The sequence below is a fragment of the Myxococcales bacterium genome (assembly GCA_016720545.1).
In the GTDB taxonomy this organism is placed as follows: Bacteria; Myxococcota_A; Polyangia; order Polyangiales; family Polyangiaceae; genus JAAFHV01.
The window spans coordinates 114485-229827 of sequence record JADKKK010000002.1; the positions used below are offsets into that span (position 1 = coordinate 114485).

The following is a 115343-nucleotide window of genomic DNA, read 5'->3' on the forward strand; positions in this document are numbered from 1 at the left end:
TCGAGGGTCTCGCTGATGGAGGGCGCCTTCCGGAGGTCGAGCGACCGGAGCCCGACCACGAAGTCGACGAGCCGGGCGGCGAGCCCACGCGCGAGGCCCGGCACCCGCAGCTCCAGGATCGCCACCTCGCGGGCGGGGCTCGGGTAGTCGAGGTAGGCGTGCACGCAGCGCCGGCGAAGCGCGTCGCTCATGTCGCGTGAGCCGTTCGTCGTGAGCACGACGAGCGGTGGGTGCTGGGCCCGGAAGGTGCCGAGCTCCGGCACGGTGATCTGACCCTCGGCCAGCACCTCGAGGAGCAGCGCCTCGAACTCGGGGTCGGCGCGGTCGACCTCGTCGACCAGCAGCACCACGGGCTCTGCGGACCTCACCGCGGCGAGGAGCGGTCGAGGCACCAGGAAGCGATCGCTGTAGAATACACTCGCTTCGGTGACCAGCCGCTCGACGGCCTCGTCGATTCCCCCCGCGCCGCGGGTCTTCTCGGCCACGGTGTCGCGGAGCAGCTGCGTGTAGAGCAGCTGCTTGCCGTAGTCCCACTCGTAGAGCGCCTTGCCCTCGTCGAGCCCCTCGTAGCACTGCAGCCGCACGAGCGGCCGGGCGAGGGCGGTCGCCAGGGCGGTCGCGAGCTCGGTCTTGCCGACGCCCGCCGGCCCCTCGCAGAGGAGGGGGCGTCCTAGGGCGAGCGCGAGGTAGGCGAGGAGCGCCGTGCGGTCGTCGACCAGGTACGTGGAGGCGAGCGCCTTCGTGAGCGCTTCCGGGCTGTCGAACGAGCGAAAAGGCGTCGTCATGGGGCTCTCTCCGCTCGCCGCCCGTCGCGGAGGAGGCCGCGGCGGCAAAACGGTCCCACATTTTACGAGTTATGTCGCGTGGCTGGTAGGCTTTCCCAGACGATGGCTGACCGGGACGCAGTGGTGCGGGTGGATCACACGGGAACCATCCACCCCGTGGGTCGCGCGGCGAGCCAAGAGCTCCGGGCGCGACCGGGCGAGCTTCGTCTCGTGCCTTGTCCGGCGAACGTGCTGCTCTTCTGCGCGGGCGCCGCGACCCTGCGGATCGCGGGGGAGATCAAGGCGCCGGGGGCGCTCTACGACATCGTGAGCCTCATCACGCAGGCGCAGTGGCGGGGCGCCCTCCACGTGGAGGCCGAGGCCGGGTCGCGCACCGTGTATTTCGACCAGGGCGTCGTGCTCGGGGCCGTGACGACGGTGCCGGACGAGCGGCTCGGCGAGATCCTCTACCGATTCGGCGTGCTCACGCGCGACCAGCTCGAACACATCGTGACGTCGTCGTCGCGCACCGGCAAGCGCCTGGGCGAGTCGGCCATCGAGCTCGACTTCGTGAACGCCGGCACCCTCTATCCCATGATGGCGCGCCAGGTGGAGGAGGTGCTCTACGGCGCGCTCCAGGTGGCGGTCGGGAGCTTCTTCTTCTTCGACGGGTTCGAGGAGAGCTCGGTCGTGCAGCGCCACCAGCTGAGCGCCTCCGCGCTCCTCATGGAGGGCGCGCGCCGGGTCGACGAGATGCGGTACTTCCGCGAGCGCGTGCCGAACGGCTCCTACGTGCCGATCCCGGTGCCGGGCAAGCGCCCGCCGGACGAGCTCCGCGCCGTCTTCGAGCAGTGTGACGGAAAGGCGAGCGTCACCGAGATCGGGCGTCTCGTCGGTCAGCTCGAGTTCGAGGTGACGCGCGCGATGTTCCAGCTCACGAGCGGCGGGTACGTGCACCTGTCGGCCCAGCGCCCGCGCGGCCCCGAGGCCATCATCGAGGTCTTCAACCCCGCGCTCGCCGCCGTGCACGAGACCTGCGACGCCGCGAAGCGGGGCGCCGAGCTCCGGGACGGCCTCTCACGGTTCGCGACCGGCGGCGGCATGTACGACCCACTCTTCATGGGCGCCGGCCCGGCCCCCGACGGCACCCTCAACGCGGACCGCCTCGCGCGAAACGTCGCGGCGCTCGCGGGCGACGATCCGGACGCGTGGCTCGTGTCGCTCATGGACGACTACACCAACTTCGCGCTCTTTCAGGCCGAGTCGCTCATCAGCCGCGGCGAGGTGGACGCGCTCCTGCAGACCGTGAAGCGCTACTTGGCGCCGCTGCGGGGCGCCAACGCCTGGGCGTCGGAACCGTGACGCCCGCTCCCGGCCGCGAACGCGCGCGCGCCCTCGAGCCCCTCCTCTGAAGCGAGGGTCTCGAGGCCGAGCTCGAGCTCGCGTCGCAACCCCGACTCCAGCGTGACGCCCTCCTGCTCGTACGTGGACCGGCGGTCGTTGCGCATGCACGTCTGGGGGAGCGCGGCGAGCTGCTTCGCGAGCGCCTCCGCCGCGCGCCTCGCCTCACCGCGGGGCACCACCCGGCTCGCCAGCCCCATCGCGAGCGCTTCGGCGGCGGGCACGGGGCGCCCGGTGAGGATGAGGTCGAGCGCGCGGCCGAGCCCGATGAGCCGGGGGAGCCGCACGGTCCCGCCGTCGATGAGCGGCACCCCGAAGCGCCTGCAGAATACACCGAACACCGCGTCCTCCGCGCACACGCGCAGATCACACAGGAGCGCAAGCTCGAGGCCGCCGGCGACCGCGTAGCCCTCGATCGCGGCGATCACCGGCTTCGTGAAGGCCATGCGGGTGGGGCCCATCGGACCGTCGCCGCCCGGCGCCACGTCATTGCCTCGGCCCTCCGCCAGGGCCCGGAGGTCGGCGCCCGCGCAGAAGGTCCCGCCGTCGCCCGTGAGCACCGCCACGCGCGCCTCGGGATCCGCCTCGAAGGCGCGGAAGGCGTCGGCGAGCGCACTCGCCGTGTCGCGGTCGACGGCGTTCCGCACCTCGGGCCGGGCGAGGACGACGGTGGTCACGTGGCCGGTGCGGATCGAGTGGACGGTCATGGCGAGAGAGGCTAGCCCCGAGACCCGTGGTGAGCGACTCGATCCGACTCCGCGACGCCGAGGCCGTCGCCGCGTTCGTTCTGCGCGAGGGCGCACGGGTCCACGGCGCGCGCCTATGGTGCGGCCGGGGTGGGCGGGGAAGGGATGGCGGGGATGGCGGCGCCGATGCGCGTGGGCTCGGTGGAGCCCTGGAGGTGCTCAGCGCGCGGCGCGTGCGCGGCCTCTCGGAGGCGGGGCGCGCGGCGGTGATCGGGCTCGCCCGCGGCAGCCACGTCGCCGTGGTCGCCGAGCGCCCGTTCGCGCCTCGCGAAGTGCTCGCGCTCCAGGCCGAGGGGCGCCGCTGCGTGTCGCTGCTGCCCCCCGGCGCGCCGCTGGGCCCGTACGCGACCACGTTCGCGTTTTGTATCCATGATATCGAGCATTTGGCAAAGTTCTTCGACCCCCCCAGTCACCGCGCACAGGTGGGCTTCTTTCGGCTCCTGCACGGCGGCATCTCGGCGGGGCTCGGCGGCCTCCTCGCGCGGCACGACGCGCGCTTCTCGGCCGAGCTCGACGCCGTCGGCGCGGACACGAACGGGTCGCCCGTGTTCGCCTTCGCGGCGGTGGTGATGAAGCTCAAGATGGCGACGCGGCGGGCGCTCGGGCGGGCGCAGGCGGAGGCCGCCCACTCGCTTGGCAAGAGCCCGAGCTTCGAGCGCACCCGCGGCGCGCTCACCGCGGAGGAAGAGGCCGCGTTTCTCCCGGAGTTCGAGGCGCTCGCGGAGGCGCTGCGTGTGCCGCGCGCCCTGCGCGCCGGGGCCCTCACGGTCGGCGCTCGTGGCGACGATCGCGCGGCGGCGCGGGCGCTGTTCGCGCACTTCGCGGCGAGCGCGCCTACAGCGGAGTCAAGCGGCGCTCAGGCGGAGGGCGGGCACGGCTCATCGCCGTCGGGAGTGTCTTCGCCCCCGTCCTCGCCGCGGCGCTCGCCGCAGCTCTCGTCGGTCGGCGCGTCCGAGGTTGACGATCCGGCGCTTCGCTGGCGACCCACTTCATAGAGGGCGATGGCCGCCGCGACGGACGCGTTGAGCGACCCGAGCAGCTTGGTCATCGGGAGCCGAGCGAGGCGCGTGCACGCCTGCTTGACCGGCTTGCGGAGGCCGCGCCCCTCGGAGCCGACGACGACGGCGATTGGGCCGCGGAGGTCCAGGTCGGAGAGCGTGTGCTTCGCGTCGGCGTCGAGGCCCACGACCACGACCCCTCGATCGCGGAGCGCCAGCAGCTCGCTCGGGAGGGCAGGCACGCGCACGAGGCATGCGTGCTCCACGGCTCCCGCCGAAGCGCGGAACATCGCCGCGCTGAGGGGCGCCGAGTGGTGCTCGGGCCACACCACACAGCTCGCCGCCAGCGCGACCGCCGAGCGCACGATCGCGCCGAAATTTTGGGGATCTTCGAGCTCGTCGAGGCAGAGGACCAGGGGCATGCCGCTCGCGGTCACCTCCGCCGTGGAGGCGAGCACCTCGAGCGCTGGGGCGTAGGCTACGGCGCCCTGGTGTCGCGCGCCGAGCGCGCGCTGGTCCAGCGCTCCGCGAGGCTCGCGCTCGACCGAGACCCCTTGATCGGTGGCGAAGCGGCCGAGGGCGTCGAGGGTGGGCGACGCGCTCTCCTCCAGAATGAGGCGGAGCAACCGCGCGCCGTGGGCCCGCACCGCCTCGCGCACCGGCTGGAGCCCGCAAATGAGGCGCCCCTCGGGAGGTGGCCCCTCCACGGCGCGCCGCGGCGGGTAGAACTTCTTTGGGGCGCCGGGGCGCCCGGCGGGCCCGGGTGGCCCGGGCCGCCTGCGGCGGTCGTGCTCGTTCACGGCGACACCTCGCCTCGGGCTCGGGGTTCGGTGCTCACTGCAGGTTCACGCGGAGAGGGGCCCGTTGGGGCTCGCGCCCGGCCGCCGGACCCCACCGAGCGAGGCGCATCCTGCTTGGAGGGCGCACGGAGCTCATTAGGAATAGGAACAATATCGAGCGCTTGGACGAGGTCCACGTGGAGGCCGCCCTGGCGACGGAGATCGGGGCCTAGAGGCAAGAGCAGAGCGGATCGCCCGCCTGGCACGACGGTACGACCTTGCCGCCGCTGCGGCAGACGACCTTGTGCACCGCCGGGGCAGCCACGGCGCCGCCGCCGCCGCCCTTGACGGCCTGAATCGCCGACTGGTTCTTCTTCTTCTGCTCGTCGAGGGCCGCGAGCCGGGCTTCGGCGGCCTTCTTCGCTTCGCCGGTCATGTTGACGAGGTCGGCGCTGAGCTTCTTGCGCTCCTCTTCGTCCGCCTTGGCCTGCGCCTCGAGCTTGTCGAGCTTGGCCTGCAGCTCCGCCTGCTCGATCTGGTGCTGCTTGTCGGCGAGCGCCTGCTTGTCGGCCTGGCTCTTCAGCGCGAAGCCGCCGCCGATGAGGCCGAGGAGCGCGACCGCGCCGACGCCCACGGCGATGTACGTGATCTTCTTCTTGCCCTGGCTCTCTTTGATGGCCGTGAGCTTCTGCTCGTGCTCTTGGGCTTCCTTCTGGGCGGCGAGCCGGGCCTGCTGCTCGGCGGCGACGCGAGCGCTCTCGACCGTCGCGAGGCGCATCGCCTCGAGCCGCGCGGCCTCCTCGCGGGCGCGGAGCTCTTCCGCGCGCCTGGCCTCGTCCTCTGCGCGAATGCGGCTCTGCTCCGCCTCGAGCGCGCGACGCTCGGCGTCGAGCCGCGCTTGCTGCTCGGCGTCCGCCTTCTTCTGCTTGTCGTCCTCCTCCTGGCGAATGCGGTCCTCCTCCAGGTTCATGAGCTCCTTGAGGGAGAAGAGAACCGAGCTTTCTTTCTGTTCCGCCATTTGGGAGTCTCGCGAGGGGTAGAGGGGCCGGCCGCGCCGGGGAGCGTGCCGAGAGGTCAGAGCCGAGGAGTGAGGGGAGAGGAGGGGGAGGCCGCTCCGGGAAGGAGCATGATACCTGCTCGTGCGGGCAGCCCAACGAAAAACTAGCGAAGGTCGGTTAATTGAGCAACGGAGACGCGCAACGGAGGCGCGCGACGGAGGATGCCGCGGAGCGAGCGAACGAGGCGAAGCGCACTCGTTGAACTCCGTGGGGTGGCGCGGGCTTGGCTTACGCGAGCACGAGAAGCACGGCGTCCTCGGAGACGGCCTGGCCCTCGGCGCAATGAATCGCCTCGACCTTGCCGCTCACGGGGGCCTCGACGGGCATCTCCATCTTCATCGACTCGAGGATGACGCAGGTGTCGCCCTCGTTGACCTCGTCGCCGACCTTGACTTCGATCTTCCAGACGGTGCCGGTGATGTGCGCGGTGACAGGGGTTGGCATTGGTCTCGGACCTTACAGGGAAACACCCCCGAACGTAAGGTGGATCCGCGCGGGGCCGCGACCTCGCGAGCCGGGCGCCGCGCTCCTGCCGCGCGCCAGTCTCCTGGAAGCGTGATCCCTTCCAGAAGTCGCGCGGCTCGGCCTTTCGCCACAAGGGAGCGAGGGGGGGTCCCGTTTTTGGCGGCGGTGGGAGGATACTCATGTTCGAGGGGTCGGCGTTCTCGCGCGGTCACACCCGAAACCACTGTCCCCTGAGCGCAAAGCGCCGCCTCCACCGCGCGGAACGACGTCCGAGTCGAGGACAGGCCCGCCGCCGCCGAAGACGGGGCACCCCCTCGCTCCCCCCCCTCGCTCCTCGGAGTGACACCGAAGACCGGACTTCTGATACGAACCACGACTCCAGGGGACTAGCAGCAGTAGGACTCGTCGTCGCGCCTCGCACGGCTCGCAACTCGGCGAAAATCCTCGGTCATCAAGCGGTTCGGCGCTCTAGCCGGGCTGCGAGGCGTCCGCGGGGGCAGCGTCGGCGGCGTCGGGCGCGGCATCGGGTGCGGCGTCGGGCGCGGCGTCGCGCGCGTCGGCCGGCGCGTCGACGGACGTGTCGGTCGTGGCGTCCGATGTGGGAGCGTCGGCCGTCGCGTCGAAGGGCCCGGGTGGCGCCGGGTCGAGCCTCTTGCACACGCGCCCGGCGCTCTGCCCGGTCGAGGCCACGCACGCGAGGCCCTCCACGCAGTCACCGATGAGCTCGCACGCGCCGCCCTCGCCCGAGGGGACCTTCGCCTCGTCGGAGCACGCGAGCGCCACGGCGCAGAGGAGGGCGAGGCCGGTGCCGAACAGCCATGGACGACGCATCTCGACGAACCTACCACGGCCGTGGCCAGCGAAGTAGCGGCTCAGCCGCGCCGCACGCGCGGGGGGGGCGGCCTGCCAGAAAGGGCGACGGCCCCCCCGCCACCGTGTGTATCGTTCGAGCGTGACCGAACAAGCCGAGTGGTTCGTGCTTCCTCGCGGCGGAACGTACATCTCCACGTCCGCCGGGGCGATCCAGGTCGGGATCCCGCCCGAGACCATCAAGGACGTGATGGCGCGGAAGCTCGGGCTCCCCGAGCTCTACGTCGTGCCGCGCAGGCTCTTCGATCAGAAGCGCGGTCTCTCGGTCGCCGAGTTCGAGTTCCCTGCATACTACAGCTATTTCCTGTTGAAGCGGAGGGCCCGGCTCCTGGTCGAGAGCGCCGAGGTCGAGGCTCGCGTCCGCTCGATCTTCCAAGAGACGCTCTTCGGGCCGGTGGGCGTCCCGGACGACTCCGAGTTCGTGGCCGGTCTCCCCGCCGACGCCCGGCCCAACTTCCACGCCGAGGCCGAGTTCTTCCGCAACGTGCCCGGGCGCGGTCGGCTCGAGGTCGACGATCTCGTCGAGTTCGTGCACTTCGACGCGGAGGACGTGGCCCGCTTCGGCGAGCGCGTTCGCGTCGTCCGAACGCCGGCCGAGTACGTGGTCTACGACGGCGACGCGCGGGTCGCGAGCGCGCCGCGCGAGGTCGACCTGCCGCCGCGCGCCGAGTCCACGCTCGACGCGATGGGAGCCGTGCAGTTCTCTCCGCCGGACTTCGGCGTGACGGTGCTCGGGGCGAGCCATGGCTTCGATCCGTCCGGCAAGACCACGGGCTTTCTCCTGTGGATGGGCGGTCGCGCGCTCGTCGTCGATCCTCCCACCGATGCCACCGAGTACCTTCGCGCGCGCGGCGTCGCGCCGAAGACGATCGACGGCGTCATCCTCACCCACTGCCACGCGGACCACGACGCGGGCACCTTCCAGAAGATCCTCGAGGAGACGAAGGTCAGCCTCTACACGACGCCGCACATTCTCGGCTCGTTCTTGCGGAAGTACTCGGCCCTCAGCGGCTACTCGGAGCAGGTGCTCCGCCGGACGTTCGTGTTCCACCCCGTGCGCATCGGCGCGCCGGTGCACGTGCGCGGCGGCGAGCTCTGGTTCCGCTACACCCTCCACTCGATCCCCGCGATCGGCGTCGAGGCGTTCTACGGCGGCAAGAGCATCGCGATCTCCGGCGACACGCTCTACGACCCGGACCGCGTCCGCGAGATGGCGACGGCGGGGGTCCTCGGGCGGGGTCGATTCCGCGAGCTCTACTCGTTCCGCGGGCACCACAACCTCATCCTCCACGAGGCGGGCGTACCGCCCCTCCACACCCCCGCGACGAACCTCGCGAAGCTGTCGAGCGACGTCAAGAAGCGGCTCTTCCTCGTTCACATCGCCGAGAAGGACGTGCCCAAGGACGTGGGCCTTCGGCCCGCGAAGGTGGGGATAGAGCACACCCTGCGCGTGGGCGTGTCGCCCCCCGAATACGGCGAGGCGATCGCGCTGCTCGACGCCGTGGCGATGGTCGACTTCCTCCGCGATCTGCCGCTGTCGCGCGCGCGGCAGCTCCTCCAGGTGGCGCGCCGGATTCGCTTGCCCCAGGGCGAACGCATCGTCACACAGGGCACGCGCGGCGACGCCTTCTACATCGTCGTGAACGGCCACGTCGACGTCGTGCGCGACGGCGTGATGCTGAAGACCTACCAGGCGGGCGACTACTTCGGAGAGCGCGCGCTCATCCTCGCCGAGCCTCGCATGGCCGACGTGGTCGCGCAGACCGAGGTCGACCTCATCGCCATCGATCGCGACGACTTCCTCCCGCTCTTGCGCGGCAGCGAGATGTTGAAGCGCCTCGAGCGTCTCGTGCGCGTGCGGGACGAGGGCGCGTGGGAGCTCATCGGCCAGAACAGCGTGCTCGGGAGCCTCACGAGCAGCCAGAAGACGCAGCTCCAGAGCGCGCTCTCGGCGATCGAAGTGCCCGCGGGCGAGGTGCTGTGGCAGCGAGGGAGCACGCCCGACGCCGCGTACCTCGTCATCGAGGGCACCCTGCGCGTGGAGACGCCCGGGCAGGACCCCGTGCGCGTGGGGCGAGGCGCCTTCGTCGGCGAGACCGAAGCGCTCCGGAAGGGCGGGCGCGCGGTGTGCGCCGTCGCCGCCGAGACCGCGTCGCGGCTCTACGCGGTCGATGGCGACGAGCTCCGTCGCTTCTTCGACGACAACCCAGGGCTCTACCTCGCGTTCCTCGGGATGCGCGTCGCCGAGTAGTCGCGCGAGGCGCGAGGGCCTCCGCGCGAACTTGGCCCACCTCGCCGCGGCGACGAACACTGCGTGCGCATGCCTTGGTCGCTCGCCGACGCTCGCCACCTGTCGCTGTTCGTGGCACGTCACGCCGGGCAGGCGCTGGCGTGGGCGGAGGAGCACACCGGTGTGCCGGCGATCGTGGTGGCCGCCGCGCTGCTCGTCGCGGGGTACAAGCTCCTGAAGCGGACCGCCCGCTTCGCGCTCGAGGTCGCGCTCGTCGTCGGGCTGCTCGGGCTCGCCTCCGCCCTCGGGTGGGTCAGGTTCTGAGTTCCGGCTTTCGGGCCCACTCACGCGCCGCCTTTGCTAGCGTGCCCGCCGCCGCACCCGCGGCGTCATGTGTACAAATGTGCGCCAGACGGCGCGAGGAAGAAGCTCATGAAGCTCGAGGATCTGAAGATCATCGTCACCGGCGGCGCTCAGGGAATGGGACGCACCTTCGCGCTCGCGCTCGCCGAGGCGGGCGCCAGCGTGGTCATCTGCGACGTGAACGAGGCGGGCCTCGCCGAGACGACCGAGGCCGCCAAGGGGCTCCGCGGGAAGCTGTTCGCCAGCAAGACGAACGTGGCCGACGAGGCCGAGGTGGGCGCGCTCGTCGAGCTTGCGCACAAGCAGATGGGTGGCCTGAACGGCCTCATCAACAACGCCGGCATCCTCCGCGACGGGCTCCTCGTGAAGAAGGACCGCGAGACCGGCGCGGTGAAGAAGCTGTCCAAGGACCAGTGGGACGCGGTCATCGGCGTGAACCTCACCGGCGCCACCCTCCTCACGCGTGACTTCGTGGCCAAGATGGTCGAGACCAACACTCGCCCGGGCGTGGTCGTGAACATGTCGAGCGTCGCTCGCCACGGCAACCGCGGGCAGTCGAACTACACCGCCGCCAAGGCCGCGCTGGCCGCGAATACGGTCACCTGGGCCCGCGAGTTCGCCGCCTACGGCGTCCGTGTCGGCGCCGTGGCGCCCGGCATGGTCGAGACCCCCATGACCGCGGGCATGAACCAGAAGGCCCGCGACGCGCTCGTGGCGGCGATCCCGGTCGGCCGCATCGGCCTGCCCGAGGACATCTGGCTCGCGGTGAAGTTCGTCCTCGAGTGCGACTACTTCAACGGCCGCACCATCGACGTGGACGGCGGCCTCAGCATGTAGTCGGGGCGCGTGACGCGGCGCTTGCGCGGCTGGGCGGTCGAGGTAGAAAGGCCCCATGCTCACGCTCACCCAGCCCGGCCGCGCGCTCACCGCGCTCACCACGCTCGCCGTCGCTTCGCTCGCCCTCGCGACCCCGCTCGCGGCGTGCGGATCCGACGGGCGGCAGGTGTTTGACGACGACGCCGCCACGCCTCCCGGCCCGCCCGCGCCGGGGGGCGAGGCCGGCACGTTCGAGCCCGCGGAGGGCGGGGCGGAGGCCGGCAAGCCCGTCGCCGTCGGCTACCTGAGCGGCAGGGTAGTCGCGCCCGAGGGCACCGTGCCCATCAGCCAGGCGCTCGTGTACCTCACCGACCGCCAACCGGAGCCGCTCCCAGGGCAGGCCTACTGCGACACGTGCGTGAAGCTCTCGCCCCTCGAGCCCTACGGCTACTCCAAGCCGGACGGCACCTTCGAGGTGCCCGTCTACAAGTCGGGCAAGCAGCTGCTCGTCGTCCAAAAGGGGCAGTTCCGGCGCGTGCGCGAGGTGGAGCTCCAGGCGGGCGACCAGCGCACCGACCCCGCCTTCACCCGCCTTCCCGGCAAGAGCGACCCCTCGAAGGGCGACACCATCCCGCGCATCGCGATGGTGGTCGGCGGCTACGACAAGATCGACTACTCGATGAAGAAGCTGGGCATCGAGGAGTTCTACCGGTACGGCGACGCCCCGCCGCCCTTCCCGTCGAACGGCCCGGGCATCAAGACCGGGAAATCGGGCAACGACCTCATCGCGTCGAAGACGGAGCTCGGACAGAACCACATCGTGCTCATGCCCTGCGCCACGTTCGGCTACGACCGGAACGAGGCGAGCGGTCAGTTCGTCTGCGGAGCGCCGAGCTCGGGGCAGAAGGGCGCGCTCAAGGCGTTCGTCGACGCGGGCGGCAAGCTCTACGTGACCGACTTCTCGTACGAGGCCGTCCGCCAGACGTGGCCCGGCTTCATCACCTGGTACGACAGCGGCATGCAGCCGCTGACCGACACCTCACGGGGCGTCGGCACCGCGTGCCGCGCGGGCGAGGAGAACACCCCCGGAACCGCGGTCGACGTCGGGCTCCGCGACTGGATGAACGCCATCGGCGAGTCCAACATTCAGCTCCAGGCGAGCTGGTCGCGTATCCAGAAGGTGTCGCCGCAGCCGGGCGTGGACGCCACGGGCAAGCCCGTCACGATCACGCCCAAGGTGTGGATGACCTCGCAGGTGGGCGGCGCCGCCCTGCCGGCCACCGTCAGCTTCGAGCAGACCTGCGGGCGCGTGCTCGTGAGCTCGTACCACTGCGAGGGCGACGACGGCTCGAAGCTGCTCGCGCAGGAGAAGGCGCTCCTCTACACGCTGCTCGAGGTCGGTGTGTGCGTCGGCCAGCTGCCTCCGCCCCCGCCGCCACGCTGAGCGGGCCGCGGCCTGGGCCAACGGGGCTTGGGGCTCGGCGGCTAACCCTTGAACGGGGCGAGCTCCCTCGCCAGCTCGCCCGACTCGTGCAGCTCGGTGACGATGTCGCAGCCCCCGATGAACCTCCCGTCGACGTAGAGCTGCGGGATCGTGGGCCAGTTGGAGAAGTCCTTGATCCCCTGACGGATCGCCGGGTCGGAGAGCACGTTCACGGTCTCGAAGGGGACCCCCTCGCGTTTGAGGAGCTCGACCACGCGGCTCGAGAAGCCGCACTGCGGGAACGACTTCGATCCCTTCATGAAGAGCACGACCTTGTGGTCGGCGATGAGCTTGGCGATGTGGGCTTGTGGGTCCATGGCTGACTCCGGGCGAAAGGCGAGGGGAAGATGGGGCGTCTCGGGGCGTCGCGCAACCGCCACGCGCCGAGCCCGATTCCCGTCCACGTCGAGCGAGAGAAAGTGTCGTGGTTTCGCGGCCTCAGGTGGACGTGGTCGCCCATGTGTGACATTTATGTGACGAACAGATGGCGACTCTCGATCTCAGCTCCGAGTTCCCGGCCGCGCGGGACGCGTCCGTGGCGGAGCCGAGCGCGTCGAGCGCGGTCCGGGTAGGCGTCCACGACGCGTCGCGGGTCGAGTGGAGCGTCTCGCTGCCGCTCCCCGAGGGGCGGGCGGGATCGTTCAGCATCGAGGTGCGCCTCAAGATCCCGGAGAACGCCTACGTCGACCACGCCCCGTGGAAGCACCTGCAACACTTCACCCGGCTCGACGGCCCACAGCTCTCGCTCGCCGACGACGTGGTGTCGATCGACGAGCTGCGGCGGGGCGTGCTCGCGCTGGCGAACAAGCTCGCGCGTGCGAGCGAGCTCTTCGCGCGGCACTGCCGCCTCGCGAGCTCCCTCTTCGCCACCGCCCCGCACAGCGAGCTCGAGGGCGTGCTTCGGGCGTCGCTCGAGGCCGCAGACCGCGTCGTCGAAGATGGCCGCGCGCACCTCGCCACGCCCGTTCCGGGCGAGGCGTCCGAGGTGGCCCGCGAGAGGCGCCTGGTCGACGAGTACATCAGCGTGCGCCTCCTCGAGATGCTCGCGGCGGCGGGGCGCGCGCTGACCACCCTCGGCGCGTCTCGCTCGCCGCACGTCGCCGACTTCGCCCCCGTCATCGCCGCGACCGAGACCCACATCGCCGAGGCCCTCGCGCGGGAGCTCGATCATCGGCAGACGGAGCGCTACGTCCGGGCGGAGCCGCTCCTCCAGAAGGCGCTCGAGCGCTACCTCGACCGCGCGAGCCAGCTCAAGAAGCACTTCCAGGAGGTGCTCTTCCTTGAGCACGAGACGATCCACATCGTCGACCGATTGTCGCACCTCTCGGCCGCGCTGGTCGCCGTGATCGCCTCCACGTGGGCGTTCGGCTGGCAGCTCGCGCTCCTCGATCGCGGCACGTCGCTGGGCGCCCGTTTCGGCTCTGGCCTCACCACCGTCGCCCTGCTCGCCGGCCTTATTTACGCCACGAAGGACCGCATGAAGGAGCTCGGGCGCGCCTTCCTGGCGCGGAAGCTCAACGACGTCTACGACGTGCAGCGCTTCACCCGGTTCCGGGCGCCGCAGCGTCGGCTCCCGGGGCGCGACGTGATCGTCGCGGCGAGCGAGTGCTTCAAGCAGCGCGACGAGCGACTGCCCGATCCGCTGAACCCCGAGAGCGGCGCGAGCGTTCCGTACCGCGTGATTACGTACAAATCGCGCGGTAAGGTGCACCCCAACGCGGTCCTCCGCGCCTCCGGGGTGCGTCGGATCAAGCACGTGTTTCGCTACGATCTCTCGGCGCTGTTCGGCCGGCTCGACGACGCCACGAAGTCGGTGCCGGTGCAGTGCGAGGCGTCGCGCAAGGTGCGCTTCATCGACGCGCCGAAGGCTTACCGGCTCCCGTTCGAGGTCCGCGTGACGCACGACGATCGCGGCGACGGGGGCCTCGCGCGCGGCGGGCGACGCGAGCAGCAGTGGGTGGAGTCGACCGTGCTCGTCGTCCACAAGCGCGGCCTCGATCGCATCGAGCGGCCCGAGGAGGACGACGGTGTCGAGGTCGGACTCGAGCCGGGCTGAGTGTCGCTACGGGGCCCCGCACATCACGGCGCCGACCATCTCGAACGTGTCCTTGAACGTCGTGCCCCGGCAGACCGTCGCCCACTGCGCCGTGGAAGCGCTGATGGCGGTATTGCACGCCGCGTCGCCGAGGCCGGCGCAGATGGCCGCGGACGCCTGCGTCTGGCAGGCGCTGGTCGACGCGCCGGCCGGGCAGGTCGAGCAGGCCGTGCTCGTGCAGACCAGCTCCTTCGAGACCGGCACCGCGCACTCGGGGCGCCCGATCACCAGCGCCGCGCACGCGGCGACGTTTGGCGACACGGCCACCTCCGAGAGAGGGAGGATCGCGCCGACCGGCACCTTGCTGAAGTCATCGCCGTCGATGCCGCCGAGCAAGCAGCGCGCGCACTCTGGGTTCGCGGCGATGTATGCGTCGCACCCGGCGGTGGTGCTGGTCGCGCTGAGGCACGCGCCGACCGCCTCCTTGATGACCGCGGTGGTGCAGCGCGACGGGCTGCGGCTGGGCGCCAGCCCCTCGAGCAAGAAGGCGTCGTCCTCCTTGTAGCAGGCGACGATCGGTCCGGCGTCCAACGCGCCCGCCTCACGCTCGGGTGGCGCGGCGTCGTTCGACGGGGGTGACGAGTCGAGCAGCGCCGCGTCGCCCGGGGTCGCCGCGTCGCCCGCGCCCGAGTCGGGGTTGCGAGGAGGGGGGGGGGCCGTGGTCGTGCTGGAGGAACAGCCCGCGAGCACGGCCAGCACGAGCAGCGCGGCCACACCCGGCGGGAGCGGACGGCGAGGGGCGGAGGAGGGGGCTGGGGTCATGACCGGAGCAGGTGTCGCACACCTCCCCGGAGCGCGCCACCGACGCGGGAGTTGACGCGCCTCCAGTCGGGATGCACTACGTTGGAGCCAGTGTCCGAGCGCATCTTCCCCGACCTCGAGCCCTCGGCGATCGTCTACCGCTCGGCCGACATCGTCGTCGTCGACAAACCCGCGGGAGCGCCGACCCAAGCGCCGAGCCCCGAAGAGCCCGAGGACCTCGTGAGCCGTCTCCGCCGAGCGCTCGCCCGCGAGGCCGGGGCGGGCGCGCCGGCGCCGTACCTCGGCGTCCATCAGCGCCTCGATCGCGACACCAGCGGGCTCGTCCTGTTCACCCTGCGCCGCGAGGCGAACGCTCCGGTCGCGGCGGCGTTCGAGGGCAGGCAGGTGAAGAAGACCTATATCGCGTGCGTCGAGTCGCGGGGGCCGCTCGGCGCTCGCACACTGCGCGACACCCTCGACAAGGGCGACGCGGGGCGCATGGAGGTCGTGCGCGCCGCGCGTGGCGCTCGAGGCCCTCGCGAGGACGCCCGCGGGAAGCTGGCGATCACCCATGTGAACGAGCGCGCTCGGCGCGGCGCGCGGGCCGAGGTCGAGCTCTCGCTCGAAACGGGCCGCACTCACCAGGCGCGCGTCCAGCTCGCCCACGCCGGCGCGCCGATCGCGGGCGATCGTCTCTACGACGGCGCTCGAGCGCCGCGGCTGCTGCTGCACGCGTCGCGGCTCGAGCTCCCCGCGGGGCTGCTCGGCGAGGGCACGCTCACGCGGTTTCACGCGAAGACCCCGCCGGCGTTCCCGCGATGGCTCGCGCGCGGCGACCTCGGCCGCGCCATCTTCGACGACGACGACGCGCTCCGCGAGGCCCTCGCGACGGCGAGGGAGGCGCGCTTCTCGCTGGGTCGCTCGGCCGACACCACCTGTTTTCGTCTCGTCAACGAGGGCGGCGACGCGCTCCCGCACCTGGCGGTGGACGTCTACGACGCCTTCGCGGTCGTCCAGCTGTACGACGACGGTGAGGGCCTCTGGGAGGACCGCGTCCGCGTGGAGCGCGTGCTTGACGCGGTGGAAAGTCTAGGGTTTGCAGGCGTTTACCTTAAGTACCGTCCGCGCCAGGCCAACACGCTGGTCGACACGCGCCGCGACGAGGTGGCGCCGCGGGCGCCCGTCCGTGGGGTGCCGGCCGCCGACGAGCTCGTCGTGCTCGAAGACGGCGTCCCGCTCGGGGTGAGCCTCGGCGACGGCCTGTCGACCGGGCTCTTCCTCGACCAGCGCCGCAACCGACGCCTCCTCCGGCTCACCGCGGGCGGCCTGCGGGTGCTGAACCTGTTCGCCTACACGTGCGGCTTCAGCGTGGCCGCCGCGGTCGGGGGGGCGCGGCAGACCGTCAGCGTCGACGCCGCCGCCGTGGCGCTCGCGCGCGGTCGCGACAACCTCGTGCGCGCCGGGCACGCCGACGCCAACGCCCACCTCGTGCTCGCCGAAGACGCGTTCGCCTACCTCGCCCGCGCCGCCAAGAAGGGCGAGCGCTTCGACGTCGTCGTCCTCGATCCCCCGAGCTACTCCACCTCGAAGAAGCGACGCTTCGTCGCCGAGCAGCACTATGGGGAGCTTGCGGCGGAGGCGCTCCGCGTGCTCGCGCCGGGCGGGCGGCTCTTCGCGTCGACCAACCACCGAGGCACCTCGCGGGCGAAGCTCCGCCGGGTGCTCTTCGCCGCCGCCGAGGCCGCGTCCGTCCCCGTCGCCCAGCTGAAGGACCTGCCGCCCGCCAGCGATTTTCCAGCGACCCCTGGCGAAGAGCCCACCATGAAGGCCATGCTCCTCACCGCGGCGCGTGACGGCGCAGTGGGGAAGAAGCCGCTTCAGCGGCCCGAGCGGGCGCGTCGTCCCGGCGGTCCCTCGGGGCGTCCGGACCGGCTCAAGAAATAAATCGGGGACCCTGTAAGGCGCCCGCGCGGCGTACGTTCGATCGAGCATGGAGGCTGGGAACATGAACTTCGGCAAGCGCATCGGGCTCTTCGTGACACTCGTGTCTGTGATGGTGGGCTGCGGCGCCGCCCCGAACGCGCCCCGCTCGCCCTCCGCGGAGGCCTCGGGCTCGCGCCCGGCGGCGTACAAGTCGGGGCCGGGTTACTCGAGCGACGTGGAGGTGCAGCCGTCGGCCCCGCCGCCGGCCAGCGAGGCGCCCGCGGGCGCTCGCGGCGCTTCGGCCGAGGCGCCCGCCCAACCCGCGCCGCAGAGCCGCCCGGGGCTCGGCACCGAGTGGGGTGAGGCTCGGCGCTCAGAGGTGCGCGACGTCTCGTTCGTCCGCGCCGACGCGATCCGCCCGTTCGCGGTGGCCACGCTGCACTACAACGACCGCGCCGGCGTCGACGCGCTGATCTCCCTCCGCGACCGCCAGGGGAACACCTCACGCGAGCTGCCCACCGCCAACGGCCTCGTGGCCGTCTCGGTCCGCGACGGCTCGGGCGACCCGCTCGAGGCCATCCGCTTCGGCGGCCGGACGTACCTCATCGGCCAGGCGGGGGAGCGGTACACGCTCGTCGTGCAGAACCGCTCCGCGCACCGCTTCGAGGCGATCGCTACGGTCGACGGCCTCGACGTCGTGAACGGCCAGCCGGGCTCGCTCGAGCACCGCGGGTACGTGTTGAACCCACACGCGACCCTCGAGATCGAGGGCTTCCGACAGAGCGCCTCCCAGGTGGCCACCTTCCGGTTCGGGCGAGTGAGCGACTCGTACGCCGCGCAGACCGGCTCGGCTCGAAACGTCGGCGTGATCGGCGTGGCGTTCTTCTCCGAGCGCGGCGACTCGTTCAACGACGACCGCGACACCCGCCTGCGCGACACGGCGAACCCGTTCCCCGCCTCCGACCCGCGCTACGCGCAGCCGCCGCCCCGGCGCTGAGCGCCCGATCGTGACGAGGCCGCGCGGGCCGAGCGGGCGGCGCGCTCGAGGTGGCGAGCGGCCCGGGGAAAAATCGGGTAGGGTGCGCGCCCACCGGGCGGGCCTTCTGGACCCGCCGCGCTCCGCGCTCCCCTATGGCCCCACCCTCCGACGACACGCTGGTCCCCGAGGCGTTCAGCGTTCTGCGCCCCGTGCGCTTTCTGCGCGCCTACTCCACGCTGCTTGGCCGGCGCGCGTTCCTCTACCTCGTGGCGGGCGCGCTCGTCTCCCTGGTGCTCGCGTCGATCGAGCTCGCCGTCGCGGTGGTGCTGCAGCTGCTCCTGCGCAACCTCGGCCTGCTCGCCAAAGACGTCGCCACGCTGCCCGTGCTCGAGGGGCTCTCGCTCTCGAACACGGGCCTCTCGGTGCTCCTCCTCGTCATCGCCGCGGTGCGCGCGCTCAGCCAGGTCGTGGTGGGCCAGTCGGGCATCACCTCGCAGGAGGCGGTGACGGCGCGCCTGCGCCGCTTCGCGCTCTTCGAGATGCTGCTCCACCCCGATCGGCGGGTGGTCACCGCCGCGCGGGTGAACGCGATCAGCGGTGACATCGCGCTCCGGTCGGCCACGTTCGCCTATCTCGCCTCCACCTTGGTCGCGTCGCTCGTCCAGGCGGGGGCCTTGCTCGTGGTGATGCTCGTCGCCTCTCCGTACGAGTCGATCGTTGCGTTCGTGGGCCTGTTCGTGATTGGCCTCGTGGTGCTCTACCTCGCGGCGCGCGCGCGCCGTATCGTCGAGGGCGTGCCCGAGCAGCTCCGCGTCGTCGTGGAGGGGATCGAGCGCATCGCGCGAAACACGCTCCTCGTGCGCACGCTTCGCACACAGACGATGGAGCACGCGCGCCTGGTGACCGCCGTCGACGCCTACGAGTCGAAGTCGGTGCACGCCGGGCTCATGTCGGCGGTGTCCGGTGCGCTCACGCCGCTGTTCGGGGTGGTCCTGATCCTGGTCATGATCGCCGTGAGCCAGAACGTGCTTCACACCGCGCCGCTCGTCCTCGTCTCGTTCCTTTACCTCTTCCTCCGCTTCGTCCAGCAGCTCGCGGCCGGGGTGAGCTACCTCGGTATGTGCAACCAGCTCTGGCCCCAGACCAAGGTCGCGCTCACCTACGCGCTCGACCTCGGGGAGCACACCGGTCCCGCGGCCTCGATGCGCGGCTCCACCGAGGGGCGCGCGCGCGACGCCCGTCCCACCGATCGGGGCACCCCGCCCGCGGTCGAGGTGCGAGGGGTCTCCTTCCGCTACCCGGGTCAGGAGGGCTTCGCGCTCGAGGGGGTCCACGCGGCCGTGGCGTCCGGCAAGCAGCTCGGCATCGTCGGCCCCAGCGGGCGCGGCAAGAGCACGCTCTTGTCGCTGCTCCTCGGGTTGATGGAGCCCACCGCGGGCACCATCACCGTCGGCGGGCGCACCCCGGGGGACTACTTCTCGGACGCCTCGGTGCGCGTCGGGTACGTCGGGGCCGAGGCCTTCCTCATCGCCGGATCCATCCGCGACAACCTGCAGTACGGAGCGCCCTTCACCACCACCGACGAGGAGCTCTGGGCCGCGCTGCGGAGCGCCCGCCTCGACGGGACGATCCGTGACCTCGCCGGTGGGCTCGATTACCTCATCGCGGAGGACGGCTCGGGGCTCTCTGCGGGCCAGAAGCAGCGCCTGTGCCTCGCCCGGGCGCTCCTCGGGGATCCGCACGTGCTCGTGCTCGACGAGGCGTCGGCCAACCTCGACGACCGCACCGAGAACGAAATTGCCAGTTCAATTCGAGAGCTTAGTGGTCGCGCGACCGTGCTGATCGTCTCGCACCGCAAGGGTCTGCTGGCGCACGCCGACCAGGTGATCGAGCTCGGCGCGCCGCGCGAGATCCGCGAGCCTGCGCCGTCGCAAGCCTGACGTCAGGGCGCGTCCACCGGCGCGCCAGGCGCCTCCGTGGTCGCGGTGCTCGCCGCGCCCGCCGCGCGCCCCTCGAGGTCGACGAGCTGTACGCGCGGGCCCTGAAAACGCCCTCGCACCGAGGTGAGCCACAGCAGCCCGAGCGCCGCGGCGAGCCCGGCGAGCACGCCGCCCGCGCCCAGGTTGGGCGGGAGGCTGCACACCACCAGCACGCCGACGCACCAGAGGGCCGCCGCGCCGCCTATGGGGACGCTGAGCCGCCCGAGGTGGAACGGCCCGCGCCGGGTCAGGCGGCCCCGCAGGCGCGCGCGCACGCCGAGCGCGATGGGCAGGCCGTAGCTCACGTAGAGGCCCATCGTGGCGACCTGCACGGCCAGCGCGAACACGCGCTCGCGCACGAGCGACGACACCAGCACGAACCCGAGAGAGATCGAGGCCACGGTGAAGATCGCGGCGACGGGCGTCTTGGTCGAGGCCGCCACCGTCGCGAGCTGCCGCGAGAGCGGCACGCCGCCATCACGCGCGAACGCGTAGAGGGTACGAGACGCGCTCGTGAGGCTCGACAGGCCGCAGAACCACATGGCCACCAAGGCGAGCCCCATGCCGAGCGAACCCCCCTGCGGGCCGAGCGCGTGGCGGAGCACGAACAGCGCCGCGTGGTCGTCGGCCGCGGCGGTCGGCAGGTCGTGGATCGAGAGGGTGAGGGCGACGACGAGGGCGTAGCCGAACACCGAGCTCACGAGCACGGCCGAGAGGATGCCCATCGGCGAGCCGCGCGCCGGATCACGGGTCTCTTCGGCGAGGTGCGCCGACGCGTCGTAGCCGGTGAACGTGAAGAGGCTCAGGATGAGCGCGTTGCCGAAGCCCATCGCGGCGTCGCCGTCGGGCCGGTTCGTCGAGGCCGTCACCAGGAAGCTCGGCGGGCGCTTGTCGGCGAACATGAGCAGGGCCACGACGAGCGCGACGACCCCGGCGATGTGCACCACCGCGGAGAGATCGTTCAGCTTGGCCACCGCGCCGGTGGAGAACGCGTTGAGCCCGGCGTGGGTCGCGAGCACGACGGTGAACAGCGCGAGCGGGTGCACGCCGGTGAGCGCGGCGAGCTCGCGCGCGAAGCCGTAGTCGATGGCCGCCACGATCGCGAACTGCCCCACCAGGTTCATCGCCGCCGTGAACCAGCCGAAGCCGGGCCCACCGAGGAGGGCGGACCAGTGGTAGAGCGCTCCGGCCGTTGGGAACGCGCTCGACAGCTCCGCGAGGGCGAGCGCGACCACGACGGTGCCGAACGAGACGAGCGGCCAGCCGAGCCCCACACCTCGCGGCCCGCCCGGCCCGAGGGCGTCGCTGAAGGTCGTCAGGATGCCCGTAAGCACGCTGATGATCGAGAAGCTCAGCGCGAAGCTCGAGAAGCCCCCCATCGCCCGGAGGAGATCCTGCCCGTAGCCGAGCGCCGCGAGCTCGGCCTCGTCGTTGCGCTCGCCCCGCCCCTCGTCGCGCCCCATGCTGCACCGTAGCGTGAAGCTGTCATCGAAACGCGCACTTCGGCCGAGAAGGTGGGTAGGGGCGCTTCTGTGGGCTCTGCCACCCGAAAGAGGTGGCAACTTGGCCGGCTTTTGGGTTTAGTCGGCGGGTGGCGGAAGCAAGACCTGCGGTGAAGAAGGCGAGCGCACCCTCGCGCCCCGCGCCCAGCGGCGCGCGGCTCACGAACGCCGTTCGATCCGCCCGGGGAATCTCTCTGCTCGCGTCGTTCCCGCTCGCCTTGTTGGGTCTGGTGTCGGTCTTCGGCTATGCGACGGGCAATTTCACCGCGCGCCTGGTCGTGGCGGCCGTGCTCTTGCTCGGGCTGCCGCTGTTCGTCGCCGACAAGCTGCTCGCTCGCCTGAAGGGCATCACCGATCGACTCGGCGCCGTCGCCGACGTGTGCGCGGGCTTCTGGATCCTCCTGGCCTGGGTGTTCATCGCCGCCGCGCCCGGAGCGCTCGTGAACGAGGGCGATCGGCAGACCCGCGCCAGCTCCCTCGGCCTCGCGAAGATCGCGTTCGCGCTCGGCGGAGTGACCCCCACGTTCCGTACCGAGCGCGAGGTGCTCGCGCCGGCGCCGTCCGCCGCGTCGGCCGCGCCGAGCTCCTCGGCCGCGAAGGAGGCGCGCTGATGCGCGACAAGGTCGTCCCGTTCGTGCTCCTCGCCGCCCTGGCGGGCCTCGGTGTGCTGGCCGCCGTGCGGACGAAGCCGCCGCACGACGCGCCGCTCGTGCGCGTCCAGGAAGAGGGGGACGCGTCGGGCGACGCGAGCGCGCTCGACGCGGCCGCGCTCGACGCGGCCGCGCGCGACGCCGCGGTCGCCGCCGATCCTGCCGACGCCGTGGCTGCGCCCGCGAGCGACGGCGCCCCGCCGACCCAGGTGGTCAAGTTGCTTGACCGACCGCTCCGCGTGACGACCCTCGGCGCCGCCCTCGCCGCGCCCGGCACCATGGCGTTCGCGCCCGGCGCGACGCGCCCGTTCGAGCTGGAGCTCTGTCCCGTCGAGTCACTGGCAAAGGTCGAGGGGCGGCTCGTCCGGGGCGGCGCCGACGCCGACGGGGCCGACATCGCCATCGTCGCGCTGCCGGACCTCGTGGCGGCCACCGAGCGCCTGCGCGCGCTCGAGCCCCAGGCGTTCCTCCTGGTCGGGTTCTCTCAGGCCGCCGAGCGCCTCGTGCCGCTCGCGGCGCCGGGGGCGAGCCGCGCGCCGGCGGCGACCGGCGAGGTGAAGGTCTTCGTGCCCGCGGGCGAGCGCCTCGCGTCCCGCCAGTGGATGGCGCTCTTCGCGCTCGACGCCGCGGGCGCATCGCCCTCGAGGGTGAAGTTCGTCGTCGCCGACGAGCGCGCGTCCATCACACACCGCGAAGCGGCCTTCGTCGCCGGCTCGTTCCTCGACAAGTACGACGGCGAGCACCTCCTCTCCACGGTCGAGGCGGCCGGGCTCGTGCCCTACGTGGCCATCACGACGAAGCACACGCTCACCGCGAACGAGCCGCTGGTGCGCGCGTTCGCGCAGGCCTGGCTCGCGGGCCTCGAGCGCGCCCAGTCCGACGCGGGCGGCGCCGCCAAGCGCGTCCTGGCGAAGGAGGGCGCCGTGTTCTCGACCGCCGCCGAGCTGAGCGGCGAGCTGGGCGGTGTCGTCGAGCGCCTCGGCCGTGTCTCGCGCGTGACGCTCGACGACAACGCGCGCCTGCTCGGGGCGAGCGCGGCCGCCGCCGCGCGCCGCGCCCCGCTCGAGGCGCTGTCGGCGGCGACGGTCGACGCCTACCGCGACGCGGGCCTCCTCACCACGGCGCCGTCGTGGCCGCTCGTCGAGCGCAAGGTCATCTCCGCGATCGCGAAGGACACCTCCCCGCAGCCGACCCAGCCCCCGGCCGAGAAGCTCGACTGCTCGCGGAGCCGCCGCCGGCCCGTCGCGACGCGCAAGGAGCAGGGGCCCACCCTCGACGAGGCGGCGCTGCTCCGGCGCGTCGAGGTCGACGCCGTTGCCTACGAGGGGTGCGCGCTGCGTGTCAGCCTCAAGGGCGGCGAGAAGCCCTCGGCCACCTTCGCGCAGGGCGCGCGCGACAAGCTCGGGCTCTCGGCGCAGAAGGTCCTCGCGGGCGCGACGGCGTCGCCCGGTCCCGCGCTGATCGAGGTCGTGCCGCCGCCCGCTCCGTAGGCGCGGGGTCGCTCGCCGCGGCCTAAAGCCTTGACAGCGCGATGCGAAGCGGCTCCCTTCGCCCGCCATGGCTAAAGCGGCGCCGCACCCTCGGGGGCTCTACCTCCTGTTCTTCACCGAGATGTGGGAGCGCTTCAGCTACTACGGCATGCGCGCGCTGCTCATGACCTACATGCTGAACTACCTGCTCTGGCAGCCCGAGCGCGCCTCCGGTGTGTACAAGTGGTACACGAGCCTCGTCTACCTCACGCCGCTGCTCGGCGGGCTCATCGCCGACCGCCTGCTCGGCCTGCGCAACAGCATCGTCATCGGCGGAATCCTGATGGCGATCGGTCACTTCTTGATGGCATTCGAGTCGCTGCCGTTCTTCTACGCGGCGCTCGGGTTCCTCATCGCGGGCAACGGGTTCTTCAAGCCGAACATCTCCACGATGGTTGGGAAGATGTACCCCAAGGGCGACAACCGCCGCGACGGCGCGTTCACGATCTTCTACATGGGCATCAACCTCGGCGCGTTCTTGTCGCCGCTCGTCTGCGCCTGGCTGAAGCAGCACTACTCGTTCCACTACGGGTTCGCGGCGGCGGGCATCGGCATGTGCGTCGGCCTCACGGTGTTCCTGGTGGGGCAGAAGCGTGTGCTCGCGGACATCGCCGCGGCCGAGGTCGTCGAGAAGAGCGCGAAGGCCGAGTCGGAAGAGGCCGCGAAGGAAGCGGCCGCGAACGAGCAGCCGACGGGCAGCGCCTACCGCGACGGGAAGCCCGAAGCCGAGGGCGCCGAGGGCGCGGCGGGCGCGGACGGTGCGCGCGGCTTCGCGGGTGGGCTCGCGATGGTCTACCCGTTCGTGATGATCCTCGCGGCCCTCGGCATCGCGGGCATGTACGTGTCGATGTTCCTCTCGGGTCACGCGAAGGGCACCGCGCTCATCATGCCGGTGGCGTTCGGCGGCGTGTTCGTGACGATGGCCGTCATCTTGCTGCGCTTGAAGGGCAAGGAGGGCGACAAGAGCAAGGTCATCTTCATGCTCTTCTGCTTCGCGGTGCTCTTCTGGATGGCGTTCGAGCAGGCGGGCAACGCACTCAGCATTTGGGCCGATCAACACACGGTGCTGAAGGTGGGCACCTTCGAGTACCCGGCCGAGTACTTTCAGTCGGTCAACGCGGTGCTGATCTTCATCCTCGCGCCGCTCTTCACGATGTTCTGGATCAAGGTGTGGAACCCCTCCACGCCCGTGAAGATGTTCGTGGCGCTGCTCTTCATGACCGCGTCGTTCGCCGCGATGGTCGCGGGCGCGGGCTCCGAGAACTCGCGCGAGTCGCGCGTGAAGCTCGCCGGCGGGGTGCCCGCAGGCGTCGACGTGTCGAAGCTCGACGCCGGCCGCCTCCGCTTCGAGGGCGGCGAGCTCGTGGTGAAGGGCGTGCTCCCCATCTTTGGCCGCAACGGGGCCATCGCCGCGGCTGTGCCGGAGAGCTACGCGAAGTTCGTGGAGACCCTCGAGGACCGCACCAAGGGCGCCACGAAGGCCTCCCCTGTGACGATCGAGCTCACGACGCTGCCAGAGTACTTCGAGCCGATCATGACGAAGAACGACGAGGCCAACGGCGCCGCCGAGCTCGTGGGCGCGACGGTCGGCCCCGACGGCAAGGTGACCGCCGGCCCGGGCGCCAAGATCGTGTTTCACTTCCACGCCCCGGTCGACGAAAACTCCAAGGTGAGCGTGCTCCAGTGCGCGGCGTCGCCCGCGTGGAAGACCGCGATCGTGGAGCTCGCGAAGGCGAGCCAGGACAGCCGCGTGAGCGGCATGTGGCTCTTCCTCAGCTACCTGCTCGCGACGCTCGGCGAGCTGTGCCTCTCGCCGGTCGGGCTCTCGATGGTCACGAAGCTCGCGCCCGCGCGCTTCGGCTCGCTCTTCATGGGCGTGTGGCTGCTCGCGAGCTCGGTCGCGCAGTACGTGGGCGGCAGCATCGGCGAGTCGTGGGGCAAGGTCACCCCGGTGAGCTACTTCCAGCTCTTCGTGGGCATCAGCGTCCTCGGCGCGGGCGTGCTGTTCGTGTTCTCACGTCCCATCCGCAAGCTGATGCACGAGGTGACGTAGGCGTGTCCAAGGCCTTCACGAAGGAGCCGGACGCCGACGACGACGATCCGGCCGACGCCGAGCCCGCGCCGCGAGGGCCGAGCTACATCACCCCGGAGGGCCAGCGCCGCCTCCGCGACGAGCTCGAGCGGCTGTGGCACGGCGAGCGCCCCAAGGTCACGGCCGACGTCCAGGCGGCCGCGGCGCAGGGCGATCGCTCGGAGAATGCAGAGTACATCTATGGCAAGAAGCGCCTCCGCGAGATCGATCGCCGCATCCGCTTCCTCTCGAAGCGGCTCGACGTGCTGCGCGTGGTCGACCCGGGCGCGAGCCTCGCGAGCCGCGACGACGGGCGGGTCTTCTTCGGCGCGTGGGTCACGGTCGAAGACGAGGACGGCGCCCGGGCGACGTACCGCATCGTCGGGCCCGACGAGATCGACCTCGCCCGTCGACACATCAGCGTCGCCTCGCCGGTCGCCAAGGCGCTGCTCGGCAAGCGGGAGGGGGACACGACCCTCGTCGCGCGCCCGAAGGGGACAGTGGAGCTCACGGTGCTCCGCGTGAGCTACGAGGCCGACCCCGCGGACCCAGCCGCGCCGCGGTAGCCGGCGCGGCGCTCACGGCTCGCGCCGAGGCGCCGTCCATGTCCGTGTAGAGTGCACGCACATCGTCGGAGACGCAGGTGAGCAGGCACCGGAGGATCGCAACGCAGCCCGTGCCGATGCGGCGGCGCGGGGGCGACGGGAGTTTATCAACGGCTAGCTAGTCCCCTGGAAGCGTGATTTCTTTCAAAAACACTCATCCGTGAACCTGCAGGATTCGCTGTCCGAAGCGCTGGACCGACGCCAGGATCTCGTCGGCGGGCTTGGTCCACTTGAACGGCCGCGAGCGCTCGTTGTGCGCGTCGACGTAAGCTTGGATCGCCTGACGTAGCTGCGGGATGCTCGTGTGCGAGCCGCGCTTGAGAGCCTGCTCGGTGAGGAGGCCGAAGAAGCGCTCCACGAGGTTGAGCCACGAAGAGTAGGTGGGGGTGAAGTGCAGCTGGAAGCGGGGGTTGCGCAGCAGCCAGCGCTGCACTTCAGGGCCCTTGTGCGCCGAGAGATTGTCGAGGACGACATGCACGGCGAGCTCCGGTTCGACCGCTGCATCGAGGGCCTTGAGGAAGGCGACGAGGTCCTTCGCACGGTGCTGCTTCTTGAAACGAGCGATGACCTCGCCCGTTGCCACGTTGAGCGCCGCGAAGAGGTCGAGCGTGCCGTGACGGACATAGTTGTGGGTCTGTCGTTCCGGCTGACCGAGGTCCATCGGCAGGACCGGCTGCGCACGTTCGAGCGCCTGGATCTGCGACTTTTCGTCCACCGCGAAGACGACAGCGCGGTCGGGTGGGTTCATATAGAGGCCTACGACGTCGCGAACTTTCTCGACGAACTGCGGGTCGTCTGAGAGTTTGAAGGAGCGCACGATGTGTGGCTTCAGGCCAAACGTCCGCCAGATCTTCCTGACGGTGGTGTGGCTGATGCCCGCCTTGGCGGCCATGTCGCGCGTACTCCAGTGGGTCTTGCCCTTGGGCTTGGCCTCCAAAGTCGCGACGACGATCTTCTCGACCTGTTCGTCCGAGATCGCGCGCGGCGCCCCAACGCGGGGCTCATCGTAAAGCCCGTCGAGCCGACGCTCGACAAACCGCCGACGCCAGAGGCCAACGGTCTGCATCGACGTCCTGCAACGGGCTGCGACATCTGTGTTCGTCGCGCCCCCCGCGCAGGCCAAAACGATGCCGGCGCGAAACGCGAGGCGACGATTCGTGCGTACTCGTCGCGCCGCTCCAACTCCGCGCGTTCCTCGGGAGAAAGGGCGAGTACTGCCTTCGGGCCGCTGGTGGTCATGGTCCTTGGACTAGGAAGCACCGTAGAATATTTAAGTCATCTTGCTTCCAGGGGAGTCCCCTGGAGTCGTGGTTCGTACCAGAAGCCCGGTCTTCGGTGTCATGCCGAGGAGCGAGGGGGTGCCCCGTTTGCGGCGGCGGCGGGCCCGTCCTCAACTCGGACGTCGTTCCGCGCGGTGGAGGCGGCGCTTTGCGCTCAGGGGACAGTGGTTTCGGGTGTGACCGCGCGAGAACGCCGACCCTCGAACATGAGTATCCTCCCACCGCCGCCGAAAACGGGACACCCCCTCGCTCCCTTGTGGCGAAAGGCCGAGCCGCGCGACTTCTGGAAGGGATCACGCTTCCAGGGGACTAGGGCTCGCGGCAGGTGGGCGACTCGCCGGACTCCGGCACGCAGATCTTGAAGTCGTAGGGGCCGAGCGCGCACATGTAGTTGCCGGGGCAGTCCGACGGCTTCGAGCACGCCTGATGGCAAATGTAGCGGTTGCCGGCCTTGCCGAACGAGGAGCACATGCCGCCCTCGCACTCGAGCCCCGCGTTGGCGTCGTGCGTGGCGGTGCAGCAGTCGCCGAGCTTGCGCGTGCCGCGCGAGTAGACGTTGCCGGGGGTGCAGCGGGTGGCCGCGCTCGGGGCGCAGAGGCGGTCTGCGCCGCCGCCGACGCTCGGGCAGGTGAAGGTGCCCGCCGTGGCGAGGCAGCCGCTGGGATCGCCGCACCGGTCGAGGCACATGCGGCCTCCCGGTCCGTCGACACACTGTCGCGACCGGCACTCGCTCGCGTCGGCGCAACAATACCCGTTGGGGAGCGCGCCGAAGGGCCCCGGACCGGTCGGGCCTGCGCCTACGGGCCGGGTGGCAGCGTCGTCCGGCGCGCCCGAACCCGAGGGAGGCGCGGTCGGGGCGATGGGCACGCCGCCTTCGCCCGTCGCGGTCGGGCCGCCATCGGGGAGCGTGTCTCCGCCGCCCTCTTTGAGGTCGCTGCACGCGGCGAGCGCGAGAGCGCACGCGGCGGCGCAGAGCCAGGAGCGCGGCCAGGAGACCGTCTTGCGCGCGGGGACCATCCCCCCAGCGTACGTCGACGCGCGCGGGTTCTTCCCTCCGAAGGCTCTCCGGAGAGCCGCGCTTCGCGCTCGAGGCTCAGCGGACCAGCGAGAGGCGGGCGCCGGACCCGAACGCGGCGAGGTGGCCGCTCTCCTCCGCGATGTACGCGTCGCACTTCTCGTCGACGCGCAGGAGGTCCGGGATGGCCTCGCACGGGCCCACCGTGCCGAGGCGCGCGCCGTCCTGAGGGCGGAATACATGTACGTCAATGTGCGGCACGAAGAGCGCGCCCGAGCGGAGCACGGGCTCGAGGCGCCTCGGCGCGTCGGCCTCGTTCGCGCGCCCGAGCTCCTGACGATAGCGAACGCGCCCTCCCGCGGACTCGACGGCGAGCAGCTCGCCCGTCGGCGTGTTGCCGATGACGAGATCGTCGACCGCCAGCCACGACGTGCCCACCGGCGCTACGGCGTTCTTCGTGTCGAAGCGCGGCTTGCCGGTGGCGCGGTCGAGGCCCACGAGGCGGAGGCCGTCGCGCTCGCGGAGCGCGAGGACGACAGCGTCGCTGGCGACGAGGGGGCTCCCCTCGACCGTCACGGTGCCCGTGAGCGCGTGCGACACGCGCACCTCGCCCGAGAAGGGATCGACGATGGCGAGCTGCCCGGGCCCGTGCGCGGCGCCCGCGACGGCGTAGAGGCCGTGCTGGTCGACCGTGGGGGCGGCGCAGAAGCGGAGCCTGTCGCGCACGCGCCAGACGACCGAGCCCGTGGAGACGTCGAGCGCCGTCAGCGCGGTGTCGCCCGTGGCCACGTAGAGGAGCTTGCCCGAACGCTTCAGGCGCAGCGCGCCCGAGCTCTTGCCCCACGCGTAGCGCCAGCGAGGCTCGCCCGTCAGGAGATCGAGGGCGACGAGGTGCCGCTCGCCCTCGGACAAGATGAGCAGGCGCGGGAGGCCCGGCGCGCTCACGACGCAGCCCGCCTGGGGGCCTGCGCCGCGCGGCGCGATCCACGTGCGGAGCGCGACGTCGCCGTTGCCGAAGTCGTGGACCGTCACCTCGCCGTCGCTGGCCACCCGGGCGATGCCCGCGGGCGTCACTACGCTCGTGGCTCGGGCGGCGGGGGCGCGCCAGAGGACCTCGCCGGTCGCGCGGTCGAGGCACGAGAGCTCGTGGACCGAGCCCACGATGAGGCGGTCGCCGCAGAGGAACGTCCCCCGGAGATCGATGCCGGCGATCTGCGCGCGCCACTTGGGTGTGTAGCGGAGGCGCGCAGGCGGCACCGCCTCGCTGCGCGGTCGCGCGGCGCCCTCGGCGAAGGCGCGGTACGACTCCGGCGCGCGGTTCACGAAGGAGTCGGAGCGCTTCACCTCGCGGAGCGCGCCCTCGAGCTCGCGGACCTGGCGGCGGAACGCCGAGAGCCGCAGGTTCATCGACTGCGAGCGATCGCGGCGCACGACGGCGCGCACGACGGCGCGACCGAACGAGAGCGCCGCCTCGACCACGTCGGACACGCCCAGGTTCGGAAACGTGTAGAGTGCACGCTCACGGCTCGAGAGCTCGGCGCTGCCGAGCACCAGCGCGGCGACTTCTCTGCCGTCCGCGTCGCAGCTCGCGCGCAGCCCGACCAGCAGGCCGCCCGCGTTGGCGCGGACGTGGAAGCCCTGGCCTCGCTCCCACGAGGCGAGGGCGCCGCGCGCGAGCTCGACGAGGCGCTCTGCCACGAGGAAGGGCGCGGCCTCACCGAGGTCGACCGCGCGCCCGCGGATCTCGGCCCGCATGCGGCCGCGGAAGAGCAGCGCGTGGAGATCGGCGCGCTCGACGCTGGACGGCGCGGCGCCGCGCGCGCCCTCCCGCAGGAGGAACTCGGCGGCGAAGGAGATCGGCGCGTCGCGGTCGAGCTCGATGACGACCGGCGTGGGGCGAGGGAGGGGCAGGTCGCTGTCCGCGCCGAGGTCTTCGGTGTCGGCCAGCGAGCGACGCACCGTCTCGAGCTCCGGGGCCCGCGAGCGCATCGAGCCCGCCGCGCCGGCGCCCGCCGCGTTCGCGAGCGCGTCGAGGACGCTGGCGCGAACCTCGCTGAACGCCACCGGGCGCTCGTGCACGAGCACCTTCGGATCGCCGCCCGCCCGGTAGACGCTGAGCAGCGCCGTCGGGCCGAAGCGCTCGATCGCGAGCTCCCATGAGTCGTCGTAGAAGCGCACGATCGCCTTGCCTCGGTGGCTCGCGAGCAGCGGCGTCAGCGCGCTCGCGAGGTCTCGGAGGACACTCACGGCGTTGCGCTCGTTGACGCTCGCGGTCACGTTCGTGCCCTGGATGAAGATGTCGAGGACCTCGCGCGGGGCCGGCCCACGCGGGGCGCCGCCCCGCCGCTCCGCGAGCGACGCCTCTCCGCGCGGCGCGTGCTCGGCGGAGGAACCCTGGTCGACGAATATCTCGAAGCTTCGCATGCTCTCTACGGCTCTCCTCGGGTGGCGACGGCACCGCCATGGTAGGAAGCGTGAGGTGAGAGCTGTAGTTTTCGGCGCAGGATGAAGGCAATTGGACAAGCCCCGTCCACGCTGGTAGCCCCCCGCGCCGCCTCGCGCCGGGCGCTCGCGCTCGCGGTGCTCGGGCTCGCGTGCGCGCTCGGGCCCGCGCTGTTCATGTGGGGCTTCACCGTCGACGACGCGCTCATCTCCGCGCGCTACGCGGTGAACCTCGCGTCGGGCGCGGGCTACCGCTTCGCCGCGGCCGGGCCGGCGACCGACGGCGTCACGCCGCTGCCATGGCCGCTGCTGCTCGCCGCCCTCGCGCACCTGCCCGGCGCGGGCGGCGCGCCCTTGGCGGTGACGATCCTCACCCGCGCGAAGGCGCTCGGCGTCGCGCTCGGCGCGCTGGGGGGAGCGCGGCTGGGGTGGGCCCTCTCGGGCACGCGCGCGCCGCTCGGGCACGCCGCCGCGGCCCTGCTGGTGTGCGCGCTCTCCGTGCCGCTGGCGGCGCACTCGGCGAGCGGCATGGAGACCTCGCTCGCGACCTGCCTGCTCACGTTCGCGGCGACCTCGCGGCGGGCGCTGGCCCGCGGCGCGCTCGCGGGGCTCGCCGCGTCGCTCCGGCCGGAGCTGCTCCCGTGGGCGCTCACGCTCGCGGCGTTGTCGGTCCAGCGCGGGCCTCGCGGGTCGTCACCTCGCGCCCGCGCCGCCGCGCGCGCCGCGGCTCGAGCGCTCGCGGGGGCGGTCGTCGCGGCGGCGACGCCCTTCGCGCTCTGCGTCGTCGCGCGGCTCGTCGCCTTCGGCCGCCCCGCGCCGCTTGCGCTGCTCGCGAAGCCCAGCGACGTCGCGCACGGGCTCCCGTACGCGGGCGCGGCGCTCATCGCGTCGCTGACGCCGCTCCTCGTGGTCGCCCCCTCCGCTGCACGCGGGGCGCGTCGAGGCGTGGGCGCTCGCGGCCGCGCGCTCGTGGTGGCGGCCTGCGTCCACGCCGGGGTGATCGTCGCCGTGGGGGGCGACTGGATGCCCTACGCGCGGCTCATGGCGCCGCTCGTCCCGGGCCTCGCGTTCGCCGCGTGCGCCATCTTGCCCGGCGCCGGCCCCCGCGTCGGGCGGGCGCGCGCTTGGTCTATCGGGCGTCTCGTCGTCGCCGCGGGGGTTGGCGTGGTGCTCTTCGCGGGCACGGCGCCGCGCGGACGGGGCGTATGGCGCGATCGCCTCGCGCTCATCGCGCGGGCGCGGCCGGAGCTCGCGGGCGCCCGCGGGGTCGCGGCGCTCGACATCGGGTGGGTCTCGGCCGCGACCGACGCGCCCCTCCTCGATCTCGCGGGCCTCACCGATCCCGAGCTCGCGGCGCTCCCGGGCGGGCACACGTCCAAGCGCGTCGCGACCTCGCTGCTCCTCGACCGCGGCGTCGACGTCGCGCTCGTGTACACGACCGCTGGCGGGATGCCCGCGCCGGGCGCTTCGCAGGTGGTGGGGGCGCGCGGGGTCGAGGCTCGCCTCGTCGGCTCCGAGCTGTTCGCGCGGCGGTACGCGCCGAGCGCGTTCGTGCGCCTCGGTGACGCGGGCGCCGGGTACGTCGTGTACCGCCGTGTTCCAGAGAAAAGTGAATGATATCCGCGTTCAATGTGAGAATGATGGGGGCCTGTCACGAACGGGGGCGCCCGCGCGACGACGCGCCATGACGACTCGTGCGACACTCGCCCTCGCCCCGATGTCGACCCCCGGCTCCCCAGCGCGCCCCGCGCACCCCCTCGAAGACCCGCGCTTCCGCGAGGCGCTCACGCGCATGGTCCGGCGGCGCGTGCCCGAGAGTGACGCGGAGGACATCGTGCAGACCGCGATCGCCGAGGCGCTCGTGGCCGGCAAGCGCGACGACGAGCCCGACGCCCTCCGTCGCTGGGTGTGGGGCGTCGCGCGCCACAAGGTGGTGGACCACTTCCGTCGCCGCCGGCGTCTGACCGACGAGCTGCCCGACGTCGCCGGCGAGGACGCGGGCCAGGGCGAGCTCGATCTCCTGCGGTGGGCGCGCCGCGAGCTCCCCGAGGGCGAGAACGCCGAGGAGACCCTGCGGTGGATGCTGCGGGAGGCGGAAGGCGAGACCCTGGAGACGATCGCGGAGGAGTCGAACCTCCCGGCGCCGCGCGTGCGAAAGCGCGTGAGCCGGCTGCGCGAGCACTTTCGCGCGCGGTGGAGCGGCCAGGCGGCGGCGCTGCTGGCCCTCGGCGTGGTCGTCGTGGTGCTCGTGGTGGTGGCCCTCCGTCGGCGCAGCGACGACATCGCCAAGGACGTCCCGGCGCCGAGCGTGAGCGCGCCGACCCCCGGCCCGCGCGAGGTCGCCGAGCAGAAGCGACGCGCGGCCTTCGAGCGTTGCGGGGCGGGCGCGTACCGGCCCTGCCTCGACCTCTTCGACGAGGCGAAGGGCCTCGACCCCGCGGGCGACGAGGCCGAGGCCGTGCAGCGCGCGCGCAAGGCCGCGACCGACGCGCTCGCGCCCCCCGTCGCGCCGGTCCCGACGGCGTCGGCCAGCCCGATCCCCACGGGCGACGCCTCTCCGAAATGGGCCCCGCAGAAGATGGCGCCCGAGCCGAGCGCGCGCCCGACGCCGACGCCGGTCCCCACCGAGGCGCCGCTCATGAAGCCGACCGCTCCGCCCGCGCCGAAGGCGCCGAGCAAGAAGGCCGCGTTCGATCCCTCGGGCGGGATGTCGAAGTAGCGGGCGCGTCAGCGGAGGCGGCGCTCGGGGCGGTCGACGCGGTCGTCGCGGTCGCGCTTGGCTCCTCCGAGGAGCCCCTGCGCGAGGAGCGCAGCCAGGAGCCCCGCGCCCGCGAAGGCCATCGCTTGGCTGAGCTTCGCGTCGACGAGCGCGAGCTTGCCGGTGTTGTGGAGCACCCAGCCGAGGCCGAACGCGAGGCCTCCGAGCGCGACGGCGCGCGCGACGCTGGAGGCGCGGTAGACGAGGAGCTGCGGTAGCACCGCGACCACGCCGAGCACCCCCGGGAAGACGAGATCGGGGCGGCCGAACAGTGGCACTCTCTGCCCGTGCGTCACGAGCTCGCGCGCGCCGGCGTCGGCCGCGAACGCCGCGCCAAACGCGGTCGCCGTGAAGAGGAGCGCGTACAAGAACGCGCCCGCCCCGGCCTTGGCGGTGAGCCGCGAGGGCGCCTTCGCCTTCGCAGCCAGCTCGGTGAGCTTCGCGCGCCGCGCGGCCTCGGGATCGACGGGGACCACCGCCGGCGTTTCCTGGGCCGCGGGGCTCGTCGCGGGGCGGCGAGCGGCCTTGTCGGGCTCGCGCGTCTCGCGCTCCGCGACGCTCGGCGGACCGCCGGGTGCGCTTGGCTCGCGGTCGCGCAAGCCCGCGCCGTGCGCGCGCGCCCTGCGCTGGGCGCGCTCCCGCTCCTCGTCGGTGGCCGTCGGGTCGGTCGCGAGCGCCTCGGCGTGCCGGACGGCGCCCAACAACGCGAGCTCGCGCGAGGTTTCGGGTGCGCCGGGGGCGGGGAGACCGGCCGCGCGGGCAGCGTTCCGGTACCAAACGTCGGCCTTCTCGGCGTCGCGCGCGAAATGGACGCCGAGCTCGTACAGGTTGCCGAGCGTGATCTTCGCGTCGACGCTGCCGCGGTCGGCGGCGCGGCGGAGCACGGCGGCGCCCTCCTTCAAGTCACGGGGCGTCGCGGTGCCGTTTAGGTGGAAGAGCGCGGCCGCGTAGTCTGCGTCGGAGTGGCCGAGCTCCCCCGCGGCGCGGTACGCGGCGAACGCGCAGGCGAGGTCCTTGGCGCGGCCGTGTGTCCCCGTGCGGGCGGCCTTCGCGAGAAGGAAGAGCGTGTCCGCGTCGCCCTCGCGCGCGAGATCCGCGATCGACGCGCTGGAGAGGTCGATCTCCTCGTTGGCCTCGTCCGCGGCGTCTTCGCCCGGGCCGCCCTCAGCGTCCGGCTTCGTCGACATGGGCGCCTTCCACGGTCTTCAGGATACGCACGAGCGCGCCGACCTTCGCGTCGTCGAGCGCAGTGCCGGCCTTCGCTCCCCCCGAGCGTACGTAGAACTCGCCGAGGTCGGCCGACCACCGCTCAAAGTGTTTGCGGCCCGCGAAGACGATCGTGACCCCGGCGGCGCGCGCAGAAGTGGGCGCGTCCTCGAAGCTCACGTCGCCCCAGTCGATCGCGTCCGCGGCCTCGCGGGTCGCCTCCTCGGCGAAGCTCAGCTTGACGGGCAACGCGGGCGCGCCCCGCTCGACCTCGACGCCGAGGGTGAGTAGGAAGTCGCAGATCTTGAGCTCCAGGATCGACGCCACGAGCGACGTGTCGACCTGCGTACGCGAGAAATAGGGGAAGATCGCGCGCCCGAGGATGGGGAGCAGCAGCCGCGACGTGAGCACCTGCCGGAGGAACGTCTCCACCTGCGCGTGGGGCAGCTCGAGCGACGTCTGCCGGAGCGTCTCCGAGGCGCGGCGCTGCCACCACTTCAGAACGTGGACGAGCACCTTCTTCACCTTGTCGCTCGCCTTGATGCTCATCGTCGCGACCTCCGCGAACACGGCGCGGACCTCGCGATCGAGGTCGTCGGAGGGCACAGCGAGCAGGGCGATGAGCTCGCCGAACGCCGAGCCGGAGCACCGGCGCGCCATCTCGCGCTCCACCGCCGAGACGAGCGTCTTCGCCTCCCGCCGGAGCCGCGCGCGCTCTTCTTCCTCGTCGCGCGAGGGCGTGAGCGCCTTCAGCACGCTGAGCAGCTCCTCACGGATGCTCTCCGCCTCGCGGCCGAGCTCGCGCTTCTTCACGTCTTCGGCGAGCTTCTGGCGCATGCGCGCGGCGAGCAGCGGTACGCCGCTCTTCGGCATGCCGGTGGCGGTGTCCATCCCCTCGACGGCCGCCCATTTTTCAGCCGGATCGCGGATGAAGCGCGTGACCGCGCGCGACGCGAAATAGCCCTCCTTCACCTCCGCGTAGTCGGGATCGCCCTCCTTCAGTGTGAGCATCTGGTCGGCGTACGGGTTGCGAATCCAATAGAGGTTGTCGAACGCGCGCCCCTTCTGGCCGAACGCGTGCACCCACGACGCCTGCCCGCGCGCCCAGAAGTCCATGCAGGCCTCCTGCACGCGCGAGTCCCACCGGTCCTTGGCGTTGTCACTGCGGAGCGTGCCGAGCGACATGTCGAACTTAGTCAAGGCTAGGAAAAGACTCGGGTTTTCGACCTCGGCGATCGCCTGGGGTGTGGGCGCTCCGTAGCGGATCTCCAGCCACCGCTCGACCTGGCTCTGGAGCTGGATGGCCTCGGGCTTTGTGGGGCCGGGCGAGCAGAGGACCAGCGCGGTGATCTCGCGGTCGTGCGCGTATTGCTCGAACAGGAAGGTGAGCTTTCCACGCTTGTAGACCTCGACGGCGTGCTCGAGGCGGCCCGTGGTGAGCTCGGTCGCGCCAAACCCGTTGATGCCCTTCAGCGCACGCCCGCCCGGGAAGTCGAGGAGATCCGCGCGCTCGAGCAGCGAGCCTTGCACCGGCCGGAGTCCGAGCCGGACCTCCGCGATCAGCGCGGCGAGCACCGCCGGCTCGAGCGACACGTCGCGCCCGGCCTCCTGCGCGAAGACCGTCATGCTCGGCTGGCTCGTGCCGATGGCGTTCAGGCACGAGGCGTCGAGGAGGCTCGACGTGTCGCTCGAGGCGCGCACCTGCGCGAGCTGGAGCTCCACGTTCTCGGAGTGCCCCACGGCCTCGAGCCCGCCGAGCAGGCGCGCCGCGAGCTGGTCGAGGTCCTTCGCGTAGCCGGGTCCACCCCAGAGCAGCGAATACACGAAGAGCCAGCCGCCGAGCGAGCGCACCTCGGACTTCCACGCGCCGTCGCGCAGCACCACGTGCCTGCGCAGCTCGTTCAGGTACGGGTGGCGGTCCTGGTACTTCTTCGAGAGGCCGTGAAACACGGTGTCCCACGCTTCGGCGAAGTGCGGCGAGGCGGTCGCGCCCTGCTGCTGCCTGGCCGCCAGCAGCGTCCGATCGATGCGCTCGAGGTCGAGCGGAGGCGCGGTGCACTCGACGAGGAACCCCGTCGCCAGCGACTCGATCACGACGTCGAGCGTGAGCAGCCGGCAGTGAAAGTCGCCGCGCTCGAGCCGGGGCCCGGGGGCGGTGGAGAAGCGGGTGACGACGCCGGTGGACTCGACGCCCTTCGCGGGGTTTATCTCGCGGAGGAAGTCGAGCTCGCGGTCGCGGGCGAGCACCTTCAGGGTGCCGAGCTCGTGCGACAAGAGCGCGCCCACCAAGAACGACTTGCCCGCCTGCGAGGGGCCGAAGAGGCCAACGGCCTGCGGCCTTCCCCACGCGCGGCGCAGGCGCCGCATGCGAAGGTGGAGGTCTCGGAGCACGGTGGCCTCCGGTGACGCCTCCTTGCCGCTCACGTGGGCGAGCGCGTCGCGGATCCCCTGCTCGAGTGTCTCGATTCCCGTCATGGACGCACGTCCTGTCCTCGTGTGCCTAGTGAGCGTGCCCTAGTGAGCGTGCCAGTCGCCGTCGGCGTCCTGGTACTCCACGTCGACTCCGTCGAACGACTCTCCGGGATGGAGCTGCACGTCGAAGCGCTTGCCCGCCTCTTCCGTCCGCGCGACGCGCTCCTCTCCCGCGACGATGCGCCACGCGACCGCCTGAGGGTGATCGTGTCGGCGGTGGGGGCCGGCGACCGTGGCCGCGCCGGGGCGGGGAGAGACGGTGACCTTCACCGGGCCGCCCCCGCCCCCGCCGCCCCCGCCACCCGGCTTGAGCGTCACCTTGCCGCCCTTGAAGGCGGCGTCGTCGGCGAAGCCGGTCTTGCCAGGCTTGGCCTTCTTGCCGGCGTCTTTGCCTGCGTCGCCTGCGTCGCCCGCGTCTTTGCCCGCGTCGCCTGCGTCGGCCATCGCGTCGCCGGCGTCCGCGTCGAGGCTGGCGTCTTTGCCCGCGTCGCCCGCGTCGGCCATCGCGTCGCCCCCCGCCTCGCTCATGGCGTCGGTCGTGGCGTCGGTCATGGCGTCGGAGCCCGCCTCGCTCGTCGCGTCGGCGCCGGCGTCGAGCCCCGGCTTGGCGTCGTCGCACGACTTGAGGAGGGCGAGCAGCGCGAGCACGAGCGCGAGGAAGCCCGCGCCGAGCAAAAGCCAGAACCACAGCGGGCGACCGCTCGGATCCTTCTTCTTCTCAGCCTCGTCGTCCCTCTTCTCGGCGTCGGCGTCTGGGGTCGCGGGAGCGGGCGCAGGAGGCGCCGAGGCCTTCGCGGCGCCCACCGCCAACGCGGCCCCCGCCGCGAGGGCGCCGGCCCCGAACACCTTTCCGAACTCAGCGTAACCAAAAAGAAATTCCTTCTGTCCGGCCAGCGTCCGCGGGGTCGCCCCCCAGTTGATGACGTAGAGCCGCTTGTCGGTCGGGCTGTAGAAATAGTTGTCGGTCGTGCCGGCCTCGAGCGACGGCACCGTGAGGGCGTCGCGGTAGCGGTGGTAGCCGCTGTCCTCGTCGGCGAACGTCTTGGCGACGCGCTCGAGGCAGGCGCGGAACTCTTCGACGGCGGCCGTGGCGTCTGCCCCGTGTGCGGAGCGCGCCTCCGAGAGCGGCACGAGGCCCGAGAGGTTCCATCGCACGGTGGTCGGGAGGCTCTCGGAGCCCTCGGTCTCGGGGACGAGCAGGCGCCCGCCGAAGAACTTCTCCTCGTTCAGGTCCGGCGCGAGCTTCCAGATGGAGACGCCGCCGACCAGGTTGGGGAGCCACGTGGTCTCGTCCGCGTTCGCCTTCGCGTCCTTGTCGCTCACGTTCGCACCTGCGCTTTCATTCGTACGGTCCCGGTGGCGGTGACCCGCGCCAAGAAGCTCGCGCGCGCCGTCACGCGCGCGCTGTGCGGATCGCTGCCGCGGTCGCGCTCGTGGAGCTGGGAGTCGAACACGGCCACGTGGTCGACGCTCTCGAACCGGACGCGCTCGAGCTGGCTCGTGAGCAGCGCGGCGAGCAGCGGCGCCGAGCGCGCGACGAGATCGCGGTCGAGCCCGGCGGCCGCCGCGAACGAGTAGAACGATCGGCTCGCCTCGTAGCCCACGCGCACGCGGACCTCTTCGTCCAATTCGGCGCGAAAATAGAGGTTCAGCGCGCTCGCGAGCACGAGGGACAGCTCACGGGCCCGCTCGTTCTTGCGCGATCCGATGTGCTCCGCGAGCGCCCCGAGCACGAGGCGGAGCGGGAACGGTTTGTCGTTCGGCCGGGCGCCGAGGATCGTGTCGTCGAGGATGTCGGAGAGCATGAGGCGCGCGAGCACGTCGGCCTCGGCAGCGCCCGCGGCCGAGGGCGCGGTCACCTGCGGCTGGGGCGAGGTCCGCGCGGGGCCGAGCGCGATCTCCAGGTCGCGCCGGAGCGCCCCGGCGTCGAGCCCGCGCTCGAGGTGCGCCAGCAAGGCGCGCACGAGCGGATCGGTCACGGGTACCTCGAGCGGTCGGTGAGGACGCCCGTGTCGATCCAGTAGCGGTCTTGGGCGATGGTCTTCAGGGCGAGCAGGAAGTCGGTCGGCTCGAACTGGTAGGCGCCGCGCTGGGAGGTGACGCCGGCGATGGAGATCTGCCCGTCCGCCGCGCGTTGGAACTCCAGGCTCACGCGGTCCTCGAGGAGGGCGGCCTCCACCTCCGGGCTCTGCGGGCGCACCTCGAAGAGCGGCGCGCCGTCCATCTCCTGGGACGCGACGTTGCGGAACCCGATGCGCATGCCGTTCGTGTACGTGAAGGGCTTGCTGCGCTGCACGCCGCGCGCGCCGGAGGCCGCCCCGGTGAACAGCTCGTTGTCCTTGGCGATGTGCGGCTCCGAGTCCTGGTAGAGCCCGTAAATGGGGCTCTCCTTCGCGTCCTCGATCGCGTCGATGAGGAACCCCGGCAGCAAGTTTCGGCTCGCGAGGTGGAGGATGGCCGCGCCGGCCGTCACGGTCGACTTCGGATCCTTGATGCGGCCCTGGTCCTTCCACTTCGACGGGTACCACTCGCCGACGCGGAAGCTCGCCATGGTCTTGATGCGCGGCGGCGCGACGGGCAGCTCGTTCACGAAGAGATCGCGCACGCAGCGTAGACGCGCGGAGCGGCCGGCGAGCACGACGAGGTCGACGTCGAACTGCGCGAGGATGTCCGCGTACCGGCGCATCGGCTCGCGGAGGACCCGCGCGATGGTCTTCTCGACCTCGGCCCGGTCGAGGCGGAGGGAGAGGTTCATGAGCCCCGGGAATCCGGGCACGGCGCTCGACAGGAACGCGTCGGCCTCGGCGAGCACGGTGGCGGGCGCGTCGGGCACCTGGAAGAGCTCCAGCACCTCGGGCACGAAGTAGGCCTTCTCCGCGAGGTGCCCCGCGGGAGCGGCGCCCTCGGCGAGCGCCCAGAAGCAGCGCGCGAGGGGCATCCAGAAGTAGGGCACGAGCTTGCCGCGCAGCGTGCGCCACGAGGTGCCGAAGCCCGCGTCTCCCTCGGAGAACAGGTGCTCCATGCGCGCGCGCGCGGCGGGCGAGGGGAGCTGCGAGAGCACCTGATCGAAGATGAGATCGGCGACGAGCGCGCGGCACACCTCGTCGCCCGCGACGTTGATCCCGTCCTGAAAGAGCTTTCGGATCCGCAGTGAGGTTCCGGCGCCTGGGAGCCTGTCCTCGTACTCGGCGATCATGACGTCGCTCGTGCCGCCGCCGATGTCGATCGACGCGATGCGCAGCCGCGCCCCCCCGGCGTCGTTCGCGCCGCGGCCGTAGATCTGGATGAGCTCCTCCATGCTCCCGCCGAAGGTCTGTGACGCCTCCTGGTAGACGTAGACCATCTGGGCGGCCAGGGCCTCGTCGGTGAAGAGGAACGGCTCGAACGCGCCCTCGGCGGTCACGTTGGGGCGGTGCTCGGGCGCGATGCCGAGGAGGTGGCACGCGAGGACGACGGCGTTGCGCACGAGTGTATCATACACGTGTCGCTCCTCGGCGCGCATCGCCGAGGGGTACGTGAGCACGAGCGATCGCAGCACGCGTGGGTTCGCCTCTTTCCCTTGGAAGCGTCGGTAGCTGGGCGAGCCGAGCTGCGCGTACGCCTGCGCCAGGATCTCCACGATCGCGAACAGCATCATGGTGCGCGGCGCGTACCGTGGGTCGACGGGGGTCTGCGGGCCGTCTTCGCGCAGATAGAGGCCGCCGGCGTCCTCGGGCAGGTACTTCAGGATCCGCCCGAAGACGGTGCGGTACTCCTCGCCCAAGCGCTCCGCGAAGAACCAGCGGTCCTCGGTCTGTCGGTGGTCCCAGAGGTACCGCTTCGGGCCCGACAGGCTGCACGCGTAGCGGTGGGGCGTCTCGAGCGCGCGATCGAGCGCCTCGCGCCCCAGCCTCGCGACCGAGGGCCACGCGAAGCCGTCGCCCGTCGCCACGGGCGCCACCGAGCGGTCGAACGGGCTCGGCCGAAACGTGATGCGCGAGTCGAAGCACTCCTCGTCGACCGAGAACGGGCTCGACAGGTTCCGCATGACGAGCGGGAGCGCGAACATGCCCTTGTCGCGCGCCTCGACGAGCAACGCCGAGGAGCGCGAGTTGCCGAAGTCGAGCACGAGCGAGACCGGCACGGGCACGCGGTTCGAGATGCGTGTAAAGTGCAGCTTCGGGATCTGCGGCGCGAGCACGTCGAGCAGGGCGGCGAGCTTGAAGAGCGCCTTGTCGATGCCCGCCCGCTCGAGCCGGCGCACGAGCTCGCGCGCCTCGGCGAGGTCGAGGAACCCGGCGATCTCCTGCTTGTCGAGGGCGCGGAACGGGCGCCCCTCGTCGAGGGCGGCGTCGAGCGCGCGCCCCCGCGAGCCGGCGCGCTCGATCGTGTCCACCGCGAGGAGGGCGCGGACGCCGCCGGCCTCCTGGGCCAGGAACACCTGCACCGCGAATGGGCAGGAGAGCTGCGTCGGCACGGGCAGCCAGCGCCCCGCGAGCTCGGAGAGCGCGTCGAGCGACGACACCTCTACGTCAGGATCCTCGCCCGGGAGCGCGCGCCTCACCGACCACGCCTCGGTGCCTGGCGCGGTCTGCGGCGCTTGCATCATCATGAAGCTCGCGACCACGTCGGGCAGGCCGCTCGCGAGCGACAGCTCGTGGAACACCACGCCCGAGTTGAAGAACAGCTCCACGACCTCGGTCGTGGGCGCGATGTTCTCCCCCGCGGAAGTCGCCCTGCCTCCGCCCTCGCCGTCGAGGGACACCTTTCGTTTGACCATCGGTTGACCCGGCCCGAGACGCTATCATGAGCGCGCCATGTCCGCGCCGCTCGTCCTGAAACTCGTGAGGCACGGCCAATCGCGCGCCAACACGGCAGAGTACGATCCCCAGAGCCACGGAGACTTCCGGGCGGAGCTCACGCCGCTCGGGGTCGAGCAAGCGCGCGGGGCGGGCCTCGAGCTCGGGGCCGAGTTTCTGCGCGACGCGCTCGTGTACGCCTCGCCGTATCGCCGCGCCCAGCAGACGCTCGGGGCCATCTTCGAGGCCACCGGCGGCGCGGAGCTGCCCGCCGGCGTGTACGAGGACCCGCGCCTACGGGAGGTCGACCACGGCTACGGAGACGTGAAACAGCAGGAGCGGCTCCGCGAGACGCACGGCTGGTTCTACTACCGCTACGAGGGCGGCGAGAGCCCCGCCGACTGCTACGACCGCGTCTCGGGCTTCCTGGAGAGCCTGATGCGCCAGGTGGAGCGTAAGGCCGCCACGCGCGTGCTCGTGGTCACCCACGGGCTCGCGCTGCGCTGCTTCGTCACGCGGTTCCTGCACCTCACGGTGGCCGAGTTCGAGAGCCTCCAGAACCCCGCCAACGGGGCGGTGGTGACCCTCGCCCCGCCGGACCTCCTCGCGGGGCTGCCGGGGCCGAAGCTCGTGCGGCGGCGCTTTGGGGTCGCCGGGCTCCGCTTCTACGACGGCGCGACCTCGTGATTGTGCCAACGTGTGCCAAATGCGAAGATCGCGCGTCCGGCGCCAGGAGTGCGGGCGTCCGGCGGCGAGGAAGCGTCGAAATGCCTGGAAAACTCCCTGAGCGGCGCTTGGCGCGGGTCTTGCGAAAGCGCCCTCGTGCAGGAGGCTTCATGAGTCGAAGTGCTGGCGGGGCCCTCACGGCCCTCACCGTGCTGTTTGCTTTTGGGTGCGGGGCCTCGAGCGCCGCGGACTCGTTCACCTCGGCCTCGGATGGCCCCTCGAGCGGCGGCCCCAGTTCGCCCAGCGTGGGCGCGGACGGGGGCACCGCCGCGCCCGCGCCGCCCGAGCAAGAGGTCGAGAGCGACTACGAGGCGCCGGTCGCGACGGGGCGGTACGTGTGGGTGACGAACCCGAAGAGCGGCCGCGTCGCGCTCATCGACGCGACCACCCTCGAGGTGCGCACCGTCGAGGCCGGCAACGGGCCCACGTACCTCGCGGCCGTGCCGACGCAGACCGGCGACGCCGCGGTGGTGTTCAACGTGCTCTCGCGCGACGCGACCCTGCTCCGCGCCGAGAACGGCGCCATCACGCAGAAGACCTTCAAGGCGGCCCCGGCGAACAGCTGGGCGTTCTCGAAGGACGGCCGCTGGGCGATCGCCTGGAGCGACGCGCGGAAGGAGCCGAGCGCGGGCAAGGCGCTGGGCTTCCAGGACCTGTCGATCCTCGACCTCCAGTCGGGCACGACGACGATCCTGTCCGTCGGCTACCGGCCGGTGGCCGTAGGGTTCGCCGAGGGCAGCGCGCGGGCTCACGCGGTCACGCAGGACGGCATCGCGATCCTCGACCTCTCCGGCCCCGCGCCGCGGCTCTCGCGCAACGTGGCGATCTCGGACACTCCGCTCGAGGACTCCGGCTCGCGCGACGTGTCGGTCACACCGAACGGGCAGTACGCGTTCATTCGTCGCGACGGCCGCGCCGACATCACCGCGGTCACCCTCGAGACCGGCACGCGCACGGCGATCACGCTGAACGGGCCCGTGACCGATCTCGATCTGTCCAGCGCGGGCGACCGCGCCGTGGCGGTCGTGCGCAACACAGCCCAGGTGGCCATCCTCCCGGTCCCCGCGATCATCACGGCGCCGACCGCGTTCAGCTCGCTCACCGTCACGGGAGAGACCATCGGCTCGGTCGCCCTCTCGCCCTCCGGCGACACCGGCCTGCTCTACACGAACGCCAGCGCGGTCGAGCGCCTCAGCATCCTCAAGATCGCCGCCACTCCGACGGTGCGAACGGTCAAGCTCTACTCGCCGGTGCTGTCGGTCTTCGCGGCGCCCGACGCCCTGCACGCGGTCGTGCTCCACGACGCCTCGAAGGGCGTGGGCGGCACGCCGGGCGCCTTCAGCCTCGTCCCCGTCGGCGCCGAGCTGCCGGCCAAGATCGTCGCGACCCTCGCGCCGCCGACCGCCGTCGCCGTGCGAAACGACCGCGCGATCGTCGCCGAGCGCGACGACAAGACGCGAGTGTTCGGGGTGTACCTGGCGAAGCTTCCCTCGTTCGCGGTCGACCGCTTTCCGCTCGCCAGCCCGCCCACCGCGGTGGGCGTCATGGAGAGCGCCGGCCGAGCGTTCGTCGCGCAACAGCACCCCGAGGGGCGCCTCACCTTCATCGATCTCTCCACAGGGCTGTCGCGCACGTTGACCGGCTTCGAGCTGGCGTCGCGCGTCGTCGACGGGAGCAAGCCATGAGCCGTTCATCCAAGCCACGCGCCGAGGTCCTCCACGCCCCGGCATCGTTCCCTCGCTCCTCGGGCCGCCGGTGGACCGCCTTCACGGGCCTCGCGCTCCTCGTTTCGGCGTGCGGCGAGCGCGACGAGGTGTACGACAAAGGGATCGGCAAGGCCGAGTCGTTCGGCCTCACCGACCGCGTCGCGCTCGTCGACGGCGCCGCCGACAGGGCGCTGGTGCTCACCGCCCGCGGCGACGAGGTCGACCGCAGCTTCGTGCCGGTCGGGAAGGGCATCACCCGCTCGCTCGCGTCCCAGGACCGCAAGCGACTGTTCGTGCTCTCGGCGGGCGAGAGCCCGCGCCGAAAGGAAGACGACGAGCGGCCGAGTCTCACGATCATCGAGGCCCCGGCGGAGGTGGGCGCGGAGTCCGTGGTGCGCCGCTTCAACCTCGAGTCGCCCCACACGGGCATCGCGATCGATCCTGCCGGGCGGTACGCGGCGGTGTTCGCGGCGCCCACGACGAGCGGCGCGACGCCGGTCTTTCTGGAAAATCCGAATGAAATCATAATTCTCGACCTCGCAGCGCCCAACGGTGGCGCCGTGATCGCGCGCACCCTCCGGAGCTTCGGGGGCCGCCCGCAGCGGCTCACGTTCACGCCCACGCTGTCGCTCCCCGGCGGGCCGCGTCGTCTGCTCGTCGTCGAGACCAACCAAGACGTCGTGCTGCTCGATCTCAACCACGTGGGCGACGTGCCGCCGCGCCCGGAGATCACCGTACGACTCACGAGCGGCCTCAGCGCCAAGGCGCTCGTCCCGGCCGGCGTCGTGGTCGACGACGGAGATCCCGCGAAGACCGACGACGCGCGCATCGGAGTCCGGCTGGAGAACGACTCGAGCGTCGTCACGCTCACGCTCGAGCCGCGCCCCGCCGACCCGCCCGGCGCGCCCGCGCCTGCGCCGGGCGCCGGGGCGCTGAACGATTTCGCCCCCACCGTGAACCTCACCGACGTCGGCGGGCTCCCGGGAGACATCGCGTTCGTCCGCACCGACGCCGGTGTCCGCTTGGCGGCCATCGTGCCGCCCACGCAGAGCGCCGTGCTCATCGATCCGCAGACGAGCGTCACCACGAACGTCGCGCTGCCCGGTCGGTTCGGGCGCATCTCGCTCATCACCGACATCGTGGGCGGCGCCGCGACCCCCGGGCGCACGGACACCGCGCTCCTCTACGGCGGGACGGGCGGCTCGGCCGGGGTGGCCTTCTGGTCGCTCGGGAAGGCGAGCGGGCAGCCCTACCGCAGCGTCGAGGTGGTGAGCCTCGAGTCGGCGGTGACGGGCGTGCTCGACGTGCCGCCCCCGCGCGCCGAGCTCAAGGTGCTCCAGGTCGCGACGAACGCCGTGTACGTGCTGAACCTGTCCACGCGCACGGCGTCTCCCCTCACGGTGCAGAGCCGGGCCTCGATCCACGTCACCGACGACGGGCAGCGGCTATGGGCGTACCAGCCCGGCGGCCCCCAGCTCGCGCAGGTGGTCCTCGAGAACATCCACCCGGTGCAGCTGCCGCTCGACCGCTCGATCAGCGCGGTGTTCGAGGTGGCGAAGCCCGGCGGGCGGTCGCTGCTCGCGCTCGACGCTCGCGCCGCGATGGGCGTCACCGTGCTCGACGCGCTCTCTCCGAACACCGCGACCTCGCGGTCCTATTACGGCCTCTTGCTCGAGGGACTCCAATGAAGCGCCCCGTCCTAGGAGCGCTCGTTGCGCTCGTCGCGCTCGTGCCCGCCACCGCGCTCGCGCAGCGCGCCCCTGCGCCGCCGCCCCTGCCTGCGCCGGCGCCCCCGGCCGCCGCAGCGGCCCCCGAGGCCAGCCCGCCGGCGCCTCCGCCCGCGGCCTCGGCGCCCGCGGCCTCGGCGCCGCCCGCGCCCCCCGCCGCCGCCGCCGTAGACCTCCGCGTCCCGCCGCCTTCGCCCCCGCCGCTCGCTCCCGTGGCGGCGCCGCGGCCGGAGAGCGTCACTCCGCCCGGACCGCCGCGCAAGCCGCTCCTCCGCTTGGCGATGGGGCCGCGGATCGCCTTCATTCGCACCGCCGGCTTCGATGCTTACTCGCGGAATGACGTGCTCGCGCAGTGGTCGCTCGAGGGCACGCTCACCCTCCTCGAGGGGAAAAAGACCTCGCTGGCGGTCGGGCTCGGCTATGACGTCGGCGGCCGCAGCGCTACGTCCCGCGGCCTCACGACCTCCGTCATGCTCCACCGCATGTCTGTGCCGATCGAGGGGCGCGCGCACCTCGCCCCGTGGGTCTACCTGTTCGCGCGGGTGGCGCCGGGCGCGGGGATCGGCCTGGCCCGGGCGCAGGACTCGTCCGCACCGTCGGACCTCAAGGGGACCGTCGGCTTCGCGTCCGGCGATCTCAGCGGAGGCGCGTCGTTTCTGTTCGGGCCCCATGGCAACCCCGAGCGCCGCTCGGTGCGCATCTGGGGTACCCCGGAGCTCGGATACGGTGTCACCAGCCGGCCCCGCGTGAACGTGGCCCCCACCGGGCGCGACGCCGAAGAGGTCCTCGGCCAGGACATGCCCGCCAACCTCGGCGCGCTCGCACTGAGCGGCTTCTTCTTCCGGCTCTCGCTCGCGGCGACGTTCTGACCCCAGAAACGACACGGGAGCGCAGCTATTCTGCCTAAAGCGCCGTCGCGCGGTGCACAATCCCCCCCGATGGACGGGCAGCCCCTCGATCTCGTTGGAGAAGTCCTCGGGGCACAGTTCAGGGTCGACGCGTTCGTGGGCGAGGGGAGCCTCAGCGTGGTGTACCGCGGGCGGCACACCGAGCTGGGCGTGCCGGTCGCCATCAAGTGCCTGCATCTGCCGGCGGCCCTCGAACCGACGGTCGCGTGGCCCGTGGTCGAGAGCTTCCTCGAGGGGGGCCGGGTCCACCAAGAGCTGGCCCGTGGGAATGTGCATATTGCACAGACCCTCGCGAGCGGCACGACGGTGGCCCCCAAGAGCGGCGTCACCGTGCAGTACTTCGTGCGGCAATGGCTCGAGGGGGAGCCGCTGTCGCGAGACCTCGCGCAGCGCCGGCAGGAGAGGCGCGGCGGTCGGCCCCTCGGCGAGGCGCTCGCGGTGCTCGAGGGCGCGGCGGAGGGGCTCGCCTACGCCCACGCGCGGCAGCGGCCGCACCTCGCGCTGCGGCCCGCGAACATCTTCCTCGCGCGAGGGGAGCAGCCGGGGGGAGACTCCGTGAGCTCGACCGTGCTCGACTTCGGGATCGGCCGCGCGGTCGACGTCGCCGAGGTGGCCGTGCGAGGCGCCCAGGGCCTCCCGGCCCTGTCGAGTGGCTACCTCGCGCCGGAGCAGGTGCGACGTGGGCGCGGCGAGCTCGGCCCACGCACGGACGTCTACTCGCTGGCGCTCATCCTCCTAGAGGTGCTCACCGATCGCCCGCTGTCTGCCCCTGGCACCATGGACGAGGCCATCGAGCGCGCGCTCGACCCCGAGTCTCGGCCGTCGCCCTGGGTCGACCGTCGCCTGCCCGCTCCGGTCGCGAGGGTGCTCGAGCGGGCGCTCTCGGTCCATCCGCCGCGGCGCTTCGCGCACGTGGCGGAGCTCTGGGCGGCCGTCGAGCGCGCGGCGCGGTGCGCGCGCCTCCTCAGGCTGCCGGGGTCGGCGGCGCGCCCTCGCCGCGAAGCGCTCTTGCAGCGGCTCGGTGAGTGGAAGATCGCCCCTCGCCCCGCCGACCGCCTGGGCGAGCTCACCCCAATCGCGCCGCGCGTGGGGGGCCCCGCGGCCGCCCTGCCGCCGATGCGCGACCTGCTGCCGACGCTGGAGAGCCCCGACGACCACTGGGCCGAGCAGACCGCGAAGTGGGACGTGCTCGCGGTGCTCGAGCGCGCCGCATCGCTCGACGAGCCGGTGCGGCACGATCAGCTCGCCGCGCTGCTCCTCCGCACGAGCCCCCGGCCGCCCCGCGTCGGGCTCTCGCGCGCAGTGCGACGGCGTTCGGTCTCCGGCGCGCCTCCCCGCGGGGCCGCGCCTCCCGTGGGCCACGTGCCGGCGCCGTCCCACGTCGTGCTCGCGCCGCCCCCCGCTTCGTTGGCCGCGCCCATCTCGCGTCCGGTGCCCACTCCCGCGCCGCCTTCGTCTGGGTTGGGGCCCCGTGCTGTCGAGGCCGCACCGCACTCGCGACCGCCCGGCTCGGGCGGCGCTGCGGGGCCCGTGTCGCGCCCCGCGCCGAGCGGGGCACCCGGATCTGTGTCGCAGCCCGTGTCGCGCCCCGCGCCGAGCGGGGCCCCCGGACCCGTGTCGCAGCCCGTGTCGCGCCCCGCGCCGAGCGGGGCCCCCGCGCCCGCGCTGCCGATCCCGGCGCTGCCAGACACCGCGGCCTCGTCGGGGGGCGCGGGTCGCGGGCGAGGGCTCGGTCTGATCCTCGGGGCTGCGCTCGTCGCCGGGGTGCTGGGCGCTGCGTTCTTCTCCGCGCGTCGCGATCCACCGCCGCCGCCCGCGTCGAGCGTCGCCACGAAAGCGTCCACCGCCCCAGCGACCGGCGCGCCGTCGCCGTCGGCGCCCGCGGGGGCCGCGACCGCCCTGCAGGTTGCCCAAGCCGCGCCCGCGCCTTCCACGGCGCCCGCGCCTTCCACGGCGCCCGCGCCCGTGCCGTTTCGCCTGAACGGCGCACGCCGCGCGCTCGACCAGAAATCGGCGGAGCTCGGCACCTGCCACACGCCGGGCGGCCTGTGGGGGAGCGGCGACGCGGTCGTTGCCTTCGGACCGGAGGGGCACCCCACCGAGGTGATCCTCGGGAGCCCCTACAAGGGCGACCCCACCGGCGACTGCGTCATCCGCAAGCTCATGAGCGCCGACATGGGCCCGTACATCGGCGGCAACCAGCGCCTCATCTACGCGTTCAAGGTGCCCCAGACCCCCTAGTCCCCTGGAGTCGTGGTTCGTATCAGAAGTCCGGTCTTCGGTCTCATTCCGAGGAGCGAGGGGGTGCCCCGTTTTCGGCGGCGGCGGGCCCGTCCTCAACTCGGACGTCGTTCCGCGCGGTGGAGGCGGCGCTTTGCGCTCAGGGGACAGTGGTTTCGGGTGTGACCGCGCGAGAACGCCGACCCTCGAACATGAGTATCCTCCCACCGCCGCCGAAAACGGGGCACCCCCTCGCTCCCTTGTGGCGAAAGGCCGAGCCGCGCGACTTCTGGAAGGGATCACGCTTCCAGGGGACTAGCCAGACGCGCGGGCACGCGCAAAGCGCGTCAGAAACCAGCGCGGGACCGCGACGTGGACTAGGCTTTGGGACACATGGCTCGCTTTCTTTCTCCGGGCGCGCTCGCGGCGCCGCTCTTTGGCGCGGCCCTCCTGCTCGCGTGCAGCGCCGAGGCGCCTCCGCCCACCGTCTCGGCCGAGGAGCGCCTGTGCGAAGCCATGGCGGCCACCTCGCAGAAGTGTGGGGAAGGGTGCGAAGGACTCCTCCGCGGTGAGTGCGCTCGGCTCGCGAAAGCCCTCCGCCCCGAGGGGCTGACGGGCGCGACGGATTGCTTTCTGTCGGGCGCTTGCGCGAGCGTGTGCCTCTCCAAGGCCCTCACCGGCCTCACTCCCAGCGAGGGCCAGGTCGCCATCCGCGGCAAATACTGCGGGACGTGCGCGAAGGGTCAGGCCGACTGCGAGTCGAAGTTCTTCGAAGCGCCGAGGCCGAGCGCGGCCGGCGGCCCGGGCACACAGCTCTTGCCGTTCGCCGACACGGTCACCGGCGGGATCGCCGCCGACTGCGCGGTCGAGGAGGGCTGCCAGCTCGGCTTCCCGCCGTGCAGCCTCGAGTCGGTCAAGAAGGGCCTCACCGGGGCCGTCGGCGGGCCGGCCGCGGAGTGCCTGGTGCGCGGGCTCAAGGCCGAGGAAGGCGAACGCCGCGCCCCCGACGGCGGCGCGATCGTCGTCACGTGCACGTCGAAGAACTGCGCGGGCTGCTGCCGCAACGACCTCTGCCTCGTCGGCGACGAGAAGGACGCCTGCGGAACGCGCGGCGTGGCCTGCGAGACCTGCTCGGGCACCTCGACCTGCGAGGCGAGCGCGTGCAAGGCCCCCTGCGGACCCGACAACTGCGCGGGGTGCTGCGACAACAACGTCTGCGTCGAGGGCCTCGCGAAGGACGCCTGCGGTCGCGCGGGCGCGCAGTGCAAGAAGTGCGGCGCGTCGTCCGTGTGCGCCGAGCAGACCTGCGTCGACACCTCGTGCAAGGCCACGTGCGCGGGCTGCTGCTCCGGGGCGACGTGCCTCACTGGCGGCAGCGCCACGGCGTGCGGCAAGGCGGGCAACGCCTGCGTCGACTGCGGCAAGGGGCGGACCTGCTCGGGCACGCAAGGCACCTGCGCGCTCGACCCGAGCGCCCTCTTCGACGTGACCGTCACGTCGGCGAACCTCCCCCCCCGCACGAAGTCGGGCGGCGCTTGGGACTTCTACGAGAACCTCCCGGATCCGTACGCCCGCGCGTACTCGTCTCTCGGGGCGACCTCACACTCGGGCACCACAGCCCTCGTCGCCGACACGACGAACCCCCAGTGGTCGGTCCCCGTGCTCACCTCGGTGCCGGCTCGCGAGCTGCTGAACTCGTTCTCTGTCGAGGTGTGGGACGACGACTACGACTACGACGACTTCGTCGGCGGCTGCGCCATCAAGCTCGACGCCGCGATGTTCGACGGCAGCGTCCGGTCGGCGTCGTGTCAGGCCACGCCCAGTGGCTCGCCCATCACGGTGCGCTTCAAGCTCGTCGCGCGCTGAGCCGCGCTCGCGCCGCGCGTCGCGCGGGGGGCGCGCCGCTCGCTCCGGCCACAAGCCAGCGACGAAAAGCGAAACGGCGAGCGCCCTGAGGTGCTCGCCGCGCGCGTCTCACTTCAGCGCCCGCGGGGGCCGCCGCGACCGCCGCCACGCGGCGGACCGTCGCGCCGGGGCCCGCGATCGCGCGGCGGACCGGCCTCGCGGGACGACGCCATGCGCTCACGAGCGCGCTCGCCCTCCTCGCCCTCGGGCAGGGGGAGCAGCTCGCGCCGCGAGAGGCGGATCTTGCCGTCGCGGCCGACCTCGATGACCTTGACCTCGACGACGTCGCCTTCCTTCATCACGTCGGTGACGTTCTCGACGCGAGTGTGGGCCATCTCGGACACGTGCAGGAGGCCGTCGGTGCCCGGGAGCACCTCGATGAACGCGCCGAAGTCGGCGACGCGCGTGACCGTTCCCTTGTAGATTGCACCGACCTCGGGCTCCGCGGTGAGGCCCTTGATGATGTCGAGCGCGCGCCTGACCGCTTCCGGATCGCTCGAGGCGATGTTCACGGTGCCGTCGTCCTCGACGTCGATCGCGACGCCGGTCTGGTCGATGATGCCCTTGATGGTCTTGCCGCCCGGGCCGATGACGAGGCGGATCTGGTCGGGCTTCACCTTGAGCGTGGTGATGCGCGGCGCCCACTTGGACAGGTCCTCGCGCGGCTGGCTCAGGGTCTCGAGCATCTTGCCGAGGATGTGGAGGCGCCCCTCGCGGGCCTGGCTCAGCGCGCGGGTCAGGATGTCGCGCGAGAGACCGGCGACCTTGATGTCCATCTGGATGGCCGTGACGCCCTTCGAGGTGCCGCACACCTTGAAGTCCATGTCGCCGAGGTGGTCCTCGTCGCCCAGGATGTCGCTGAGGATGGCCGTGCGGTTGCCGTCGGTGATGAGCCCCATGGCGATGCCGGCGACCGGCGCCTTCAGGGGCACACCCGCGTCCATGAGCGACATCGAACCGCCGCACACGGCCGCCATCGACGACGAGCCGTTCGACTCGAGGGTCTCGGAGACGATGCGGATGGTGTACGGGAACGTCGACGACTCGGGGATCTGGCGGAGCAGCGCCCGCTCCGCGAGGGCGCCGTGGCCGACCTCGCGGCGCCCGGGGCCGCGCAGCGGCTTGGTCTCGCCGGTCGAGAAAGGGGGGAAGTTGTAGTGGAGCAGGAAGCGCTTCCATCGCTCGCCGGTCAGCCCGTCGATCTTCTGCTCGTCGGTCGACGTGCCGAGCGTCGCGGTGACGATCGCCTGCGTCTCGCCGCGCTGGAACAGCGCCGAGCCGTGCACGCGCGGGAGGAGGCCGACCTCGGTCATGATGGGGCGCATCGTGGCCATGTCGCGGCCGTCGATGCGCTTGTTTTGCCCGAGGACGTACTCGCGGACGACGACGTACTTGCGCTCGTCGAACTCGGCCTTGATGAGCTTCTCGTTCGCCGCGTAGTCGGCGCCCAGCTCCGCGGTGAGGGTCGCGATCATGCGGTCTTTCGCGGCCTTGTAGCCGTCGTAACGCGCCTTCTTGTCGCGAATGAGCGAAGACTCGAGGATGGCGCCGTCCACGAGGGCGGGGATGCGCGCCGCGATCGCGTCGGGGAGCTTGGGGGCCACGAAGACGCGCTTGGGCTTGCCGACGGCGGCGCGGAGCTTCTCGATGAGGGCGAGGATCGGCTGGCCCTGCTCGTGGGCGAACATGAGCGCGTCGATGACGTCCTTCTCGCTCGCCTCGGCGGCGCCGCCCTCGACCATGACGATCGCGGACTTGCTGCACGCGACGACCATGTCGAGGTCGGACGCGGCCTGCTGCTCGAACGTGGGGTAGGCGATGAGCTCACCGTCCACGCGGGAGACGCGGACGCCGACCAGCGGGCCGTCCCAAGGGATGTCGGAGATGTGGAGCGCGGCGCTCGCCGCGGTGAGCGCGAGCACGTCGGTCGGGTTGACCTTGTCGGCCGACAGAACGGTCGCGATGATCTGCGTGTCCTTCTTGAACCCCTCGGGGAAGAGCGGACGGCAGGGGCGGTCGATGATGCGCGCGACGAGGATCTCGTCGTCGCGCTGGCGCGCCTCGCGCTTGAAGAAGCCGCCCGGGATCTTGCCGGCCGCGAAGGTCTTCTCGACGTACTCGCAGGTGAGGGGGAAGAAGTCGAGGCCGGGGCGCTCGTCGCCGCACACCGCGGTGACGAGCACGACGCTCTCGCCGTAGGTGATGAGGATGGAGCCGTGCGCCTGCTTCGCGAGCCGGCCGGTCTCGAACGTCATCGGCTTGCCGTTGACGAGGATGGATTCGCGTACGAAAGACATGGGATGGACCTGAGTGCCCCCACGCGCGGGGGCGAAGCGCCGGGCGGCGACGTGGCGCCCTTGGTCCTCGGTTCGTGCCCCCGACCCAGCGTCGCGCGCCAGGCGCTAGACGGAGTCGGAGGCAGGAATCGAAGAGCAGAAGGCTGCGACGGGCTCCCGGAGGTGCGGAGGTGAAGACGTGAAGTGAACGGAGGCGAAAACGACCGAGGCGGGAGGGCCTAGGGCCGTCCCGCCTCGTGGCGTGGTTACTTGCGGAGGTTCAGCGCCGAGACCGTCTTGCGATAGCGCTCGAGGCTGGTCTTCTTGAGGTAGCTGAGGAGCCGGCGCCTCTTCGAGACGAGCTTCAGCAGACCGCGCCGCGAGTGGTGGTCCTTGGCGTGGGTCTTGAAGTGCTCGGTGAGGTATCCGATACGCTCGCTGAGGAGCGCAATCTGGACCTCGGGGGAGCCGGTGTCGTTCTCGTGGGTACGAAATTTCTCGACCAGCTCGATCGTCTTCTCGGAATGAAGCGGCATGAAGGGCTCTCTTGGAAATGGCCAGGCTCAGTCGGGACCGCACCTGGTCGACGCGCCATGGGCGCTTGGGCGCCACGCCCCTCGAAGGCAGGGGCAGGACGAAACGCGCGCAGTATAGGCAAAGTCGTCTTCAGGTCAATCGTCCCCTCGCGCGCCCCGCGACCGGGGCGTCGATTGTTGTCGTCGCACATACCCGCACATGGTCGCCCCTCGCGTACCGCGTGAAGCTTCTGCGCGGCGAGAGCGGAAACTTCCCGCAAAACGGGACGCGGTGTCGGCGCGAATGGTAGCGTCATAGGTCATGCCCGCTCCGCCGCGCCGTGGCCCGAGCCCATCGGGCGCCGCGTTCAACGACATCCGGGGGACCATCCCGCTCGTGCCGGGCGCCGCCGTTGATTTTGGTGGGACCGAGGAGGTCACGGCGTTCCGCGCGCCCTCGCCCCGAGCGAGCGCGCCCCCGCCGCCTCCGGTGGCCGAGCCCGCGCCGATCGAGCTCGACCTGCCCAAGTTCTGCTCGTCGTGCGGTCGGAGATTCGCGGCCGAGCTCTTCCTGTGTCCCTTCGACTCGCTCCCGCTGCTCGCCGACCGGCCGCTCCCCGAGGCGGTCGACCCGCTCATCGGACAGGTGCTCAACCAGACCTTCCGCGTCGTGCGCCTCATCGGGGAGGGCGGCATGGGGAAGGTGTACGAGGCGCGGCACCTACGCCTCGGCGAGCAGCGTTTCGCGGTGAAGGTGCTGCTGCCCGAGTTCGCCCAGAACGCCGAGGTCGTGGCGCGCTTCCAGCGCGAGGCCGAGAGCGCCAGCAGCATCTCCCACCCGAACGTCGTTCAGGTCATCGACGTGCACCGCACGCGCGAGGGCGCGCCCTACCTCGTCGCGGAGTTTCTCGACGGCGAAGAGCTCGGGGCGTTCGTCGAGAAGGTGGGCCGGCTCGGCGTCCCGTTCGCCGTGGGGATCGCTCGGCAGGTCTGTCGGGGGCTCGCGGCCGCCCACGCAAAGGGCGTCGTGCACCGCGACATGAAGCCCGAGAACGTCTTCCTCCTCCGGCAGCAGGCCGGCGAGCAGGGCGTGCCCCGGGTGAAGGTGATCGACTTCGGCGTGAGTCGGGTCAAGGACCACGACATCAACCTGACGCAGGCGGGAGTCATCCTGGGCACGCCGAGCTTCATGTCGCCCGAGCAGGCGCGCGCCGAGGTGGTCGACGAGCGCGCTGACATCTACGCGGTCGGCGCCGTCCTCTACAACCTGCTCACGGGGCTCCGCCCGTTCGACGCCGACGACCCCACACGGACGCTCATCATGCTCCTCACCGAGGAGCTCCCCCGTGCGGCACGCCAACCCGATGGTGCCGCCCGGCCTCGACGAGGTCATCCGCGTGTGCCTCGCCAAGAACAGGGAGGAGCGATTCCGCAGCATGGCGGAGCTCGACGCCGCGCTCGCGCCGTTCGACTCGCTCGACGGCCAGCGCGCGAGTGCTCCGCCGCCACTCGCGTTGCCAGCCCGCGCGCTCGGTGCGCCGGCCACCGGCGGTGGTGGCACCTCGTTCGAGCTCGCCGCGCAGGCGCTCGGCGGGGGCGCCCCGGCGCCGCGTGCGCTGCGGCCCACCGTCATCGGCTACGGCGCGGCCATGCTCGTGCTCGGCTACGGCACGCTGGCCCTGCTCCTGCTCGGCGTCGCGCGGGTCGTCTTCGGCGAGGGCGCGTTCGACGGCGTGGGCTCGCTGCTCTTCCTGCACATCTTCGCGCTCGGCCTCACCATCGTCGCAGGCGCCATCGTGGGGCAGAGCGTGCGCGAGCGCGCGTGGGACAACGAGCGCCGGCTCTCCGACCTGGCGCAGGACCTCCGGGCGGCGGTGGTGGTGTCGCTGCTCGGGCTCGTGCTCGCCCTCGGGCTCGCGCGGTGGCTCGCGATCGCGGTGCTGAACGACGCCCCCATCGCTTTCTCGGGCGCGTGGGACATCCTCGCCGCGCTCGGCTGCGCCTTCGGCGCGTTCGGGTTCGTCGCTCGGCGCCTTGCGGCGAGCGCCGCGGCCGACACCAAGGCGACCATCGCGGGGCCGCCGCGCCCTTTTCTCTAGCTGCTGCGGGCAGTTGGCAGGCTCGTCAGGGGGCGTCCAGCGCGGTCGCGCGGGCCGAGCGTCCCGGCGTGGCGAGGGCCTCGCGCGTCGCGGGCCGCGACGGGAGGGTCGACAGCCGCCCGCCCTCGCTGTCGACCGTGATGTCGCCCTCGAGATCCGTGCGGTGCAGCTCCGTCCCCGCGAGCGCGAGGCGGCCCAGGGTGGCCGCGTGGGGGTGTCCGTAGTCGTTCGCCCGTCCGCACGACACCACGGCGACGCTCGGGTGCACCGCGCGCAAGAACGCCGCGCTCGAGGCGTGCTTGGAGCCGTGGTGGGCGACCTTGAGGACGTCGGCCGCGAGCGCCTCGGGGGCCTCGAGCAGCCGCGTCTCGGTGGGGTGCTCGGCGTCGCCGGTGAAGAGCACGTGGCGCGTGCCGGCATCGCCGCCCGCGCTGGCGTGGGAGAGCCGAACGACCACGCTGTTGGCGTTGGGGTCGCTCCGCGTGTTGTGGAGCAGCGGCTCGCGGGGGCCGAGGATCTCCACGTCGGCGTGCCGGCCCAGGCGCAGGTGCATCCCACGCCGCGCGATCACGTGGGGCACGCCGCGCGAGCTGAGGACGCGGAGCGCGCGGTCGTAGGCTGCGACGGGGTGCTCGGCGAACCCGGGGTCCCAGAGGGCTCCGATCCGTGCGGTGCGCGCGAGGCTGTCGAGCTGCCCCAGGTGGTCGGCGTGGGCGTGCGTGACGAGCACGGCGCCGACGGCGCCACCGAGCCGCGCGAGCTGCTCGTCGATGCGAGGGGCCGCCTCGCGTGGGCCGAGATCGATGAGGAGAGACGCGCCGTCGTCGGTCGTGACGAGCGCGCCGTCGCCCTGACCAACGTCGAGGAACGTGATGCGCACGTGGCCACCCGGCTCGAGCGCGCCCTCGCCAGGGGGGGCGGGGGGGGCCGAAGGGACCGACGCCGTCGGCGCGGTCACCACGGGCACGGGGACCCCCGGAGCCGCGGGCTCCGGGCGTCCGCACGCCGCCAGCGCCGCGACGACGAGCAGCGCGAGCGCCGCAGGCCGCGGGCCGCCGCTCACGCTCAGAAGCGGGCCTGGATCGCCGTGCCGATGCCGAGGCGGTCGGGGCTCTGGAACACGCGGAGAGAGGCAGTGCCCTCGCTCGGATCACGCACGATCAGGGTGCCGTTGTTGTCGCGCACGTACTGCGCCCAGAGAATGACGGCCATGATCTCCGAGGCGTCCCAGCGGAGGCTCGCGCGCGCCTGCATGACGGGCGTGCGGTCCTTGTTGTAGGGCAGAATCGACTCGTCGCCCTGCTGCCGGAGCACGATGGTTCGCGAGGCCTGTACGCCGCCGTCGCTGAACTCGGCGCGGAAGGTGGCGGGGAGCTGGAGACCACCGCCGACGCCGGGCGTGAGGTGCAGCCCGGGGAAGTGGTAGTCGGCCGTGACCGCGCCGAATAGCTCGGGGTCCGACTGGGACTCCTTGGGCAACGACACGAAAGGAATGAAGCCCGGCACGTTGCGCACGACGAAGTTCAGATTGCGGTAAATGCCAGTCGCGCTGAGTCGCAAGTAGCCCGCCTTGAGCACGCCCTGGAGCGCCCCGGCGACCGCGTATTGATCCTTCAGCGCCCCGGCCTGGTCGAAGTCCTTCACGCGCTGTCCCAGCGCAGAGCCCTCGGCGCTGACGCTCCAGGCGAGCTCGCCGGCCTGGTATTTCTCAGGCGCGAACAGCACCATCGCCTTGTTCGGGTCGTTCTTGTAGAGGAGGAAGTCGACCGAGCGAGGGACCGGCATGTTGTCGTGAACCACGAGGCGGCTCGACGCGCCGTAGGTGTACGCGGGGCGGCCGCGCACGTCTTCCAGGTCGAAGCGCCCTTGTTGGAAGTAGCCGGCGCCCGCGTCCATACGGAAGTTCTTCGTGAAGTCGAGGCCCGCGCCGCCAAGGAAGCCGTAGTTGGTCTCGCCGACGCGCACCGTCTCCACGTCGCTCTCGCCGCCGGGGCGCAGCACCTGCTGCGGCTGGACGATCGTGCCCGTCTTGAAGCCGAGGAACGCGTAGAAGCCGTCGCGGTCGTACTGCACCTTGAGGCCAGGCGCAGCCCCCTGCAGCTTGGGGAAGATCGACTGGTTGATCGCGACCGCCGTGCCACCCCACGAAATGTCGTACAGGTAGCCGAGTCGAACGCGGTCGGTGTCGAGCGGGAAGAAGACCGCGCTGATGCCCTCTTTGTCGGTCTTGCCGGTCTGATAGAACATGCGCAGGTACGAGCCGCTGTCGTACAGGGCGGAGTTCAGCGAGCCCGTGCGCGACGAGAGCGCCCCCAGATCGAAGCGCAACACGAGGGAGGCCTCGGTGGTGAGCTTGTCGATGAACGCGGGCATCTTCTTGTACATCACGAGGTGCGTGAGGTTCTCGCGGCCCGTGAAGCGCGAGTTCAGGTTGTCGAAGAAGAGGCGGTACTGGGAGCGCTCGCCGACGTTGAACGTTGGAGAGAGCGGGATGAGCTCGCCTGTCTTGTGCAGGAAGTCGTCATCGCCGAACGTCCACGTCAGACGCGTATCCATGAAGTTGCCGCTGGGGCTCACCGAGGGCGTCCCCGCCGCGCGCGCGCCCGCCGTCCCGGCGATCTCGGGGACCCGAGTCTCCGCGGGCTTGGCCTCGCCGGGCTTGGGGTCTCCCGAGGTCGCGTCCTTGGCGTCGGCGGGCTTGGGGTCTCCCGAGGTCCCGTCTTTGGCGTCTGCGGGCTTGTCTGCGGGCTTGTCTGCGGGCTTGGCGTCGCCCGCCGCTGGGTCGGCCTTCGGCTTGTCGCCGTCCGTGGCCGCGGTCGCGGTCCCCGCCGCCTGCGCGGCGGCGTCGCCGGGGGTGAGCACGAAGGCGAGGCAGGCCGGCACGAGGACGAGAGTGGAGAAGAGGCGAAGCGAGCGCATCGAGGGAGACTCCGTGAGGGACCGTGAGGTGGAGCGAGAGGTGCGGCGCGAGCCGGGGGAGGGGAGCGCGGCTTGGGCGGCGTGGCGTCCAGGGAGAGGGCGGCTCACTGGGGACTCTCCTCGGCGAACGTGCGCGGAAAGACGCACGCCTTGTCCGAGGGGAGCGGGGCCTTCGCGACGTCGACGACGATGTCGTCGCCGCAGCGAGCCTCGATGGTGAACTGCGAGCCGCCGGAGAAGTAAGTGAGCGTGCCCGTGAAGGCGCGGATCTTCTTTCCGCGGAGCTCGTCCGGGTGAAAGGCCGAGTCCGTGCTGCCGTTCGCCTGGATGTTCGCGACCCGAATGCCGTCGGTGAACACCAGCCGGAACGAGCTGCGGCCCTGGAAGTTCGAGAACTCGGTGCACTCGCTGTTCTTCGTGCACGTGTCCGAGCAGGCGCCCTCGGGATCGTCGGTCGCGAAGCTTATCTTCCCGTCCTCGTTGAGATCGCAGTTGGTGGCGTCTTCGGTGAGGAGGAATTTCGGGAGGCTCGGGTTGTCCTTGATGGCCGGGTTGGGCTTGGGGTGACCCGGGCCGAGCAGCTTCGTGATGCGCACCTCGAGGCGCCCCTCGGAGCTGGCGCGCACAAGCGAGCCGGAGAGCTTCAGCAGGTTCGCGATTTGGACCGCGCCCGTGGAGTCGACCACGTCGCCCGGCTCGAGCAGCCTCGGCTCGGGGACGCCGCAGGGCCGCAGCTTGGGGTTCCACTCCTCCAGCGTCCACGTGGGGAAGCTCACCTGCGTGAACCCGAAGAACTCGGTCGCGGTGCCGCCGTGTGACCGAATGCGGTCGCACACGCGCATGCGTGGCGGGGGGTTGAAGTTGAACGAGAACACGCTGTTGAAGCCGCGGCCGTCGCTCACGTCGCTCGTGTAGAAGCCGTTGGCCGCGATGCGGGTGACCACGGTGTCGAAGTCGAACACCTGGGTGCCGTCCGGCCGCTCGTGGAAGCCGGTGTCGAGTCGGATGGGCTGCTTCGGGTAGGCGGTCGTCCCACCACCCGTGTTGACGCCGCGCACGTCCGCGATACGGGGCAGTGCGAAATAGAGTGTGGGGCTCGCGCCCTCGGCGTAGGTGCCCGACTCCTCGGTGTCGTCGTTCGCGAACGCGCAGCCCGGATCGGCGGGGAAGTCGATGAGCCCATCGCCGTCGTTGTCGAGGCCGTCGGCGCACTTGGGCGGCGGGTCGCGCACTGGATCGGCCGGCTCGTAGCCCGCGTCTTGGGCGAGGATGTACGACTCGCCGTACGCGTTCTCGAGGAGGACGGTGATGTTCGACGCCACGCCGTTCTCGAGCTTCACGCTCCGCCCGCTCACGCCCGCGCCCGAGAGCGACTGCACGTTGCCGGGCTTCGCGTTGAGGCGCATCCAGCCGTTGAAGCTCGTGTCGACCGCCCCGTCGGCGCGCAGCGCGGCGACGTTCACCACGAAGGGCACCGGGCCGTCGAAGCTGAGCGGGAGTGGCTTGAAGCGCTCTCCGGCGTTCGTCGACGGGGCCAGCTCCACCTTGACGCGTGCTTTTGTGTTCAGCGTGCCAAAGCCGGAGGAACAGTCGATCGCGCCGAGCGCGAGGCACGCGATCGCGCCCAGGCTCGCGAGCGAGGGGCGAGGCGAGCGGAGAGGCGCGGCCGCCGCGCGCGGGAGTCGAGCGAGTCGAGCGAGTCGAGCGAGTCGAGCGTTGAGTCTCATCGTCCGATCATCTCCACGCGACCGTCGGAGTAGCTCCCGAGCTTCGCGTCAACACACGACAAGATCTTGCACTCCTCGCCCGCGAGGGCGCACGCGTTGAGCTTGGTCCTGCACTGCTCGCGGTCCTGGGCCCGCGCGTCCGCGCAGGAGCGCTGGTGAAACTCCGCGACGCGGCTGCGGCAGTCGTTTCGCACGCACCGGCCCGCCCCGGAGATGCACGAGGCGCCCTTGCGCGAGCGGCAGAAGGCGTCCGCGTCCGAGCTGCCGGTCTCTTCCGCCGTGGCGGGGCAGGCGCACACGAAGTTGGGCTCGCACTCCGCGTCGGTGGCGCAGACCTGGAGGCCGTCGCCGCCGTTCGACGCCTTCCAGCCGCACGGCTTGCCGCCGCGTAGGAAGTCGGTGAGGGCGTCACGCTGTTGGATCTTGGTGTCGATCTGCGTCGTGTTGCGCTGCAGCACGCGGAAGCCCGAGCCGCCCTGGGCGAGGTAGGTGCTCGTGGCGAGCTCGTAGCGGTTGGTGGGCGTGATGCGGGCGAGGCACAGGCCCTCGGCGCCGCCACCGCTCCGGTCGCACTGGCCCGGGTGGACCACGCCGTCGGCCGCCTTGCACTCGTCGTCGGTTCGGCAGCGCTTGTAGGAGTTTCCGTCGCGGATGTGACCGATGTAGATCTCCTGGGCGCACGCGCCCACGACGCACTTCTTCTGCGTCAGGTCGCACTCGCCGCGCACCGAGAGGCAGTCGTCGTCGTTCGCGCAGGTCACCGAGGTCGCGGTCTGGCACCCGGCGCAGTTCAGGCGAATGCGCGCGCCCGCGATTTGGGCCTGGGTCGAGCAACCACGCGAGGCGGCGCGACGCGCGGTGAAGTCGAACATCTCTTGGACCTCGATGCCCGAGAGCTGCATCTTCGAGATCGAGTTGTCGAACGGAAACACGTTGTACATCTGCTCGATCGTGATGGGACCGGGCGTGATGTCGGCGCGAACGCCGGTGGTGTTGGTGAGCGCGAAGTCGGTTTGCACGCCCAGCCGGAGCCACATGCCCGTCGCGACGAGGTTGCCGAGCGGCGCGTCGCCGCCGTTGCCTGAGACTCTGCGCGAGCCCTCGGGGCTGTAGCCGACGAGGATGTCGAGATCTGCGGCCGTGTCGAGCCCGCGACGGTAGGGCTGGAGCATGTCGGCGACGATGGGGTCGTCGGGGACCGAGTCGTCGATCGGGAACGCCTGGTAGCGGTTCGACAGGAGCTCGTACCCGTTGACCTTGTCGTAGTCGTCGGGGTTGCCCGTGGGGCTCACCGCCGCGGGGTCGTTCGAGAGGACGAGGTCGAGGCGACCCACGTACTTCGCGAACGCGCCCGAGTGCGCGATGATCACGCGCCGCGGGCGGCAGACGCGCTTGGTCTGGTAGGGGTGGAAGTCAGGGTCGTAGTCGCCGAGCGGGCCCTTCAGCGCGGGATCGGCGTCGTCTTTCGGGGGGTTGCCCGGCGACGGATCTTGCTTCGGGTCGGGCGTCCACACGAAGCCTGGCTGCGTGGGATCGGAGGAGCAGTCGGAAATCTGCTGAGGCGGGTTGATGACGACGTGGTTGTGCCCGCCGAGCACCACGTCGATGCCCGTCGTGTTACGCACCATGCGCTGGTCGACGTCGAGCCCGAGGTGCGTGAGCATGACGATCACGTCGACGCTCGGGCGGAGGAGGTCGACGTAGAACTGCGCCACCTCCGCGGTGTTGAGCGGGGTGATGCCGAGGCGGTTCGGCTGGTCGAACACCGACGAGAGGCTCGACAGGTTCGCCATGCCGATGACGGCGATCTTGAGGCCGCCCTGGTTGAAAATGCTGAACGGGCGGGTGACCGAGCCCATGAACCCGCTGTTCGGCGTCTCGGGCGTCTCGAACTTGTAGTTCGCCGCGAGCACGCTGAACGTGGACCACGCCTGGAACTGCCTCGCCGCGTTGAGGGCGCCGAGGTCGAACTCGTGGTTTCCGACGACCGCCGCGTCGATGCCCATGGCGGAGAGCGATCGGACCTCTGGCTCACCCGAGTAAAAGTTGAAGATCGGCGCGCCCTGGAAGCAGTCGCCCGAGTCGAGGTGGAGCACGCGCTCGCTCCGTGCGCGCTCTCGCCCGATGACGTAGGCGAGGCGCCCCACGCCGCCGACGTTGGCGACCGATCCGAGCGTGCCGAGGCCGAGGTCCGCGTCGATTTGGGTGATGACCTGCTCGAAGGGGAGCAGCCGCGAGTGGATGTCGGACGTGTGGATCAACGTGAGGTTGACCTGGCAGCTCTTGCTCTCGCCCGGTCCACAGGGGCTCGACTGTGTGGGACCGTCGCCACCACATCCAGGCGAGCCCGCCAGGGCCGCGGTGAGACCCGCGGCGACGACGACCTGGGGGAACGCGCGACGAGGAGCGAGCGACGAGAGGAAGCGACGGATGCGGCCCATGCGTGCTCGCACACTAGAAAAGAAAAGCGAATTTCGCACGAAAGATCGCCCGACGCTCTTCGAGCGCCAGCGAGGCGGCCCGGCCTACGACCCGCCTGCCCCGAGGTCGTCGAGGCGGCCGCCGAGGCCCTGCGCGAGCGCATGGGCTACGTCGGAGGTGGTCGACGCGCGGAGCGCCTCTCCCGCGATGGCTTCGAGCTCTGCCAGGCGAAAGCGCGAGAGGGCCTCGCGAACCTCGGGGATGGCGGCGCTCTCCATCGACAGCTCCCGGACCCCAAGCCCCACGAGCAGGCACGCCTGGGCGGGGTCCGAGGCCATGGCGCCGCAAACGGACACGGGGATCGGTCGACCGCCGGCCGCCGCCACGACGCCCGAGAGCAGACGGACGATCGCCGGGTCGAGCGGTGAGGCGAGGTGGGCGAGGGTGCGGCTCGTGCGGTCGATCGCGAGGGAGTACTGCACGAGATCGTTGGTCCCGACGCTGAAGAAGTCGGCCTCGCGCGCGAGGATGTCGGCCATCACGGCGGCCGACGGCACCTCGATCATCGCGCCGAGCGGGAGCGGAGGCACGGACACTCCGTGGGTCGCCCGCACCTCGGCCTCGGCCTGCCGGAGCAGCGCGCGCGCACCCCGAAGCTCGGTGAGGGTGGAGACCATGGGGATCATGACCCGGACGCGACCGTGGGCGGACGCGCGCACCATCGCGCGGAGCTGCACGAGGAACACCGCGGGCGTCGCGAGGGCGAGCCGGATCGCGCGGAGGCCCAGCGCCGGGTTCATCTCGGGGGGCAATTGGAACGACGAGGCGAACTTGTCCCCACCCACGTCGAACGTGCGCAGGGTGACCGACGCCCCCTCGAACGCGGACACGACGCTGCGGTACGACTCGAACTGCTCGTCCTCGCCGGGCAGGTCGAGGCGATCGATGTAGTGAAACTCGGTGCGGTAGAGCCCCACGCTCTCGGCGCCGTTGCGGCGCGCCAGCTCCGATTCGGCGGTGAGCTCGATGTTCGCGCTCAGCACGACGCGCACTCCGCAGGCGGTCGCGGCTGGCCCCGCCTGCCGCCCGAGCAGCCGCTCCGCGCGGGCGCGGTGGCGGAGCTGGCGGGCGCCGGCGAGGGCCTCGTCCTCCGCGGTCGGGTGCACGGTCACCGTTCCGGTCACGCCGCACACGATCACCCGGTCGCCGGAGCGGATGGCTTTGAGTGCGTCTTGCACGCCGACGACGCTCGGGATGTCGAGCGCGCGCGCCATGAGCGAGGTGTGGCTCGTGCGCGAGCCGATCTCGGTGACGAAGCCGAGCACCGGCTCACGGACCATCCCCGCCGTGTCCGCCGGCGAGAGATCGCGCGCCACGATCACCATCGGCTCGGCGAGGCCGAGCGGCGCCGCCGCGTCGCCAATGAGCGTGCGCAGCAGGCGATCGCACACGAAGCGGACGTCGTGGCGTCGCTCCGCGATGTAGGCGTCCGCGCCGTCGGAGCCGGCGCCCTCGAACAGCTGCGCGAGGTCGTGCCGCGCCTCGCTCACGGCCCACTCCGCGCACTTGAGCTCGCGCCGAATCTTCGCCTCGACGAGGTCGTGGAGCAGGGGGTCGGCGAGCATCAGGAAGTAGGCGTCGAGCACCGTGGTCGCCGTCCCCGAGGAGGACGGCAGCCCTGCGGCGACACCGCGGATCTCCCGCTGCGCCTGGGACGCCGCGTTCCTGACGCGAGTCACCTCGCGCTCGCGCTCGCTAGGATCGATCGTGCGACGCACGAACGGCGGGTGGTGCCCGGTGATGACGAGGGCCCTCCCCACGGCGACGCCGGAGGAGCCCGAGACGCCCTCGAGCACCGCTCGCTCGCTCGGGAGCTCGTCTACGGACGCAGGTGGGGGTGCGTCCGACGGCGGCGGCTCGGAGACCGTCACGCCGCTAGCTCGCCTCGCCGAAGCGGTCGGCGATGAGCTGGCCTATCGCCGCGACGCACTCGTCGGCGCGGTCGCCCGTGGCGCGCACGTCGACCCTCGTCCCTTTGGAGCCGCAGAGCAGGAGCACCCCCATCACGCTCTTCGCGTTGGCGGTCTGGCCGGCGTGGGTGACGGAGACGTCGCACGGAAAGCGCGACGCGAGCTGGACGAGCTTCGTCGCCGCTCTCGCGTGGAGGCCCAGATCGTTGACGATGGTGAAGGTGCCGGTGTGCGCCTGCGCGGAGTCGTTCATGAGGTCTCGCTACTCCTTCTCCTCGGCGGCGCGCGCGTACGTGGCGGCGCGGCCGGGAGGCTGGCCCGGAGCGGCCAGCGCTTCGTCAACGTCGTCGCGGGGGCTTCCCGCGGTGGGAGCCTCGAAGACGGCGCTGTCCACGCGCGCTGGCCCAAGGCCGCGGAGCACGTCGCGGTGCATGACCCGAACCCCCGCGCCGAGGGCGCGCCCGAGCTCCTCGGCGAGCACGACGGAGCGGTGGCGCCCGCCGGTGCAGCCGAAGCCGACGGTGAGGTAGCTCTTGCCCTCGCGCTCGTACTTAGGGATCACATACTTAAGTAAATCCAATAACTTGCCGAGAAGCTCGTGCGCCTCGGGCTGCGCGAGCACGAAGTCGCGGACGGCGGCGCTCGTGCCCGGCTGGGACTTCAGGTCGGGCACGAAATACGGATTTTCGAGGAAGCGAACGTCGAACACCAGATCCGCGTCGACGGGGGGCCCGTATTTGAAGCCGAACGAGACGACGCGCGTGACCATGCGCGCCGCTGTGGTCTCGGGACCGTAGTGCGTGACGACGAGGCGGCGGAGGTCGTGCACGCTGAGGCGGGTGGTGTCGATCACCCGCGAGGCGCGGGCGCGGAGGGGAGCGAGGCGCTCACGCTCGACGGCCACCCCCTCGACGACCCCGTGCACCCCCGCGTCGCCGTCCTGCGCGAGCGTGTGCGGCCGTCGTGACTCGGAGTAGCGGCGCACCAGCGTCTCGTCGGACGCGTCCAGGAACAGCACCTGGAGATCGCGCTCACCAGCCGCCTCGAGCTGGCTGAACGTGTCGGCCACGTCGCCCATGAAGGCGCGCACGCGGACGTCGATGCCGAGGGCGACGCGTCTCACGCCGCCCCGCTCGCAGAGCGCGACGGCCTCGGTCGCGAGCGCGGTAGGCAAGTTGTCGATGCAGAAGAAGCCCAGGTCCTCCAGCGCGCGGAGCACGGTGGTTCGGCCGGCACCGGAGAGCCCGGTGACGACGACGACGAGCGGCTTGGCCGGGACGTTCAAGGCGAGACCTCGCCTTCGGCTCGCGCCCGCCTTCGACCTGGGTTCGCCCCTTCGGGGCTCACGTTCCGGTTCAAGGCGAGACCTCGCCTTCGGTGCCCGGGCCCCGGGGGCCCAGTTCCGGTTCAAGGCGAGACCTCGCCTTCGGCTCGCGCCCGCCTTCGACCTGGGTTCGCCCCTTCGGGGCTCACGTTCCGGTTCAAGGCGAGACCTCGCCTTCGGGTCGTGCCCGCCTTCGACCTGGGTTCGCCCCTTCGGGGCTCACGTTCCGGTTCATTCCTCGTCCTTGCCGAGCAGATCCGCGTCTGGGAGGAAGACGCTGCTCTCGGCGGTCTCGGGGGTCGGTCCTTCCGGCGCGAACCGTCGCGCAGGAACGCTGGGGAGCGCGTCCACCCTCGGGGGAGCGATCGACTCGCCGTCGGGGTGGCCCGCGGCGACGTGCGAGGGCGCGCGCTCCCTGGCGGCGTTGAGCCGCTCGAGGAACGTGCGGGCGCTGAAGGTCCCGGCCCTCCGCAGAAGCTCGTCGCGCGCAGCCATCTCGAGAATTGTACCCATCTCGCGGCCTGGGCGCACGGGGACCGTGAGCAGACGGATGGGCGTCGCGAGGATCTCGTGGTGCGCGTCGTCGACGCCGAGGCGGTCGTAGTCGCGCTGCTCGCTCCACTCCTCGAGCCGAACCACGACGTCGATGCGCTTTCGCGCGCGCACCGCGGTGACCCCGAACATGTCCTTCACGTTGAGGATCCCGAGCCCGCGCACCTCGACGTGGTGCCGGAGGACCTCGTCGGCCGCGCCGAAGACCGTGCCAGGGGGCCGCCAGTCGCAGCGGACGACATCGTCGGCCACGAGGCGGTGGCCACGGAGCACGAGCTCCAGGGCGCACTCGCTCTTGCCGATGCCGCTCTTGCCGAGCAGCAAGAGGCCCACGCCGAAGACGTCGACGAGCACGCCGTGGAGCTGGGTCGAAGGCGCGAGCAGCTCGTCGAGGCTCGCGTGCAGCGCGTTGATCGTGCGGCTCGTCGCCGCGTGGACCACGAACAGCGGCGTGCCGCTCGCCTCCGCCGCGGCGACGAGGGGCTTCGCGGGGGTTACTCCGCGGGTGACGACGACCACCGACAGGCCGAGCCCGAAGAACGCTCGGCACGACGCCGCGCGCTCCGCGGGGCTCAGCGCCTCGAGGTACGAAAGCTCGGTCTCGCCGAGCACCTGGACACGCGTGGGGACGAGGCCTCGGAAGTGGCCTGCCAGCGCGAGCCCGTTCTTCTGCACGCGGGGGTGCTGGATGGGCCGGCCGAGCCCCGAGGCGCCCGCGTGGAGCGTCGCGGGGAGACCGAGCCGTCCGTCGGAGAGCGCGTCGGCCACGCTGACGTCGCGCAGGGGCGGCGGCGCCTCGGACACCTCGCCGCGGGCGCTCATGGGCGTCGGGGCGCGCTCACCCCGCGCGCTCCTGCTCCTCGTGGGTCACGAGCTCGAAGGCCGCCGCGGGCTCCAGCGAGCGGAGGAGGCGGGCGCGAAAGTCGGCGCTGCGGAGGAGCTTGGAGATGCGGGCGAGGGTGCGGAGGTGCTCCCCCACTTCGCGCTTGGGTCCGACGACCGCGAAGAGATGGTGCACCTTGGCGTCGTCGATGGCGCCGAAGTCGAGTCCGCCGGGGACGAGCAACAGCGCCGCGACGGGGGTGCTCGAGCTCGGCGACCGCGGCGTGCGGGATCGCGACACCCTCGCCGATCCCGGTGGATTGGAGGTCCTCGCGCTCACCGAGCGCGTGGCGGAGGCTCTCCTCGGGCACCGAGCAGCCCGTGGCCAGGAGCCGCGCCAGCGTGCCCAACGCGTCACGCTTCTCCAGCGCCGTGCCAGCGAAGGCGATGCGGTCGGGGGCGAGCATTTCGGAAAGGCGCATGAGCGTTCTTGATTCGTCGGGGGCGAGGGGTGCCGGACGCGCCGCCCCCACGAGGCCGGCACCGCGCTCGCCGAGTGGGCTCAGTCCTCGACGTCGGGCAGCAAGTGCTGCGAGGCGCGGTCGGCGCCCTTCCGGCTGCTCCGCTCCGCGCTCTTGGTCTCGCGGACCTGGCGCTCGAGCTTGTCGATGACGCGATCGATGGACGCGTACATGTCCTCGCTCTGCTCGTGCGCGTGGAAGTGCTCGCTCCCGGAGTGCACCTCGACCTCGGCGAAGTGGAGCGTCTTCTGGACGCTCAACGTGACCTGGGCCTTCATCGGCTGCCGAAGAAACTTCTGGATCTTCGCGACCTTCTCGGTCGCGTAGCTCTTCACCGCCTCGGTCGTCTCCATTTGACGGAACGTGATCGCAATGTTCATGCGCGAAAACCTCCTGGCCGCGGGCCGAAAGCCGGCCCCGCTGTCTGCGAGCGCGCGAGCTCAGGGCTCGGCCTACGAAAAATCATAGAGGCTTTTGACGGAAGTGCGGCGAAAAACGGCCCGGCGATCAAAAATGCTTCTTCCGCTTGCTGGAGGCGAGGATCCCGAGCATTTCGCGGTACTTCGCCACCGTGCGGCGCGCGATCTGGATCCCCTCCGAGCTCGTGAGAAGCTCCACGATCGCCTGATCCGAGAGCGGGCTCGACTTGTCCTCGTCGTCGATGATCTTCTTGATCGCCTGCTTCACGCTCTCGGAGGCGATGTCCTCGTCGGCGACGCGGCGGATCGACGAGTTGAAGAAGTACTTCAGCTCGAAGAGGCCCTGCGACGTGTGGACGTACTTGTTCGTCGTGACGCGGCTGATGGTCGACTCGTGCATCCCGACGGTCTCGGCGATGTCGCGCAAGATCATGGGCTTGAGAAACGCGACGCCCTTCTCGAAGAAGTCGCGCTGCTTCTCCACGATGCACTCGGTGACGCGGATGATGGTCTTTCGGCGCTGCTCGATGGCGCGGATGAGCCACTGCGCGTTCCGGAGCTTCTCGCCGATGAACTCCTTGGCGTTGGGGTCTTTCAGGAGCTGCTTCGTGAGGTTCTCGTTGATGTACAGCCGCTGCACGCCCCGGTCGTTGTCCGTCACCACCCACTTTCCGTCGCCGTCTTTCACGATGTAGACGTCCGGCGTGATGGCGATGCTGCGGTCGTCGAGCTCGGAGAAGTTGCGCGCGGGCCGGCTCTCGAGCTTCTGGATCTCCTTGACCGCCTCGTAGACCTCCTCGACGGGCACCTTCAGATCGCGCGCGATCGCCTGGTAGTTGTGCTTCTCGAGGTTGTGGATGTGGTGCTCGATGATCGTGAGCTCGAGGTCGTCGCACCCGTACATTTCGGCCTGGACGCGCAGGCACTCCTGCAGGTCCCTCGAGCAGACGCCGACCGGATCCCACTCTTGCATCATGCGGAGCACCTCGGGAGCGTCCTCCGGATCGAGGCCTACTTCGTGGGCCAGCTCCTCGATCGTGAGGTCGGGGGTGCGGCCCTGGGGTCGATCGATGCCCTTGAGGTCGAGGAAGCCGTTGTCGTCGAGGTTTCCTAGCACGAGCTCGGCGAAGCGACGCTCGGCCTCCGTGAAGTCGCTCACCTGGAGCTGCCAGCGGAGGTGGTCGACCAGAGAGGTCTGCTTGGTGAGGTTCTGCTCGATCGGCGGCAGCTCGTCGAACGCGCCGCGGTTCGAGGGGAGGGCCTGCTGGAGGTTGCGGTTCTCCAGGAACTGCTCCCAGTCGATGTCCTGGACGCGCTTCTCTTCCGCTTTGGTCTCGCTCGATGCCGCGCGGACCCGCTCTTCCATGCGGTCGACCAGTCGCTCGCCGTCGGCGTTCCCGGTGCCGGAGTCACGCTGGGCCTCCCGGCTTCGGGCGCGCGGGTCGATGTCGTCGTCGGCGAGGACGGGGTTGCCGTCGAGCTCCTTGCGGATCTCGTCGATGAGCTCGAGGCGCGAGAGCTGCAGGAGGCGGATCGCCTGCTGGAGCTGGGGCGTCATGACGAGCTGCTGGCTCAGCCGAAGCTGCTGCTTGATCTCCATCGCGCGTGTTCCTTCGGTGCCTAAAAAAACAGCCCCGAGGGAAGAGTAACAGGCGAGACGAGGCGCGACAGCGATTTTCGTGCCAGCGCGAACCCCGCTCGCGTGCGAGGGGCGCGGCGCCGCCAGCCTCGCGAGGAGTGACGTGTGGAGGCCGGTGGGGGCGGGGCGGGGCGCGGCGCGCGAGGCGCCGATAACTATTGGAAAACTAGCGTAGGTTATCCTGAAGATGGGCTCTCGGAGGCCGGCGAAGCGCTGAGCGTGCCGAGATAGCGCCCGCGCACCGTCGCGTGCTCGCGGAACTCCGCGGGCGTGCCCAGCGTCACGAGGGCGCCGTCGAGCAACAGCGCGGCGCGGGTGCAGATCCGGAGGGCCTCCTCGACGTGGTGGTCGGCGAGGAGGACGGCCACCCCCGCGTCGGCGAGCGCGGCCAGCAGGTCCCCCAACCGGGCGGCCTGCGCTGGGTCGACGCCCGCGAACGGCTCATCGCACACGATCACCCGCGGTTCGCCTGCCAACACCCGCGCGAGCTCGAGCCGCCGACGCTCGCCGCCGGAGAGCTGACCCGCCCGCGTATCGAGCTGCGCCTCCAGGTCCACGCGTGAGACGAGCGCTCGTGCGCGGCCCGCGAGGTCGGGCCCGGCGCGACCCGCGCGCGCGACCGCGAGGAACGTGTCGACGTTCTCGCCGACCGTGAGGTCCCAGAGGACGCTCGGGCCCTGCGGCATGTAGCCCAGGCCCCTGCGCGCGCGTCGGAAGAGGGGCTCTCCCGTGACGTCGACGCCGTCCAGCTTTACCCGGCCGCCGTGGTCGGGCTCCTCGCCCACGAGCACCTGGAAGAACGTCGACTTGCCTGCCCCGGAGGGCCCGAGCAGGCCGGTGACCGTCCCGGCCTCGCACGCGAGCGAGACGCCCCGGACGATGCGCTTGCCGCCCCGCTCAACGACCACGCCCTCGGCGGCGAGCCGTGGCGCGCTCGGCGCCTCCGCCGTCACGGGCTCAGTTCCCCTTGGGGACCGGGATCTGCCCCTTCACCTGGTGCGCCGTGACCTTCCCGGTGGCGATGTGGATGGTCGCGCTCTCCGCCTGCAGAAAGCCCTGACCGCGCGAGAGCTTGACCCCGCCGCGGAGCTCCAAGAGCTGCTTGCGCAGGTCGAGCTCCACCTCGGGGGCCTCGGCGTGGACCCCGCGAACGTCGGCCGAGACGCCGCCCGATCCCTTCGCCCAGCTGAGGTGGGGCGCGTGGTCGAACTTGAGGTCGATCCGTGGGCACTTCACCGTGAGATCGCCCTTGGCGAGGGTCACGTTCCCCAGCAGGGTCGCGGTCTGCGCCCCCACGTCGACCTCCAGGTTCTCGGCCTCCACGCGCACGTCGCCACCCGCGGCGAACCCTTGAAGAGCAGGATCGGCGCCGGCTTCGCGTGGCGCGGCGAGTGGCGCGGCGAGGAGGCCCGCGGCGAGCGCGAGGGCGAGACGCCACGCCTTCTTCTGCCGGGCCATGTTCTTCAGCGTAGTGGCTCCGCGCGGCGCGGTCGAGCGTCGTGGAGGGCACGCGCCGCTCGGTGCCCCGGGGCTCGTCCCGCAGCGCGAGGCTCAGGCGCGCGCGGAGAGCGCACCGGCGAGCGCCGCGAGCTCGTCGACGAGGCCGGACCCGGCGCCGGCGGCGGGGGCCTGGGAGGCGAGGGCGAACAGGTGCTCGGTGAGCGTCGCGACCGCGCTCCGCGCGAGCGGCGCCAGCGCGTCGGCCCGGCCGCCGGTGGCGGCGAACGTGCGCGCGAGCGCGCGGGCCGAGGGGAGGCCCGCCTGGGCGGCGGCCGCGATGTCGGCCTCGCTCGCCCCCTCGTGACCGAGGTGGGCCAGGACCCGCGCGAGGGTCGGCGCGAGGTGGAACGTTGCGCGGTCGACGTGGTAGCGGAGAAGCACCGCGTCGGTCCGGAGGGCGTCTGCGTCGCGGCCGGTCACGATGACCTCGAGGTCGTGCTTCCACGCGAGGGCGTCCCGGGAGAGGGCTCCGGCGATGCGCTGGGCGGTCTCTTCAGCCTCGCCCTCGAGCTTCGCCGCCCGCTGGGCGAAGGCCTGCGCCGCGCGCTGCCGGGCGTCCTCGCGGCTCGCCTCCTCCGCGGACAGCGTGCGGGCGCTCGCCGCCAAACGGTGGACGATCCGCGCGGCGCGGTGGCGCAGGGCGCGCTCCTTCAGCACCGCGCTCTTGCCGAGGATGGTCGCGTCGAGGAGCTCCTGCACCGCGGGCCACCCCGACGCCGCGAGGGCCGCCTCGTCGCCCAGGCGGCCGGCGAGCGCCTGCCGCGCCGAGAGCGCGAGCGGCTCGCGCCACGAGGCCAGCCCCGCCGCGCCGAGCGAGGTGCGCACCATGGTCATCACTTTGGAGAGGTCGGACGGCTGCAACCTATCGGATTTGTTGACTAATATTTGAACGGGCAGCTCGAGCGCGTGGGCCTCGGCGAGCACGGCCTCCTCGCTCTTCTTCATGGGCTGGGTGGCGTCGAGCAGCCAGATCGCGAAGTCGGCCTCCTCGAACGCCTCGCGCGCGGCGGCGGCGTGCCGGGGATCCGGCGCGTTGAAGCCGGGGGTGTCCAGGATCTCGACCTGCGTGAGGGACGAGAGCGGAAGGAGGATCTCGACGCGGCGCACCTCGGCGGCGTCCAGCGCCTTCAGCGTCGCCCGAAGCTCGGGGACCGGAAGGATGCGGTCGCGCGTCTCGACGTCGCCGGCCCCCGAGAAGAAGAAGATCTTGGCGAGGGGGTCGGGCGCGTAGCGCAGGTGGTGCAGGGTGGCGGTGGTGGGCAACACACCCGTCGGGGCCACGTCGGCGCCCATGACGGCGTTGATGAAGGTGCTCTTGCCGGCGTTGAACTCGCCGACGATCGCGACCCGCACCGGGCGCGAGCGCTCGATGGACAGCTCCGCGAGGCGGGTCGTCGCTTGCAGATCGCGGAGATCGCGGGCCTGCCGGTCGAGCCGCGCGAGGAGCCGCGGCCAGTCGGTCATGGCCGCAGGGCCGGCCGCGTCGCTGGTGGCGTTCGGCACCCACCGGGCGATGAGCTCCTCGCGGAGCTGCGCGGCCCATGGCCGCACGAGCGGCGTCGCGACGAGCCGGAGGTCGTCGAGGAGCGCCTCGGTCGCGTCGGCGTCGGCGACCCGCGCGGCCGACGGGAGGCGCCTCGCGTCCGCGAGGGTCGGATCCGTCGCGCCCGGCGGGGAGGCCCGGAGCGCGGCCTCGAGCGAGGCGTAGTCGCGGTCGACGAGCGCGGCGTCGAGGAGCGGCCTGGCCGCGGCCAAGTCGCCGCCCTCGAGCGCCTCGCGCAGCGCCTCGCGGGCCTCGTCGCGGCGCCCTTCGGCTTGCGCGAAGGCTGCGCGCCAGCGGATGGGCGAGCCGGCCGGCTGGCTCGCGAGCACCGCGCGAATGCGCGCGCGGGTCTCCTCCGAGGAGGGGAGCTGCGAGACGGCCTCGGCGAGCGCGTCGGCCGCGCCGGGGGCCTCCAGCGTGAGCGCGCGGAGGAGCTGCGGGAACGCCTCCTCCTGGCCGTCGAGCGCGAGCGCGCGTCCGCGGACGAGCGCCCCGCGGCCGTCCGTGGCCGGACTCTCGAAGGTCGCGAGCCAGCGGCGCGCGGCCTCGACGTCACGCAGCGCGAGGCGCGCCTCGGCGCGCCGCAGCGCGACCTCGGGCGACGCGTCGTCGGCGACGCGCTCGAGCCAAAGCTCGGCCCTCGCGCCGTCCCCGAATTCGATGTCGAGGTCGGCGAGCGCGAGCAGGGCCTCGCGTCTCGCGTCGCTCCCGCCTTCGGCCACCGTGAGCGCGCGCACGTAGGCCTCGCGGGCCTCCTCGCCCGACTCGTCGACGTCTTCGCGCACGCGGCCGAGCCGGACCCACACGTCGGCCCGCGAGGGGACTCGACTCGCCAGCTCCTCCAGAGTGAGCGCGAGCTCGGCGTCGAGGTGGCCCGCCTCGCAGGCGTCGGCGAGGAGCGCCAGGCCGATGGGGGAGCCCGGGACCTTCGCGAGGAGCGCGTGGGCCTGGGCCCTGGCGCGCATGGGCTCCTGCGCAGCGAGCGCGGCTTGCCCCTCCTTCAGGTGCCCCTCGGCTCCCGCGAGCGCGACCTCGACCCGTCCCATCCAGCGTTCGATCGTCTCGGCGAGCTTCACGCGGCGACGATACGGCACTGAGCGGGCGAGGTCGACGCTGGCGGGCGTCGACGGTCGTCACTCGGTCGCTTCGCCGTCGAGGAGGGCCTCCACCCGGGCGGGCTCGACGCGGAGCACCAGTACACGCTCGCGGTCCACCACCACGAACCCGGGGACGGCGCCCTTCGGCTTCCGGAGGTGCTTGCGCGCCGCGTATTGCACGTCCACGACGGCCTCGCCTCGCGCCTCGGAGAAGTGGGCCGCGAGGTGCGCGGCGTCGAGCAGGTCGGCCTCGCGGAGGTTCTCGCCCCGTCGCTGCGGGAGGATGACGTGGGCGCCGCGGCGCTCCTTGGCGTGCAGCCAGAGGTCGTGCGGTGAGGCCACGCGGAACGTGAGCGCGTCGTTGTCGGCGCCGTCCCGCCCCACGAGGAGTCTCGCGCCTGAAGTGGATGCAAATGTCCGAAAGGGCACGCGCGCGTGGCGTCGCTTGGGGCCGGCCGCTCGGGGGCCCCCGCCGGGGGGCGGAAGGCTGAGGTCCCGCGGAGCCGCGGCGCGGGCGGCGCTTGCGGCGGCCTCGAGGCTCGCGGCGTCGGTGCACGAGGCGAGCTCCAGCCGCGCCTGCGCGAGGGCGGCGCGTGCCGCGCGGGTCTGGGCGAGGCGCGCCGTGGCCAGCTGCGCGCCCTGCTCGCGGGCGCGGAGGCGCTTGGCCTTCCGAAAGAGCGCCTCGAGCTGGTCGGTGGCGGAGCGGGCGGGGTCCAGCGCGAAATGGAGGGGCACCGCCTCGCCGCTCGACCAGTCGGTCACCGAGAGCGAGGTCGAGCCGCGCGGGGCGGTGCGCGCGGCGGCGGCGAGCCAGGGCGCCTTCTCCGCGAGCGCCAGCGTGCGCCCCATCTTCGCGAGATCGCCCTCGATCGCGGCCTCGCGGCGCGCGAGCCGCGCGTCGGCGCGTTCGACGGCGCGGCAGAGGGCGGTCCGCCGCTCTTCGGTCCCGAGGCTCGCGATCTGCGCGAGCGCCTGGGCCGCCGTCTCGCGCCACGCCCGGCGTTCGGCCTCCGAGGCGTGCGCGAGGGAGGACTCGCCCTCGTCTGGCGTCGCGCCCTGCCGCAGGGTCACGCGCCCTCCGCGGGCCGCGAGCCGCGCGGGCTCGCCCGTGGCGAGCGTGAGGGAGACGTGCCCCGCACCCAGGCCGACGACCTTGGAGCCCACCAGCGCCGTCGCGCGTTCCATGGGCACGCCCGGGGGGACGCGCCCTCCGAACGCCGCGCGCCGCTCCTCCGGGCTGACGACGATCGCGCGTTGGAGCCCCGGCAGGGCCGCCACGAGGACCACCCAGCTCGCTCCCGGCACCCGCACCTTCAGGAGGGCGAGGCGTTCGGAGAGATCGGCCTCTTGCACCATCGCGAAGGTCGCGCCCGTCGCGGGCTTGCCTGTCGGGGCCTCCACTCCGTGGGTATAGCGCGCAGCACGCAGCGTTCGCTATGGTTCATGGGGGTCGCGCGCGCGTCGCACGACCCACGAGAGCAAAGGGGTCCGCGTGGAGAAGAGGGGATTTCCCCGAGGCAAGACGACCGCGTCGCGGCTGAAGGTGCTCTTCGCGTGCTACGGCGCCCGAAAGGGGCGCGCTGCGGCCGGGGAGTGGCTCGCGCTCTCGCACGTACGCCCGGAGGAGCTCGAGGACGAGACCCGTCTCCTGCCGCTGACGGCCCTCGCGCGGTCACTCGACGCCTTCGTGGAGGCGTTCGGCTCCGAGGCGATCGACGAGGCCGCGACAGGCTTCCTCGCGCGGGAGAACCTCGGCCTCTGGGCGCGCGTCCTGCGCGGCCACACCACGCCGGAGGCCGCGTTCCCGCGGCTGGATGGCACGGAGAGCGAGTACGGCCGCACGACCGTCTGGGAGACGCTCGAGGTGGCCCCCGGGCGCTGGCGTGGGCGCGCGCGCCTGGCCCACGATCCGCGGCTCGAGCTGAACGGGAACCTCGCGTCGCTGCGGGCGGCCGAGCTCTCTATCGTACCGTGCTTGTTCGGGTATTCGCGGGGACGGGTGACCCGCACCGCGGGTGAGGGCGCGGACGAGTACGTCGTCGAGTGGGCGCTCCCGGTATCGGGGCCTCGGGCGCTGGCGCTCGGCGCGTGCGGCGGGGTCGCGGTGGGCGGCGTGTCCGCGGGCGCCGCGTTCGGGGCGCTCGCGGGCGCCGCGACGGCGCTCGGTGCCGGCATCGTCGGGGCGCTCGCGGGGCACCTCGTCGCGCGCGAGCGCGGGCGCAAGATCGCGGCGCGCGCCCAGTCGATCCGCCTCGCCGCCCTCGAGCGGAGCCTCGAGCTCCGGGAGCTTCGCGAGGGGAGCGCCGCCGGCGACCTCGTAGGGACCATCGTGGCCGGCCAGTACCGACTCGTGACGAGCATGGGATCGGGCGCGACGGGCGTCATCTACGAGGCCCTACGCATGGCCGACGATCGGCCCGTCGCCGTGAAGCTCCTGCGCGCCGCCGCGGCCCACGACACCGTCGCGTCGGACAGGCTCCGTCGCGAGGCGGAGGCCCTCGGCTTGGCGTGGCACCCCAACGTCGTGGAGTCGCTCGACCATGGGCACCTCCCCGACGGCTCCGCGTACCTCGTGATGGAGCTCCTGCGCGGACAGTCGCTCGCGGACAGGTTGCGCGAGCGCGGCCGGCTCTCGCCCGAGGAGCTCCGTCCGCTCGCCGTGGTGCTCGCCGACGCGCTCGCGGCCATCCACGCTGCGGGCGTCATCCACCGCGATCTGAAGCCGGACAACATCTTCCTGGTCAAGGGAGACGACGGCGAGGAGGTCGTGAAGATCCTCGATTTCGGCATCGCGCGCGTCGAGTGGGAGGAGATGCGCATCACGAACCTGGGCACGCCGATGGGCACGCCCGGCTACATGGCGCCCGAGCAAGAGGCCGGTCAGGAGGTCGACGCGCGCGCCGATCTGTACGCCCTCGGCGCCACGCTCCACGAGTGCCTGGTGGGCGAGCTGCCGGCGCATCCGGGCGCGCCTTCGTCCGCCGACGAGCCTCGCGAGCGAGCCCTGAGCGGGCACGCGGGGAGCGGCGTCCATCGGAGCGCGCTGCCCGCCGACTGGCGGAGCGTGCTCGACGCCTGCCTCGCGCGGTCGCCCGACGATCGGTACTCCGACGCCCGAGGGCTCGCGCGCGCCCTACGCGGCCTCGGCGACGGCGCGCGCGCCGCCGAAGAGCGCTGACGCTCGGGGAGCGCGGGCTGACGCCCGCGCTTCGCGGGGGTACACTGCCGATACCTCCTTCAAGGACTGCTTTTCATGCGCTCTCCTCTCCTTGCCGCACTTCTCACGCTCGGCTCGCTCGGTCTCGCGGTCGCGTGCACGCCGCCGTCATCCCGGCAACAGCAGCCGCAGGTTCCGCCGCAGGGGTACCCTCAGCAGGCTCCGCCGCAGGGGTACCCTCAGCAGCCCGGGCCGTACCCGCAGGTTCCGCCGCAGGGGTATCCGCAGCAGCCTCCGCAGCAGCCCCAGGTTCCGCCGCAGTCAGCGCAGCGTCCGCTCCTGCCTCCCCTCATCGGCTCGCAGGCGATGCAGGCCGAGCTCCGTTCGATCCTGGGCGAGCTCATCGCGGCGCTCCCCGCCGATCGGCAAGCGAAGGTGCGTGGCATCCCGCTGGTCGTCGACCCGTCGTACGAGGTGAACGCGTTCGCCGGCTGCGACGAGCGGGGCGCGCCGTTCATGGCGGCCACCGAGGGCATCATGGAGGCCATCGACGCGATCGCGCAGACCCGCGCGACCGATGAGCTGTTCGGCACGCAGACCTACGAGGCCTACTGCACGGCCGTCATCCCGAGCTTGGTGAGGAGCGAGTCGGCCCGCGCGACGCTGCCTCAGGGCCTCATCCCCGCCCAGTACGGCGGCGATCCGCGGCGTTGGTCACGCGCTCGGGAGATCTTCAACGACGTGCTGGCGTTCACCTTCGGGCACGAGCTCGCGCACCACTACCTGGGCCACACCGGGTGCGCCAACGGTCAGCCGATGGGCGCGGGCCCGAACCCGGCGCTGCTAGGCCGCCTGGTAACGCGCGTGGTGCCGGGCCTCAATCAGTTCAACGAGGCGGGGTCGGACACCGAAGGCACGGTCAACACCTTGGCGGCGGGGCGCGCGCGGCGTCCCAACTTCGAGTTCAGCGAGAAGGGCGGTCTGATGCTCTTCGACTACTTCGGGCGGATGGACCGCGCCGCGGGCGGCAACCCGCTCTCGCCGGTGGGCTTCCTTCGCACTCACCCCAACCCGGCGTTCCGCGGGCCGCTCGTTCAGAGCGTGGCGCAGAACTGGTACGCGCGGAACGGTCGCTAGCGGTGCGCGCGGAGCGGCCGCTTGGGGACGTGATAACGCATTAAAATCGCTGATAAAACGAAGAGAGCCCGGCGAACCGGGCTCTCCTTCGTGTCGCCCTCAGCGCGGGACGGGCGGCGTGGGCGGCGGCGGCGGCGGCGGCGGCGCCGGCGGCGGCGGCGGCGGGACGGCGGACACGACCTTCTCGGTCCACTGGCCGAGGTGGTTCGAGGTCTGCAAGTCCTGGAAGGGCAGGAAGAAGCCCGTGTAGCTGCCGTCCTTGCCCGCGAGCACCTCCGCGGGGTTCACCGCGAACATCCACAGGAGCTGCTGCCCCGTGCCCGTGCGCTTGCGGAGGCCAGGCTCACGCCGCGAGGCGACCGTATACCAGAAGAGCTTGCCCTTGCCTTGCTTCGTCTGGAAGGGCGAGGTCTTGGGGAGGGTGTCGGCGAGGGCCGTCGCGGCGCCGTCGGAGACGCCCGGCGAGCCCGCGTTCGCGAGGAGGATCGGCGACGCGCCCGTCGCGGGCTTGACGGCGTAGGTGCGCGCCGTCGAGTCGGCGTTCGCGTCGCAGTCGATCGCCGCGTGATCCCCGCCGGGGCACTCCGCCTGGGTGTACAGGAGGAACGAGGAGTCCGGCACGAAGCTCGGCGTGAAGCGGTTCGCGCCCGCGCTCGGCGGGACCACCGTCTCGGAGGGGAGCCAACCGCCGGCGCCGTCGGACTTGATGACCTCGATGCCGGTGTTCGCCGGCTCTTGCGAGGTGGTGGCCTCGTTGTCGACGCGCGTGACGGCGATGGTCTTGCCGTCTGGCGACCAGTCGGGGTGACTGGGCTTGTATGGAAGGTCGATGGACCCGTTCCTGAGGCCCGTGGAGCCGTCCATCAGGAAGAGCTTCCTGAAGCCCATGTCGGTGGGGATGTCGCTGCCGACGGGCAGCAGCGAGTCCGCCGTGAGCAGGAACGCGTCGCGTCCGACGTTGCCGCGGTCGCCGAACACCGCGACGATGCGGCTGCCGTCCGGGTTGAACGACGCGAACTGGACGCGGTTCTTCGCCGGCTCTCCGGTCGCCGCGCCGTCGCGCGTGAGCCACCCCGGCGAGCCGATGGGCTTCGCCAGATCGTTCACGAGGATCTGGCGGCCGTCCCAGCGCCCGCCGACCGACGCGATGAGCTTCTTGCCGTCGCGCGAGAGCGCGTGGCAGCCGACGCACTGGTCCTGCTGGAGGCCATTGCGGCCAGGCACGAGGAAGGGCTCGGGCGCGGAGGCCGTGCCGCCGAAGTCGAAGCGAAGCACCTCGCCGCTGCCGTTGCTCCCCGCCGGGTTCGTGGGCGGGATGACCTTCCAGTAGTAGAGCCCGCCCTCGACGTTCTCCTCGGCGAAGGAGACGTCGAACGATGCCGACTCGCCCACGCCCGTGCCGGTGTCGTCGGTCGCGCGAATCTTCAGCTTGGCGGTCTCGCCGCGGTTCGAGTCCGAGAGGTAGCGGTAGCCGGTCTCGTCGAGCTGGAACGCGCAGGCCGCGGTCTTCCAGGTGGCGTCCGCCGCGCCGCAGCGCGAGTGGTAGACGATCTCGACGCTGGGGCTGCGGAACGAGACCTCGAAGAGCGTGTTGGCAGGCGCTCCGGCGTTCCAGTGGACCTCGAGGCGCCGGAGGTTCGGGGGCAGCATCGTGCCGTTGTTCGGGTAGGCTAGCGTGGGGGCGCGCGCCGCATCCACCGGGCCGCCGAAGAGCGCGCCGGGGTTCGCAGGGAGCGTCGGCGTGGCGTTGGGCGACGTGATCGGCGGCACGTTGAGCTTCAGCGTGAGCGAGGTCGTGACCTCGCCCACGGTCCCGTCGTACGCCCGGGCGAGGGCCTGGACGGTGACCTTTCCGCCCCGCTGCGGCGGATCCGTCGGCAGGGTGGGGAGCCGGTTCGAGAACGTCGGGCTCCCGTCGAGCGGGAAGCCACCGACGAGGTAGTTGTCGGGGACGTAGAAGACGAATCGGCTCGTCAGATCTTGCTCGAGCGGGCTCTCCTTGACCTTGCCGAGCACCTTGAAGGTCTGCGTGACCTTTTGGCCCGGCGTGACGCTGAGGGTCGCGTTCGGCGGCTCGATGCGCACCGAGGTGAAGATGATGTCGCCGGTGACACCGCCCTCGACGCTGCCGTCGCTGGTGCCGATGGGGGGCGTCGTGGGGCCGGGCGGGGGGCCAGGAGGTGTCCCCGCGTCGTCGAACACGCTGTTTGGATCGGTGCTGTCGCACGCTGCGAAAGGGAGGAGCGCGGCAAGCAGGACGAAAGAGCCGAGGGCGTAGTTCACTCGCATTCGGTAATCTTACAGTCTCGGCGGGAGGCGCTCCAGGTGCATTCGCGTTGCGACGCGATCTTTGCGAGGTGCCCACACCTCATCTGCAGGCCCGCGGCGAGAAATACCCACCGGCCACGCTCTTCCTTGCACGGTCGCGGAAGCGGCCCGAATCAGCGCCGGGGCGGGCGCACGTCGTCGTCGTCGAGCATCTCCACGTCGTCGAAGTCGTCGGCGATGATCACCTCGTCTTCGGAGTCCACCGCGAGCGGCGAGCGTCCGATGGAGGTGGCGAGCTCGTGGTCCTCGACGTCGAGGATCTCGTCGTCGCCCACCATCTCGTCGGCCTTCTTGGACGTCACCAGGGCGTCCAGGTCGTCGAGGGGAGAGAGCGGGGGCGCTGCAAAGGCCGAGATCTGCGCGGGGGCCAGCGCCGGCGCGCTTCGGTCCACGAGGGGCTCCTCGCCATCGCGCGTGACCTCGTCGGCGAAGTCCACCCGGGCGGGCGCGCTGTCGGCGGGGGCGCCGAACCCAGGGCGGGGCGGCGAGGGCTTCGCGCTGCGCACGAGCGCGTCGAGCGCGATGTCGCCGTCGAGCGTATCCGGTGCGGACGCCGGGGCAGGAGTCGACGGCTGGGCGTCGCTGCGGCTCGTCAGGCTCGCGGCCATGGCGGGGCTGAGGATCGCGGTGCGATCCGCCATGTCCTCGGACGACTCGCCAAAGGCGGGCGCGGGCATCGACCAGCCCACGTCCGGCAAGGCGTCGGGTGCGTCGCCGAGCGCGTCCAACGCCGGGATCGGCGGAGGTGCGCTCGGGAGCGCGGGTGGCGCGCTGGGGCTCCGCGTCGCCGAGGCAGGCCCCGGCGGTGGCGCTGGCGGCGTCGCGGGCCCGGCGTCGAGGGCCTCGAGGTCGGTCGGCGGTACGATCGTCGCGGGCGCTTCAGGCGCGGCGGCTACCGGCGCCGCGGCGCTGGGCTGAGGGAGGCGAGGACCGCTCGCCCGCGCAGGTCGCGGTCGCTCAGGCACCTTCGGGGCCAGGGGCGGCGCCGCGGGCCCGAGGCCGGCGGTCGTCGCTCCAAGCGCGGCGAGCTTGGCAGGCGCGGCCGCGCCAGCCGGGCGGGGGCCACGGGGCGCGAACGCCGCGGTGCTCGTGGCCGGCGAGGCCAAGGAGGGCGCCGGCGACGAGGCCGAGGAGGCCGCCGACGACGTGGACGCCGACGTGAGTCGCGGGCGCGGCTCGGGCGGTGGCGGGAGACGGGGCGGCGCGTAGGCTGACGCGGCGTCACCGTCGGCCACCTTAAGCTTGCCGGACTTGGCACGCTCGAGACCACCGGTGGCCTCCTCGTCGCCTGCCTTCATGCGCAGTACGCGGCGCCATGCGTCGGCCGCTTCGCGCGCGTCGGCGAGCTGCTCCTCCCACATGCGAGCGACCTTGCGCGCGAGCTCGGCGCGGACGTTCATGTCCTTACCGCGGAGGATCTGGTCCTCGTAGAGCTGCACGAGGCCCCGATAATCGCCGAGCTCCATGAGGAGCGCGGCGAGGTCGTCGAGGACCTCCTGATCACTCGGCGACAGATCGTGGAGCCGCTTCATGTCGACGGCGGCGAGCGCCGGTTCGGCGAGGAGCTCTCGACGAATCTTCGCGCGCCGCGCGAGCAGCTGCCGCACGAGCGGTCCGTCGAAGACCTCGGAGAGGGCGTGGGTGAGGCCACCCTCCGCGCGCCGTGGATCGCCGATCTCGACGCCGAGGGCCTCGAGGAAGTCGAGCGTCTCCACGTCGACGTGGGCCACGAGGCTCTCTCCGAGCCAGGTGAACGCCTGATCGAGGTCGTGGAGGTCCGCGTGGGCGATGCGCGCGGCCCGACGGAGCAGGGCCCCTCGGGTGCGCCCGCCGTCTCGCGCGCCATGGCCCCCGGTGGCCATGGCCTGCGAGAGCGCTCGCCTCAGGCGATCGCCGCCCGCGGCCCGGTCTCCCTCGGCCGCGCTGCCTTCGACGAGCTCGAGGGTCTCGTCGGTCGGGCTGCCTGCCAAGGCCAGCTCGAGGAACGCGCGCGCGCGCTCGGCCTGGCCGCGCGCCGCCGCCACCTGCGCCACCCGTGCGAGCGCCCGCACGCGATCGGTCGGGGCCTTCGCCCGCGACACCTGGCGTTCGTAGAGGTCGACGATGTCGGACGGCTTGGCCGCGAACGCCGCGAGGCGCTCGAGGAGAGGCTCCGCGTCGGCGGGGGCGATGCCGGAGAGGCCGCCCTCGCCGTGCGCGATGGCCTCCGCGCGACCCATCCCCGCCTCGACGCGCACCTCGCCCTGGCGCACGAGCTCGTGTGCTCGGTCGGCCCCGCTCACCTCGCGCGCGAGCAGGTCGTGCGCGACGCCGAGCGCGTCGTGATCGCCGGTCTTGACGGCGAGACGCTCGAGGCGGCTGGCGAGCTCGAGGTCTGCGCCCTTCGAGCGCAGCAGCTCGATGGCGACCGACACCGCGTCTTGGTCGCGGCCTACCTCGGCGAAGCGCTCGAACGCCCCGTGGAGCGCCGCGGTGCGGTCGCTCCCGTGCCGAGAATCGAACCACCACTCTTTGAGCTTGGTGGCGACGATGCCCTTCCAGCCCAGGCGGTCACCCAGCTCGATGTACGCCTCGCGCACCTGCGCGTCGCCCTGATCGGCGAGGTCGGTGAGGGCGGCGAGCGCCTCGTCCCCGCGGTCGAGCTTGTCGGCGAGCATCTCGGCGAGCTTCATCGTGAGCGCGCTGACCTCGCTCTCGTCGGCCTCGACCTCGATGCGCTCGACCATGAGCTCGGCGACGCGGCCCCATTGCTCCGTGATTTCGCAGAGCTCGCTCAGGCGCGTGAGCGCGTCGAAATCCTCGGGGTCGGCCTTGCGGACGAGGTCGAGGGCGCGGATCGCGCTGCGCGGGTCGTCGAGTTGCTCGTACAGCCGGGCCAGGCGCGCGGCGATTTGACCGCGCTCGAAGACGTCGGCGACGAGCTTGAGCTCGCGCTCGAGGGCGTCCGCGGCCAGGTCGAGGCTGCCGCGATCTTCCTGGATCGTGGCGATGGCCTGGAGGGCGGGCCGGCACGTCGAGTCGAGGTCCGCGAGGATGCCCTCGTAGCGGGAGATCGCCGTGTCGAGATCGCCGACGCCTTCGGCGAGCAGCCCCGCCTCGCGGAGGGCAACGCGAGCGCGCTCGGCCTTGTCGACCGTGTTCGCTCCGAGGCGGCGCAGCAACGTGGCGGCCTCGGTGTGATCGAGGCGATCGATCGCGTCGTCGATGAGGCGCTCGAGGGCCTCCTTGTCGTCGCCGTCCTCGAGGACCCTCAGCCACAGCTCGCGGCCGAGCTCACGGTCTTCGAGCCTCGAGACCGCGAGGGTCGCCGCCTCGCGCCGCAGCGCGACGCGCTTGGCGCGGTCGTTCAGGCGCTCGCCCCGTCGCGCGAGGAAGCTCACGAGCCGGTCGATTTGGTCGTTCTGGTTGTAGCGAGCGACGATCGACGTGGCGTAGTCGTCGTTCAGAGGGTCGAGGTTGTTCGCCTCCTCGAGGCGCTCGAGGGCGCCCTCTTCGTCGCCTACCTTGCCGAGGTACTCGGCCGCCCGCGCGTGGTACTGCGCCTGCAGCTTGACGTCGCCCGTGAGGAGCCCGCGCTGGTGCGCGGCGTTCGCCGCCTTCTCCCACGACTCGATCGCCGTGTAGAGGCGCTCGGCCTCCTCCCAGAGCTTGCCGCTGCGCAGCGAGTCGGCCGCCTCGGCGAAGGAGTCACCGGCGGCGGTGGTGTCGCCGAGCTGCTCGTAGAACTCCGCGAGGCGCTGGAGCAGGTTGCCCTTGGCGATCGGGTCCTCGAGGTACGGCGCGCTCTCGGCGAGCGTGCGGGCCGCGAGATCGATGCGCTCGGCCTTCTCGAAGAGCTTCGCGGCCGTCTGGATGGCGTGCTCGTCGTCGGGCGTGAGCTGCACGATGCGGCCCCAGGCCTCGCCGGCGCCCACGAGGTCTTTGCGCTTCTCTTCCTGGAGCTTCGCGAGCTTTCGCTCGAGGCCGATCTTGGTCTCGACGTCGCTCTCGATGTTTGCTTCCTGCTCGATGAGGGTGGCGAGGTCGTCCCAGCGCTGCCCCTTCTCGAGGAGGCGCATGAGCGCGCTACGCGCACTTTCATCTGACCTATCGACCGCGAGGAGCTGGCGCCAGGCGTTCACCGCGCCATCGATGTCGCGAAGGTTGCCCTCGCAGAGCCCGGCGACCTCGCGCAGGCGCTCCTTGCGCGAGTCGCGATCGATGCCCGGCGCGCGAATGCTGAGGAGCAGCACGTCGCGGAGCTGGGTGTAGTCGCGCTTCAGACGCAGGTAGTCCTCGACCCAAGCGAGCGCCTCGGGGTGGGCGGGATCGTGCTCGAGCACCTCGCGGTACTTCACGAGGGCTTCGGGCTTCTTGTTCTTCCGCGCGAGCATCTGGGCGGAGTCGAGCAGGCCCTGGAGCTTGTCGGCGGAGAGCGGCCCCGGGCGGCGCGGGGGCTGTACGTCCTCTTCGGAGGCCGCGGCGGGCGGCACGACGGGCAGCGCGTCGCGCGACGAGCGTCGCGCGGGCGTCGCCTTGACGGGCTGCGGGGAGGGCTGCGCGGCGGGGACGGGCGCGGGACGCGACGAGGCCGGCGGGGGATCGAGGGGCCCGCTCTGGGCGGCGAGCTCGAGCCGCGGGCGAGCTGCGGCCTTCTCGGCCTTCGCCGGCGTCTCGGGCTTGGCCTCGAGCGCGTCGAGCGCGTCGAAGCCGCCGTCGCGTCCCTCGCGGGCGTCCGCGGCGATCGCGCCCTGAGCGTCGGGCGCCATCGCGCCGTTGGGGTTCGCGTCGAGGTACGCCCGGTAGCGCTTGACGAGGGCCTCACGGTTCTCCTCACCGGGACCGAAATGAGCGAAGAGCTGCATCGCGCGGTCGTGTCCCGCGTCGATGTCGAGCGCGGACGCCGTGTAGGCGAGTGACGGCTCGCCCGCGTACGCCTCGGCGAGGCTCACGAGCATGTCGACCGCGTAGTTGCGCTCGTCCGCGGAGACCGCCTCGCCCCCCTGAACTCGGTCGCACACGGAGAGCGCGTACTCGTGCTGCAGGGCGGGGTCCTCGGGGTCGATCTCACGGGCCGCCGCGAGGGCCGCGGTGGCGCCGGGAAGATCGCCGCCAAGCTTCCGCGTGGCCGCCTCGTCGCGGAGCAGGCCGACGCGGCGGGCGGGGTCTTGCTCGATGTCGAGCTCGGCCTGGTACAGCGGGTACGCGTCGGCGTATTGCCCCTGCTGCTTGAGCAGCTCGCGAGCGCTGTAAATCGCGTACGCGCTGCGCGGGTCGAGCTCCACTGCGCGGCGGAACGCCTCGAGGGCCTTCTTCGGCTGCGAAAGCGGCGCTTCCGCCCAGAGACGGCCCATCTCCTCGTACATTCCGGCCATTTCGTCGCGCAGCTCGGGCTGCTGCGCCACGAGCGGAGCGAGCGCTTTCGCGCGGCGGTCGAGCAAGGCGACGAGCGCCTTGGTGTCGCCCTTCTCCCGGTACAGCGCCCCGAGGCGCTCTGCGGCGACCTGCTGCGTGGGGTCTTTGTCGACCGCCATCATCAGGAGGCGCGCGGCCCGGTGAACGTCGTTCAGCGTCGTCGACCACACGTTCGCGGCTTCGCTGAGCCAATGGCTCGCGTACGCCGGATCGCGGGTGTCGGAGCCTACGCGCTCAAGGAGCTGGGCGTACGATTTGGGGTCAGCTTCGCCCTCACGATGCGCATAAGCCAAGGCTTCTTCGTCGTGAGGGTCCGCCACGAGACGCTCGACGAGGCCGTCGATTTCGGACCGATCCATGGGGGCCGGGACGCTACACGTATCTGGCGCGTCAAGCAACGCTCTGAAGCGTCGCTTTGAAACGTCGCCGTGTCGAGCTATCGCGCACGCCAGGGTTCGTCGCGCGTTCGTCGCGGTTCGTCGCGCGCGGCGCCTCGAATGCGCGCGCGCGCGCCGTCGCGTATCAGGGCTCGAGCGTGCCGTAGCGCGGAGGTGGCGCTGAGGGAGAGGGCGCGGCCGAGGGCTTCGCGCTCGGAGCCGTGCCCGACACGAAGGGCTTTTTGACGCCCGAGGTGGCCGGCGTTGGGGTCGTCGGGGCTCCGGTCGGGGGCGCGGGCGGGGGAGTGACGACGGGAACCTTCGCCCCGGACGGCACGATCGGGAGCGCATCGACGGAAATGGTCGGGGTGTCGTTGGGCGTGTCGCGCACCGCGCTCGCTGGGGCGCTCGGTGCGGTGGTCGTGGCCGCCGGCGGGAGCGGCGACCGTCCGCCCGGCTGGCTGCGGGCGATGAGGAACGCCAGCAGCCCGATACCGATGACCCCGAGCCCCATCATGATGAACCAGATGGAGCCCCGATCGGGCGCGGGCGCGGCCGGCGGCGGCGGCAGCGACATCGCCGCCGGCGGGGGCCGCATGGAGTCGGGGATGGCGATGCCAGCCGCGTTCGTGACCATGGCGCGGACGCCGCTCGTGCCGGCGAGCGCCGCTTCCACCGCGGCCAAGAGCTCGCTCGCCATGACCTCCGCGCTCCCGGGGCGGTCTGCGGGGTCCTTCGCGAGGGTGCGCATGACCGCCTGCTCGATCTCGGGCGGGATGGTCGCCTCGGGGCAGGCCTCTTTGAAGGGCTTGGGCGGGGTCTTGATATGCCGCGCCATCACGACGATGGCGTCGTCGTCCGTGAAGGGCGGCCGCCCGGTGAGCATTTGGTAGAGGATCACCCCGAGCGAGTAGAGGTCGCTGCGCGCGTCGAGCGGCTTGCCCTGGGCCTGCTCGGGCGACATGTAGCGAGGCGTGCCGAACACGGTGCCGGCCTGCGTCTCGACGACGTTCATGGGGCCGTCGCCGTCGCGCAGCATCTTCGCGATGCCAAAGTCAACAACCTTGACGATCTCCTCGTGCCGGGTCGTGCGGAGGGAGTCGTCGCCCACGAGGGCGCCAGAGAGGACCCTCGCAAAGAAGAGGTTGTCGGGCTTGAGATCGCGGTGGACGATGCCCTTCGCGTGGGCCTCGCCGAGCGAGCGTAGCGCCTGCCTCGCCGCGTCGATCGCCACGTCCGGCGCCAGCCGGCCCACGCGCGAGAGGCGCTGGCCGAGCGACTCGCCCTCGAGCAGCTCCATCGCGAGATAGAGCTCGCCGGTCTTGCTCTGGCCGAAGTCGAAGACGGTGACGGTGTTCGGCGAGGCGAGGAGGCTGTTCGCGCGCGCTTCGCGGAGGAAACGCGCCTTCGAGCTCTCGTCGAGGGCGCGATCGCTGCGCAAGATTTTGATGGCGACCTCGCGGCCCATCGTGTGCTGCTTCGCGCGGTACACCGTGCCCATCGAGCCCGCGCCGAGCTTCGACATGATGGTGTAGCGCCCTTCGAGGCTGCGCCCGATCATCGGATCGTCTTCGTCGACCACCACGGACGCGCCACCGCCATCGTCCCTGGCTCCTTCGGGGAGCCCGGAGCGGGAACCAGCGCCGTTCCGTAGTGCGGTCTGCTGAGACACCTTTCGCTCCAGTCTCGCGCGCCTCTGCTTGCCGCGCAAGCTCCGCGTGTGGAACGGCGGAGGTTACCGCAGTGGCAGGACATTGCGCGGATCACAGACGACGCTCACGCTCTCGCCGAGGAGACCTCCGCCGCTGGGCACCCGCGTGAGGTCGACTCCATCGCGGATCCGCCGGACCTCGAGGTGGAGATGCACGAGCTCGGGCGAGCCGGTGTCGCCCACCCCGCCGATCACGGCGCCCTCCGGGAGCCGTAGGCCGGTGGAGATCCCCGGCGCGATCGACTCGAGGTGCCCGAAGAGTACGATGTACTCCCGAAGCCGCCCGGCCTCGTGCACCCCGTGGCGTGTGACCACGGTGGTGCCGAAGAGCTTCCCGGCGAACAGCACCTCGGCGTCGCCCTGCTGGTGCTCGAGCGCCACGAGCTTGACGGGCGTGCCCCTCGCCTGAGGCAGGTCGAGCCCGCCGTGGCCGACATGCCGCAGTGTGCGCCCGCGGCGCTGGAGGGCGTCGGGGCGATCGAGGTCGTAGCCGCTCACCACGTACTTCCCGCCCGGAAGGCCGGGGGGGATGGGGTAGCGGTAGGCCTCGTATGCGGCGGGACGCTCGCTCAGCCGGGGAATCTGCTCGTAAACGGCCCAGGCCCCCGAGCGCTCGCGGTGCGCGTTGGCGGTGGCCTGCTTCGCGGCTCCCTCTCCGGGATCGCCCGTTGGCAGATGGACGCACACGTCGTTGTCGGGGAGCGTCCCGGGCGGGCAAGCGGCCGCCGGAGGCCGCGGCGCGAGGGCTCCGGCGCTCGGTAGGCGCGGCGTCGGAGCGCGCGCGGGGAGCGCCGCGCCGTGGCCGCCAAGCAGGAGCAAGAGCGCTCCGGCTGTGAACGCGAGCCAGCCGCGGGCCCCAGGCCGGCCCGCCGGGCGTGGGCCGGCCGTGGGCGCAGGCTTCGTGGGGGGCGGAGGGGACGGAAGCGGCATGGGCTCGGCGATGCAGGCGGCGGGGACGCGGTCGACCCACGACAGTTTGGCAAAAGGCGCTATAGCGGTCGCCATGAAAACGAAACTCGAGGAGCTGTTCTCCGCCGAACGCGCTGTCCGCCGGCTTCATGCCGAGCTGTCGAGCGAGCCGAACAAGCCGCTCTTGGCGGCGGTGACCGCCGCGACGCGGGCCGCCCTCGCCGAGGGTGACACCGACGAGGCGGCGCTCCGCCTCGTGCGGCTCGCCGCGCTGCTCGGGGAGCTCGAGGGCCCGGACGCCGTCGATCTTCTCATCGACGTGCTCGGCGGGGAGAGCCCGGAGGCCCGGGCGGTCGCGGGCGAAGAGCTGGAGAACGTGGCCTTCGAGCGCTTCAAGGAGGTGGCGCTCGGCATCGAGCGTGCGCTCGCGCGCCTCCCGGGCGACAGCGCCGCGCTCACCGAGCTCCCGTACCTCCTCGCCGAGGTCGGCGAGCCCGGGTGCTTGAAGCTGCTCGGTCGCTTCCTCTCGCACAAGTCGCCGGAGCCAGTCGCCGCCGCGATCGAGGCGCTCGCGGAGCTCGGTGATCCCGCCGCCGCGGCCCTGCTCGCGCCGCTCGAACGCGACGCGCGGCAGGTCGAAGTCGACGACGAAGCGGGCGGCCTCCTCGTGACCATCGGCGAGCTCGCCCACGAAGCCCGCGAGCTGCTCGGCGAGGTCGAGGAGACCGTCGCCCCGCCGAAAGCTGGGAAATCGAAGAAGAAGTCGTAGCGGTCTCGGCCGACTCGACGCGCGCTGCCGGCCTGAGGGCGAAGGCGCGCGTCGCCGGTGCCTTTACCGGCAGAAGCCGTCGATGCAGAGCAGCGGGCTGTTGCAGCTCTTGCCTTGCGCGGGGTCACACTCTGAGCCGAGGTTGGAGTCGGATCCGCACACCGAGTACTTGCCCGTGGGCGTGGTCACCTGCTTGCACACGTTGAAGGTGTCGCTCGCCCGGCACGCGCTCGTGGCGTCGCTGTCGCACGCGATGTAGCAGCTGTGGCGCAGGCAGATGCTCCCCACGGCGCACGCGTCGCGCTCGCCTTCCTTCGCGCAGGTGAAGACCGGTCGCTGATCGGGGATGCAGCCCCCGTCGATGCAAATGAGCCCGGACGGGCAGGTGTTCCCGGTGCCGCACGGCGTCACGCAGCGCTCCTGGACGCACGTGGTGCCGGCCGCACATTGGTTGCCGCCCTCGGTGCACGGAGCGGGGTTCTGCGTGCAGACGCCTTTCGCCACATCGCACCCGAAGCCCGTGGGGCACGGCTTGCTGGCGGAGCAGGAGGGGGTGCACACGCCCTGAACGCACTGGTTGCCGCCCGCGCACTGGGTGGCGTCGGAGCACTGGTCGACCGGGGCGGTGCAGGTGCCGGAGAGGCACTTGGCCCCCGCCGTGGAAGCGCAGTCCGCGTCCTTGTAGCAGCCCGGTCCGACGCCTCCGTCGTTCTTGGGGGGGGTGGAGGACGAGCACTCGGGTACGCCGTTGGCGAGCCGGCAGACCTGGTTTGACGGGCAACCCCAGTCGGCGCAGTTTCCAGCGTGGCACCGGCTGTCCGACCCGCACACTTCGCCCGGACGGCAGTCGGCGGTGCTCGCGCAGGAAGTGCCAGGCTTGGGTGGCGTGGTGGCCGCCCCGGAGACGCACCGGCTGTTCGAGTCGCACCGGTAGCCCGAAGGACAGGCGCTCGAGCTCGAGCACTGCCAGTCCACGCACCGCTCGTCCAGGTAGCCGTCCGGGCAGAGGTAGCAGCCCTCGGAGTCGCACACGCGCGTGTTGCGCGCGTCGGGGAAGATGGGGCAGCCCGCCAGGATCGCCGTGAAGGCGCCGAAGATACCGATCGTGAGAGCTCGCTTCATGGCTATTCCTGGGTGCGTGTACGCGGGTCGGGCCGGCCGGGCAGGGATGCACCCCGAGGATAGCAATGGGCGTGCCGACGAGAACCCTCTATTCGGACCGACGAACGGGCCGGCCGTCCGCCCACCGTGGACGGCGGTTCACGGCCGCTGTGGACGAGCCGTCATGATGCGTGGGCGACGAGCCCACCATCGGGCGGGGAGTGTTCGGCGTGAGGCCCGCTCGGGCCGCCGCGGCGGAATTTGCGGAGGCGGTGAGCGGACGAGCATGGTAGCGTTCCCCGCGCCGGGGGTCGTCTCGGCAGTGCGATCCTGCCCATGCATGTCCAGTGCGAGAGCTGCGGCACCGAGTACGAGTTCGACGACGCGCTCGTGAGCGGCCGTGGGACCACCGTCAAATGCTCTACGTGCGGATTCCAGTTCAAGGTGCGCAGGGCCGGCGCGAACGCGAACGGGGCGTCGGACCAGTGGACCGTGACGTCGGCCGACGGCGCCGTGTTCGTGTACGGGTCGTTGCGCGAGCTGCAGCGCGCGATCCTCACCGGAGAGGTGGTCGCCAGCGACCTGCTCGAGCGCGGCGGCGTGGCCCCGCGCCCCATCGGGCAAATTGCCGAGCTTATTCCGTTTTTTGACGGCACGAGGCTCGCTCCCTCCGATCGAGCGGCGCCCGAGACGCCCAACAGGCCTCGCGCAGGTGACGACCCGCCCACGATCCGCACGGGGTCCGGTCGTCCGGCGGCCGCCGCGGTCTCCGGTGGTCCGCTTCCGGCCTACAGGCTCGATCCGGATCGCACGGCCGCCACGCCGGCGCGTCTCCTCGAGGAGCACCTGGCCGCGAGCCGCACGCCGCTCCCGGGGCCTCTCCCGACCGCGCCCGGCGAGCCCCTCAGCGCGCAGCCCGTCTCGGGCGCCGGCCCCGCGCCGTCCACGCTCGACCCCATGCGGCCGCGGGTGCAGACCGAGATAAGCTTCCCAGCCCCTCCTCAGCGGGCGCTCGACGACCTCGGCGGCGACGACGATCCCACGCGGGTCGCGGACTCCTTCTCCGTGGAGTCGGCGCTGGCGGAGGCTGCACAGGCGCGCGCCGCCGCGGAGGTGCCTCAGGTCCCGGCGCCGCAGAATCAGGCGCCGCCGATCGCGTACGTCGAGGCCCCGCGCGCGGAAGCGCACCCGTCGGCGGAGCCCACCGGGAACGTCCGCGTGACGGCGAAGCTCGACCCTGCCCTCGACGAGAGGCTCCCCGAGGTGTCGTCCCCGCTGCCGCCGCCCGCGCGGCAGCAGCGCTGGGAGGTCGAGGCGGACGTCGACTCCGCCGTGCCGCGAGGTGTCGCGCCTCGGCGCTCGGTCGGCGGCGTCGTGGTCGCGGTGGTGGTCGCGCTGGCCGTTGGAGGCATGGGCGCCTACTACGTCCGCGAGCGCGGCGAGAAGCCCGCCGCAGCGCTCGATGCGAAGGCCGAGGCGTTCCTCGCGGCGGGCGAGAAGTCGCTCGTGGACGGCGACTTGGAGCGGGCGAAGGAGAACTTCGACAAGGCGAGCGTGCTCGCGGAGAAGAGCCCACGGCTGCTCCTCGACAGCGCGCGGCTCGCGACGGCTCGCGCCGACCTGTCGTGGATCCGCCAGCAGATCCTCGAGCCCGGCGGTGAGCGCGACGCGGCGAAGGCGAAGACGCTCGAGCTCGCCGCGCTCGCGTTGCCCGCGGCGGAAGCTGCGGTCGCGGCTGCGCCCGACGACTCCGCCGCCATTCGCCTCAAGATCGACGCGCTCCGCGCGGGCGGCCAAAGCGACAAGGCCCGCGCGCTCGTCCCGAAGGTCGTCTCTCAGGGCAACCAGGCGGAGTCGGCCTACGTGCTCGCCACACTGGACATGACCACGCCCGATCCGGTGTGGAGCACCGTGCTCCAGCGCCTGCGCTCTGCCGCGACCGGCGAGGGGGCCGCGGGCCGCGCCCGCTCCGCGCTGGTCGTCGCCCTCGTCCGCGCGGGCGATCGTGAGGGCGCCAAGGGCGAGGTCACCCGGCTCGAGACCGCGCACGCTAGGCATCCGCTCGTCCCGCCGCTCCGCGCGTACGTCGAGCGCGCGGTGTCGACGCCGTCCCCGGCCTCCGTGGGCGACGCGGGTGTGGTCGACGTGAGCGCGCTGAAGGCGCTCTCCGGCGGCGCCCCGACAGATCCGCGCGTGCTCGTGTCGCAGGCGGAGACCGCGCGCGGGAAGGGCAAGCTGGCCGTCGCGAGGCGCCTTTACGAGCTCGCGCTCCAGAAGAATCCCCAGGACTCGGAGGCGCTCACGGGGCTCGCGCACGTGGCGCACGCGGAGCACGACATCGCCGGCGCGCGGTCGGCGTACCGTCGGGCGCTCGCCGTCAACCCGAGCTACGTGCCAGCCCTCGTCGGCCTGGCCGATCTCGACTGGGAGTCCGGAGATCGGGCCTCGGCCCAAAAAAAGTATCGTGAGCTCGTCGAGCGGTTCCCCGAGAGCGCGTATCCCGCGCGGGTGAGGCAGCGGGCCGAAGGGGGCGCGCCCACCGCGCCGACCGCGCCGACGACCGAGCCGACGTCCGCCCCGTCCGCCCCGTCCGCCCCGTCCGCCGCGCCCACCGAGGCGCCGCCCGCGCCTAGCGCACCGCCATCCCCGGCTCCGCCCGCGCCCCCGCCTGCTCCCGAGGACCGACCGTGAGCCGCGCGCGGCGCGGGCTCGCCGCCCCCTTGGGAGTCGCCGTGATGTTCGCGCTCGGCGGCGGGAGCGCGGGGTGCGAGGGGCGACCGCGCTCGGTCACGGAGCCGTCCGCGGCGCCGGCCAAGACCTCGGGACCCTACGTGGCGACCCTCGACGTCTCGGCCGGGCTCCCGGAGGCCGAGGACGCCGGTTATCTGGGGCTGACACCGCCAAAGCATCGAACTTTCTGGGATTTTTTGTCCGTCGTCGACGCGATTCGGAAGGACAAGCGGGTCAAGGGCGTGTTCGTGCGGTTCGGGAGCGCGAACCTAGGTGCGGCGCGCGCCGAAGAAATGGGCGACGCGCTGTTCGAGCTCCGCCGCGGGGGGACCCCCATCCACTGCCACGCCGAGGCCCTCAGCAACACGACGATGATGGCCGCCGCGCAGGCGTGCACGAAGATCACCATCTCGCCCGCCGGCGACGTCGACACGATCGGCCTCGCGGCCCAGGTGATCTACCTCCGGCGACTCCTGGTCGACGAGCTTCGGCTCTCGGTCGACATCCTCCAGGTCGGCAAGTTCAAGGGCGCCGAAGAGCCCCTCACGCGAGACGGACCGAGCGACGAGGCGCGAGCCTCGCTCGAGGGTGTGCTCACCGACCTCCGCGCGACCTGGCGCGACACCACGCGCGCCGGGCGCGCCGGGCGGGCGGGGCGCGAAGGCGCGAAGGTCGAAGACGCCATCGAGGACGGCCCCTTCTCGCCGAAGGCCGCGGTCGCGCGGGGCCTCGTTGACGCCGTCGGGTACGACGACGACGCCCTGAAGGACCTCGAGAAGGTGGCCGGCGCCGGGCGCCACAAGGCGCGCTTCGGCCCGGGCGGCGGTTCGGAGGAGGACGAAACGCTCGGCGAGCTCGTTCGAGCGCTCGCGGGCGACGGCGCCGCCTCGGGCCCGGTGGCGCTCGTGCGGGCGGTGGGCAGCATCTCGATGGGCGGAGGCGGCGGGCCCTTCGGCGGTCGCGGCGGTATCACGGAGCGCGAGCTCTCGAAGCAGCTCGCGACCGTGGAGAAGGACGACGACATCAAGGCGCTGGTGCTTCGAATCGACTCGCCCGGCGGCAGCGCGCTCGCGAGCGACATGCTGTGGCACGACCTCATGCGTATCCGCGCGAAGAAGCCCATCGTGGTGAGCGTGGGCGACATGGCGGCGAGCGGTGGGTACTATCTCGCGTCGACGGGGAACGTGATCCTCGGCGATCCCATGAGCATCGTCGGCTCGATCGGAGTCGTCGGTGGGAAGGTCGGAGTGGGCGCGGCGGTCGAGCGCTTCGGCGTGCGCGCGGTCACGTTCCCCGCCGCGAAGGAGAAGCCTGGGGCAGGGGCGCGCGCGGCGTATTTGTCGTTCTTCAGCACGTGGGACGACGCGACGAAGGTGCGCGTGCTCGAGTCGATGACCGCGGTCTACGATCTCTTCCTCGCGCGGGTCGCCGAGGGGCGAGGGACGACACCCGACAAGATCGCTCCGCACGCGGAAGGCCGAATTTTCTCGGGGCGCGAGGGCAAGAGGCTCGGGCTCGTCGACGAGCTCGGCGGGCTCCGCGCCGCGGTCGTCAAGGCGCGCCAGCTCGCCAAGCTGCCGGACGACGCGCGGGTCAGCGTCGTCGGGGGCCGCCCCACCTTCCTCGACAGCCTCGAGCCGGGCGGCGCCGAGGAGAGCGCCGCCGTTCGTCGAGCGGCCGGGCTCGATCCGCTGACGCTTTTCGGGCGCGTCGCGCCGGAGGCCACTCCGTTCGTCACGAGCCTGCTCCCGCTCGCCGAGCGCGAGCGCGTGTTGGTGGCGACACCGTTCGCTCTTTGGATACGCTAGCGTGCCTCGGCGTATCGGTGTGCGCGAGGCGAGGCGAGGCGAGGCGACATGGGGACGCGTGGGGGGGAAATCTTGAGCTCGATGGCGGCGCCGACCTCGCTCGCCGCGGGCCACGCTCGCCGGTTCGTGGTCTCGGCCCCGGCGCTGGCGCGTCGCGTCGGTCCCGCCGCTGCCGAGCACGACCTCCGCGCGAAGCTGGCCCTGGCCCACGGCGCCGGCGACAGCTCAGCCGAGCGCAGCCTCAGCATCGAGCTGGGCGCGCTGCTCGAGGTTGGGCGCTTCGACCTTGGCGGCGCCGCTGCGCTCTACGCGAGGGCGGCGGACATCGAGCCGGAGGTGAGCGTCCTCCTCGTCCTCGCGGCCCTCGAGGAGCGTCTCGGTCGCTCGGCGCGGGCCGCGGACGCGCTCGAGCGCGCGCTCACGCTGGGCGACGCCCCGGGCGGGTGGCTGAGGCTCGGGTGGCTACGCATCCGCGCCGGCCAAGTTCGCGATGCGGTCCAGGTGCTCGTCCAGGCCTCCGCCACGTCGCGGGAGCCGCGCGTGGCCGAGTGGCTCGGCGCGCTTGGGTTCGTCCCCGGCGCCCACGCCTCTCTCGCCGACGCCGCCGAGGCCTACATCGACGCCGCGCGTCGAGCTTCTCTCCTACCGAACCTGACCACCTCGTACGGGACGTCCCTCGAGCTGCAGGAGCTCGGACGCGCGGCGTCGCTCTCTCGAAGCGTGGCGGTCGAGAACGCCTTCACTGCGGCCCTCGGGCGGCGAGACCCGGCGCTGGCGGACGCGTTCGCCGAGGCCTGGGCGTTCGCAGCACCACCCGCACAGCGCGCCGAGGCGCTCGCCAACCTCACTCGCGCGCGCGCCGCGCGTGGCGACGTCGAGGGGCAGCTCGTGGTCGCGCTGCAGCCGGGCGGCGCCGTCGGCTCCGAGGGGCTGTCAGGCCTGCTTCTGCGCGCGGGGCTCCCCGCGCTCCTCGCCGAGCAGATCGCGCTTCGCGCGCGAGACGCTGCCGGCGACGAGCGCTGCCGCCTGCTGGTCGAGCGCATGCGCGTGCTCGCCGGGCCCGTCTCGGACCCCGTCGCCGCGGCGCGCGCCTCCGCCGATGTCCTCGCGCAGGCGCCCGCGGAGCCGGAGGCGCTCTCGCGCCTTGAGGCGTACCTCGCCAGCGATCAGGCTGGGCCCGGGGTGCTTGCCGCGCTCGTGGAGCGCGTGGGCCGCGCGGAGGGCCCACTCGGCCCTCTCGCGGAGGTCATCGCCGCCGCAGGGGCGCGCTCGCGCAACCCTGGGTTCGAGGTCCTTGGGCTTCGTGCCGCGCTACTTGGCGGCGAAACGGCCAAGCTCCGCGAGCGCTTGGTGGCCGCCGAGGCTCGCTGCCACGCGTCCCTGGCCCCGCCGAGCGGTCCCGTGTCGGCAGAGTGGCGGCGCGATCGTCTCCGCATCCTCGGTGCCCTGCCGGAGCGCCGGGACGAGTGGGCGCGCGAGGTCGACGCGTACCTGCGCGAGGGCCCGTGGTCGCCGGAGGTGGTCGAGTTCGCGGTCGATCGCGCCCTGGCGGCCGGCGAGTCCGAGCAGGCGCTTCGATGGGCGCGCGCGGGGCTCGACCGGGCGATGGGGATCCAGCGGTCCGTGGCGCGCAGGCTCGTGCTCCGCGCCCTGCTCGCGACGGACGGAGCGGCCGCCGCGCCGGCGGACCTCGGCCCTGACGCCCCCGAATCCCCCGACGTCGCCAACGCGCCGCTCGCCCTGCTCGTGGCCCTCGGCGCGAGGGACCTCCCGGCGCTCGCCGCCGCTTGCGAGGGGCTTGCGCGCACCGCACCGCCGCGCACCGCCGCCGCGTTGCGGCGGGCGGCGTCGCGGGCGCTCGTCGCGGAGGGCCTCGTCGACGAGGCGCGTCGGATCGCGGGTCGGGCGCTCGGCGTGGATCCGTCCGATCCGCTCGCCGCGGACGCGTGCGTCACCGCGTGGGCCGCGGCGCCCATCGAGCACGGCGCGGTGGACGCGGCGTACCCGCGCCTGCGGGCCGCCTCGGCGATGCTCTGGCCCGACGCCCGCCGCGCGGAGCTCCTCGGGGCGTTGGCCGCTCGGGCGAACGCGCCCGCGGAGTCCATCGCGTTCTGCCGACAATGGCTGGGGCTGCGTCCTGCGGATCCCGCGCCGCTCCGTGGGTACCTGTCGGCCCTCATCGCCGCGGGCGAGGGAGCCGCCCTCTGCGAGGCCGTCGGGTGGCTCCCTTCAGCGCCCTATTCCGCGTCGCTTCTCTGCGAGACCTTGAGCACGGCGCTCACGGCGCTCGGCGACGAACCGTCGCTCCTCATGGCCGCGGCGCGTGGCCTGTTCGACGCGCTCGGGGCCGCCCACGCAGGGCTGCGTGCGAGCCTCCTCGACGCGGCTAACAGCGCGGAAGAACATCTCTTTGCGGCGGAAGTTCTCGAGCGCGGGCTCTCCTGCGATGGCACGGCCGCGCCCCCCGAAGCCCACGTTGAGCTCGCCAACCTGTGGCGCCTCGCCGGCGGCGTCCAGGGCGCCGAGGGCGAGGTCCGCGCGCTCGCGGCTGCGGTTCGAGGTGGCGCGACCGTCTCCGACCTCGCCGAGCGTCTCGCCCGCCTGGCGCCCCACGCGCCGGGCATGAGCACCGACGCCGAGCTTCTGTGGCTGCGTCTGCGCGCGGAGCACGCGCCCGACGACGCGACCGCCGCCGAGGAAGGCCGGCGGCTCGGCGCCGCGCTTTGGGATCTTGCGAATGACCGCCCGGGGGCCGTGGTCGCCTGGGTCAACGCCGCGCGTCGCGCCCCGCTGCGCGGATACCCGACGCTGCGCCGCGATCTCGTCGCGTTCGCCGGGAACGCCGAGGCGCTCGAGTGCCTCGTCGCGCTGGGCGAGCACGAGCCGGATGGGGCGCGCGCGGCGAGCCTGTTCGCGGAGGCCGCGCGCGTCGCCCAGTCGGTCGAGCAGTTCCCTCGCGCGCTGGAGCTAGCTGCGCGCGCGCTCGAGCAGAACCCGCGCCAGACGGAAGTGCTCGCGGCCGCCGAGGCGGGCGCGTCGCCAAGCGACGACGAGCGCCTCTCCACCCTCTACGCGCGCGCGGCGAGGGGGGCGCTCGGGCGCTTCGGCCGGCGCGCGGCCCATTTCCGCGCCGCCCGCTTCTTCGAGGGGAGGGCCTCCGACGCGCTCGCGATTCGCCACGCCACTCAGGCCTTCCTCGCCGTGCCGACGCAGGGCGCCGCGCTCCAGATGCTCGCCCGCGTCGGAGCGCGCTCCGGCGATGCCGTCGCGGTTTTCCACGCGGTGGAGCAGCTCACGGGCCAGCTCGGCAGCGCGACGCAGCGCGCGGGGTGGCTCGTGATCGCGGCGGACCTTGGGGACCCGACGCGGGGGAACGCGGAGCGCATCGACGCGCTCGTGCGCGCGTTCGTGCTGGTCCCGGACGCGGAGACCCTCGCCCGCCTCGCCGGCGCCGTACGGCGGGAGCTCGCGGCGGCCCCCGGCGAGGTCGAAGGGGTCACCCTCCGGTTCGTGCGCGCTGCCGGGGCCGTGCTGCCCAAGTGCGAGGGCCCCGAAGGGGCGCGCGTCGCCGTGCGGCTCACCGAGCTCGCCATCGAGCTCGTGCACGAGCCCAAGCTCGCATGGAAAGCGCTCGTCTGCGCCTTCACCTGCGACGGTGACATCGACGAGTACCGTGGCCTCGTGCGCCTCGCCGCAGCCCTCTTGGCGGCCGAGGACGCGAAGGAGCGCTTCGCTGAGGCGGTCGCCATCACGGAGCGACCCTACGCGAGCCTCGGATGGGCGGCCTGTGGCTTCCTCGGCGTGCTCGCGCGCGATTTGGGCGAGCCCGATCGCGCACGCAAGCTCCTCATCAGCGCGGTCTCGCGAGACTCTGACGACGATCTCTATGTCGTCCTCGCCGACGAGGCGCTCGCCGCGGTCGAGGAGCCGAGCGATCGCAAGAAGCTCGAGCGCGCGGTCAAGGCTCCACGGCTGTCCGAGGCGCTCGTCGCCGTCGCGGCGACCGATCGAGCGGCGGGCGACGTCCTCTCCGAGCGCAGGCGACTGACCCGGCTCGTCGCGGTGGGGTCGGAGGAACAGGTCAAGGCCGCGCAGCGACGGTTGGTCGATCTCGCGCCGCCCGACGTGGATGCGCCGGCCGAGGCGGAGCTTACGGCGGCGCCTCCCTCGGTTTCGCCCGCTTCGGTCGCGCTCGTCCGAGAGCGCATCGGCGTCGACGACCTCGCCGGCGCGCTGGCTGCGGCGGGCGGCTCGCGCCATGACGCCCTGCTCCAGGTCGCCGACGCCGCGGAGGCGGCGGGCCATCACGCGATCGCCGAGCGCGCCCTCGAGGCCTTGGCGGACACCGCGCCAACCCTCGAGGGCCAGGTGGAGGCGCTCCGGCGCCTGGGGCGATCGTTCGACGCCCATGATCCCGAGCGGTCGGCGGGGTACTGGCGGAGAGTCGCGGCCGTCCGCCCGCTCGACGAAGAGGCGGATCTCGCCCTCGAGGACCTCCTCCTCCGGGCGGGGCAGGTGGCGGAGGTCGCCGAGCACCTCGGCCGCCGCGTCGCGCGTTTCCAGGGCGATCCGGCCCGCCGAGAGGCCCTGCATGCCCTCAGGCTCCGGCGCGCCGCGCTGCTGGAGCAGCGCCTGGGGCGGCCCGAGGAGGCGCGCAGAGAGCTCGAGGGCCTCCTGGCGGAGGAGCCGTCGAGCAAGAGCGCGCTCCGCTACCTCGCGGACCTCACGGCGCGAACGGGCGATCACGACGCGACCCTCGCGGTGCTCGAGCGGCTCCGTGACCTCGACGCTGACGACCTCGGCGGCCGCGCCGAGGTGGAGGTTCGAATGGCCCGCATCCACCTCGAGGGTGGACGCCCCGACCTGGCACGTGCCCTCGTGGAGTCGGCCCTGGCCGGGCGAGAGAGCGCGGAGGCGCTCCAGCTGCGCGTCGAGATCGCCCGGGTCTCCCCCGCGGCCGAGGAGCTCGGCGCGGCGCTCCAAGCGCTCGCGCGGGGCAGCGCGGACGACGCGCACACCCGCGGCGTGCTGCTCGTGGAGGCCGCTCGCTTGGCAGTGGCCGCTGGCGATCTCGAGCTCGGCCTCCAGCGGGCGCAGGAGGCGGCGCGGGTCGCGCCGGGCCTCGCGGGAGCGGTAGTCCTCGCGCGGTCTCTCGAGTATCGATCCCGGGGGATCGCCGGGGTCGAAGGGGCGATCGCGGTCCTGGCCGACCTCGCGACGAGCTCGCGCGAGCTGTCGGAGGGCGAGCGCGTGGTGCGGGCGTTCCTCGTGGCCGCGGCGACGCGGGTGGCCCACGGAGCCGCGCGCGCGATCGCGAGCCTCGAGGCGATGGTCGCCGATCTAGGTCCCCACGCGCTGCTCTCCTTCGCCCTCGCCGAGGGCTACGCGGCGGAGGGGCGATTCGACGCCGCGCTCGCGGCCTACGATGGCGCGCTGCAGGGCCCGCTTCACGGCCTCCACGAGCTGGGAGAGGTGGCGATCTTGGCCTCCGCGGCGGCGGAGGCGGCGGGCGACGTCGCGCGGGCGATGCGGTACGTCGACCTCGCGGTGGCCGCCCCAAGCACGCGGGTCGCCGCGCTCGAGCGCGGTCGTCGCCTCGCGAGCAAGGTCGGAGACGTTGAACGGGAGCGCTCGCTCCTGAGGGAGCTCGTCGCGACCCTCGACGGCGCAGCCAAGCTGGACGCGGCGCGAGAGCTGGCCCACGCGCTCCTCGCTTCGGCCAGCGCGACGGACCACGAGGAGGCCATGGCGCTCAGCGCGACTCTCCCCGAGGCGAGCCCCGGGTCGAAGGAGCTGCGCGCTCGTATCGAGGAGCTGCTCGGCGAGGGCGACCGGAGCACGGCGCCCGCGCCGGCACCTGTGATGCTCGCGCTCCAGCGGGCGGGGGCCGCCGTCCTCTCGGCGACGCTCGCGTCCGCGGGATCCGAGCCGCCGCCGTCCGGCGCGAACGCACGGCGGCCTCCTGGCCGTTACGCGCCCCCCGTGGACGACGCGTCGCTCTCCCCGGAGGCGATTGAGGCGTTCTTGTCCGGCGGGCGGCACGCGTCCGTGGGCCCGCCCGCGCCCGACCCGTTCCCGCAAGACACAGTGCGCGATCCCTTCGGGTCCGCGGCCTCGCGCGACCCCTTCGGGCCATCGCGCTCTGCGCCGCTGCCCGGCGCCCCCGATCCGGACGCCGCGTCGGCCAAGCCCGCCCCGCCTCGCGCGACGGCCGTCGCGGCGTCGGCGTCCGCGAGCCCGCGCGTGGAGGCGCTGCCGTCGATCCCCGTCGAGGTGCTGCGCGCCGTGGAGAAGGGCACCCTCCCGGACGCCCGCGGCGACGCTGCGCTCGAGAAGGCCCACGCGTGCCTCGCGGAGGGCCGCCAGGACGCCGCCGAGCCCCTCCTGGCCTCGGCCGCCGGCGCCGGCTCGGCCATCGCCGCCGATCTGCTCGCGGGCCTCCTCGAGGAGGATCCGCGCCGGCGCACCCTGGCGATCAAGGCGAGGCGCCTCGCCGCCGAGCTCTCGCCGGGCGACCCGCGCCGCCTCGCGGCGCTCCGGCGAGCCGCCATGGCGGACCAGAACGCGAACCACGAGCGCGCGCTGGCCCACCTCGAGGCGTGCCTCAAGGGGGACGCGGTCGCGGCGCCGCCAGAGCTGCACGTCCAGGCGGAACAGCCGGGCATGCTCGAGGTGCTCACGCGTCCGAGCCGGACGGGCGCCGGCGAGGCATTCCGCCTCGTATGGGAGCACGCAGCGCCCACCCTGGTGCGCCACGCGGCCGTCACCTCCGACGGTCTCCGCCGCCTGCTGCCGGGTGAGCCGAGCCTCTCCGGCGTCCTATTCAGCGAAGTCGTCCGGCTGCTGGGGCTCCGAAAGGCGGCGCTGTACCGAGGACAGGGGGCCGGCGGCCCGTCGGCGCGGAGCCTCCTCCTCGCGCCTCCCGCTGGCCTGCTCGACGGGCGGGTTACAGACGTCTCGCCGGAGCTCCCGTTTCTGCTCGGCGCCGCGCTGGGGGCGTCCCAGCCGCCCCAGGTGGTGCTGCTCGGGCAGCCTCTCGAGAGCGCGCGCTCGCTGTTCCGCGCGATGCTCGGCGCCTTTGGCCCGTCCGTGGGGGCCCTCTCGATCGATCGCCACACCGCGGAGCTCGGCGAAGCGCTCTGGCAGACGCTCCCGGCGCGCGCGCAGCGGCGACTGACCGACCTGCTCGCGCAGGCCACCCTCGCGAGCTTCGACGAGGTGTACGCCTCCGCGCGCCTGGCCTCGCTCCGCGTCGGGCTCTTCGTCTCCGGTGATTTCCGGCAGGCGGTGCGCGCGGTCCTCGTCATGGTCGGGCAGGACCCCCGGCTCGCCGATTCGCCTGGCGCCGTGATGGACCTCACGAGCGAGCTGCCCGCGCTCGCCGACCTGTACCGCCTCGCGCTGCGCATCGAGTACGCCGATGCGCGGTTCTTCCTGCCGGGTCGCGGAGGGGGGCAGTCGACCCCATGAGACGAGGGGTGCGTGAGCTCGTGCGCCGAGGGATCGCGGGCACCGCGTGCGCCGCCATGGTGGCGGCCTTCGCGTCGTGCATCATCGCCGAGCCGCCGTCCGACCTTCCGCAGCTGCCGAGGTTTCGCCCGACCATTCTGCGCGGCTCGGTCGTCCCGTCGGCGAACGGCGTCCTCGGCACGTTCCCGGACCGCTTTATCGTGCCGGTCGAGCTCGTGGACCCCAGCGTCACCCTCAGCTACCGCGTGTATCTCGACTACAACCCGATCACGGGCGAGGGGCTCGACTTCCCTGGCACCATTGGGCCGAGCGGCACTCCTCCACGTCTCATCGACCTCGACGCCTCTCGTGAGCCCGCCGCTCGCGTGATCGAGTTCAAGGCCACCGCGCCCCCCGACCTCAACCGCTGCCACGTGATTGAGTTCCTGGTCGCGGAGTCGTTCCTGTCGTTCGAGGGCAAGAGCGCACACACACCGCGTGAGCCTGGCGGCGACAGCGTGACCTGGTTCTACAGCCCCGGCGGCGACCTCAGCGGATGCCCAGTCGTCGACGCGGGGGTCGCGCCGTCGAACGACGCCGGGGGCGACGCCGACGCGGGGGGGGCGTGAGCCGCCGACAGGTCGCGGGCGGGCGGCCGACCTTCCGGCCGTTTGGCCTCGCGGTGGCGGTCGTCGTCGTCGCGTCGTGCGCGCCCATCGTGGGCTCTCCCGTCTCCTCAGCGCCGCGCAACACCTGCGAATCAGGCCCCTGCGAGCGCTACGACCAGCCAGGCCCGAAGCCTGGCTGTACGAGCGCGGGTCGCTGCGAGGTCGCCGGGCGACCGGAATACCCCTACGTGCTCGCCGTGGCGATCCCGGGGACCTCCTTCTTCGCTCCCAACCGCACCATGCTGCTTCGGAGCCAAGACCTCCGCGGGGGGCCGGACTGTCCTGCGGCGACGTGCATCTCGCTCCCGCCGCTCATCGACGTCTCGGGCGCGTACCGGGTCACGCGGGAGGCGGCCGCGCTCGTCGGGCTCGACGTCGGCGCCGAAACCCGCGCCCTCCCAGCGCAGACCCAGTTCTTCCCCGAGATCGTCCTCGACGACGGCCCGCGCGTGGAGGCGAGGGACGTAGGCCTCCCGGCCCAGCCCGTGTTCGCGGAGCCCCGGCCGGGCCCGGGGTACCGCGCCTTCCTCCCGCCGGGGCCCTTCCGTCGCGTCGCCTATCCGGCGCCACCGCTCGACGGGGTGCTCCCGCCGGTCGCGTCGTCGGTCTCGGTGCGCGTCGACACCGTGCAGAACAACATCCCGCTGTTCTCCGACGCCTTCGAGGTAGGCCGCGCGCCCAACGGCCTCGACGATCCGAGCGGAGAGTCGCGCACGGCGCAGGTGCGGCGCGCCGGCGGCCTCGACGGCTTCGTCGCCTATTTGCGCGACCGCAGGACCGAGCGACGCGTGTCGTCCGCGCGGGCGCTCTCGGGCCCGATCGCGGAGGTCCGCCTCGACACCGTCGCCGAGAACGGCGCAGGCGGCGCACTCCGAGACGGAATCGACATCGTCGTGGCGCCAAGCCCGAGTTGGCTCGCGGTCCCGCTCTTGGTCGACCGCATCATCGCGGGCGCGGGCCTCCGCCTCGTGTACCCCGAGTTGCCTCCGCCGACGCCCGTGGTGGCGCGCGTCGTCGCGCCGACCGGCGGCGTCGGCGCCCGAGTCTCGTTCGAGAGCGCGTCGATCGAGACGAGCGGTGGGACCGCGACCCCTTCGCTCTCCTACCGAACGACGGTGCGGACCGATCCGGACGGACGGCTCGCGACCGTGTTGCCGCCGGGCACCTACGATGTGTTCGTCGAGCCGGAGGACGCTGCGCGCGCTCTTGGCGAGGCCCGCCAGAGCGTGACGGTACGCGGCGGGAGCGCGGAGCTTGAGCTGCGTGTGCGTCCGAAGGCGCGGGTGTCGGGTCGAGTACTACTGTCGGACGGTCGCCCGCTCGCGAACGCGGACATCCAGTGGAACCCTTCGGCCGCCAAGCGTCCCTCGACCGGGCTTACGCCGCGGCCGGCGCGCACGTCGACCGACGACAAGGGCGCGTTCTCGGTGCCGCTCGACGAGGGCGAGTACGAGCTCTCCGTGGTGCCGGAGGCGCTCACCGGCTTCCCGCGCCTCGTCTCGCTCCGGAGGCCCGTGGGGCCCAACGACGCGACGCTCGAGGACCTGGTCGTGTTTGCGCCGACCCGGCTGGCCTGGACGATCAAGGATCCCGGCGGCCTGGCGCCCATCGCGCGCGCTGTGGTGCGCGCGTTCGGCTATGTTGCGAACGAAGCGGCGTACGTCGAGGTCGGCTCCGCGCTGACCGACGCGACGGGCGGCTTCGAGATGCTCGTCGGCCCGCTGCCGAAGTGAGCTTTCAGCCTGCCGAGGGTCCAGGAGAGTGGCAAGGATGCAGCAGCAAGACAACGTCCCGATCGTCGCGCGACTCGTGCGCCGCGGCGCGGGCGACTCGGGAAAGAACGTGTCGATCCTCGCGCTGGCGGCGGCCGCGTTCGGGGCTCAACAGCCCCCCGATCGCACACCGCCGACGGGCTTCGATCCCGCGACCGTCGCGCTCTTCGAAGGGCTCGTCGAGTGCGCGTACCTCGTCGCGAACGCGGACGGAGTCTTCGACGAGCGAGAGCGGGAGGCGTTTGAGCGCCTCGTCCACGCCTCTTGCGGCGGCGTGGTCTCCGGCCGACAGATCTCCGCCCTCCTGGACGACTTCGAGGCCCTGCTCGAGGAGGACGGCCTCGACGCGCGCCTCGAGGCCGCGGCCTCCGCCTTCACGCGCAAAGTCCACGCGGAGGAGGGGCTGCGCGTGGCGGTCGCGATGGCCCACGCGTCGTCCGGCGTGAGCGCCGAGGAGCGCGCTCTCATCGACCGGCTCGCGACGCGCTGTGGGCTCACCCCCGAAGACGTGGCCGCCGCGTGCGCGGAGGTCGAGGCCGAGCTCGAGCGCGCGCGCGCCAGCGCTGGCGCCAGCACGTAGTCGCTCGAGTAGCCTAGTGTTTCCCTTGGTTGCCGTGGTGCTGCTGCCTCAAGCGAGGGCATCTCGCGACATGGCGAACAGGGAGGCCTCTTCCTGCCGCCCGGCGTCATGTGCCTCGCGCTCGAGCCTCGCGAGGACCGCCCGCTGGTGCGTGAGCAGCGCCGGTCGTCGCCCCTCGGGCGCGTCGTCGAGCCGCGCAGAGAGCAGCGCCAAGAGCTCCAGGCTGCGGCCGAGCATCGTGAGGAGCTCGACCAGCTCGTCGACGACGGCGTCTTGGGTCGGATCGGCGCGGAGCCGGTCGATGAGCACCTCCACCCGCGCGTCCAGCGCGTGGTCGTCGGGCGCGCTCTCGAAGCTCGCGCGGGTCGCCGGCGCCGAGTCGACCTCGGCGTTCGCGGAGTGAGCTCCGAGCACCGTGGGCTTGGGGCGGCAGCTGTCGTCGTCGTAGGCGTCGGGCGGCGCCGACTCACGCACGAGGGCCCGGCGCTCGGCGAGCAGCTCGGGCGAGGAGGGCAGCAGGGAGAGACCGAGCTCCAGCGTCCGCAGTGCCGCCACGGGGCTCCGCAGCACGTCGGCCTCGAGTCGGATGGCTTCCATCACCGCAGGGAGCAGCTCGTCGCCCGCGATCGCTTCGATGTGGTCGCGGAAGGCGCCGAGCGCCAGGGAAGCCCCGGCGGCGTCTCCGAGCGCCGCGCGACACCGCGCCTCGACCAGGCGCCCGAGCCCGGCCTCTGGCGTGTCGCTCGGGATCGCCGCGGCGCGCGCCGCCGCCGCGGACAGATCGCGGAGCGAGACCTCGAGCAGGCGCGCGAGCGCGAGGCCCGCCTTGGCCTCCTCGCGCGGAGACGGCGCCACGCGGGCCGCGCGCGCGAGCAGGGTCGCGGCGCGCGCCGCGTCGCCCGTCTTCGCGAGCGCGCTGCCCAGGCCCGCCAGCGCGGTCGGCTCGTCCGGCACGAACCGCAGCGCGCCCTCGAAGAGGGCCGCGGCTTCGCGCGGGTGGCCGTGCGCGGCGAAGGCCGCCCCAACGTCGACGAGCGTGGCGCACTTGGCGGCTGCACCGCGGATCATCGCCTCGAGGAACGCCGCGTCGGCCTCGGCCTCCCGGGGCATGCCGGCAGCCAGCGCGCACGCGAGCCGGGCGCGTCGCACGTACGCCCGATCGGGCGCGTCGCACGTGGCCTCGTCCAGATGGGAGAGCGAGGAGAGGGTCCCTGGGGCGAGCTCGGCGGCCTGCACGCGCAGCGCCGCGCGGAGCGTCGCGTCTGGCTCGCGCTCTGCGTCGCGCACGGCGCGCGCCCTCGCGGCCTCCTGTCGGCCCCGACCGGCGAGCAGCCGCGCGGGCAGGTCGCCGAGGTGTGGGCTCGCCGTCTCGTCGAGCTCCCGGAGCGTCGCGAGCGCGGCGTCGGCGCGACCGTCGCCGAGGGCGTCGAGCTCGATGAGCCGCCGGAGCAGCCCGGTGTGCCGGGGCGCCGTCGCGAGCGCTTCGAGCAGCGCGGTTCGCCCGAGGTCGAGCTCGCCCCGCGCCACGCGCGCGTCCGACGGCTCCGCGAGGCGCGCCCCCTCCGCCGCTCGGAAGCCCGCCTCGTCGCCGACAAATCCCCTGCCAGGACGGATAGATAGCGTAAACTGAAGGCCCTCGAATGCGAGCGCCGCCGCGCCCATCGTCGACGGGCGAGGGGCGCGCGCCCCCGCCTCGGGGAGCAGGGTCGCCGCGACGCGCGCGGCGACGCCCCGGAGAGTGAACGTCGAGCCCGCGCGCCCGAAGGGCTTGCCGAGCGCGCGCGCGAGCGCCTCTCCCGCGAGGCGCTGGGCGGGCGCGGGGAGGCTCGCGCCGCGCGCGTCGGTCGCGACGAGCTCGACCGCGTCGTCCTCGATCCGGCACGCGACCTCGAAGACGAGGACGCGGTCGGGGTGCTCGCGCGACGCGGGAGCGGGCGACACGGTGACCCGCACGCGCCCGTCGGCGGCCGCGAGGCGCACGTCGGGCACGCCGGCCCCGATGAGCTCTCGCAGCGCGGGCGCCGTGGCCGTGGCGATCACGCCGAGGTCGCCCACGAGCGTGAGCTTGCGGAGCTCGCCGCGGCGATGGCGGAAGCGATGGACGCCCCCCGAGACGTCGAGCGGAAAGCTCATCCCTGGCAGCGCGACCTCGAGCTCGCGAACGGAGAGCGGGCCGAGCGCGACCGGCGCCGCGAGCGCGAGCCCCACGCCGGACGGGCCGATCGACAGGCAGAGCTCCACGCCGCGGGGCGGCCTCGTGACCGCCGCCGCGGGCCGCGCCTTCCGGCCTTGCTCCCGTCTCTCGCGCACCCATCGCACGAGGCGCAGGGTACCGCGCGGCCCCGACGCGGGCGACTTTGCGGCGGCGCTCGGGTCCACGCCGCGCGCCCGACGATGGTGCAACCAGGCCTACTTCCGCTATGAACGCGGGGAATGGCCGAGGAAGACGACCCCGACGACGCGTGGCTCTTCGGCGAGGGGGCGCGGGCCGAAGCGCCGCGTGCCGGCGTCGCGCGCCGGCTGCTCGAGTCGAGCGCCGCCCTCCGGGACGGGCTCGCCGCCTACGAGACCCGCGAGGGTCAGCTGGCGATGATGGACGCGGTCGAGCGCGCCCTGGCGGAGGAACGCCACCTCTTCGTGGAGGCCGGCACCGGCACCGGCAAGACCCTCGCGTACCTCGTCCCCGCGCTCCTCTCGGGCAAGAAGGTCGTCATCAGCACCGCGACCATCGCGCTCCAGGAGCAGATCTTCTCAAAAGACCTGCCGCTCGCGCGGGCCATCGTCGAGGAGCACGGCGTCCCCCTGCGGGCCGCGCTCATGAAGGGCCTCGCGAACTACGTGTGCAAGCGGCGGCTCGGCGAGGCGCTCGGCGCGTCGTCCGCGCCGTCGCTCCTTCGGCTCGCCGAGTGGGAGCGCACGACCGAGACCGGCGATCGCGCGGAGCTCGGCTTCCTCGCCGAGGGCGACCCGACGTGGTCCCTCGTGAGCTCGTCGACCGAGACGCGAATAGGTGCAGAGTGCATGCACTTCGACACCTGCCACGTGACGGCGATGCGTCGTGAGGCCGAGCGCGCGAACCTGGTCGTCGTGAGCCACCACCTGTTCCTCGCGGATCTTGCGCTCCGCGCGGGGCCGCGCGGCGAGTACGCGAGCGCGATCCCGCCGTACGACGCGGTGGTGTTCGACGAGGCGCACCAGCTCGAGGCCGTCGCCACCGAGTTTTTCGGTGTGCGCGTCACCTCCGCGCGCGTGGACAGCCTGCTCCGCGACGCCGAGGGCGCCCTGCTCTCGAAGGGCGCCCTCGAGGCCCACCGCCTCGTGGACCAGGGCCGACTCGCCGCGCGCGCCTTCTTCGCGCGTCTCACCCTCGCCGTGGGCGGGGCCTTCGAGCGCAAGCCCTTCGCGCCGGGCGACGTCGACCCCGAGCTGCTCGCCACCGTCCAACGCCTCGATCTCGCGCTCGCGGGCGTGACGGCGCTCGCGGAGCTCGGCGAGCGCGACGAGACCCACGAGCTCGTGGCGCGGCGCACCGAGGAGCTCCGGGGCGACCTGCGCGAGGTCCTCCTGGGCGATCGCGGCGCGCGCCTCGCCGACGGCACCAGCGGCGCGAGCGGCGCGGGCACGGCGGCCCACGTCGGCCGCGTCGCGTGGGTCGAGGCGAAGGAGCGCTCGGTCGCGGTGGGCGCGAGCCCGATCGACATGGGCAGCATCCTCCGCCGGGCCCTCTTCGATCGCGTGCCTTCGGTCGTGTGCACGAGCGCGACGCTGGCCACGGCGCACCCGGACGGCGCCCTCGGCTTCGAGTTCGCGCGCTCGCGCCTCGGGGCGCCACCCGACTCGGAGGGGCTCGTCGTGGAGTCCCCCTTCGACTACGCGGCGAACGCGGCGTTCTACGTGCCCCGCGATCTGCCCGAGCCGAACGCGCGCGGGTACGAGGGGAGGGCGACGCAGGTCGTCTTGGAGCTGCTCGACATCACCCGGGGCGGCGCCTTCGTGTTGTGCACCTCGAACCGAATGATGCGTACGCTCGCGGCGAGCCTCCGCGCGCGGACGCGGCTCCAGGTCCTGCTCCAGGGCGAGGCCCCGAAGAAGCTTCTCCTCGGGCGATTCCGCGCCTCCGGTGACGCGGTCCTCGTCGCCACCGCGAGCTTCTGGGAGGGCGTCGACGTCCCGGGGGACGCGCTCCGGCTCGTCGTACTCGACAAGATCCCCTTCGCGGTGCCGAGCGATCCCGTGGTGGTCGCCAGGTCGAAACAGATCGAGGAGGGCGGAGGGAATCCGTTCGTCGAGTACTCCATCCCCCACGCCGCCATCTCGCTCAAGCAGGGGTTCGGCCGCCTGATCCGCACCTACACGGACCGCGGCGTCGTGGCCCTGCTCGACCCGCGCGCGCGCACCAAAGGCTACGGGCGGCGCCTCCTCGCCGGCCTGCCGCCGGCCGTCCGCTGCGACACGCTCGACGACGTGCGCGCCTTCTGGACGCAAGACCGGACGCAAGACCTGCGCGTGCGCTGATGTGCTTGCTCCCCTCGCGGGCTCGGTGATTTAGTGCGCTTGCGCGGGGCGAGTCTCGTCGCCCGCGACCGTGAAGGAGCCCCCATGACCGAGATCAATGCCGTCATCGCCCGTGAAATCCTCGACTCCCGTGGGAACCCCACGATCGAGGTCGAGGTCCAGACCGAGAGCGGCCGCGGCCGCGCCGCCGTCCCGAGCGGTGCCTCTACGGGCGAGCACGAGGCGATCGAGCTGCGCGACGGCGACAAGCAACGGTTCGGCGGGAAGGGCGTGCAGAAGGCCGTCGAGAACGTGAACCAGGTGCTGGGCCCGTCGGTCCTCGGGCTCGACGCCCTCGACCAGACCGAGGTCGACGCCATCTTGTGCGAGGCCGACGGCACGCCGAACAAGGGCAACCTCGGCGCGAACGCGATCCTCGGCGTCTCCATGGCGGTCGCGCGCGCCGCGGCCGACGCGCTCGGGCTGCCGCTCTGGCGTTACCTTGGCGGCGCCAACGCGCGCGTGCTCCCCACGCCGCTCATGAACATCCTGAACGGCGGCGCCCACGCCGACAATGGCCTCGAGATTCAAGAGTTCATGATCGTGCCGGTCGGCGCCGCGAGCTTCGCCGAGGCCGTGCGCATGGGCGCCGAGGTGTTCGCGGCCCTCAAGGCCGATCTCAAGGCGCGCGGACAGACCACCGCGGTCGGCGACGAGGGCGGCTTCGCCCCGCGCCTCGGCTCCAACGAGGAGGCCCTCCAGTCGGTGCTGAAGGCGATCGAGACCGCCGGCTACCGCCCGGGAGAGGACATCGCCCTCGCGCTCGACTGCGCGGCCAGCGAGTTCTACGACAAGAAGGCGGGCACCTACACGTTCGACAAGAAGGTCGTCACGGGCGACGAGCTCTTGGCGATTTACGCGAGTTTTGTCGAGAAATACCCCCTCGTCTCCATCGAAGACGGCTGCGCCGAGAACGACTGGGACACCTGGAAGAACCTGACCGATGCGCTCGGCGGGCGGGTGCAGCTCGTGGGCGACGATCTCTTCGTCACGAACACCACGCGGCTCGCCCGCGGCATCGAGGCGCGCATCGCCAACTCGATCCTCGTGAAGGTCAACCAGATCGGCACCCTCACCGAGACCCTCGACTCGATCCGCATGGCGACCGACGCGGGCTACCGCAGCATCATCAGCCACCGCTCGGGCGAGACCGAGGACACGTTCATCGCCGACCTCGCGGTGGCCACCAACGCAGGTCAAATCAAGACCGGGAGCCTCTCGCGGTCCGATCGCGTCGCGAAGTACAACCAGCTCGTGCGCATCGCGTTCGAGCTCGGCCGCGGCGCGGTGTACGCCGGCAAGGCGCCCTTCAAGCGAGCCTGAGGCGGGCGCTCGAGCGCCGCAGCGACACGGGGCGTCGGGCGCTGGCTCGGCGCCCCGCGCACATTTCGGTGGTCGCCCGTACGAAGGCGGGGGTCGGCTCGCTCCGCGCCGCGTGGGAGCGCAACATTCCGCGCCTTGTGGCTCGGCTTCGCGTAATTTCTCGGGCATGGGAACCTTCATCACCGACGCCCTCGAGGCGACGGCTCGCCGACTCCCCACGAAGCGCGGGATCGTGTGCGGCGACGCCAGCATGACCTTCGCCGAGCTTGACGCGCTCACGAACCAGCTCTCGCAGGCGCTCGTCGCCCTCGGCGGCAAGAAGGGCGACCGAGTCGGGATCTGTCTCGAGAAGTCGCACACGTACGTCGCGATCCAGTTCGGGGTCTTGAAGGCCGCCGCGGCCTACGTGCCCATCGACTACGCGTTCCCCGTCGAGCGAAAGCTGCAGATCCTGGAAGACTGCGGCATCCGTGTGCTCTTCACCTCGCGCTCGGTCGCCGACGCCCTGATCGCCGAGCGCCTGTTCGAGCGCACCGCGGTGGAGCGTGTCGTGCTCCTCGACGACGAGCCGGCGGGCGACGACCGGGTGCGCGGCTTCTCGTTCGTGACGAGCCAGCCCGCCGCGCGTCAGACGCGGCTCGCCGCGCTCGACGCCGACCTCGCCTACGTCATGTACACCTCGGGCAGCACGGGCAAGCCCAAGGGGGTGATGATCACCCACCGCAACATCATGACCTTCATGGAGTGGTGCGACGAGAAGCTCGACGTGCGGGAAGACGACGTGGTCGCGCAGGTCGCGCCCTTCACCTTCGACATCTCGGGCCTCGACACCTACAACGCGCTCCGCCAAGGCGCCACGCTGGTGGTGATCAAGAACCAGCTCATGATCAACACGATCCTCGCGGCCGTGCAGGCCGAGAAGATCACGTTCATGTCGACGGTGCCCACCGTGTTCGGCGCCATCGTCGAGCGGCCGCAGCTCTTCAAGCGCTACGACCTCACGAGCCTGCGCGTGCTCATCAGCGGCGCGGCGGCGTGCCCGGCGATCTTCATGAAGAAGCTCCACGAGCACCTCCCGAAGGCGCGGCTCGTGAACATCTACGGTCCGACCGAGGCGACCATCTACTGCACCTACTTCGAGATCGACGCGGACGCGCTCGAGCTCGACAAGCCCGTGAGCATCGGCCAGGCGTTCGAGAACACCGAGGCGTTCGTGGTGACCGACGACGGCCGCGAGTGCGCGCCCGAGGAGGTGGGCGAGCTCATCTTGCGCGGCACGCACGTGTCGCCGGGCTACTACCAGAACGCCGAGAAGACTGCGTTCGCGTTCCGCAATTTCCCGCTCCTGCCGCACCTGAACGAACGCGTGTATTTTACAGGCGATCTCGCGCGCAAGGACGCCGCCGGGGACATCTTCTTCTTGGGGCGCAAGGATGACATGATCAAGAGCCGCGGCTACCGCATCGAGCTCGCCGAGATCGAGATCGCGCTCTCGCTGCGCGACGCCGAGCTCTCCGAGTTCTGCGCCGTGGCCGTGCCCGACCCGATGATCGAGAACGAGATCTGGGCGGCCGTGGTGTTCCGTGAGGGGAAATCGCTCACCGAGGCCGAGCTGCTCGATCACTGCCGCCTGAAGCTCCCCGACTACATGGTCCCGGCTCGCGTCTTCGTGACCGACAAGCTCCCGCAGACGACGAGCGGGAAGGTGAGCCGCCGCGACATCGTCCAGGCCATCGTCGCGGGGCCCCGGGCGACGTGACCGCCGAGCCCGAAGAGGCGGCGCGGATCACGGTCGGGCGTCTGCGTCGAGGGCGTCGAGGGCCAACGCGGGGGGCATGGGCGCGCCCGTGACGGCGCCCATGTAGGCCGCGAGCGCGTCGTCGAGCCGCGCCACGAGCGGAGAAAGCGGCCCGTCGGGCTCGGGGTCGCAGAGCACCACGGGCGCGGCGCGGGGTAGGGGCGCGCCGAGCACCGCGTGCTCGAGGATCGCGTGGCCGAAGACCAGGACCCGCGCGCCGCCCAGCTGCGTCTCACCGGCCGCGATCGCGCGGTGGAGGCCTGCCGCGTCCTGCGGCCGCACGGCGAGCAGAGCGCCCCCTTCGTCGAGCATCGCGAGGACGTCCTGGAGGCGCGTTCGCGCGCCGGGGAGCGCCCCGTGGCGATCGAGGTGCCCCAAGAGCTCCCCGGCCTGCCGCGCGTGGAGCGCAGCCTTCGCCCTCGGGAACGCGCGGAAGACGAGCGCGTTCATGAGGTCGTGCCACGAGCCCTCCCGCGTAGGCAGGCGCGCGTCGCGCGTGATGCGCACGTCGTAGAGGGCCGCCCCGTCCGGCGCGGAGCGCGCTCCTCTCGGGCGCCGCGCCGGCAGTGGCGCCTGCGCCTCGAGCTGCGGGCTGCCGCGCAAGAGGGCGTCGAGCTCTGCCACGGTCGGGAAGGCGTCGCGCTCGGCCAGCGGCGCGGCGACGTGCCGCACGCCGTCGAACACCCACAGCGACGGATCGACGAGCCACCCGCGAGTCCACGCCGGCGGCGCACCCGCGGGGCCGCGCGCCAGCCGCCCGCTCATCGGAGCTTGACGACGGGGCCCTTCACGATGGAGCCGTCGGTGAAGCGGACGAAGACGCGGACGCCGCCCGCGCGAGGCGCGTCGCGGCTCGACACGTAGAGCTCGAGGCCGTGTCTCCCGGGCTCGAGCGCGGGCAGGTGCCCCTCGGACGCGTTGAGGCGGCGGCCCCCCTCGTACACCCCCACGCCCAGCGTGTGCTTCCCGAAGCCGCCGAGCTTCGCGACCTCTGGGGGCAGCGCTTCCTTGCCGGTGAAGGTGTCCGCGGCGAGCTCTCCGTTCGGTTCGCCTTGGTCGTCGGTGGAGGTGAGGAGCACGCCGTCGGCCGGGCCCTCGATGTCGAGATCGAACACGTGGTCCATCACACCGTCGGGCTCGAAGCTCCCGTCGCCCTCGCCCACCTTGTCGGCGCGGAGGTGGTTGGACGCTTTCTCGAACCTGCGGATGTCACCGGACATTTTGGCGTGTGTGGGGGGCGCCGA

At 72.3% G+C, this 115343-nt stretch carries 75 protein-coding genes and 2 pseudogenes (2 of these 77 running past the window's edge); 34 read left to right on the forward strand and 43 right to left on the reverse strand.

Going from position 1 to position 115343, the window contains the following annotated elements; translation table 11 throughout:
* Nucleotides 1–785, reverse strand: the 5' portion of a protein-coding gene (locus IPQ09_04510) for a MoxR family ATPase (GenBank protein MBL0193482.1). 148 nt of this gene lie to the left of the window's left edge; only the first 785 of its 933 coding nucleotides appear in the window; it begins with the start codon at nt 783–785; its stop codon lies off the left edge, out of view.
* Nucleotides 786–887: 102 nt separating this feature from the next.
* Between IPQ09_04510 and IPQ09_04515 the strand changes: the two genes are divergently transcribed.
* Complete coding sequence (locus IPQ09_04515) at nt 888–2126, forward strand: DUF4388 domain-containing protein (GenBank protein ID MBL0193483.1); 1239 nt, start codon at nt 888–890, stop codon at nt 2124–2126.
* Here the strand turns inward: IPQ09_04515 and IPQ09_04520 are convergent.
* From IPQ09_04520 to IPQ09_04540, 5 genes are all read right to left on the reverse strand, one after another.
* A complete protein-coding gene (locus IPQ09_04520; GenBank protein ID MBL0193484.1) occupies nt 2078–2872 on the reverse strand; it encodes a crotonase/enoyl-CoA hydratase family protein in 795 nt (264 codons plus the stop codon). The two genes, IPQ09_04515 and IPQ09_04520, sit on opposite strands and share 49 nt — an antisense overlap.
* Before the next feature lie 895 nt (nt 2873–3767).
* On the reverse strand, nt 3768–4616 hold the full coding sequence (locus tag IPQ09_04525) for an RNA methyltransferase (protein MBL0193485.1): 849 nt from the start codon (nt 4614–4616) through the stop codon (nt 3768–3770).
* Nucleotides 4617–4917: 301 nt separating this feature from the next.
* Nucleotides 4918–5706 (reverse strand): hypothetical protein, encoded by a 789-nt coding sequence (locus tag IPQ09_04530; GenBank protein ID MBL0193486.1) that lies wholly within the window; start codon nt 5704–5706, stop codon nt 4918–4920.
* A 268-nt stretch (nt 5707–5974) separates the two neighbouring features.
* Nucleotides 5975–6190, reverse strand: coding sequence for an acetyl-CoA carboxylase biotin carboxyl carrier protein subunit (locus IPQ09_04535; GenBank protein MBL0193487.1), 216 nt, complete (start codon nt 6188–6190; stop codon nt 5975–5977).
* 489 nt (nt 6191–6679) lie between these two features.
* On the reverse strand, nt 6680–7042 hold the full coding sequence (locus IPQ09_04540; GenBank protein MBL0193488.1) for a hypothetical protein: 363 nt from the start codon (nt 7040–7042) through the stop codon (nt 6680–6682).
* Nucleotides 7043–7163: 121 nt separating this feature from the next.
* Between IPQ09_04540 and IPQ09_04545 the strand changes: the two genes are divergently transcribed.
* The 4 genes from IPQ09_04545 to IPQ09_04560 all read left to right on the forward strand — a co-directional run bounded on the left by IPQ09_04545 (nt 7164) and on the right by IPQ09_04560 (nt 11934).
* Entirely contained in the window at nt 7164–9332 is a 2169-nt protein-coding gene (locus tag IPQ09_04545) for a cAMP/cGMP-dependent 3',5'-cyclic-AMP/GMP phosphodiesterase (protein MBL0193489.1), read from the forward strand.
* A gap of 69 nt (nt 9333–9401) precedes the next feature.
* Nucleotides 9402–9635, forward strand: coding sequence for a hypothetical protein (locus tag IPQ09_04550; protein ID MBL0193490.1), 234 nt, complete (start codon nt 9402–9404; stop codon nt 9633–9635).
* Nucleotides 9636–9743: 108 nt separating this feature from the next.
* A complete protein-coding gene (locus IPQ09_04555; protein MBL0193491.1) occupies nt 9744–10511 on the forward strand; it encodes an SDR family oxidoreductase in 768 nt (255 codons plus the stop codon).
* A gap of 55 nt (nt 10512–10566) precedes the next feature.
* Nucleotides 10567–11934 carry a hypothetical protein gene (locus IPQ09_04560; GenBank protein ID MBL0193492.1) on the forward strand — a complete coding sequence of 456 codons (1368 nt, stop codon included), beginning with the start codon at nt 10567–10569 and terminating at the stop codon, nt 11932–11934.
* A 41-nt stretch (nt 11935–11975) separates the two neighbouring features.
* Here IPQ09_04560 and grxD read toward each other — a convergent pair whose 3' ends face one another.
* The gene (grxD, locus tag IPQ09_04565; GenBank protein ID MBL0193493.1) at nt 11976–12290 is read right to left on the reverse strand and encodes a Grx4 family monothiol glutaredoxin; all 315 of its coding nucleotides are present in this window, start codon (nt 12288–12290) and stop codon (nt 11976–11978) included.
* A 167-nt stretch (nt 12291–12457) separates the two neighbouring features.
* Here grxD and IPQ09_04570 point away from each other — a divergent pair, with 167 nt between their 5' ends.
* Complete coding sequence (locus IPQ09_04570; protein MBL0193494.1) at nt 12458–14029, forward strand: hypothetical protein; 1572 nt, start codon at nt 12458–12460, stop codon at nt 14027–14029.
* A 6-nt stretch (nt 14030–14035) separates the two neighbouring features.
* On the opposite strand, the gene IPQ09_04575 is transcribed toward IPQ09_04570, so the two are convergent.
* Nucleotides 14036–14830 (reverse strand): hypothetical protein, encoded by a 795-nt coding sequence (locus IPQ09_04575; GenBank protein MBL0193495.1) that lies wholly within the window; start codon nt 14828–14830, stop codon nt 14036–14038.
* Between the two features lie 90 nt (nt 14831–14920).
* Between IPQ09_04575 and IPQ09_04580 the strand changes: the two genes are divergently transcribed.
* The 3 genes from IPQ09_04580 (at nt 14921) to IPQ09_04590 (ending at nt 19651) form a co-directional block, all read left to right on the forward strand.
* Nucleotides 14921–16753: a class I SAM-dependent methyltransferase gene (locus IPQ09_04580; protein ID MBL0193496.1), complete on the forward strand. Its 1833-nt coding sequence runs from the start codon at nt 14921–14923 to the stop codon at nt 16751–16753.
* 46 nt (nt 16754–16799) lie between these two features.
* Complete coding sequence (locus IPQ09_04585; GenBank protein MBL0193497.1) at nt 16800–17729, forward strand: hypothetical protein; 930 nt, start codon at nt 16800–16802, stop codon at nt 17727–17729.
* A 134-nt stretch (nt 17730–17863) separates the two neighbouring features.
* Nucleotides 17864–19651, forward strand: coding sequence for an ABC transporter ATP-binding protein (locus IPQ09_04590; protein MBL0193498.1), 1788 nt, complete (start codon nt 17864–17866; stop codon nt 19649–19651).
* 2 nt (nt 19652–19653) lie between these two features.
* On the opposite strand, the gene IPQ09_04595 is transcribed toward IPQ09_04590, so the two are convergent.
* Nucleotides 19654–21153, reverse strand: a complete 1500-nt coding sequence (locus IPQ09_04595) for an amino acid permease (protein ID MBL0193499.1) — start codon at nt 21151–21153, stop codon at nt 19654–19656.
* 128 nt (nt 21154–21281) lie between these two features.
* On the opposite strand from IPQ09_04595, the gene IPQ09_04600 reads away from it, so the two are divergent.
* From IPQ09_04600 to greB, 4 genes are all read left to right on the forward strand, one after another.
* Nucleotides 21282–21803, forward strand: a complete 522-nt coding sequence (locus tag IPQ09_04600) for a hypothetical protein (protein ID MBL0193500.1) — start codon at nt 21282–21284, stop codon at nt 21801–21803.
* Nucleotides 21803–23332, forward strand: coding sequence for a hypothetical protein (locus tag IPQ09_04605; GenBank protein MBL0193501.1), 1530 nt, complete (start codon nt 21803–21805; stop codon nt 23330–23332). The genes IPQ09_04600 and IPQ09_04605 overlap by 1 nt, the downstream gene beginning before the upstream one ends.
* A gap of 67 nt (nt 23333–23399) precedes the next feature.
* Nucleotides 23400–25424 (forward strand): peptide MFS transporter, encoded by a 2025-nt coding sequence (locus IPQ09_04610; protein MBL0193502.1) that lies wholly within the window; start codon nt 23400–23402, stop codon nt 25422–25424.
* A gap of 2 nt (nt 25425–25426) precedes the next feature.
* Nucleotides 25427–26008 carry a transcription elongation factor GreB gene (gene greB / locus IPQ09_04615; GenBank protein ID MBL0193503.1) on the forward strand — a complete coding sequence of 194 codons (582 nt, stop codon included), beginning with the start codon at nt 25427–25429 and terminating at the stop codon, nt 26006–26008.
* A gap of 193 nt (nt 26009–26201) precedes the next feature.
* Here the strand turns inward: greB and IPQ09_04620 are convergent.
* The 3 genes and pseudogenes from IPQ09_04620 to IPQ09_04630 all read right to left on the reverse strand — a co-directional run bounded on the left by IPQ09_04620 (nt 26202) and on the right by IPQ09_04630 (nt 30766).
* Nucleotides 26202–27286: pseudogene (locus IPQ09_04620) on the reverse strand (IS630 family transposase).
* 350 nt (nt 27287–27636) lie between these two features.
* The gene (locus IPQ09_04625) at nt 27637–28344 is read right to left on the reverse strand and encodes a hypothetical protein (protein ID MBL0193504.1); all 708 of its coding nucleotides are present in this window, start codon (nt 28342–28344) and stop codon (nt 27637–27639) included.
* 76 nt (nt 28345–28420) lie between these two features.
* Nucleotides 28421–30766 (reverse strand): PQQ-like beta-propeller repeat protein, encoded by a 2346-nt coding sequence (locus IPQ09_04630; protein ID MBL0193505.1) that lies wholly within the window; start codon nt 30764–30766, stop codon nt 28421–28423.
* A gap of 81 nt (nt 30767–30847) precedes the next feature.
* Here IPQ09_04630 and IPQ09_04635 point away from each other — a divergent pair, with 81 nt between their 5' ends.
* Both IPQ09_04635 and IPQ09_04640 read left to right on the forward strand, forming a co-directional pair.
* Nucleotides 30848–32401 (forward strand): hypothetical protein, encoded by a 1554-nt coding sequence (locus IPQ09_04635; GenBank protein MBL0193506.1) that lies wholly within the window; start codon nt 30848–30850, stop codon nt 32399–32401.
* 67 nt (nt 32402–32468) lie between these two features.
* Nucleotides 32469–33503: a sigma-70 family RNA polymerase sigma factor gene (locus tag IPQ09_04640; GenBank protein MBL0193507.1), complete on the forward strand. Its 1035-nt coding sequence runs from the start codon at nt 32469–32471 to the stop codon at nt 33501–33503.
* 8 nt (nt 33504–33511) lie between these two features.
* Here IPQ09_04640 and IPQ09_04645 read toward each other — a convergent pair whose 3' ends face one another.
* The 5 genes from IPQ09_04645 to IPQ09_04665 are packed head-to-tail and all read right to left on the reverse strand — an operon-like array spanning nt 33512 to nt 41979.
* The gene (locus IPQ09_04645; GenBank protein ID MBL0193508.1) at nt 33512–34729 is read right to left on the reverse strand and encodes a hypothetical protein; all 1218 of its coding nucleotides are present in this window, start codon (nt 34727–34729) and stop codon (nt 33512–33514) included.
* On the reverse strand, nt 34707–37223 hold the full coding sequence (locus IPQ09_04650; protein MBL0193509.1) for a hypothetical protein: 2517 nt from the start codon (nt 37221–37223) through the stop codon (nt 34707–34709). The genes IPQ09_04645 and IPQ09_04650 overlap by 23 nt, the downstream gene beginning before the upstream one ends.
* 39 nt (nt 37224–37262) lie before the next feature.
* Nucleotides 37263–38543, reverse strand: a complete 1281-nt coding sequence (locus IPQ09_04655) for a hypothetical protein (protein ID MBL0193510.1) — start codon at nt 38541–38543, stop codon at nt 37263–37265.
* Entirely contained in the window at nt 38540–39199 is a 660-nt protein-coding gene (locus tag IPQ09_04660; protein ID MBL0193511.1) for a hypothetical protein, read from the reverse strand. Before IPQ09_04660 ends, IPQ09_04655 begins: the two co-directional genes overlap by 4 nt.
* Nucleotides 39196–41979: a virulence factor SrfB gene (locus tag IPQ09_04665; protein MBL0193512.1), complete on the reverse strand. Its 2784-nt coding sequence runs from the start codon at nt 41977–41979 to the stop codon at nt 39196–39198. Before IPQ09_04665 ends, IPQ09_04660 begins: the two co-directional genes overlap by 4 nt.
* A 37-nt stretch (nt 41980–42016) precedes the next feature.
* On the opposite strand from IPQ09_04665, the gene IPQ09_04670 reads away from it, so the two are divergent.
* From IPQ09_04670 to IPQ09_04695, 6 genes are all read left to right on the forward strand, one after another.
* Nucleotides 42017–42685 carry a histidine phosphatase family protein gene (locus IPQ09_04670; protein MBL0193513.1) on the forward strand — a complete coding sequence of 223 codons (669 nt, stop codon included), beginning with the start codon at nt 42017–42019 and terminating at the stop codon, nt 42683–42685.
* A 149-nt stretch (nt 42686–42834) separates the two neighbouring features.
* Nucleotides 42835–44409 (forward strand): hypothetical protein, encoded by a 1575-nt coding sequence (locus IPQ09_04675; protein ID MBL0193514.1) that lies wholly within the window; start codon nt 42835–42837, stop codon nt 44407–44409.
* On the forward strand, nt 44406–46118 hold the full coding sequence (locus IPQ09_04680; GenBank protein ID MBL0193515.1) for a hypothetical protein: 1713 nt from the start codon (nt 44406–44408) through the stop codon (nt 46116–46118). Before IPQ09_04675 ends, IPQ09_04680 begins: the two co-directional genes overlap by 4 nt.
* A complete protein-coding gene (locus IPQ09_04685; GenBank protein ID MBL0193516.1) occupies nt 46115–47026 on the forward strand; it encodes a hypothetical protein in 912 nt (303 codons plus the stop codon). Before IPQ09_04680 ends, IPQ09_04685 begins: the two co-directional genes overlap by 4 nt.
* A 69-nt stretch (nt 47027–47095) precedes the next feature.
* The gene (locus IPQ09_04690; protein ID MBL0193517.1) at nt 47096–49306 is read left to right on the forward strand and encodes a protein kinase; all 2211 of its coding nucleotides are present in this window, start codon (nt 47096–47098) and stop codon (nt 49304–49306) included.
* A 372-nt stretch (nt 49307–49678) separates the two neighbouring features.
* Nucleotides 49679–51151, forward strand: a complete 1473-nt coding sequence (locus IPQ09_04695; protein MBL0193518.1) for a hypothetical protein — start codon at nt 49679–49681, stop codon at nt 51149–51151.
* A gap of 113 nt (nt 51152–51264) precedes the next feature.
* On the opposite strand, the gene pnp is transcribed toward IPQ09_04695, so the two are convergent.
* The 3 genes from pnp to IPQ09_04710 form a co-directional block, all read right to left on the reverse strand.
* On the reverse strand, nt 51265–53487 hold the full coding sequence (gene pnp / locus IPQ09_04700) for a polyribonucleotide nucleotidyltransferase (GenBank protein MBL0193519.1): 2223 nt from the start codon (nt 53485–53487) through the stop codon (nt 51265–51267).
* A gap of 245 nt (nt 53488–53732) precedes the next feature.
* Nucleotides 53733–54002, reverse strand: coding sequence for a 30S ribosomal protein S15 (rpsO, locus tag IPQ09_04705; protein ID MBL0193520.1), 270 nt, complete (start codon nt 54000–54002; stop codon nt 53733–53735).
* 700 nt (nt 54003–54702) lie between these two features.
* Complete coding sequence (locus tag IPQ09_04710; GenBank protein MBL0193521.1) at nt 54703–55374, reverse strand: hypothetical protein; 672 nt, start codon at nt 55372–55374, stop codon at nt 54703–54705.
* On the opposite strand from IPQ09_04710, the gene IPQ09_04715 reads away from it, so the two are divergent.
* On the forward strand, nt 55328–56080 hold the full coding sequence (locus tag IPQ09_04715) for a hypothetical protein (protein ID MBL0193522.1): 753 nt from the start codon (nt 55328–55330) through the stop codon (nt 56078–56080). The genes IPQ09_04710 and IPQ09_04715 overlap by 47 nt on opposite strands.
* A gap of 25 nt (nt 56081–56105) precedes the next feature.
* On the opposite strand, the gene IPQ09_04720 is transcribed toward IPQ09_04715, so the two are convergent.
* The 15 genes and pseudogenes from IPQ09_04720 to IPQ09_04790 all read right to left on the reverse strand — a co-directional run bounded on the left by IPQ09_04720 (nt 56106) and on the right by IPQ09_04790 (nt 75935).
* A complete protein-coding gene (locus tag IPQ09_04720) occupies nt 56106–57143 on the reverse strand; it encodes an MBL fold metallo-hydrolase (protein MBL0193523.1) in 1038 nt (345 codons plus the stop codon).
* Nucleotides 57144–57145: 2 nt separating this feature from the next.
* A complete protein-coding gene (locus tag IPQ09_04725) occupies nt 57146–58999 on the reverse strand; it encodes a hypothetical protein (protein MBL0193524.1) in 1854 nt (617 codons plus the stop codon).
* A gap of 104 nt (nt 59000–59103) precedes the next feature.
* Nucleotides 59104–60726: a hypothetical protein gene (locus IPQ09_04730; protein MBL0193525.1), complete on the reverse strand. Its 1623-nt coding sequence runs from the start codon at nt 60724–60726 to the stop codon at nt 59104–59106.
* Nucleotides 60723–63167, reverse strand: coding sequence for a 5'-nucleotidase C-terminal domain-containing protein (locus IPQ09_04735; GenBank protein MBL0193526.1), 2445 nt, complete (start codon nt 63165–63167; stop codon nt 60723–60725). The genes IPQ09_04730 and IPQ09_04735 overlap by 4 nt, the downstream gene beginning before the upstream one ends.
* Nucleotides 63168–63251: 84 nt before the next feature.
* Nucleotides 63252–65078 carry a phosphoenolpyruvate--protein phosphotransferase gene (ptsP, locus tag IPQ09_04740; protein MBL0193527.1) on the reverse strand — a complete coding sequence of 609 codons (1827 nt, stop codon included), beginning with the start codon at nt 65076–65078 and terminating at the stop codon, nt 63252–63254.
* 4 nt (nt 65079–65082) lie between these two features.
* Nucleotides 65083–65370 carry an HPr family phosphocarrier protein gene (locus IPQ09_04745; GenBank protein MBL0193528.1) on the reverse strand — a complete coding sequence of 96 codons (288 nt, stop codon included), beginning with the start codon at nt 65368–65370 and terminating at the stop codon, nt 65083–65085.
* 9 nt (nt 65371–65379) lie between these two features.
* Nucleotides 65380–66402, reverse strand: coding sequence for an RNase adapter RapZ (gene rapZ, locus IPQ09_04750; GenBank protein MBL0193529.1), 1023 nt, complete (start codon nt 66400–66402; stop codon nt 65380–65382).
* A 270-nt stretch (nt 66403–66672) separates the two neighbouring features.
* The gene (gene hprK / locus IPQ09_04755) at nt 66673–67815 is read right to left on the reverse strand and encodes an HPr(Ser) kinase/phosphatase (GenBank protein ID MBL0193530.1); all 1143 of its coding nucleotides are present in this window, start codon (nt 67813–67815) and stop codon (nt 66673–66675) included.
* Between the two features lie 16 nt (nt 67816–67831).
* Nucleotides 67832–68297 (reverse strand): annotated as a pseudogene (locus tag IPQ09_04760) (PTS sugar transporter subunit IIA).
* Between the two features lie 80 nt (nt 68298–68377).
* Complete coding sequence (gene raiA / locus IPQ09_04765) at nt 68378–68716, reverse strand: ribosome-associated translation inhibitor RaiA (protein MBL0193531.1); 339 nt, start codon at nt 68714–68716, stop codon at nt 68378–68380.
* Nucleotides 68717–68843: 127 nt separating this feature from the next.
* Nucleotides 68844–70355, reverse strand: a complete 1512-nt coding sequence (gene rpoN / locus IPQ09_04770; GenBank protein ID MBL0193532.1) for an RNA polymerase factor sigma-54 — start codon at nt 70353–70355, stop codon at nt 68844–68846.
* Between the two features lie 215 nt (nt 70356–70570).
* Complete coding sequence (locus tag IPQ09_04775; protein MBL0193533.1) at nt 70571–71347, reverse strand: ATP-binding cassette domain-containing protein; 777 nt, start codon at nt 71345–71347, stop codon at nt 70571–70573.
* A 4-nt stretch (nt 71348–71351) separates the two neighbouring features.
* Nucleotides 71352–71852, reverse strand: a complete 501-nt coding sequence (locus IPQ09_04780) for a hypothetical protein (protein ID MBL0193534.1) — start codon at nt 71850–71852, stop codon at nt 71352–71354.
* A 93-nt stretch (nt 71853–71945) separates the two neighbouring features.
* Nucleotides 71946–74513 carry a dynamin family protein gene (locus IPQ09_04785; protein MBL0193535.1) on the reverse strand — a complete coding sequence of 856 codons (2568 nt, stop codon included), beginning with the start codon at nt 74511–74513 and terminating at the stop codon, nt 71946–71948.
* Nucleotides 74514–74570: 57 nt separating this feature from the next.
* Nucleotides 74571–75935 carry a DUF814 domain-containing protein gene (locus tag IPQ09_04790; protein MBL0193536.1) on the reverse strand — a complete coding sequence of 455 codons (1365 nt, stop codon included), beginning with the start codon at nt 75933–75935 and terminating at the stop codon, nt 74571–74573.
* 91 nt (nt 75936–76026) lie between these two features.
* On the opposite strand from IPQ09_04790, the gene IPQ09_04795 reads away from it, so the two are divergent.
* On the forward strand, nt 76027–77712 hold the full coding sequence (locus IPQ09_04795; GenBank protein MBL0193537.1) for a serine/threonine protein kinase: 1686 nt from the start codon (nt 76027–76029) through the stop codon (nt 77710–77712).
* A 75-nt stretch (nt 77713–77787) separates the two neighbouring features.
* Entirely contained in the window at nt 77788–78828 is a 1041-nt protein-coding gene (locus IPQ09_04800) for a hypothetical protein (protein MBL0193538.1), read from the forward strand.
* 99 nt (nt 78829–78927) lie between these two features.
* Here the strand turns inward: IPQ09_04800 and IPQ09_04805 are convergent, their stop codons facing one another.
* The 4 genes from IPQ09_04805 to IPQ09_04820 all read right to left on the reverse strand — a co-directional run bounded on the left by IPQ09_04805 (nt 78928) and on the right by IPQ09_04820 (nt 89568).
* On the reverse strand, nt 78928–81117 hold the full coding sequence (locus tag IPQ09_04805) for a hypothetical protein (protein MBL0193539.1): 2190 nt from the start codon (nt 81115–81117) through the stop codon (nt 78928–78930).
* A 152-nt stretch (nt 81118–81269) separates the two neighbouring features.
* The gene (locus IPQ09_04810) at nt 81270–86909 is read right to left on the reverse strand and encodes a hypothetical protein (protein ID MBL0193540.1); all 5640 of its coding nucleotides are present in this window, start codon (nt 86907–86909) and stop codon (nt 81270–81272) included.
* 163 nt (nt 86910–87072) lie between these two features.
* Nucleotides 87073–88488: a serine/threonine protein kinase gene (locus IPQ09_04815; protein MBL0193541.1), complete on the reverse strand. Its 1416-nt coding sequence runs from the start codon at nt 88486–88488 to the stop codon at nt 87073–87075.
* A 174-nt stretch (nt 88489–88662) separates the two neighbouring features.
* A complete protein-coding gene (locus IPQ09_04820; protein MBL0193542.1) occupies nt 88663–89568 on the reverse strand; it encodes a M23 family metallopeptidase in 906 nt (301 codons plus the stop codon).
* Between the two features lie 10 nt (nt 89569–89578).
* Between IPQ09_04820 and IPQ09_04825 the strand changes: the two genes are divergently transcribed.
* Entirely contained in the window at nt 89579–90316 is a 738-nt protein-coding gene (locus tag IPQ09_04825; GenBank protein ID MBL0193543.1) for a hypothetical protein, read from the forward strand.
* A gap of 63 nt (nt 90317–90379) precedes the next feature.
* On the opposite strand, the gene IPQ09_04830 is transcribed toward IPQ09_04825, so the two are convergent.
* Complete coding sequence (locus IPQ09_04830; protein MBL0193544.1) at nt 90380–91438, reverse strand: hypothetical protein; 1059 nt, start codon at nt 91436–91438, stop codon at nt 90380–90382.
* 315 nt (nt 91439–91753) lie between these two features.
* Between IPQ09_04830 and IPQ09_04835 the strand changes: the two genes are divergently transcribed.
* From IPQ09_04835 to IPQ09_04860, 6 genes are all read left to right on the forward strand, one after another.
* The gene (locus IPQ09_04835) at nt 91754–94108 is read left to right on the forward strand and encodes a zinc-ribbon domain-containing protein (protein MBL0193545.1); all 2355 of its coding nucleotides are present in this window, start codon (nt 91754–91756) and stop codon (nt 94106–94108) included.
* Nucleotides 94105–95955: a S49 family peptidase gene (locus tag IPQ09_04840; protein ID MBL0193546.1), complete on the forward strand. Its 1851-nt coding sequence runs from the start codon at nt 94105–94107 to the stop codon at nt 95953–95955. Before IPQ09_04835 ends, IPQ09_04840 begins: the two co-directional genes overlap by 4 nt.
* 81 nt (nt 95956–96036) lie before the next feature.
* A complete protein-coding gene (locus tag IPQ09_04845; protein ID MBL0193547.1) occupies nt 96037–103425 on the forward strand; it encodes a hypothetical protein in 7389 nt (2462 codons plus the stop codon).
* Nucleotides 103422–104033, forward strand: coding sequence for a hypothetical protein (locus tag IPQ09_04850; GenBank protein ID MBL0193548.1), 612 nt, complete (start codon nt 103422–103424; stop codon nt 104031–104033). Before IPQ09_04845 ends, IPQ09_04850 begins: the two co-directional genes overlap by 4 nt.
* Nucleotides 104030–105805, forward strand: coding sequence for a carboxypeptidase regulatory-like domain-containing protein (locus tag IPQ09_04855; GenBank protein MBL0193549.1), 1776 nt, complete (start codon nt 104030–104032; stop codon nt 105803–105805). Before IPQ09_04850 ends, IPQ09_04855 begins: the two co-directional genes overlap by 4 nt.
* Before the next feature lie 37 nt (nt 105806–105842).
* Complete coding sequence (locus IPQ09_04860) at nt 105843–106424, forward strand: tellurite resistance TerB family protein (protein ID MBL0193550.1); 582 nt, start codon at nt 105843–105845, stop codon at nt 106422–106424.
* Between the two features lie 48 nt (nt 106425–106472).
* Here the strand turns inward: IPQ09_04860 and IPQ09_04865 are convergent, their stop codons facing one another.
* Nucleotides 106473–108743 (reverse strand): hypothetical protein, encoded by a 2271-nt coding sequence (locus tag IPQ09_04865; protein MBL0193551.1) that lies wholly within the window; start codon nt 108741–108743, stop codon nt 106473–106475.
* 114 nt (nt 108744–108857) lie between these two features.
* On the opposite strand from IPQ09_04865, the gene IPQ09_04870 reads away from it, so the two are divergent.
* From IPQ09_04870 to IPQ09_04880, 3 genes are all read left to right on the forward strand, one after another.
* Nucleotides 108858–110939: an ATP-dependent DNA helicase gene (locus tag IPQ09_04870; protein ID MBL0193552.1), complete on the forward strand. Its 2082-nt coding sequence runs from the start codon at nt 108858–108860 to the stop codon at nt 110937–110939.
* An 84-nt stretch (nt 110940–111023) separates the two neighbouring features.
* A complete protein-coding gene (eno, locus tag IPQ09_04875; GenBank protein MBL0193553.1) occupies nt 111024–112301 on the forward strand; it encodes a phosphopyruvate hydratase in 1278 nt (425 codons plus the stop codon).
* A 166-nt stretch (nt 112302–112467) separates the two neighbouring features.
* On the forward strand, nt 112468–114060 hold the full coding sequence (locus IPQ09_04880; protein MBL0193554.1) for an amino acid adenylation domain-containing protein: 1593 nt from the start codon (nt 112468–112470) through the stop codon (nt 114058–114060).
* Nucleotides 114061–114087: 27 nt separating this feature from the next.
* Here the strand turns inward: IPQ09_04880 and IPQ09_04885 are convergent, their stop codons facing one another.
* Nucleotides 114088–114864 carry a DUF3025 domain-containing protein gene (locus IPQ09_04885; protein ID MBL0193555.1) on the reverse strand — a complete coding sequence of 259 codons (777 nt, stop codon included), beginning with the start codon at nt 114862–114864 and terminating at the stop codon, nt 114088–114090.
* Nucleotides 114861–115343, reverse strand: partial view of a hypothetical protein gene (locus IPQ09_04890; GenBank protein ID MBL0193556.1) — the 3' portion only. 180 nt of this gene lie beyond the right edge of the window; 483 of the gene's 663 nt are visible here — the last part of the coding sequence; the start codon falls outside the window, past its right edge; its stop codon occupies nt 114861–114863. The genes IPQ09_04885 and IPQ09_04890 overlap by 4 nt, the downstream gene beginning before the upstream one ends.

Bases quoted from the DNA above. Each gene is read 5' to 3' on its own strand.
- IPQ09_04780 (MBL0193534.1), bottom strand. From the start codon at position 71,852: ATGGCCCGGCAGAAGAAGGCGTGGCGTCTCGCCCTCGCGCTCGCCGCG.
- IPQ09_04880 (MBL0193554.1), top strand. From the start codon at position 112,468: ATGGGAACCTTCATCACCGACGCCCTCGAGGCGACGGCTCGCCGACTC.
- IPQ09_04650 (MBL0193509.1), bottom strand. From the start codon at position 37,223: ATGACGGGAATCGAGACACTCGAGCAGGGGATCCGCGACGCGCTCGCC.
- IPQ09_04695 (MBL0193518.1), top strand. From the start codon at position 49,679: ATGGCTCGCTTTCTTTCTCCGGGCGCGCTCGCGGCGCCGCTCTTTGGC.
- IPQ09_04595 (MBL0193499.1), bottom strand. From the start codon at position 21,153: ATGGGGCGCGACGAGGGGCGGGGCGAGCGCAACGACGAGGCCGAGCTC.
- IPQ09_04680 (MBL0193515.1), top strand. From the start codon at position 44,406: ATGAGCCGTTCATCCAAGCCACGCGCCGAGGTCCTCCACGCCCCGGCA.
- IPQ09_04830 (MBL0193544.1), bottom strand. From the start codon at position 91,438: ATGAAGCGAGCTCTCACGATCGGTATCTTCGGCGCCTTCACGGCGATC.
- IPQ09_04725 (MBL0193524.1), bottom strand. From the start codon at position 58,999: ATGCGCTCGCTTCGCCTCTTCTCCACTCTCGTCCTCGTGCCGGCCTGC.
- IPQ09_04820 (MBL0193542.1), bottom strand. From the start codon at position 89,568: ATGCCGCTTCCGTCCCCTCCGCCCCCCACGAAGCCTGCGCCCACGGCC.
- IPQ09_04825 (MBL0193543.1), top strand. From the start codon at position 89,579: ATGCAGGCGGCGGGGACGCGGTCGACCCACGACAGTTTGGCAAAAGGC.
- IPQ09_04835 (MBL0193545.1), top strand. From the start codon at position 91,754: ATGCATGTCCAGTGCGAGAGCTGCGGCACCGAGTACGAGTTCGACGAC.
- IPQ09_04610 (MBL0193502.1), top strand. From the start codon at position 23,400: ATGGCTAAAGCGGCGCCGCACCCTCGGGGGCTCTACCTCCTGTTCTTC.
- IPQ09_04560 (MBL0193492.1), top strand. From the start codon at position 10,567: ATGCTCACGCTCACCCAGCCCGGCCGCGCGCTCACCGCGCTCACCACG.
- IPQ09_04535 (MBL0193487.1), bottom strand. From the start codon at position 6,190: ATGCCAACCCCTGTCACCGCGCACATCACCGGCACCGTCTGGAAGATC.
- IPQ09_04800 (MBL0193538.1), top strand. From the start codon at position 77,788: ATGCGCTCTCCTCTCCTTGCCGCACTTCTCACGCTCGGCTCGCTCGGT.
- IPQ09_04605 (MBL0193501.1), top strand. From the start codon at position 21,803: ATGCGCGACAAGGTCGTCCCGTTCGTGCTCCTCGCCGCCCTGGCGGGC.
- IPQ09_04885 (MBL0193555.1), bottom strand. From the start codon at position 114,864: ATGAGCGGGCGGCTGGCGCGCGGCCCCGCGGGTGCGCCGCCGGCGTGG.
- IPQ09_04685 (MBL0193516.1), top strand. From the start codon at position 46,115: ATGAAGCGCCCCGTCCTAGGAGCGCTCGTTGCGCTCGTCGCGCTCGTG.
- raiA (MBL0193531.1), bottom strand. From the start codon at position 68,716: ATGAACATTGCGATCACGTTCCGTCAAATGGAGACGACCGAGGCGGTG.
- IPQ09_04810 (MBL0193540.1), bottom strand. From the start codon at position 86,909: ATGGATCGGTCCGAAATCGACGGCCTCGTCGAGCGTCTCGTGGCGGAC.
- IPQ09_04670 (MBL0193513.1), top strand. From the start codon at position 42,017: ATGTCCGCGCCGCTCGTCCTGAAACTCGTGAGGCACGGCCAATCGCGC.
- IPQ09_04575 (MBL0193495.1), bottom strand. From the start codon at position 14,830: ATGACCCCAGCCCCCTCCTCCGCCCCTCGCCGTCCGCTCCCGCCGGGT.
- IPQ09_04645 (MBL0193508.1), bottom strand. From the start codon at position 34,729: ATGTCGACGAAGCCGGACGCTGAGGGCGGCCCGGGCGAAGACGCCGCG.
- rpoN (MBL0193532.1), bottom strand. From the start codon at position 70,355: ATGGAGATCAAGCAGCAGCTTCGGCTGAGCCAGCAGCTCGTCATGACG.
- rpsO (MBL0193520.1), bottom strand. From the start codon at position 54,002: ATGCCGCTTCATTCCGAGAAGACGATCGAGCTGGTCGAGAAATTTCGT.
- IPQ09_04585 (MBL0193497.1), top strand. From the start codon at position 16,800: ATGGAGGCTGGGAACATGAACTTCGGCAAGCGCATCGGGCTCTTCGTG.
- IPQ09_04710 (MBL0193521.1), bottom strand. From the start codon at position 55,374: ATGACCTCGTCGAGGCCGGGCGGCACCATCGGGTTGGCGTGCCGCACG.
- IPQ09_04625 (MBL0193504.1), bottom strand. From the start codon at position 28,344: ATGGTCCCCGCGCGCAAGACGGTCTCCTGGCCGCGCTCCTGGCTCTGC.
- IPQ09_04515 (MBL0193483.1), top strand. From the start codon at position 888: ATGGCTGACCGGGACGCAGTGGTGCGGGTGGATCACACGGGAACCATC.
- IPQ09_04640 (MBL0193507.1), top strand. From the start codon at position 32,469: ATGACGACTCGTGCGACACTCGCCCTCGCCCCGATGTCGACCCCCGGC.
- hprK (MBL0193530.1), bottom strand. From the start codon at position 67,815: ATGAGCGCCCGCGGCGAGGTGTCCGAGGCGCCGCCGCCCCTGCGCGAC.
- IPQ09_04690 (MBL0193517.1), top strand. From the start codon at position 47,096: ATGGACGGGCAGCCCCTCGATCTCGTTGGAGAAGTCCTCGGGGCACAG.
- IPQ09_04850 (MBL0193548.1), top strand. From the start codon at position 103,422: ATGAGACGAGGGGTGCGTGAGCTCGTGCGCCGAGGGATCGCGGGCACC.
- grxD (MBL0193493.1), bottom strand. From the start codon at position 12,290: ATGGACCCACAAGCCCACATCGCCAAGCTCATCGCCGACCACAAGGTC.
- IPQ09_04630 (MBL0193505.1), bottom strand. From the start codon at position 30,766: ATGCGAAGCTTCGAGATATTCGTCGACCAGGGTTCCTCCGCCGAGCAC.
- IPQ09_04845 (MBL0193547.1), top strand. From the start codon at position 96,037: ATGGCGGCGCCGACCTCGCTCGCCGCGGGCCACGCTCGCCGGTTCGTG.
- IPQ09_04570 (MBL0193494.1), top strand. From the start codon at position 12,458: ATGGCGACTCTCGATCTCAGCTCCGAGTTCCCGGCCGCGCGGGACGCG.
- IPQ09_04520 (MBL0193484.1), bottom strand. From the start codon at position 2,872: ATGACCGTCCACTCGATCCGCACCGGCCACGTGACCACCGTCGTCCTC.
- IPQ09_04745 (MBL0193528.1), bottom strand. From the start codon at position 65,370: ATGAACGACTCCGCGCAGGCGCACACCGGCACCTTCACCATCGTCAAC.
- IPQ09_04540 (MBL0193488.1), bottom strand. From the start codon at position 7,042: ATGCGTCGTCCATGGCTGTTCGGCACCGGCCTCGCCCTCCTCTGCGCC.
- IPQ09_04805 (MBL0193539.1), bottom strand. From the start codon at position 81,117: ATGCGAGTGAACTACGCCCTCGGCTCTTTCGTCCTGCTTGCCGCGCTC.
- IPQ09_04815 (MBL0193541.1), bottom strand. From the start codon at position 88,488: ATGATCGGGCGCAGCCTCGAAGGGCGCTACACCATCATGTCGAAGCTC.
- IPQ09_04860 (MBL0193550.1), top strand. From the start codon at position 105,843: ATGCAGCAGCAAGACAACGTCCCGATCGTCGCGCGACTCGTGCGCCGC.
- IPQ09_04735 (MBL0193526.1), bottom strand. From the start codon at position 63,167: ATGGGCCGCATCCGTCGCTTCCTCTCGTCGCTCGCTCCTCGTCGCGCG.
- IPQ09_04730 (MBL0193525.1), bottom strand. From the start codon at position 60,726: ATGAGACTCAACGCTCGACTCGCTCGACTCGCTCGACTCGCTCGACTC.
- IPQ09_04530 (MBL0193486.1), bottom strand. From the start codon at position 5,706: ATGGCGGAACAGAAAGAAAGCTCGGTTCTCTTCTCCCTCAAGGAGCTC.
- pnp (MBL0193519.1), bottom strand. From the start codon at position 53,487: ATGTCTTTCGTACGCGAATCCATCCTCGTCAACGGCAAGCCGATGACG.
- eno (MBL0193553.1), top strand. From the start codon at position 111,024: ATGACCGAGATCAATGCCGTCATCGCCCGTGAAATCCTCGACTCCCGT.
- IPQ09_04590 (MBL0193498.1), top strand. From the start codon at position 17,864: ATGGCCCCACCCTCCGACGACACGCTGGTCCCCGAGGCGTTCAGCGTT.
- IPQ09_04665 (MBL0193512.1), bottom strand. From the start codon at position 41,979: ATGGTCAAACGAAAGGTGTCCCTCGACGGCGAGGGCGGAGGCAGGGCG.
- IPQ09_04555 (MBL0193491.1), top strand. From the start codon at position 9,744: ATGAAGCTCGAGGATCTGAAGATCATCGTCACCGGCGGCGCTCAGGGA.
- IPQ09_04675 (MBL0193514.1), top strand. From the start codon at position 42,835: ATGAGTCGAAGTGCTGGCGGGGCCCTCACGGCCCTCACCGTGCTGTTT.
- IPQ09_04635 (MBL0193506.1), top strand. From the start codon at position 30,848: ATGAAGGCAATTGGACAAGCCCCGTCCACGCTGGTAGCCCCCCGCGCC.
- IPQ09_04550 (MBL0193490.1), top strand. From the start codon at position 9,402: ATGCCTTGGTCGCTCGCCGACGCTCGCCACCTGTCGCTGTTCGTGGCA.
- IPQ09_04870 (MBL0193552.1), top strand. From the start codon at position 108,858: ATGGCCGAGGAAGACGACCCCGACGACGCGTGGCTCTTCGGCGAGGGG.